This window comes from Flagellimonas chongwuensis, from assembly GCF_013376415.1.
Taxonomy (GTDB): Bacteria; Bacteroidota; Bacteroidia; order Flavobacteriales; family Flavobacteriaceae; genus Flagellimonas; species Flagellimonas chongwuensis.
Genome location: NZ_WYET01000004.1, coordinates 922,745 through 1,038,087, shown reverse-complemented (window position 1 = coordinate 1,038,087; position 115,343 = coordinate 922,745). Strand labels below are relative to the sequence as shown.

Annotated in this window: 106 protein-coding genes and 3 tRNA genes (2 of these 109 running past the window's edge); 58 read left to right on the top strand and 51 right to left on the bottom strand. The window is 41.4% G+C overall.

What is annotated here, in order from left to right; genetic code table 11:
* Together GUA46_RS11820 and GUA46_RS11815 are read right to left on the bottom strand one after the other, a co-directional pair.
* A protein-coding gene (locus tag GUA46_RS11820; protein ID WP_176620650.1) for a DUF3137 domain-containing protein crosses the window boundary here: on the bottom strand, positions 1-765 show its 5' portion. 363 nt of this gene lie to the left of the window's left edge; only the first 765 of its 1,128 coding nucleotides appear in the window; the start codon lies at positions 763-765; its stop codon lies off the left edge, out of view.
* A gap of 3 nt (positions 766-768) precedes the next feature.
* Positions 769-1,344 carry a LemA family protein gene (locus tag GUA46_RS11815; RefSeq protein ID WP_229418493.1) on the bottom strand — a complete coding sequence of 192 codons (576 nt, stop codon included), beginning with the start codon at positions 1,342-1,344 and terminating at the stop codon, positions 769-771.
* 236 nt (positions 1,345-1,580) lie between these two features.
* Here GUA46_RS11815 and GUA46_RS11810 point away from each other — a divergent pair, with 236 nt between their 5' ends.
* Together GUA46_RS11810 and GUA46_RS11805 are read left to right on the top strand one after the other, a co-directional pair.
* The gene (locus tag GUA46_RS11810) at positions 1,581-4,604 is read left to right on the top strand and encodes a tetratricopeptide repeat protein (RefSeq protein WP_176620649.1); all 3,024 of its coding nucleotides are present in this window, start codon (positions 1,581-1,583) and stop codon (positions 4,602-4,604) included.
* Between the two features lie 12 nt (positions 4,605-4,616).
* Positions 4,617-6,362: a TonB-dependent receptor gene (locus GUA46_RS11805; protein WP_176620648.1), complete on the top strand. Its 1,746-nt coding sequence runs from the start codon at positions 4,617-4,619 to the stop codon at positions 6,360-6,362.
* 103 nt (positions 6,363-6,465) lie between these two features.
* Here GUA46_RS11805 and GUA46_RS11800 read toward each other — a convergent pair whose 3' ends face one another.
* The 3 genes from GUA46_RS11800 to GUA46_RS11790 all read right to left on the bottom strand — a co-directional run bounded on the left by GUA46_RS11800 (position 6,466) and on the right by GUA46_RS11790 (position 12,633).
* Complete coding sequence (locus tag GUA46_RS11800) at positions 6,466-8,034, bottom strand: RagB/SusD family nutrient uptake outer membrane protein (RefSeq protein WP_176620647.1); 1,569 nt, start codon at positions 8,032-8,034, stop codon at positions 6,466-6,468.
* A 9-nt stretch (positions 8,035-8,043) separates the two neighbouring features.
* Positions 8,044-11,148, bottom strand: a complete 3,105-nt coding sequence (locus tag GUA46_RS11795) for a SusC/RagA family TonB-linked outer membrane protein (RefSeq protein ID WP_176620646.1) — start codon at positions 11,146-11,148, stop codon at positions 8,044-8,046.
* A 321-nt stretch (positions 11,149-11,469) separates the two neighbouring features.
* Entirely contained in the window at positions 11,470-12,633 is a 1,164-nt protein-coding gene (locus GUA46_RS11790) for a helix-turn-helix domain-containing protein (protein ID WP_176620645.1), read from the bottom strand.
* Between the two features lie 155 nt (positions 12,634-12,788).
* Between GUA46_RS11790 and GUA46_RS11785 the strand changes: the two genes are divergently transcribed.
* A complete protein-coding gene (locus tag GUA46_RS11785; RefSeq protein ID WP_176620644.1) occupies positions 12,789-14,411 on the top strand; it encodes an amidohydrolase in 1,623 nt (540 codons plus the stop codon).
* Between the two features lie 78 nt (positions 14,412-14,489).
* Here GUA46_RS11785 and GUA46_RS11780 read toward each other — a convergent pair whose 3' ends face one another.
* Entirely contained in the window at positions 14,490-15,023 is a 534-nt protein-coding gene (locus tag GUA46_RS11780) for a DUF2911 domain-containing protein (protein ID WP_176620643.1), read from the bottom strand.
* A gap of 237 nt (positions 15,024-15,260) precedes the next feature.
* On the opposite strand from GUA46_RS11780, the gene asnB reads away from it, so the two are divergent.
* The 3 genes from asnB (at position 15,261) to GUA46_RS11765 (ending at position 20,210) form a co-directional block, all read left to right on the top strand.
* Positions 15,261-16,931: an asparagine synthase B gene (gene asnB, locus GUA46_RS11775; protein WP_176620642.1), complete on the top strand. Its 1,671-nt coding sequence runs from the start codon at positions 15,261-15,263 to the stop codon at positions 16,929-16,931.
* Positions 16,932-17,185: 254 nt separating this feature from the next.
* Positions 17,186-19,126, top strand: a complete 1,941-nt coding sequence (gene gyrB / locus GUA46_RS11770; protein ID WP_108244951.1) for a DNA topoisomerase (ATP-hydrolyzing) subunit B — start codon at positions 17,186-17,188, stop codon at positions 19,124-19,126.
* 73 nt (positions 19,127-19,199) lie between these two features.
* The gene (locus GUA46_RS11765; RefSeq protein ID WP_176620641.1) at positions 19,200-20,210 is read left to right on the top strand and encodes a DUF6588 family protein; all 1,011 of its coding nucleotides are present in this window, start codon (positions 19,200-19,202) and stop codon (positions 20,208-20,210) included.
* A gap of 79 nt (positions 20,211-20,289) precedes the next feature.
* On the opposite strand, the gene GUA46_RS11760 is transcribed toward GUA46_RS11765, so the two are convergent.
* Positions 20,290-20,661 (bottom strand): hypothetical protein, encoded by a 372-nt coding sequence (locus tag GUA46_RS11760; protein WP_176620640.1) that lies wholly within the window; start codon positions 20,659-20,661, stop codon positions 20,290-20,292.
* 242 nt (positions 20,662-20,903) lie between these two features.
* On the opposite strand from GUA46_RS11760, the gene mdh reads away from it, so the two are divergent.
* Positions 20,904-21,830, top strand: a complete 927-nt coding sequence (gene mdh / locus GUA46_RS11755; protein WP_176620639.1) for a malate dehydrogenase — start codon at positions 20,904-20,906, stop codon at positions 21,828-21,830.
* A 224-nt stretch (positions 21,831-22,054) separates the two neighbouring features.
* Positions 22,055-25,021, top strand: a complete 2,967-nt coding sequence (gene secDF, locus GUA46_RS11750; RefSeq protein ID WP_176620638.1) for a protein translocase subunit SecDF — start codon at positions 22,055-22,057, stop codon at positions 25,019-25,021.
* A 62-nt stretch (positions 25,022-25,083) separates the two neighbouring features.
* Here secDF and GUA46_RS11745 read toward each other — a convergent pair whose 3' ends face one another.
* From GUA46_RS11745 to exaC, 8 genes are all read right to left on the bottom strand, one after another.
* Positions 25,084-26,547: a glycosyltransferase gene (locus tag GUA46_RS11745; protein WP_176620637.1), complete on the bottom strand. Its 1,464-nt coding sequence runs from the start codon at positions 26,545-26,547 to the stop codon at positions 25,084-25,086.
* Between the two features lie 82 nt (positions 26,548-26,629).
* Complete coding sequence (locus GUA46_RS11740) at positions 26,630-27,880, bottom strand: ATP-binding cassette domain-containing protein (protein WP_176620636.1); 1,251 nt, start codon at positions 27,878-27,880, stop codon at positions 26,630-26,632.
* Positions 27,881-27,911: 31 nt separating this feature from the next.
* The gene (locus GUA46_RS11735; RefSeq protein WP_176620635.1) at positions 27,912-28,436 is read right to left on the bottom strand and encodes a GNAT family N-acetyltransferase; all 525 of its coding nucleotides are present in this window, start codon (positions 28,434-28,436) and stop codon (positions 27,912-27,914) included.
* A complete protein-coding gene (locus GUA46_RS11730; RefSeq protein WP_176620634.1) occupies positions 28,437-28,922 on the bottom strand; it encodes a DUF192 domain-containing protein in 486 nt (161 codons plus the stop codon).
* A 4-nt stretch (positions 28,923-28,926) separates the two neighbouring features.
* Positions 28,927-29,889, bottom strand: coding sequence for a prolipoprotein diacylglyceryl transferase (gene lgt, locus GUA46_RS11725; RefSeq protein WP_176620633.1), 963 nt, complete (start codon positions 29,887-29,889; stop codon positions 28,927-28,929).
* Between the two features lie 65 nt (positions 29,890-29,954).
* Entirely contained in the window at positions 29,955-30,176 is a 222-nt protein-coding gene (gene yidD / locus GUA46_RS11720; RefSeq protein WP_108244961.1) for a membrane protein insertion efficiency factor YidD, read from the bottom strand.
* A gap of 63 nt (positions 30,177-30,239) precedes the next feature.
* Positions 30,240-30,626: a DUF779 domain-containing protein gene (locus GUA46_RS11715; protein WP_176620632.1), complete on the bottom strand. Its 387-nt coding sequence runs from the start codon at positions 30,624-30,626 to the stop codon at positions 30,240-30,242.
* A gap of 1 nt (position 30,627) precedes the next feature.
* Complete coding sequence (gene exaC / locus GUA46_RS11710; RefSeq protein ID WP_176620631.1) at positions 30,628-32,151, bottom strand: acetaldehyde dehydrogenase ExaC; 1,524 nt, start codon at positions 32,149-32,151, stop codon at positions 30,628-30,630.
* Positions 32,152-32,362: 211 nt separating this feature from the next.
* On the opposite strand from exaC, the gene GUA46_RS11705 reads away from it, so the two are divergent.
* Positions 32,363-33,271: an AraC family transcriptional regulator gene (locus GUA46_RS11705; protein ID WP_176620630.1), complete on the top strand. Its 909-nt coding sequence runs from the start codon at positions 32,363-32,365 to the stop codon at positions 33,269-33,271.
* On the opposite strand, the gene cysS is transcribed toward GUA46_RS11705, so the two are convergent.
* Together cysS and folE are read right to left on the bottom strand one after the other, a co-directional pair.
* A complete protein-coding gene (gene cysS, locus GUA46_RS11700) occupies positions 33,268-34,749 on the bottom strand; it encodes a cysteine--tRNA ligase (protein WP_176620629.1) in 1,482 nt (493 codons plus the stop codon). The genes GUA46_RS11705 and cysS overlap by 4 nt on opposite strands.
* A 15-nt stretch (positions 34,750-34,764) precedes the next feature.
* Positions 34,765-35,445 (bottom strand): GTP cyclohydrolase I FolE, encoded by a 681-nt coding sequence (gene folE, locus GUA46_RS11695; RefSeq protein ID WP_176620628.1) that lies wholly within the window; start codon positions 35,443-35,445, stop codon positions 34,765-34,767.
* A gap of 133 nt (positions 35,446-35,578) precedes the next feature.
* Between folE and GUA46_RS11690 the strand changes: the two genes are divergently transcribed.
* Entirely contained in the window at positions 35,579-37,381 is a 1,803-nt protein-coding gene (locus GUA46_RS11690; protein WP_176620627.1) for a T9SS type B sorting domain-containing protein, read from the top strand.
* Positions 37,382-37,493: 112 nt separating this feature from the next.
* A complete protein-coding gene (locus GUA46_RS11685) occupies positions 37,494-38,939 on the top strand; it encodes a T9SS type B sorting domain-containing protein (RefSeq protein WP_176620626.1) in 1,446 nt (481 codons plus the stop codon).
* Between the two features lie 58 nt (positions 38,940-38,997).
* Here the strand turns inward: GUA46_RS11685 and GUA46_RS11680 are convergent, their stop codons facing one another.
* Together GUA46_RS11680 and GUA46_RS11675 are read right to left on the bottom strand one after the other, a co-directional pair.
* The gene (locus GUA46_RS11680; protein WP_176620625.1) at positions 38,998-40,500 is read right to left on the bottom strand and encodes an OmpP1/FadL family transporter; all 1,503 of its coding nucleotides are present in this window, start codon (positions 40,498-40,500) and stop codon (positions 38,998-39,000) included.
* Positions 40,501-40,537: 37 nt separating this feature from the next.
* A complete protein-coding gene (locus GUA46_RS11675; protein WP_229418491.1) occupies positions 40,538-41,818 on the bottom strand; it encodes a hypothetical protein in 1,281 nt (426 codons plus the stop codon).
* Positions 41,819-41,912: 94 nt separating this feature from the next.
* Here GUA46_RS11675 and proS point away from each other — a divergent pair, with 94 nt between their 5' ends.
* The 4 genes from proS (at position 41,913) to rpsT (ending at position 43,975) form a co-directional block, all read left to right on the top strand.
* Complete coding sequence (proS, locus tag GUA46_RS11670; RefSeq protein WP_176620624.1) at positions 41,913-43,388, top strand: proline--tRNA ligase; 1,476 nt, start codon at positions 41,913-41,915, stop codon at positions 43,386-43,388.
* A gap of 81 nt (positions 43,389-43,469) precedes the next feature.
* A tRNA-Glu gene (locus tag GUA46_RS11665) sits at positions 43,470-43,541 on the top strand.
* Between the two features lie 75 nt (positions 43,542-43,616).
* Positions 43,617-43,688: transfer RNA gene (locus tag GUA46_RS11660), tRNA-Glu, on the top strand.
* A 35-nt stretch (positions 43,689-43,723) separates the two neighbouring features.
* On the top strand, positions 43,724-43,975 hold the full coding sequence (gene rpsT / locus GUA46_RS11655; protein WP_166248903.1) for a 30S ribosomal protein S20: 252 nt from the start codon (positions 43,724-43,726) through the stop codon (positions 43,973-43,975).
* 64 nt (positions 43,976-44,039) lie between these two features.
* On the opposite strand, the gene GUA46_RS11650 is transcribed toward rpsT, so the two are convergent.
* The 4 genes from GUA46_RS11650 to rho form a co-directional block, all read right to left on the bottom strand.
* On the bottom strand, positions 44,040-44,726 hold the full coding sequence (locus GUA46_RS11650) for a hypothetical protein (protein ID WP_176620623.1): 687 nt from the start codon (positions 44,724-44,726) through the stop codon (positions 44,040-44,042).
* Positions 44,727-44,839: 113 nt separating this feature from the next.
* Complete coding sequence (locus GUA46_RS11645) at positions 44,840-45,406, bottom strand: hypothetical protein (RefSeq protein ID WP_159075830.1); 567 nt, start codon at positions 45,404-45,406, stop codon at positions 44,840-44,842.
* A 129-nt stretch (positions 45,407-45,535) separates the two neighbouring features.
* Positions 45,536-46,189, bottom strand: a complete 654-nt coding sequence (locus tag GUA46_RS11640; protein WP_176620622.1) for a hypothetical protein — start codon at positions 46,187-46,189, stop codon at positions 45,536-45,538.
* 129 nt (positions 46,190-46,318) lie between these two features.
* Positions 46,319-47,932, bottom strand: a complete 1,614-nt coding sequence (gene rho / locus GUA46_RS11635; protein ID WP_176620621.1) for a transcription termination factor Rho — start codon at positions 47,930-47,932, stop codon at positions 46,319-46,321.
* Between the two features lie 191 nt (positions 47,933-48,123).
* On the opposite strand from rho, the gene GUA46_RS11630 reads away from it, so the two are divergent.
* Entirely contained in the window at positions 48,124-48,534 is a 411-nt protein-coding gene (locus GUA46_RS11630; RefSeq protein WP_108246458.1) for a DUF4293 domain-containing protein, read from the top strand.
* Between the two features lie 70 nt (positions 48,535-48,604).
* Here GUA46_RS11630 and GUA46_RS11625 read toward each other — a convergent pair whose 3' ends face one another.
* The gene (locus tag GUA46_RS11625; RefSeq protein ID WP_176620620.1) at positions 48,605-49,099 is read right to left on the bottom strand and encodes a metallophosphoesterase family protein; all 495 of its coding nucleotides are present in this window, start codon (positions 49,097-49,099) and stop codon (positions 48,605-48,607) included.
* Between the two features lie 88 nt (positions 49,100-49,187).
* Here GUA46_RS11625 and truA point away from each other — a divergent pair, with 88 nt between their 5' ends.
* Both truA and GUA46_RS11615 read left to right on the top strand, forming a co-directional pair.
* Positions 49,188-49,943, top strand: a complete 756-nt coding sequence (gene truA, locus GUA46_RS11620) for a tRNA pseudouridine(38-40) synthase TruA (protein WP_176620619.1) — start codon at positions 49,188-49,190, stop codon at positions 49,941-49,943.
* A complete protein-coding gene (locus GUA46_RS11615) occupies positions 49,927-51,699 on the top strand; it encodes an ABC transporter ATP-binding protein (RefSeq protein WP_176620618.1) in 1,773 nt (590 codons plus the stop codon). Before truA ends, GUA46_RS11615 begins: the two co-directional genes overlap by 17 nt.
* Here the strand turns inward: GUA46_RS11615 and GUA46_RS11610 are convergent, their stop codons facing one another.
* From GUA46_RS11610 to folP, 3 genes are read right to left on the bottom strand one after another with little or no spacing between them, the layout of a single operon-like run.
* Entirely contained in the window at positions 51,700-52,479 is a 780-nt protein-coding gene (locus GUA46_RS11610; protein ID WP_176620617.1) for a DUF3667 domain-containing protein, read from the bottom strand.
* Entirely contained in the window at positions 52,476-53,264 is a 789-nt protein-coding gene (gene cdaA, locus GUA46_RS11605; RefSeq protein WP_108246463.1) for a diadenylate cyclase CdaA, read from the bottom strand. Before cdaA ends, GUA46_RS11610 begins: the two co-directional genes overlap by 4 nt.
* Before the next feature lie 44 nt (positions 53,265-53,308).
* Complete coding sequence (folP, locus tag GUA46_RS11600; protein ID WP_176620616.1) at positions 53,309-54,142, bottom strand: dihydropteroate synthase; 834 nt, start codon at positions 54,140-54,142, stop codon at positions 53,309-53,311.
* A 95-nt stretch (positions 54,143-54,237) separates the two neighbouring features.
* On the opposite strand from folP, the gene GUA46_RS11595 reads away from it, so the two are divergent.
* The 7 genes from GUA46_RS11595 (at position 54,238) to GUA46_RS11565 (ending at position 59,067) form a co-directional block, all read left to right on the top strand.
* Complete coding sequence (locus tag GUA46_RS11595; protein ID WP_108246465.1) at positions 54,238-54,780, top strand: DUF1599 domain-containing protein; 543 nt, start codon at positions 54,238-54,240, stop codon at positions 54,778-54,780.
* Positions 54,777-55,871 (top strand): BT_3928 family protein, encoded by a 1,095-nt coding sequence (locus tag GUA46_RS11590; protein ID WP_176620615.1) that lies wholly within the window; start codon positions 54,777-54,779, stop codon positions 55,869-55,871. The genes GUA46_RS11595 and GUA46_RS11590 overlap by 4 nt, the downstream gene beginning before the upstream one ends.
* Before the next feature lie 60 nt (positions 55,872-55,931).
* Positions 55,932-56,681 carry a triose-phosphate isomerase gene (gene tpiA / locus GUA46_RS11585; RefSeq protein WP_176620614.1) on the top strand — a complete coding sequence of 250 codons (750 nt, stop codon included), beginning with the start codon at positions 55,932-55,934 and terminating at the stop codon, positions 56,679-56,681.
* Positions 56,682-56,684: 3 nt separating this feature from the next.
* Positions 56,685-57,518: a 50S ribosomal protein L11 methyltransferase gene (gene prmA, locus GUA46_RS11580; protein ID WP_176620613.1), complete on the top strand. Its 834-nt coding sequence runs from the start codon at positions 56,685-56,687 to the stop codon at positions 57,516-57,518.
* A gap of 24 nt (positions 57,519-57,542) precedes the next feature.
* Positions 57,543-57,818 (top strand): ATP-dependent Clp protease adaptor ClpS, encoded by a 276-nt coding sequence (locus GUA46_RS11575; protein ID WP_176620612.1) that lies wholly within the window; start codon positions 57,543-57,545, stop codon positions 57,816-57,818.
* Between the two features lie 152 nt (positions 57,819-57,970).
* Complete coding sequence (locus GUA46_RS11570; protein ID WP_176620611.1) at positions 57,971-58,573, top strand: hypothetical protein; 603 nt, start codon at positions 57,971-57,973, stop codon at positions 58,571-58,573.
* Positions 58,574-58,626: 53 nt separating this feature from the next.
* Complete coding sequence (locus GUA46_RS11565; protein ID WP_176620610.1) at positions 58,627-59,067, top strand: DsrE family protein; 441 nt, start codon at positions 58,627-58,629, stop codon at positions 59,065-59,067.
* Between the two features lie 69 nt (positions 59,068-59,136).
* Here the strand turns inward: GUA46_RS11565 and GUA46_RS11560 are convergent.
* Positions 59,137-59,210, bottom strand: a tRNA-Arg gene (locus tag GUA46_RS11560).
* Between the two features lie 62 nt (positions 59,211-59,272).
* On the opposite strand from GUA46_RS11560, the gene GUA46_RS11555 reads away from it, so the two are divergent.
* Complete coding sequence (locus GUA46_RS11555) at positions 59,273-59,785, top strand: adenine phosphoribosyltransferase (RefSeq protein ID WP_176620609.1); 513 nt, start codon at positions 59,273-59,275, stop codon at positions 59,783-59,785.
* On the opposite strand, the gene GUA46_RS11550 is transcribed toward GUA46_RS11555, so the two are convergent.
* From GUA46_RS11550 to GUA46_RS11540, 3 genes are all read right to left on the bottom strand, one after another.
* Positions 59,782-59,925 carry an SsrA-binding protein gene (locus GUA46_RS11550; RefSeq protein ID WP_108246473.1) on the bottom strand — a complete coding sequence of 48 codons (144 nt, stop codon included), beginning with the start codon at positions 59,923-59,925 and terminating at the stop codon, positions 59,782-59,784. The two genes, GUA46_RS11555 and GUA46_RS11550, sit on opposite strands and share 4 nt — an antisense overlap.
* Before the next feature lie 523 nt (positions 59,926-60,448).
* The gene (locus GUA46_RS11545; protein WP_176620608.1) at positions 60,449-62,164 is read right to left on the bottom strand and encodes a M56 family metallopeptidase; all 1,716 of its coding nucleotides are present in this window, start codon (positions 62,162-62,164) and stop codon (positions 60,449-60,451) included.
* Positions 62,164-62,523 carry a BlaI/MecI/CopY family transcriptional regulator gene (locus GUA46_RS11540; protein WP_108246475.1) on the bottom strand — a complete coding sequence of 120 codons (360 nt, stop codon included), beginning with the start codon at positions 62,521-62,523 and terminating at the stop codon, positions 62,164-62,166. Before GUA46_RS11540 ends, GUA46_RS11545 begins: the two co-directional genes overlap by 1 nt.
* A gap of 151 nt (positions 62,524-62,674) precedes the next feature.
* On the opposite strand from GUA46_RS11540, the gene GUA46_RS11535 reads away from it, so the two are divergent.
* A complete protein-coding gene (locus tag GUA46_RS11535) occupies positions 62,675-63,613 on the top strand; it encodes a calcium/sodium antiporter (protein ID WP_176620607.1) in 939 nt (312 codons plus the stop codon).
* Between the two features lie 64 nt (positions 63,614-63,677).
* Here GUA46_RS11535 and GUA46_RS11530 read toward each other — a convergent pair whose 3' ends face one another.
* Positions 63,678-64,688, bottom strand: coding sequence for a glutamine synthetase beta-grasp domain-containing protein (locus GUA46_RS11530; RefSeq protein WP_108246477.1), 1,011 nt, complete (start codon positions 64,686-64,688; stop codon positions 63,678-63,680).
* Positions 64,689-64,899: 211 nt separating this feature from the next.
* Here GUA46_RS11530 and GUA46_RS11525 point away from each other — a divergent pair, with 211 nt between their 5' ends.
* The 9 genes from GUA46_RS11525 to pyrF all read left to right on the top strand — a co-directional run bounded on the left by GUA46_RS11525 (position 64,900) and on the right by pyrF (position 73,847).
* Complete coding sequence (locus tag GUA46_RS11525; protein WP_108246478.1) at positions 64,900-67,086, top strand: glutamine synthetase III family protein; 2,187 nt, start codon at positions 64,900-64,902, stop codon at positions 67,084-67,086.
* Positions 67,087-67,166: 80 nt separating this feature from the next.
* Positions 67,167-68,345 (top strand): AIR synthase related protein, encoded by a 1,179-nt coding sequence (locus tag GUA46_RS11520; protein ID WP_176620606.1) that lies wholly within the window; start codon positions 67,167-67,169, stop codon positions 68,343-68,345.
* 48 nt (positions 68,346-68,393) lie between these two features.
* Entirely contained in the window at positions 68,394-68,834 is a 441-nt protein-coding gene (locus GUA46_RS11515; protein ID WP_176620605.1) for a QcrA and Rieske domain-containing protein, read from the top strand.
* A 20-nt stretch (positions 68,835-68,854) separates the two neighbouring features.
* On the top strand, positions 68,855-69,292 hold the full coding sequence (locus GUA46_RS11510; RefSeq protein WP_176620604.1) for a thioredoxin family protein: 438 nt from the start codon (positions 68,855-68,857) through the stop codon (positions 69,290-69,292).
* Positions 69,289-70,284, top strand: a complete 996-nt coding sequence (locus GUA46_RS11505; RefSeq protein WP_176620603.1) for an FAD:protein FMN transferase — start codon at positions 69,289-69,291, stop codon at positions 70,282-70,284. Before GUA46_RS11510 ends, GUA46_RS11505 begins: the two co-directional genes overlap by 4 nt.
* A gap of 12 nt (positions 70,285-70,296) precedes the next feature.
* On the top strand, positions 70,297-70,506 hold the full coding sequence (locus GUA46_RS11500) for a DUF4266 domain-containing protein (RefSeq protein ID WP_176620602.1): 210 nt from the start codon (positions 70,297-70,299) through the stop codon (positions 70,504-70,506).
* 35 nt (positions 70,507-70,541) lie between these two features.
* On the top strand, positions 70,542-71,837 hold the full coding sequence (locus GUA46_RS11495) for a DUF3570 domain-containing protein (protein WP_176620601.1): 1,296 nt from the start codon (positions 70,542-70,544) through the stop codon (positions 71,835-71,837).
* Positions 71,838-71,906: 69 nt separating this feature from the next.
* On the top strand, positions 71,907-72,983 hold the full coding sequence (gene prfA / locus GUA46_RS11490; RefSeq protein WP_108246485.1) for a peptide chain release factor 1: 1,077 nt from the start codon (positions 71,907-71,909) through the stop codon (positions 72,981-72,983).
* Positions 72,984-73,025: 42 nt separating this feature from the next.
* Positions 73,026-73,847, top strand: a complete 822-nt coding sequence (gene pyrF / locus GUA46_RS11485; protein ID WP_176620600.1) for an orotidine-5'-phosphate decarboxylase — start codon at positions 73,026-73,028, stop codon at positions 73,845-73,847.
* Positions 73,848-73,863: 16 nt separating this feature from the next.
* Here pyrF and GUA46_RS11480 read toward each other — a convergent pair whose 3' ends face one another.
* From GUA46_RS11480 to purU, 4 genes are all read right to left on the bottom strand, one after another.
* Positions 73,864-74,055 carry a hypothetical protein gene (locus GUA46_RS11480; protein ID WP_108246487.1) on the bottom strand — a complete coding sequence of 64 codons (192 nt, stop codon included), beginning with the start codon at positions 74,053-74,055 and terminating at the stop codon, positions 73,864-73,866.
* A gap of 532 nt (positions 74,056-74,587) precedes the next feature.
* On the bottom strand, positions 74,588-75,292 hold the full coding sequence (locus tag GUA46_RS11475) for a DUF4197 domain-containing protein (RefSeq protein WP_176620599.1): 705 nt from the start codon (positions 75,290-75,292) through the stop codon (positions 74,588-74,590).
* A gap of 118 nt (positions 75,293-75,410) precedes the next feature.
* Positions 75,411-77,699, bottom strand: coding sequence for a glycoside hydrolase family 65 protein (locus GUA46_RS11470; protein ID WP_176620598.1), 2,289 nt, complete (start codon positions 77,697-77,699; stop codon positions 75,411-75,413).
* A gap of 65 nt (positions 77,700-77,764) precedes the next feature.
* Entirely contained in the window at positions 77,765-78,613 is an 849-nt protein-coding gene (gene purU, locus GUA46_RS11465) for a formyltetrahydrofolate deformylase (RefSeq protein WP_176620597.1), read from the bottom strand.
* A 142-nt stretch (positions 78,614-78,755) separates the two neighbouring features.
* On the opposite strand from purU, the gene GUA46_RS11460 reads away from it, so the two are divergent.
* Positions 78,756-82,214: a methylmalonyl-CoA mutase family protein gene (locus GUA46_RS11460; RefSeq protein WP_176620596.1), complete on the top strand. Its 3,459-nt coding sequence runs from the start codon at positions 78,756-78,758 to the stop codon at positions 82,212-82,214.
* Between the two features lie 6 nt (positions 82,215-82,220).
* Here the strand turns inward: GUA46_RS11460 and GUA46_RS11455 are convergent, their stop codons facing one another.
* Positions 82,221-82,622 (bottom strand): hypothetical protein, encoded by a 402-nt coding sequence (locus GUA46_RS11455; protein ID WP_176620595.1) that lies wholly within the window; start codon positions 82,620-82,622, stop codon positions 82,221-82,223.
* Between the two features lie 122 nt (positions 82,623-82,744).
* Here GUA46_RS11455 and GUA46_RS11450 point away from each other — a divergent pair, with 122 nt between their 5' ends.
* From GUA46_RS11450 to GUA46_RS11440, 3 genes are all read left to right on the top strand, one after another.
* Positions 82,745-83,197, top strand: coding sequence for an Lrp/AsnC family transcriptional regulator (locus tag GUA46_RS11450; protein WP_108246493.1), 453 nt, complete (start codon positions 82,745-82,747; stop codon positions 83,195-83,197).
* Between the two features lie 61 nt (positions 83,198-83,258).
* On the top strand, positions 83,259-84,686 hold the full coding sequence (locus GUA46_RS11445; RefSeq protein WP_176620594.1) for an alpha/beta hydrolase family protein: 1,428 nt from the start codon (positions 83,259-83,261) through the stop codon (positions 84,684-84,686).
* A gap of 56 nt (positions 84,687-84,742) precedes the next feature.
* Entirely contained in the window at positions 84,743-85,381 is a 639-nt protein-coding gene (locus tag GUA46_RS11440) for a DUF1684 domain-containing protein (RefSeq protein WP_176620593.1), read from the top strand.
* A gap of 56 nt (positions 85,382-85,437) precedes the next feature.
* On the opposite strand, the gene GUA46_RS11435 is transcribed toward GUA46_RS11440, so the two are convergent.
* The 4 genes from GUA46_RS11435 to crcB all read right to left on the bottom strand — a co-directional run bounded on the left by GUA46_RS11435 (position 85,438) and on the right by crcB (position 88,928).
* Positions 85,438-86,475 (bottom strand): outer membrane beta-barrel protein, encoded by a 1,038-nt coding sequence (locus GUA46_RS11435; RefSeq protein WP_176620592.1) that lies wholly within the window; start codon positions 86,473-86,475, stop codon positions 85,438-85,440.
* Between the two features lie 155 nt (positions 86,476-86,630).
* Positions 86,631-87,911, bottom strand: a complete 1,281-nt coding sequence (locus GUA46_RS11430) for an ammonium transporter (protein ID WP_176620591.1) — start codon at positions 87,909-87,911, stop codon at positions 86,631-86,633.
* 34 nt (positions 87,912-87,945) lie between these two features.
* Complete coding sequence (locus GUA46_RS11425) at positions 87,946-88,284, bottom strand: P-II family nitrogen regulator (RefSeq protein WP_108246498.1); 339 nt, start codon at positions 88,282-88,284, stop codon at positions 87,946-87,948.
* A gap of 272 nt (positions 88,285-88,556) precedes the next feature.
* Positions 88,557-88,928 carry a fluoride efflux transporter CrcB gene (crcB, locus tag GUA46_RS11420; RefSeq protein WP_108246499.1) on the bottom strand — a complete coding sequence of 124 codons (372 nt, stop codon included), beginning with the start codon at positions 88,926-88,928 and terminating at the stop codon, positions 88,557-88,559.
* Positions 88,929-89,471: 543 nt separating this feature from the next.
* On the opposite strand from crcB, the gene GUA46_RS11415 reads away from it, so the two are divergent.
* Positions 89,472-89,858 carry a pyrophosphohydrolase domain-containing protein gene (locus GUA46_RS11415; protein ID WP_108246502.1) on the top strand — a complete coding sequence of 129 codons (387 nt, stop codon included), beginning with the start codon at positions 89,472-89,474 and terminating at the stop codon, positions 89,856-89,858.
* A 32-nt stretch (positions 89,859-89,890) separates the two neighbouring features.
* On the opposite strand, the gene GUA46_RS11410 is transcribed toward GUA46_RS11415, so the two are convergent.
* A complete protein-coding gene (locus GUA46_RS11410) occupies positions 89,891-90,958 on the bottom strand; it encodes a branched-chain amino acid aminotransferase (RefSeq protein WP_176620590.1) in 1,068 nt (355 codons plus the stop codon).
* 106 nt (positions 90,959-91,064) lie between these two features.
* On the opposite strand from GUA46_RS11410, the gene GUA46_RS11405 reads away from it, so the two are divergent.
* The 10 genes from GUA46_RS11405 (at position 91,065) to GUA46_RS11360 (ending at position 100,534) form a co-directional block, all read left to right on the top strand.
* A complete protein-coding gene (locus GUA46_RS11405; RefSeq protein WP_176620589.1) occupies positions 91,065-91,541 on the top strand; it encodes a DUF4920 domain-containing protein in 477 nt (158 codons plus the stop codon).
* A complete protein-coding gene (mnmC2, locus tag GUA46_RS11400) occupies positions 91,538-92,203 on the top strand; it encodes a tRNA (5-methylaminomethyl-2-thiouridine)(34)-methyltransferase MnmC2 (protein WP_176620588.1) in 666 nt (221 codons plus the stop codon). Before GUA46_RS11405 ends, mnmC2 begins: the two co-directional genes overlap by 4 nt.
* A gap of 133 nt (positions 92,204-92,336) precedes the next feature.
* Positions 92,337-93,281, top strand: a complete 945-nt coding sequence (locus tag GUA46_RS11395) for a TIGR01777 family oxidoreductase (protein ID WP_176620587.1) — start codon at positions 92,337-92,339, stop codon at positions 93,279-93,281.
* A 136-nt stretch (positions 93,282-93,417) separates the two neighbouring features.
* Positions 93,418-93,993 (top strand): nucleotide exchange factor GrpE, encoded by a 576-nt coding sequence (locus GUA46_RS11390; RefSeq protein WP_176620586.1) that lies wholly within the window; start codon positions 93,418-93,420, stop codon positions 93,991-93,993.
* Positions 93,994-93,999: 6 nt separating this feature from the next.
* Positions 94,000-95,115: a molecular chaperone DnaJ gene (gene dnaJ / locus GUA46_RS11385; protein ID WP_108246508.1), complete on the top strand. Its 1,116-nt coding sequence runs from the start codon at positions 94,000-94,002 to the stop codon at positions 95,113-95,115.
* A 182-nt stretch (positions 95,116-95,297) separates the two neighbouring features.
* Positions 95,298-96,236, top strand: a complete 939-nt coding sequence (locus GUA46_RS11380) for an ABC transporter ATP-binding protein (RefSeq protein WP_176620585.1) — start codon at positions 95,298-95,300, stop codon at positions 96,234-96,236.
* Positions 96,226-97,563: an ABC transporter permease gene (locus GUA46_RS11375; protein WP_176620584.1), complete on the top strand. Its 1,338-nt coding sequence runs from the start codon at positions 96,226-96,228 to the stop codon at positions 97,561-97,563. Before GUA46_RS11380 ends, GUA46_RS11375 begins: the two co-directional genes overlap by 11 nt.
* A 6-nt stretch (positions 97,564-97,569) precedes the next feature.
* Positions 97,570-98,466, top strand: coding sequence for a mechanosensitive ion channel family protein (locus tag GUA46_RS11370; protein WP_176620583.1), 897 nt, complete (start codon positions 97,570-97,572; stop codon positions 98,464-98,466).
* A 71-nt stretch (positions 98,467-98,537) separates the two neighbouring features.
* A complete protein-coding gene (locus tag GUA46_RS11365; protein ID WP_218109544.1) occupies positions 98,538-99,359 on the top strand; it encodes a DUF6268 family outer membrane beta-barrel protein in 822 nt (273 codons plus the stop codon).
* A gap of 11 nt (positions 99,360-99,370) precedes the next feature.
* Positions 99,371-100,534: a sigma-54-dependent transcriptional regulator gene (locus GUA46_RS11360; RefSeq protein WP_176620582.1), complete on the top strand. Its 1,164-nt coding sequence runs from the start codon at positions 99,371-99,373 to the stop codon at positions 100,532-100,534.
* Here the strand turns inward: GUA46_RS11360 and GUA46_RS11355 are convergent, their stop codons facing one another.
* Entirely contained in the window at positions 100,535-101,245 is a 711-nt protein-coding gene (locus tag GUA46_RS11355; protein WP_176620581.1) for a hypothetical protein, read from the bottom strand.
* Between the two features lie 183 nt (positions 101,246-101,428).
* Between GUA46_RS11355 and GUA46_RS11350 the strand changes: the two genes are divergently transcribed.
* Together GUA46_RS11350 and GUA46_RS11345 are read left to right on the top strand one after the other, a co-directional pair.
* Entirely contained in the window at positions 101,429-102,313 is an 885-nt protein-coding gene (locus GUA46_RS11350) for a PPK2 family polyphosphate kinase (protein WP_176620580.1), read from the top strand.
* Positions 102,310-103,707 (top strand): M20/M25/M40 family metallo-hydrolase, encoded by a 1,398-nt coding sequence (locus GUA46_RS11345; protein WP_108246516.1) that lies wholly within the window; start codon positions 102,310-102,312, stop codon positions 103,705-103,707. The genes GUA46_RS11350 and GUA46_RS11345 overlap by 4 nt, the downstream gene beginning before the upstream one ends.
* Positions 103,708-103,770: 63 nt before the next feature.
* Here the strand turns inward: GUA46_RS11345 and GUA46_RS11340 are convergent, their stop codons facing one another.
* The 3 genes from GUA46_RS11340 to mnmE all read right to left on the bottom strand — a co-directional run bounded on the left by GUA46_RS11340 (position 103,771) and on the right by mnmE (position 106,402).
* Positions 103,771-104,331: a PepSY domain-containing protein gene (locus tag GUA46_RS11340; protein WP_176620579.1), complete on the bottom strand. Its 561-nt coding sequence runs from the start codon at positions 104,329-104,331 to the stop codon at positions 103,771-103,773.
* A 234-nt stretch (positions 104,332-104,565) separates the two neighbouring features.
* On the bottom strand, positions 104,566-104,898 hold the full coding sequence (locus tag GUA46_RS11335; protein ID WP_176620578.1) for a DUF3291 domain-containing protein: 333 nt from the start codon (positions 104,896-104,898) through the stop codon (positions 104,566-104,568).
* 133 nt (positions 104,899-105,031) lie between these two features.
* A complete protein-coding gene (gene mnmE / locus GUA46_RS11330) occupies positions 105,032-106,402 on the bottom strand; it encodes a tRNA uridine-5-carboxymethylaminomethyl(34) synthesis GTPase MnmE (protein WP_176620577.1) in 1,371 nt (456 codons plus the stop codon).
* Between the two features lie 86 nt (positions 106,403-106,488).
* On the opposite strand from mnmE, the gene GUA46_RS11325 reads away from it, so the two are divergent.
* The gene (locus GUA46_RS11325; RefSeq protein ID WP_176620576.1) at positions 106,489-106,851 is read left to right on the top strand and encodes a DUF4870 domain-containing protein; all 363 of its coding nucleotides are present in this window, start codon (positions 106,489-106,491) and stop codon (positions 106,849-106,851) included.
* Between the two features lie 53 nt (positions 106,852-106,904).
* On the opposite strand, the gene dnaN is transcribed toward GUA46_RS11325, so the two are convergent.
* The 5 genes from dnaN to GUA46_RS11300 form a co-directional block, all read right to left on the bottom strand.
* Positions 106,905-108,023, bottom strand: coding sequence for a DNA polymerase III subunit beta (gene dnaN, locus GUA46_RS11320; protein WP_108246520.1), 1,119 nt, complete (start codon positions 108,021-108,023; stop codon positions 106,905-106,907).
* 120 nt (positions 108,024-108,143) lie between these two features.
* Entirely contained in the window at positions 108,144-109,808 is a 1,665-nt protein-coding gene (gene gldG, locus GUA46_RS11315) for a gliding motility-associated ABC transporter substrate-binding protein GldG (protein WP_176620575.1), read from the bottom strand.
* Positions 109,808-110,539: a gliding motility-associated ABC transporter permease subunit GldF gene (gldF, locus tag GUA46_RS11310; protein ID WP_176620574.1), complete on the bottom strand. Its 732-nt coding sequence runs from the start codon at positions 110,537-110,539 to the stop codon at positions 109,808-109,810. Before gldF ends, gldG begins: the two co-directional genes overlap by 1 nt.
* Positions 110,539-110,841 carry a putative quinol monooxygenase gene (locus GUA46_RS11305; protein ID WP_176620573.1) on the bottom strand — a complete coding sequence of 101 codons (303 nt, stop codon included), beginning with the start codon at positions 110,839-110,841 and terminating at the stop codon, positions 110,539-110,541. The genes gldF and GUA46_RS11305 overlap by 1 nt, the downstream gene beginning before the upstream one ends.
* Entirely contained in the window at positions 110,842-111,672 is an 831-nt protein-coding gene (locus GUA46_RS11300) for an SAM hydrolase/SAM-dependent halogenase family protein (protein ID WP_176620572.1), read from the bottom strand.
* Between the two features lie 119 nt (positions 111,673-111,791).
* On the opposite strand from GUA46_RS11300, the gene GUA46_RS11295 reads away from it, so the two are divergent.
* From GUA46_RS11295 to GUA46_RS11280, 4 genes are all read left to right on the top strand, one after another.
* Positions 111,792-112,751: a PhoH family protein gene (locus GUA46_RS11295; RefSeq protein WP_108246751.1), complete on the top strand. Its 960-nt coding sequence runs from the start codon at positions 111,792-111,794 to the stop codon at positions 112,749-112,751.
* A 12-nt stretch (positions 112,752-112,763) separates the two neighbouring features.
* Positions 112,764-113,711: a phosphoribosylaminoimidazolesuccinocarboxamide synthase gene (locus GUA46_RS11290; RefSeq protein ID WP_108246525.1), complete on the top strand. Its 948-nt coding sequence runs from the start codon at positions 112,764-112,766 to the stop codon at positions 113,709-113,711.
* A gap of 142 nt (positions 113,712-113,853) precedes the next feature.
* The gene (locus GUA46_RS11285) at positions 113,854-114,117 is read left to right on the top strand and encodes a DUF4212 domain-containing protein (protein WP_176620571.1); all 264 of its coding nucleotides are present in this window, start codon (positions 113,854-113,856) and stop codon (positions 114,115-114,117) included.
* A gap of 19 nt (positions 114,118-114,136) precedes the next feature.
* Positions 114,137-115,343: the 5' portion of a sodium:solute symporter family protein gene (locus GUA46_RS11280; protein ID WP_176620570.1), read on the top strand. Its footprint extends 509 nt past the window's final position; the window shows 1,207 of its 1,716 coding nt (coding positions 1-1,207); it begins with the start codon at positions 114,137-114,139; its stop codon lies beyond the right edge, outside the window.

The window sequence follows — 115,343 nt, the reverse complement described above, 5'->3', positions numbered from 1 at the left end:
GGTTTGAAGATTTTTTGCCAGATATCCGACCCTTTTTTCCATTGCATCGGGCAAAACAATGGTGTGTCCATCAAACTTTTTATTAAAATCGACCACGGCAAACATTCCAACGAAACTACTTCCCAAATTTTCGGTAGATTGGTGTTTGGAGAAATAAGGTCTCACATAATTATAGACTAAGTTGAGATAGGGGAACAAAGGAATGTACATTAAAAAGGAACCATAAACTCCTTGGTTTAAGATGTTGACATCTCCCATAGTTATTGATGTGTTTCCTACTGTTCCTGTTAAAGTCCCAAAGTGAAGGTTGTAACCACCCTGCCTGTTTTGTCCTTTTTTGATTTGGGCATAGGAAGGCAGTAATTTACTTTCTTCAATCAGTTTTGGGGAAATCTGTCTTTTGGGGTCAAATTTCAGTTCAGGCACCATTTTATCTAGGGTTATCTTTATTATTTCCCTTTCCATTGCCTTATACTTATTTTTGGTGGTATAAGCGGCAACCATCGTAATGAAAAAAGGCACCCAATATAACGTTGCTATGAGTTGAATTGGGTTCCATGAGCTTCCTTGGGTAATGTTGGCAATCCATTTGCTGAAACCGGCATTGTTGAAATACGTAATGATGGGTAAAAGCAAAAAGCCAAAAATCATTAGTGACATTAAAATTGAAAACACACTTTGATAAACAATATGTTTCCTTCGGATGTTTTCTGCTTTTGTTAGGAGCGGAAACACCTCATCCCTGATTTTGTTAAAATCGACCATTTGCTATGAGTTGAATGAAATTTTTGGTACACTCCTCTCTTCATCCTTAATAGTGAACAAAGGCTTTTTGGAGTAGTGCATCATTTTGCCCATTAGGTTCGATGGAAACATTTCAATGGAATTGTTGAAGGAATTTACGGCGGCATTATATGCCCTCCGGGCTGCAGACAGTTGCTCCTCAACTTCATTTAGGCTGGATTGCAACAATAAAAAATTCTGATTAGCCTTTAAATCTGGATAGGCTTCGGCACGCACTTGCAATTTTCCCAACATGATTCCCAATTGACTTTCCAACTGAAACCGTTCTTCCGTATCAACGGTTTTGTCCAACAATCTTTCTCTTAATTGGGTCAGCTCGCTTAAGGTTTCACGTTCGTGCTGTATGGCGCCTTTAACGGTACTGATGAGTTGGGGGATTAGATCCGTTCTCTTTTTTAGCATTACATCAATGCTGCTATAAGATTCTTCGACCTTGTTTTTTTTGCTGATTAAGTTGTTGTATAAGAAAACACAAAACAATAGGATAAGGACAATAATCAAAATAAAATAAGACATCTCAACATGGTGTAAATTAGACATTGGAACAAACACAAGGATTGTCCCTTTCTTGTAATCGTAAAGCCCAAAAGACTTTATATGTTGAGGTTTGGAAATATTGCTATTGAAGGGGGTTTCAATAGAGGACTTAAAATTACTATTTCGGGCAAATAAATCAAGTTCAGACACGTATTTTTCGATAAATGACAAATTAAAATATACTTTGGCCTTAAATTTGACGTTATGTGTAAAGTCAATCGAGAAGAGCGTAGAACACTATGAATCGAAAAAACCTCCTTATAATTCCCATTTTTATGGGAACTTTTTTTGTGCCGTCCGCACAGGAAACCAAGATATTTACCCACGAAAACAAAGCCTATCAAGATGCCTTGGTGCTCTACAACAATGAGCAGTACCAAGCAGCGCAGAACATTTTTGAGTCTGTAAAAGCGACTACCAAGGATGGGGAAACCGAAGCGAACAGCGCTTATTATGCCGCAAATGCAGCGATTCGGTTAAACCAGCGCGGGGCGGATAAGATGATGGAAGATTTTGTGGAACGATACCCGACTTCCACAAAACGGAACTCTGCGTTTTTGGATGTGGCCGACTACTATTTTGAAACGGGAAAATATCCGTATGCCTTAAAATGGTACAAAAAGGTAGATGAAAGCTCAATGCCCTATTCGGAGCGGGACAGGTATAACTTCAATAATGGTTATGCGCTTTATGCGTCCAAACGTCCACAAGAGGCAGAACGTTATCTGAACAAGGTAACGACTTCTCAGAAATACGGGTCCCAGGCCAAGTATTATTTAGGATATATCGCCTACGAACAGGACGACTACAATTCTGCTAGTGCGCGTTTCGACCAAATCCGCGACCCAGAGCTGCTCGATGAAAAGTTGACGTATTATCAAGCTGACCTCAATTTTAAGCTGGGCAAGTTCCAAGAGGCCATTGAACTGGCCAAAAAGCAATTGCCAAAATCAAATAGGGAGGAGATTTCCGAGCTCAACAAAATTATCGGGGAGAGTTATTTCAACTTGGAACAATATGCCGAGGCCATTCCTTATTTGGAAGCATACAGGGGCAAACGTGGAAAATGGAACAATACCGATTATTACCTCTTGGGCTACAGCCATTATAAATTGGGTAACTACGAACAGGCCGTTCAACAGTTCAATAAAATTATAGGTGGCAACAATGCCGTTTCGCAAAATGCGTATTATCACCTAGCGGAATGCTATTTAAAATTGGATAAAAAATCAGAAGCTCTGAACGCGTTCCGAAATGCTTCACAAATGGAGTTCAGCCCGGATATCCAAAAAGATGCTTGGCTGAACTATGCCCGTTTGAGCTACGAAATCGGAAATGCCTACGAGCCGGTTCCACAAGTTTTGACCTCATATTTGGAGAAATATCCTAAGGATGAACATCAAATGGAGGTCCAGGAACTCTTGGTAGACTCTTATATCACTTCTCGAAATTTTGAAGGAGCGATGCAACTTTTGGAGGAGAACCAGAACTACGCAAGCAAGGAAACCTATCAAAAAGTAGCTTATTATCGCGGTATCGAACTTTTTATCGATGGCGATTACGAAGGGGCTTGGGAACGATTTGATAAATCCCTGAAAAGCGCATCGAACCCTACTTTCGAGGCCCGGGCACTTTATTGGAAGGCAGAATCGGCCTACAGGTTGAATCGTTTCGAGGAAGCTTTGGTGGATTTTGTCAAGTTTCAGAACTCGCCAGCGGCCCAATCGCTTCAAGAGTATGAACATTTAGATTACAATTTGGGGTATTCATACTTCAAACTAAAGGATTACAACAGCGCCATATCCTATTTTCAGAATGTGGTGAGTTCCAATAGCATTGATGCTCAAAGGAAAAACGATGGTTATTTACGTTTGGGCGACAGCTATTTTGTGAACAGTAAATATCAATTGGCAAAGAAGGCCTACGATACGGCATCCGGTATGAATGGTCCGGAGCGTGATTATGCAGCATTCCAGAAAACACTTTGCGATGGATTTTTGGGGAATAATTCTGCGAAAATCAATGGCCTAAACGAGTTTTTGACCAATTATCCTTCCTCATCCCTTCGAGATGATGCCCTCTTCGAACTGGGCAATTCCTATATCAACAACAATCAGGAAAGTTTGGGGTTGCAGACCTATGACCGTATCGTGGCGGAATATGCTACAAGCAAATTTGCCCCTCGTGGACTGTTGCGTTCTGGATTGGTGTATTACAATTCCAGCCGAAATGAGCAGGCGTTGAGCAAACTTAAGGAGGTGGTCCAAAAATATCCAAAAACCCAAGAAGCCAAACAAGCGGTGGCTACTGCAAAATTGGTCTATGTGGATGAAGGTCGGGTAAGCGAATATGCTGCTTGGGCCAGAAACTTGGATTTTGTGGAGGTGACCGATTCCGAGCTGGATAATGCAAGTTTCGAATCAGCCGAAAGAAAACAGATTGAAGGTAAAACTCCTGCCGCCATTCGTGGATATGAGGATTACTTGAGGCAATTCCCCAATGGATTGCATGCCCAGAACGCGAATTTCGCCTTGGCACAATTGTATTTTGCCAATGGGGAAAAGGATAAGGCGCTGCCTAAATACAAGGCTGTTGCCGATGGTGGAAATGGAGAGTATACCGAGCAGGCCCTGACCCGTGTTTGCGAAATCTACGTGGATAAACAGGATTATAACAGTGCCATTCCCTATTTGAAAAGATTGGAAAGTACAGCGGACATTTCGGAGAACAAAACCTTTGCCCAATCCAATTTGATGAAGGGCTACTACGGACAAAAAGATTACGCACAGACCATTGCTTATGCCGAGAAAGTGTTGAAAGCTCCCAAAATCGATGACCGTATCAAAAGTGATGCGCAGATTATGATTGCACGGTCGGCCATTGCGACGAACAATGAGAACTTGGCCAAAACTGCTTACCAAGATGTAAAACAAATTGCATCTGGAGAATTGGCGGCAGAAGCATGGTACTACGATGCTTACTTTAAGAATCAGGAGCAGAATTATGAAGCTTCCAACGAGTCCGTTCAAAAATTAGCGAAGGATTATGCAGCTTATAAGGAATGGGCAGGAAAAGGGTTGGTGATTATGGCGAAGAACTTCTACAATTTGGGCGATGCCTTCCAAGCCACCTACATTTTGGAAAGTGTGATTTCCAACTTTTCAGAATTTGAGGATATCGTTGCTGATGCGAAGAGTGAACTGGCCACGATTAAGGCCAAAGAGGCAGAAAGCAATTCATCCGTAAATCCCAACCAAAATTAAACGAGACACAACATGCAAAAGAGAACCTATATATTTTCATTACTTTTTTTGAGCCTTTGCGGAATGGTTATCGCCCAGGAAGAGGATAACATTGGTACGGAAACGGTAACGGTGGTAAAGCCGTATTCCCCGACCGTTTCGGATGCCTTTAAAATTAAATCGTCCCCGAGCTTGAACGATTCGATTGTGCTCCAGAAAAAGAAAATCAATTACAGTATATTTTCGGTGCCCGTGGCATCTACATTTACCCCGGCAAAGGGGAAGGCTTCGGGGGTGGAAAAAACACCGCCGCCAACCTTGTATAATTCCTATGCGTCCATCGGGTTGGGCAATTACAACAATGCTTTGGTTGATTTTTACACAAGCCGAGAATTTAATAGGGGAGAGGACCTGTTGGATTTTGGCCTGACCCATAACTCGTCCCGTGGGGATTTGGACTCTACACCTTTGGAAACGGATTTCTATGATACCAAATTGAATGCTTCCTTTGCCAAAAAAGACCGTTATATGAAGTGGGGAGCAGCTATTGGCCTGCAACATCAACTTTACAATTGGTACGGAATACAGAGCGAACTGTTCAGCGAGGATGAAATCAACGCTATGGACGAGCAGCAAAACTATTTTAATGCCGAGGCCAAGGCCCATTTTAATATGGAAGATTCCTATTTTAAGAGCGGAAACCTTTTGTTGAGACGCTTTTGGGACGCCACGGAATCTGCAGAGAACCGCGCGGTTATCAATCCAACATTCGAGCTTCCCGTAACCGAGGAGTTGATCACGATTTCTGCCAAGGTCGATTATGTTGGGGGCAGCTTTGAAAATGGCTCTATTACGGAAGGAGTGAATGCAGGAGAGAAAAAGTATAGCAATCTTCAGGCAGGGGTAACCCCAAGCTTGTTGATTCTACGTGATGATTTGACCATTAATTTGGGAGCAAATATTGTCTATGGCCTTGATATGGAAAATAGTGAGAACAACTTTTATATCTACCCGGCTGTAACCGCATCTTATCGTGTAATGGATGAAAATGTAATCGCTTATGGTGGAATAGAAGGGGAGCTGAAGCAAAATTCTTATTACGATTTTGTTAATGATAACCCTTTTGTCTCGCCGACTTTGGATATTGTTCCAACGGACCAACAATATGAAGGATATTTAGGTTTGAAAGGGCAGTTGACCTCGAATGTGGGATACAATATCAAAGGTTCTTATATGGCTGAGAACAGAAAGCCTCTTTTCTTTCATAATCCTATTAATACCTCAAGGGATGACGAAAAAAGCTATTACTACGGCAACTCTTTTCAAGTATTTTATGATGATGTAAAGACCTTGGGTGTTTTCGGGGAAATCAATGTGGATGTAAACCGTAATTTCTCACTTGGTGTAAATGCCGAATTCTACGATTATGATACTGAGACCGACAATCCAGCGTGGAACCTACCCTCCATTAAAGGGTCGGTTTTCATGGATTACCAGATTTCGGACCAATGGTACATGGGTACCAACTTGTTTTATGTAGGGGAAAGGGATGATTTGTTGTCTCAAATTAATCCGCTTGATTCCGAGTTGCAATTCCAACAGGTAACCTTGGATGGTTTTTTTGATGCCAATGCACACGTAGGGTACCGATTTAACGAACAGCTTTCAATTTTCTTAAAAGCATCGAATATTGCCAACAATAGTTACCAACGTTGGGCTAATTTTCAAGTGCAAGGCTTCCAGGCCTTGGCAGGAGTTTCCTATAAATTCGATTTTTAATTCGATTAGTTGATAAGTATTTTCTAGAATAGAAAGAGATTAAAATTAAAAACCCGTGGGCTCTCCCACGGGTTTTTATTGTACATGTTAAACCTTTAGATAATTACCAACCTGGGTTCTGTTGATCTGCAAGTGTTGGGTTTGCGTTAATCTCTACTTGAGGTATCGGCCAAACAAACTTAAAGTCAGCATAAGGCACAGCAGGTACACCGTAAGGACCATCATATGGAGTTCCCAAAGTGTACAATTCAGCTGCAGGTGTTCCATTGGCTACCTTTTGTGGTATTCCGTTGATGGGTTGAAGGTCATCCCCTTGAAGTCTGTGGATATCGGACCATCTTCTGCCTTCCATCAAAAACTCGATTCTTCTCTCTTTAAGGATTGCACCAACAAGTTCTCCTGCATTTGCAAAATCACCGGCTACATAAGCTTGGGTAGCTGGATCAGCAAGAGATCTGTTTCTAACTTGGTTCAATAAGGACAAGGAAGCTCCTAAATCGGCAGCTGCTCTTCTAGCTTGTGCTTCGGCCATGTTCAACAATACTTCAGCATAACGGATAACAGGTGAAGCATCGGTATAGTTTACCCCATCTTTATATTTTAGGGTGAATTTTGCCCCCCCAGCGGTAAATACCATTCCGGTTCCCACTTCGGTTTCAGTTGAATTGTCTTCACGACGTAAATCATCAGCCAACCAGCTAGGATCTCTCCAAATGATAGGGCTGATGGCCACCAATCTTCTTCTGTTGTACTGTGAAGCCAATGCAGCATTCACACCAGGGTTCATGGTTGCAGCCTGTGTCAATGAGAAAATCGACTCGGAGTTTCCATAACTATCATTGAAAGGTCCATTAGGGGAATCTTCCAAAGTGTATTCGCCAGTAAGCTTGTTGCCTTCTGCGATAACACCGTCCCAATCTCTCATGTGCAGATATACCCTTGTTTTAAATGCAATGGCTGCATTTGCAGATGCCTTGGTCAATGATGTGTTGGTAATCAAGCTTTCCGCATCGTCCAAATCTTGCAATACTTTTTCATAAACCTCTGCTACGGTATTTCTACCGAGCACGATTTCTGAATCGATTTCAGCTTGAGTATCGATACCTACCTCTCTGTAAGGAACTCCAGGGTGTGAAGCACCAGCGGAAGAGTTATAAGGTCTTGCGAAGAAATTTAGCAATTCAAAGTGGGTTATGGCACGCAAAAATTTCGCTTGTCCAATATAATCGTCTGCAACAGCCTGGGTAATGATACCAGCTTCAGCAGCAGTGGTAACTCCTTCAATCACCAAGTTGGCCCTGTTGATCAAACGGTAACCATCTATCCAATAATACACGTTGTTCGCAGTGGTTGGGTCATATGTAGCCGTATAGGTCAACTGGTAGAAGGTAGCTGTGTTTACCACATCTTCTCCTCGGTTGTCCCCTTGTTGTACGAAAGCGGCACCCCAGATATATCCACGCCCAGCATTGGGGTTAGTTGAGTTATACTGACCAATTGCGGCAGCATTGTACATCCCGTTAACCGAACTCTCGATCAACGAGGCGGATGAATATGAGTCACTCAACGAAATGTTATTGATAGGACTCAGGTCCAAAAGAGTTTCGTCAGAACATGAGATCACACTAATTCCGAAAAAGGAAAGGGTGATGTATTTGAATATCTTTTTCATTTTAAAGAATTATAGATTAACATTTAGACCTATGGATAATACTTTTGATCTTGGTGTACCGTTAATGTCTACACCGCTGGACTCCATTTCCGGGTTCAAGCCCTTATAGTCTGTAATGGTCAATAGGTTTTGTCCTTGGATAAAGAACCTTACCATGTCCACATTCAACTTATCAGTTACTAGTGATGGGAGTTTATAGCCCAAAGTGATATTGTCCAAGCTAATAAAATCACCTTTTTCCAAGAATCTAGTTGTAGCATGTCCTGTTAGGTTTGTAAAGGTGTTGCTACTTGCGTAAAGCCTAGGTGTAATTCCATCTCCAGGATTGGAAGCACTTTGCCATCTTCCCAAAATCTCAGTAGAGTTGTTATTGAAGTTTTGGGTCACTAAATCTCTACGAGTTGCGTTGAACACTTCGTTACCACCACTATAACGGAACATAAAGCTAAAATCGAAGCCTTTGTATGTGAATCTGTTAATGACGGAACCGTAATAAGTAGGTAAGGAATTTCCAAGAATAAACTTGTCGTCCGCAGCACTTAAAGAAGAAGCTTCTGATAGGTCTCCAGGATTGCTAGGGTTGAATACAAAATAGGTCTGTGTATCCAGGTTGCCCTGTACCAAAGAACCATCAGCTTTATAGTACACTGGGTTACCGTTAGCAGGGTTAACGCCCCAATATCTGTGTCCATAAATAGAGTTGATGGACTCCCCCTCTCTAATAATCAAGTTGGGAGCGATGTTGGTGTTGGTAGAAGTACCTCCAATAATATCTTGACCTTCGGGAAGGTTGGTTATCTTGTTTTTGTCCAATGTCAAGTTAGCGGAAACATTCCAGCTGAAATTCGCTGTGTTGAAAGGAGTGTAATTTACAGCAAATTCAAGACCTTCGTTTACCATATTACCAATATTTTTCTTGATTCTACTGTCCGGCACACCCAATGATTGAGGTACAGGTACATCAAGAATCAAACCATCAATATCATTTTTATAGTAGTCAAAACTGATGGTCAATTTGTCGGACATGAAGCCTAAGTCCACCCCATAATCTGTCTTTTTACTAGTTTCCCATATCAATAGGTCGTTTCCAAATTGGGTGAATGCGATACCGTTTAGGGTGCCGTATTGTGAGGCTGAGGTCAATCCTAAATATGGATAGTCTCCAATATCTGTGTTTCCTACCTCAGAGTATGAACCTCTTAGTTTAAAGAGGGAAATAGCAGGGTTCAAACCACTGAAAAATTCCTCGTTGGCAATGTTCCAACCTGCGGAATATCCGGTAAAGTTATTCCAACGGGTGGCTTCGCTTAATTTTGAAATACCATCCCTTCGTATAGATCCTTGAAGAAAATAACGCTGTTTAAAGTTATAGCTTAAACGACCTACATAGGAGCTGATACCGTTTTCTGTTACACTACCTCCGGAAGTTTGTGTGCCATAAGCTCCGGTAACTAAGTTTTTGTTGTAGAACTCATCTAAAAGATCGGTACCTGTTCCAAAGAAACTTTTGAACTTATCTTTTTGAAATTCCATAACAGCGGTAACACCAATGTTGTGAGCATCAGCAATACTAGTGTTGTAGTTGATGATGTTCTGGGTATTCCAACGTAGATAATCCTGATTGTTGTTTTGTAACCTTCCATTGGATCCCCTGCCGTCACCATGTATGGGACTGTAGTACAAAAATCCATTGGTAATGGTATTGTTGGCACTTGCCTGGAACCTGTAGGTAAGACCTTCCAATAGTTTTACTTCGCCAAAAGCGCTGGCCAAAGTATTGTTTGAGATGGACTGGAATTTATTATTGACGAGTACGTAGCCAATATTGGAAATGTTGTCGCCAACAGGGTCTGTGTTGTCCCATTGCCCTACTACGCTTCCATCAGCAGATAGGTTAAAGCCGGTAGGATTGCTCGGGTCATAGATTGGTATGTTGGGAAGCTGTCTGGTAGCATTAAAAATGTTTCCTGAAAGTGAGTTTCCTCCCGTATTCAATCCATTTAATTCAGTTCTAGTGATTGCAAGGTTACCACCAACGGTCAACCAATCAAAAACATCGTGTTCAAGGTTGGTTCTAATGCTGTGACGCTTCATGTTGTTGGATACTGCAACACCGTCCTGATCGGTAAAACCAAGGGACATGAAATATTTAGTTCTATCGGTTCCTCCATTTACGGATAGGTTGTGGTCCATTTGCAGCGCGTTTGAATTGAGTACTGCACTTTGCCAATCGGTATCATAGTCATTTCCAATGGCCCAAGGAGCCTGTCCTCTGTTTATACGCTTTTCATTTGCAGTTTCCAAGAACTGTGCGGTGTTCAACAAATCAAAGGTTTTGATCGGTGATGCAAAACCGGTCACCACGTTGTAGCTCACTTGGGTAGAACCTTTTTTACCTTTTTTTGTAGTAATCAAGATTACACCATTGGCAGCTCTCGAACCGTAAATAGCGGTTGCAGCACCATCCTTTAAAATTTCAAAAGATTCGATGTCGTTTGGATTGATGCTGTTCAATGCGTTGGTCGATGCATATCCACCAATATCTCCAGTAATAATTGGAACACCATCAACGACTACCAAAGGATAGGTTCCGGAACTAATGGAGCCTAGACCCCTAATCCTGATTCTTGGAGCTTCCCCGAGTATACCGTTATTGGTGGTGATTTGCACACCAGCGGCCCTACCGGCCAATTGGCTTTCGAAACTGGGTGTTACAAGGCCTTGGATGTCTCCTCCGGATACACTGGCAATCGCCCCAGTGATTTCCTTCCTTTTTTGTACACCATAACCAACCACTACAACTTCTTCCAAGGCTTGCGCGTCTTCTTCCATTTGTATGTTTATGATGTTCTGTGCACCAACGGTGGCTTGGGTCTCTTTTTGCCCCAGATAAGTAAATACAAGGGTCTGGCCTACTTCTGCTTGTAAGTTATAGTTACCATCAAAATCGGTTTGAGTACCCTGTGTGGTCCCCTTGATAACAACGTTTACGCCTGGTAATGGCAGTCCGCTCCCATCAGTTACTGTACCACTTATCATTTTTTCCTGTGCGGAAGACAGATGCACAACAAATGCCATCAAAAGTGCCAGTAATACTTTTGTTTTTGTTCTCATTTAATTTGAGTGTTAATTAATAGATTCATTTTTTGAATTAGTTTATTGATTAAGAAAAGCCGGTCAATTTTTTGGTGACTAATCCAAATAAACAAATGGGCCAGTTAGACTACATAATGTTTTGAAATATGACCGAACTAATCTTAATCAGCAGATAAAATAAATGAGAGGTGATGGGATGATGATTACGACCGACCTAGGTTTATGGTTTACCGACGAATATTAACCCTTACTTTTGTGTAATAGATTGATAATAAGATTGTTGAAATTTTGTTAAATAATTTCAGGCTAGCTGGGTTTTCTTAAAAAAAAGACAAAAAACTATTGATTTAAGGCTTTGATATACTGGACTGGAGTCATACTTTTTCGCTTTTTGAAAGCATTGTAGAAAGATACTTTATTGTTAAATCCAGACGCATAAATAAGGTCGGAAATTGAGTCTATTTGATGTGGGTTTTCATCAATATGAGCCAAGCATTCATCAATGCGATAATCATTGATGAATTCATAAAAGTTCTTATTGAATTCTTGATTGATAACTTGTGAGAGACTGTAACGGTCTGTATTGAGTTTTTTGGCCAAGGTCTCCAGCGATAATGTAGGATTCAAAAACATTTTTTCCTCCATGGAACTTAAAAGTTGTAATCTTAATGTGCTCGCCATGGCTATAGTTAGGCCTGAGTTTTGATATTTTTCCTTGATTTGGGTATTGTTCAGTCTAATTTGTAAAGGTTCAGTAACAATAGCAGGAAATAGATATAACAGGAAAGAGATGATAATAATAAAAACCGAAAAAAAGTAGGCGATTACATATCTTGTTACATTAATAAGTGAAAATTCATCTTTAAATAGGGCTCCTATTATTGAGATCAGAAATATTGAAAAGAAGAAAATAACCAGTATTCTTAACCAATTTCGGTCCATGCTATCAATCCGTTTTCGATACTTGATATATTGTTTTATAATCAAAGCCAAGAAAAAGGCAAAATAAAAACTCTTTAAGTAGTAACTGTTCAGTAGTTGAATCCCTTGTAGTCTGAGCCCGTTGCCAGGCATATCACTATTGGTGTTGGTCAGAATTAATATTGATAACAAACTAATAATAAAAATGACGAAGTACTGCAATATCGCTGTTGCCTTCATTTTTTGATGCGGATACACCTTTTTTTGGATATAAAGGAATAGGGATGGGCCCAAAAGAAAGGAAATACTTGAATAAAACGGGATTTTGGGTATATGCAGAACACCATCCCACCACAGTAAAGTAAGCTCTAGAAGAATGGCCGCCATGGCAATTATGAAAACTCCCATGTACAGATTATGTTTTTTCAAAAAAATAAGGTAACTGCCAACTCCAGCCCCCAAAAGGGATATTCCGATGAATATAAAATGGAGTAGATTGAGTTCGCTGGGGATGGCGGTCTCCAAAGTTTTTAAAGGCAGTATAGCCTTTGTCCAAAAGGAAAAAGCTGATACAATGTCCATAGGTAAATTAGCTATCAAAAATGTTTTGTAAAGTAGTGATAATAATGAATCGAAACTCTTAAAATTTAAATTTTCAAAAAATATCTAGCTCTTTATTTAGGTGAGCGCGATTTCCCTATCCTTACTTTTTCTATTTTTGAAGGAAACCGACAGAAATGAAAAACTTCTATCTAATTGTGATTGCTCTTCTTGCCTTTTCATGCGAGAATAAGGAACAAGCTGACCTTATCATTACCAATGCAAATATCTATACGGTAAATGCCGATTTTTCCAAAGCATCAAGTATGGCCATAAAAGATGGAAAGTTTGTTGAAGTTGGCAGTACCGAAGAAATTTTAGAAAAATACGAAGCCCAAGAGCAGATTGATGCCCAGGGCAAAACCATTGTTCCAGGACTAATAGATGCCCATTGTCATTTTTATGGATTGGGACAAAATCAGCAGGTGGTTGATTTGGTTGGAACCCAAAGTTTTGACGAAGTGGTGGAACGGGTGGTGACGTTTCAACAAGAGCGTCCTTCCAATTTTATTTTAGGAAGAGGATGGGACCAGAACGATTGGAAGGTAAAAGAGTTTCCGACCAAGGATAAACTGGATGAATTGTTCCCTGATACTCCTGTGGCTTTGGAACGCATTGATGGACATGCCTATTTGGTCAATCAAAAGGCTTTGGATTTGGCTGGTATTACGGAGTATACATTCGTGGAAGGGGGTGAAATTGTATTGGATGAAAATACCAATATAACCGGAGTTTTGGTAGATGGCCCAATGAGAATGATTGATAATGTAATTCCAAAAGCGAGTCTAGAACAAAAAATACAGGCACTTAAGGATGCTGAAGCAATTTCTTTGGATTATGGACTGACGACTGTTAACGATGCGGGGCTGCCGAGGGATATCATTGAGTTGATAGATAGTCTGCAACAAGCTGGTGAACTATCTATACGAGTGTATGCCATGGTGTCCAATTATCCCGAGAATCTGGATTATTTTTTGGAAAAAGGAATTATCAAAACAGAAGGCTTGAATGTTCGTTCTGTAAAAGTATATGGTGATGGTGCATTGGGTTCTCGAGGAGCTGCATTACGCGCTCCCTATTCCGATAAGCCTGGTCATTTTGGGGCCATGGTCACCCCAGTAAACCAGATTGAAGCACTTGCACAGCGAATCGCATCCACCGATTATCAAATGAATACACATGCTATTGGCGATTCGGCCAATATTGTGGTGCTTCGTGCTTATGAAAAAGCATTGGAGGGCAAAACCGACCGCAGATGGAAAGTGGAGCATGCTCAAGTAATATCGGAATCCGATTTCGATTATTTTAAAGATGGTATTATTCCTTCGGTTCAGCCTACCCACGCCACTAGCGATATGTACTGGGCCGAGGATAGGTTGGGTGCCGAGCGTGTCAAAGGTGCCTATGCCTATAAAGATTTATTGGATAGAGCAGGTCTAGTTGCCTTGGGGACCGACTTTCCGGTGGAGCAGGTAAACCCATTTTTGACATTTTATGCGGCTGTGGCCCGTCAAGATGTGGAACAATACCCAAAAGGTGGTTTTCAAATGGAGAATGCGTTGAGCAGAGAGGAAACTTTGAAGGGAATGACCATTTGGGCGGCATATTCCAATTTTGAGGAAGATGAAAAAGGAAGCATCGAACCCGGTAAATTTGCCGATTTTGTAATATTGAGCGATGACATTATGACGATTCCCTCTGAAGAAATTCCACATGTAACGGCCGAACATGTTTTCTTGGGCGGTGTTCAGAAGAAATAATACCTTCCATTAATAGTGATGTGGAAAAACAAAAAAGCCCCGAAATGGGGCTTTCATAATTTATAAAACTAAAACTTTTTAGTAGCTAATGGGTAAGGTAGCCCTTGTAGTACCCCAACCCATGACCAAATTTCCGTCATCATCGAAAGCAATACCAAAAGCTTCCAATTCTTCGCTATCGGTAGAAGTGGTTGCTGTGGCTCTGACCACATCGCTATCACTGTCATAGGAATAAGCTCCCCACTGGTGTAGGTTGCTGTTCAGGATTACCGTCCACTCATCTTCACCAGGAATGGTGAACAAAGCATAGGAGCCCGCCTTAATGGTTTTGCCGCCCACTTTGGCATCTTTATAAAAAGTGATTTCAGTAGCTTCATTTGCTCCAGTTCTCCAAACTTTACCCACAGGGGCCAACTCGGCAAGGCTACGTCCTTTTAACTGTGGACGACTGTAAATTACTCTCGCGGATTTATCAGCTTCTCTTGAACTAGCTGGGTAATAGGCGATATCCGCAGGACTTTTGTCCAGTCCGCTAAACTTTTGTGCCGTCGCATCTGTAGTGAATGCCAAACTAGTGCATAGCACCATAAGTAATACTGTTAATTTCTTCATGATTGTGATTTAAGTTCTTTCAAAACTAGTTAATAAAATATTGTTTAAATATACAGACGGGAAAATTAAGTATCCTTACAAAAGGGGGCAGTTAAAAAGATAAACCAAATTTTTTATTTCAAATTAACTAATTTTGAGGATTTTTTATTTCGATATGTAATTATTTTAACCTTAACTGTTTTGTTTTATTAACTTTAAATTCATTTTTGTTTCAAGATTGTTATTAAATTTATTTTTATGTGTGGTATTGTATGCGCATTTGATGTGAAGGAAAGTACAGAAGTACTTAGGCCCCAATTGTTGGAGATGTCGAAGAAAGTTAGGCACAGAGGTCCGGATTGGAGCGGGATTTATTCCAATGAAAAAGCCATTATGGCCCATGAGAGATTGGCCATTGTGGATCCAGCTTCAGGAAAACAACCGTTGTTGAGCGCTGACGGTAAATTGGTGCTTGCCGCCAATGGCGAAATATATAATCATCAAGAGCTCAGAAAGCAGTTTGATGGTAAATATGATTTTAAAACACAATCCGATTGCGAGGTTATTCTAGCATTGTATCAGGAAAAAGGACCTGATTTTGTGGATGAGATGAATGGAATCTTTGGTTTTGCCATTTATGATTCGGAAAAGGATGAGTATTTCATTGCCCGTGACCATATGGGGATTATTCCTTTATATATCGGGTGGGACAAAAATGGAACCTTTTACGTAGCCTCCGAATTGAAGGCTTTGGAAGGAACATGTTCCAAAATCCAATTATTTCCTCCCGGACACTACATGCACAGCTCCGACGGTGAGTTTGTTAGGTGGTACAAGCGAGATTGGATGGAGTACGATGCCGTAAAGGAGAACGAGACCAGTATTCAAAAAATAAAGGATGCTTTGGAAGCCGCAGTGCACCGTCAATTGATGTCCGATGTCCCTTATGGAGTGTTGCTTTCGGGTGGGTTAGATTCTTCAGTAACTTCCGCAATCGCCAAAAAATATTCCCAAAAACGTATTGAGTCAGGAGATACTGCGGATGCTTGGTGGCCACAGTTGCACTCATTCTCCGTAGGGTTGGAAGGTTCGCCGGATTTGGCAGCGGCCCAAAAAGTAGCCGATCATATCGGAACCGTGCACCACGAAATCAAGTTTACCATTCAAGAAGGGCTGGATGCGATAAAAGATGTTGTATATAACCTAGAAACTTACGATATTACAACAATAAGAGCCTCCACTCCAATGTACTTAATGGCGAGGGTAATCAAATCCATGGGGATCAAAATGGTCCTTTCGGGTGAGGGAGCCGATGAATTGTTTGGTGGATATCTGTATTTCCACAAGGCGCCGAGCCCAATGGATTTTCATGAGGAAACCGTAAGAAAACTAGATAAGCTCCATATGTACGATTGCTTAAGGGCAAACAAGTCATTGGCCGCTTGGGGTATTGAAGGGCGTGTGCCCTTCTTGGATAAAGAGTTTATGGATGTAGCGATGAGTATCAACCCAAAAGATAAGATGATCAACGGCGAGCGCATGGAAAAATGGGTAGTGCGAAAAGCGTTTGAAGATTATTTGCCGGACAGTGTGGTCTGGAGACAAAAAGAACAATTTTCGGACGGTGTAGGATATAGCTGGATAGATACTCTAAAAGCTGTAGTGGCGGAAGAAGTAACGGATGAGCAGTTAGAGAACGCACATTTTAAGTTCCCCATACAAACGCCTACATCCAAAGAAGAATATTATTATCGTTCAATTTTTGAAAGTCATTTTCCATCGGATGCAGCAGCACTGTGTGTTCCCCAGGAACCTTCAGTTGCTTGCAGTACCAAGATTGCCTTGGAGTGGGATGAGGCCTTTAAAAATATGAACGACCCATCAGGAAGAGCTGTGGCTAAGGTTCATACCGATGCGTATATGAAATAACCCCCGTTTAAACCAACCAAACGTTATGAAGCAGTAATCTAACTAGTTTCATTTTTTAATTAGTCCGAAAAGCCCCTTATCAAAGGGGCTTTTTAGTTGTCTGTAGCGGTAGGTGGGTATAAGCTTCAAACCAAGTCGTTTTCCACAGTTTTTGTTGATAACTTAGGGTGTCCAACAAGCAGTTTAAGACCATTTACACAGGGTATTGATTATATTTGTAAGATTTGAATTTTTGAGGCAAATACAGAAAATATATGAGCGAAGAAGCTAACAAGAAACAATACTCCGCGGATAGCATCCAGGCCCTCGAGGGAATGGAGCACGTACGTATGAGACCTTCCATGTATATTGGAGATGTAGGGGTCAGAGGATTGCATCATTTGGTGTATGAGGTTGTGGACAACTCCATCGATGAGGCGATGGCCGGTTACTGCGATAAAATCGAGGTGACCATCAATGAAGATAACTCCATAACTACGGAAGATAATGGTAGGGGTATCCCTGTGGACCTTCATAAAAAAGAAGGAGTCTCTGCCCTCGAGGTAGTAATGACCAAAATTGGTGCAGGTGGTAAGTTTGACAAGGATTCCTATAAAGTTTCCGGTGGACTCCACGGTGTAGGTGTATCTTGTGTCAACGCGTTGTCAACTAGTTTAAAAGCGACCGTTTATCGTGATGGTAAAATCTGGGAGCAAGAATATGAAAGAGGAAAAAGCCTTTATCCTGTTAAAAGCGTAGGGGAGAGCAAAGAAACAGGTACTATAGTGACCTTTGTTCCCGATGATACCATTTTTACCCAGACAACAGAATACAATTACGAGACCTTGTCCAATAGAATGCGCGAGCTTGCCTATTTGAACAAAGGAATCACCATAAAGCTTACGGATAAAAGGAATAAGGACGAAAAGGGAGAATTTATCTCGGAAACTTTTCATTCCGAAGAAGGTTTAAAGGAATTCATCAAATTCTTGGATGGAAACAGAGAGCCTTTGATTCAGAACGTAGTTTCCATGGAGGGCGAAAAAAACGGTATTCCCGTTGAAGTGGCCATGGTCTACAATACAGGGTATTCCGAAAACCTTCATTCCTATGTGAACAATATCAACACACACGAAGGAGGTACGCACCTTTCAGGTTTTAGAAGAGGTTTGACGACTACCTTGAAAAAGTATGCGGATAATTCCGGGATGTTGGACAAATTAAAGTTCGAAATATCCGGAGATGATTTCCGTGAAGGATTAACGGCCATTGTTTCTGTAAAAGTTGCAGAACCACAGTTCGAAGGTCAAACAAAAACTAAATTAGGTAACCGAGAAGTGACCAGTGCAGTGAGTCAAGCCGTTTCCGAAATGTTGACAGATTATTTGGAAGAAAATCCAGATGATGCCAAGCAAATTGTGGAAAAAGTAAAGCTGGCCGCTCAAGCTAGACATGCCGCTGCAAAGGCGCGTGAAATGGTTCAGCGTAAAAACCCGATGAGTGTTGGTGGATTGCCAGGGAAACTATCTGACTGTTCCGAACAAGACCCGACCAAATGCGAAGTGTTCCTAGTGGAGGGAGATTCCGCAGGTGGAACGGCAAAACAGGGAAGGGACAGGAACTTCCAAGCCATATTGCCATTGCGTGGTAAGATTTTGAACGTGGAAAAAGCCATGCAGCACAAGGTTTTTGAAAACGAGGAAATCAAGAATATTTATACGGCTTTAGGTGTTACCATCGGAACCGAAGAGGACAGTAAGGCGTTGAACTTGGATAAACTTCGCTATCATAAGGTAGTCATCATGTGTGATGCGGATGTCGATGGTAGCCACATTGAAACTTTGATTTTGACATTTTTCTTCCGTTATATGAGGGAGCTTATTGAAGGTGGGCACGTATATATTGCAACTCCACCATTGTATTTGGTGAAAAAAGGCGCCAAAAAACGCTATGCGTGGAACGATAAGGACCGTGATGCAATCAATGCAGAAATGGGTGGGGGAGCAGGTATCCAACGTTACAAAGGTCTTGGTGAGATGAATGCTGAGCAGCTTTGGGATACCACTATGAATCCAGATTTCAGAAAATTGCGTCAGGTGCAGATTGACAATGCAACGGAATCCGACCGAATATTCTCCATGTTGATGGGGGACGAAGTGCCGCCTAGACGTGAATTTATAGAGAAAAATGCCGTCTATGCCAATATAGATGTATAGATAACAAGCATTTCACAACAAAAACTCGCCTCACCAAGGCGAGTTTTTTAGTTTTGGGTAAAACTTCAAGATTATGAAAAAAATAATTGTAGCCTTAGCGTTGGTCTCGGTGACCATGGGCAAGGCCCAAGATTTGAATGATATCTTTGTTTCTGGTGTGGCAGATGCAGAAAGATTTGCCAATGCCTATTTGTCTCCCGTTTCTGAAGGGGCCATTTACAGCATATCCAATGGATGGTACAATACTGCGGATGCCAAACCTTTGGGTGGATTCGAAATTTCTATAATTGGTAACATGACCGGCTTTAAGAACAAGGATGATAAAAAGGCATTTTTGTTGAATCCTGCCGATTATGAGAACTTGGACTTTGTGCAGAATCCGGGCCAAGCCAGAATGGTGTCGACCGCCTTGGGCGATATAGAAGGCGTAGAGGTCTTTGTTGAGGACCAAAGCGGCGTGTTCCGTGAGGACTTTGAGCTTCCTTCGGGACTTTCGTCAGAAAACCTAAATTTTATCCCATCAGGGTATCTTCAGGCAAGTGTTGGCTTGGTCAAAGGACTGGAGGTGAAAGCACGCTTTTTGCCAAAAATCAAATTTGATGACGATGCCAAAATAGGATTGTTTGGAGCTGGCTTGCAATATGATTTCACCAAAATATTGCCAGCGGACAAGGTGATGCCCGTGGCCATTTCGGCGGTCATAGGATATACCAATTTGAACGGAGAGTATGATTTTACGGATTCTAATTTTATTGATGGCAGTGATCAACGTATTGATGCAAACTTTAAAACTTGGAATTTTAGTGCTGTCGTTTCAACAAAAAACATTCCGGTAATCAATTTTTATGGAGGACTTGGTTATATCACAGGTAAGTCGGATATCGATTTGCTGGGAACCTATCAGGCAAACGGACCGTTCTTTTCGGAGACAGTAGAGGACCCGTTTACGGTGTCAAAGAATGCAAGTGGGGTAGCCGCCACGCTGGGTACCAAATTAAAACTTGGCTTTTTTAGGCTTAATGCAGAATACAATATAGCTGAATTCAGCACCTTCACCTTTGGTGTTAACTTCGGATTCAGGTAGAAAGAAACCAAATCAACCGACCAAAAATAAAGAAGGCCCCGTAATGGGGCCTCCTATTTTCATATATGTAGTCTTCACGTCATTCCCTGGTGGCGAAGACCGAGCCATTATCCAAGGTCAATATTTCTGGTGTTTTTGCCTTTTCCAAGCTTACGGTAATATCCGTTACTTCAGGATCACCGTAAATAATGGAATAGGCACCTTTTTCTTGGGACCATTTAAAATCTGTGTAAAAAATCAATTTGGAGTTCGAATACCTTTGGTACCTACCTAGGTATACATCGTTGAAAATCCATTCTTCGCGAACGGTATTGGAACTTTTGTCTGTGGTGCTGGTAGATTCAGTCTTTGCCCAGATGCCCAGAATTGGGTCGTGATTCTCTGGTACGCGAGTACAGTTGCTTATGGCAATGATGCCAACAATAGACAACAATGAAAAGAGCTTTTTCATAGGTCAAGTAGGTTACATTAAATTTGGGATTATAAGAACGTAACATTGTAGGAATCTATTGCATAAAATTTATAAAATATTTCTTTTTTTAGGTGCAACCAGTCATATTCGGCTTGTCTACACTTCAAAATAACTTTGAGAAGGTGTAATTTGATGGAATTGACCCGCTAAAACTGGTAAAAGTCAGCTTCTTTCTGCGTCAAATGCATTATTTTTGAAGACTAAAATTTAAATCTATACAAATGAAAGTTACCGTAGTTGGAGCAGGCGCAGTGGGAGCAAGCTGTGCAGAATACATAGCAATGAAAAATTTTGCGGCAGAAGTTGTTTTATTGGATATCAAAGAAGGATATGCAGAAGGTAAGGCCATGGATTTGATGCAGACGGCCTCTTTGAACGGTTTTGATACCAAAATCACAGGAAGTACCAGCGATTACAGTAAAACAGCAGGTAGTGATATTGCAGTGATCACCTCTGGGATTCCACGTAAACCGGGAATGACGCGCGAGGAGTTGATCGGCATCAACGCTGGAATCGTAAAAACCGTTGCAACAAGTCTTATCGAGCATTCTCCAGAGGTAACAATAATAGTAGTGAGCAACCCAATGGATACCATGACCTATTTGGTACACAAAGCAACTGGATTGCCAAAGAATAGAATTATTGGAATGGGCGGTGCTTTGGACAGTGCACGTTTTAAATATAGACTGGCGGAAGCATTGGAAGCTCCGATTTCCGATGTGGACGGTATGGTAATCGGCGGGCACAGTGATACGGGAATGGTTCCTCTAATTGGCCACGCCACTAGAAACAGTGTAAAGGTTTCCGAATTTTTGTCGGAAGATAAAATGAACTGGGTCGTGGAAGAGACCAAAGTTGGAGGTGCCACTTTGACCAAATTGTTGGGCACAAGTGCGTGGTATGCCCCAGGTGCTGCCGTATCCGGTTTGGTACAGGCTATTGCTTGCGACCAAAAGAAAATGTTCCCATGTTCAACTTTGTTGGAAGGTGAGTACGGATTGAACGACATTTGTATCGGCGTACCAGTTATTTTGGGTAAAGGAGGTATCGAGAAAATCGTTGAAATCGAATTGTCCGATGCAGAAAAGGCCAAAATGCAGGAAAGTGCAGAAGGCGTTAAAAAAACCAACGGACTTCTGGAAGTCTAGACCAAATCAACAATAACCAACTAAGATGTCATTTCGGACGCGGCCTCGAAGAGTTTTACCATCAATATGTATGGAAATTTAAAGGTTTGTCCGGAATGACATTTTTATTTTAACAGCGTAACCATCAACCGTAATTGCAATTACATCAATTTCTATTGTCAAATGTTATCGGAAATGATATATTTGCACGCTGTTTAAGAAAACTTCTATAAAATTAACAATCAATGCAGAATAAAGGACTTATAAGGCTTTTCGCGATCCTTTTTGGCTTGGTGAGCATCTATCAGTTGTCTTATACTTTCATCACTAACAAGTTGGAGGGAGACGCTGAAGCATTTGCTGTTAGCCAAATTTCGGAGGCTGAGGAAGATTATGTTGCAAAGCGTGAAGCTTTAGAGGCATCGTATTTGGACTCGATCAGTGATAACACTGTTTTGGGCTTTACGAGCTATGAAGATGCCAAGACGAAAGAGTTGAACAAGGGATTGGACCTCAAAGGAGGTATCAACGTTACCTTGCAGATTTCCGTTAAGGATATCTTGAAAGGCTTGGCCAACAATACCAAGAACCCAGTTTTCAACAAAGCCTTGGCGGATGCGGATGAAGCATCCAAGAGTAGTGATAATACCTATTTAGAGCTATTTTTTGAGGCTTTTGACCAAATTAAGGGAGATACCAAGTTGGCATCACCAGATATTTTTGCGAACAAAGGTCTTAGCGATGATATCAACTTTCAAATGACGGATGATCAGGTGAAGCCTGTTATCAGAAGAAAGATTGATGAATCCATTGTATCTGCATTCGAAGTACTTCGCGAGCGTATTGATGGCTTTGGTGTAACCCAGCCAAATATTCAAAGAGAAGGAAATTCTGGCCGAATCTTGGTGGAACTTCCTGGTGCTAGGGATATCGCCCGTGCACAAGAGCTTTTGTCTAGTACCGCACAATTGGAGTTCTGGGAAACCTATCCACAGAGCAACAACAGCATAGGAAACTTCTTGGTAAGTGCCAATGAGCGTTTAAAAGAAATCTTGAAGCCCGAAGTTAAAGAAGATACAGAGGCAAAACCCGAGTCCGAAATCGATTCACTGCTTTCCGATGTTTCCCAAGATTCTTTGGATATGACCGCTCAGGCCAATCCTATTTTGGGTAAACTTATTCCTGCCAATCCAGGTAGCCATGCCATTGCTAGGGCCATGGTTTCTGATACCGCAGAACTAGGTGAGTATTTAAGAATGCCAGAGATCAGAAGGTTGTTGCCGAACGACATTCAATTCACCAAGTTCCTTTGGGAACGGCCTGCACAGGATGCAGAGGTGGTTGATTTGTATGCATTGAAATCGAACAGGGAAGGAACACCGCGTATCAGCGGAGATGTAGTTTCCGATGCACAGGACACTTTTGACCAATTCAACAAACCTGCCGTTAGCATGACCATGAATACTCGTGGTGCTAAAGAGTGGGAAGAATTGACAGGGGATGCATACAACAACCAAACAGGTATCGCCATTGTTTTGGATAACAAAGTATACACTGCACCAGGTGTTTCTTCAGGGCCTATTTCTGGAGGACGTTCCGAGATTACAGGTACATTTACGGTAAACGAAACAAAAGATATCGCCAACGTATTGCGCGCAGGTAAACTTCCTGCTTCCGCTGATATTATCCAATCCGAAGTAGTTGGGCCATCCTTAGGACAAGAAGCTATCGATAGTGGGTTTATGTCCTTCGTTATCGCCATGATCTTTGTATTGGTTTGGATGATCTTCTACTATGGTAGAGCAGGGGTATTCGCAGACATCGCATTGGTTTTCAACATCCTTTTGATTTTCGGTGTGTTGACAAGTCTTGGTGCTGTATTGACATTGCCAGGTATTGCAGGTATCGTTTTGACCATTGGTATGTCGGTGGATGCCAACGTACTTATATTTGAAAGGATAAAAGAAGAGTTGGCCAGAGGAAAAGGAAAGGCCCAAGCTATAGCTGATGGTTTTGGAAATGCCTTGTCTTCCATCTTGGATGCCAACATTACTACAGGTCTTACAGCAATCATACTGTTTATTTTTGGGTCTGGACCGATTAAAGGTTTTGCCACTACATTGATGATCGGTATTGTAACCTCCCTGTTCACGGCCATATTTGTGACCAGGTTGATGATAGAAGCTTACACCAGTAAAAAAGGAAGACGATTGGATTTCAGCACAGGAATTACCAAGAATCTTTTCACCAAGATGAACATCGATTTCTTGTCCAAGCGTAAGATTGCTTATATTGTTTCTGGAATTCTGGTGGCGATAAGTGTATTCTCGTTATTTACTAAAGGACTAAACCAAGGAGTTGATTTTATTGGAGGACGTTCCTATCAAATTCGTTTTGAGAAAGCCGTGAGTCCTTCAGAGATTGCTTCTGAACTGAATACTGAGTTTGGTAGCGGAACCATGGTGAAAACTTTTGGTGATGCCAATCAAATCAAGGTGACCACTCCTTACAAAGTGGACGAAGAAGGTGTGGAAGTGGATACCGAAATTCAAAATAAGTTATACACCACCCTTCAAAAATATTTGCCAGATGGTACGTCTTTTGAAGACTTTACCGTTGGAGCATCAGAAAAATCAATCGGGATTCTACAATCGGTTAAAGTAGGTCCGACCATCGCGGATGATATTAAGAAAAATGCATTCTTGGCCATTATCGGTTCCTTGGCGGTAGTTTTCCTTTATATCCTATTGCGATTTAGAAAATGGCAATTCTCATTGGGTGCCGTTGTCGCGGTATTCCACGATGTAATGATTGTGTTGGGTATCTTCTCCCTAACAGGAAGCATTATGCCTTTCAATATGGAAATCGACCAAGCCTTTATTGCGGCCATACTTACGGTAATTGGATACTCCCTGAACGATACGGTAGTAGTATTCGACCGTATCCGTGAGATTACAGCACTTAAAGGATTCAATGATGGAGTAAATATTAATGATGCATTGAACAGTACTTTGAGTAGAACGTTGAACACCTCGCTTACCACGTTGATCGTGTTGTTGGCCATCTTCATTTTTGGAGGGGAAAGCCTTAGAGGATTTATGTTTGCAATGATCGTGGGTGTAGTTGTTGGTACGTACTCCTCTGTATTTATCGCAACACCTGTGATGTTCGACTCATTAAAGAAGAAAATTGCTGCTGCTACAGGAGCATAGTTTTTCGTTTTTTTACATTACACTTTAGAATAAAGGCCCTCAATCTGAGGGCCTTTATTTTTTTATACTTTGTTTGCGGATAACGTTCCCAGCCACGATAACAGTTGACTGAACAGGGTAAAATTTTGGATGACTCTGAGCTGCCCATTAAAACCCCATTTATCCCTTTCTTTAGGGTGATTGAGCATATAGGCCAAGGTTTTGGATAAGTTCTCAATGTCGGTGGGGTCTTGGTTGATTTTTCCTGTTTTGTTGTCAACAACCTGATATTTGAGTCCCGCCGCATTGGATACCAAAACGGGTTTTCTTTTCCACATGGCCTCTGTTGCCGTAAGTCCAAATCCCTCTTGGATAGAGTTCTGAACAATAATACTGGAGGAACGCTGAAGCGCATTTACTATCAGTGCATTTTCTTTTGGATTGTCCAATGGCAGTAATAAAATGGCGATATCGTTCTGCATGTTTTTGTCCACCGTTTTATAGGTTTCCGTCAATTCTTTGAGAACCTCTTTTCCTTCTGGATCGTCGGAAACAAATGCAGGGTCAGGTCCACCCATCACCAATAGTGTCATTTCAATACGTTTGTATTCCAGACTTTTGGGGTCACCATTTTTTCGATTGTCCATTTTCATTTTGATAAAGGCCTCCATCAATTCCTTAAAACCTTTTAGGCGGTCCCATCGTGAAATCTCTGTAACTATTGGGCGATAAATCAGATCTAGGTTTTTTCCGGCGTCAAGCACATCAAAAGAGCCATCTGGCATTACTCTTCTTACTAAATGTTTGTATCTATGATAAAGAATAGCCTTATGATCGTCCAGTATGCCGGATTGATATAAAATTCCAATGCACTTGTGTAATTGCAGTTCTCGGTTCTTATGACTTAAAGGGTCAATAGCAGGTGGAATGATAGAGGTTCTATTTTTCAAGGGGTTTGGAACGTAGGAGGGAAGGCTAAATACAAAATGATCATAATCGTTGGTGTAGGGTTCCAAAAACTTCCAAACGGCATCGGTAACATCGGTATCATCCTCAAGTCCGATATGGCATCTCCAGATAATGGAAACATTTTTTTCTTTTTTGATCATTGCCGCCAACGGCATGGGTTGGGGATCATGTACCACAACAATGTCTCCGTCATTGATAAGTTCCAAGGCCTTGGATAGATTATTTTGGTTGACTTCCTCATATATTTTCCGGTCTTCTTCCGTAAAAATGCCGTTGCCACTTCCGTGAATCGCATTGTGTATACGTTTGGTCAAATCGAAAAAGGCTTCCTTTTTTGCCTCAATAACGAGCCATTCAATGGAGACGCCAAGTTCTCGTAAAATTCTCATTTGACTCGGGAGCATTTCGGCGACCCCACCACCAATGGCAGTAGAATTTATCATCCAAATAGTGCGTCCTTGGAGGGATTCGATAGGTTCTTTAGCTTGTTCCGTAAAATCCAGAACAGAGGAGTAGAGAGAGCCGTACGCCTTGTAATCCACAAGTTTGGCGCCTGGCTTTACAGTAATTTTTTGCATGTAAGGGAGTGGTTAAATGTTGAATTCCCTATAAGATAGCAAAAAATGAGCTTATTGATTTAAGTAATTGTTTATGAGATAATTAATTCTTGGATACAGCGCCTTTTGAACCTTTTTCCGATGGATGAAGTTCAAAAATATACTCAGGATCCAATTGAGGTTCCTTGCGATGCGAGACAAAAACTATAGTGGAATCGCTTTCCTTGGCTATTTTGTTGACCAAGGCCACAAATAAATATGCACTGGATTCGTCCAAACCGGCAGTAGGCTCGTCCAAAATTAATAAAGGGGGATGTTTTACCATGGCGCGGGCCATCATCACCAAACGTTTGTCTCCCACTGATAGGTCGCGAAAGTGATCATTCTTTCTATTTTTTAAGTTTAACAGATGTAACCATTTATTGGCCAATTGTTTTTCACTATCGGTTGGTAGAACATACAGTCCAATGGAATCATGCAGTCCTGATATGATCATGTTTTCCAGGCTGTGGTAGCCCCGAAATTTATTGGTGATGGAAGGAGTGTAGTAGCCAATTTTTTGTTTGAGGTCCCAAACGCTTTCGCCACTTCCTTTTTTTTGTCCGAAAATGGTCAAATCTTGACCATATCCTTTATGACTGTCACCTGTAATCATGGACAAAAGTGTGGATTTGCCGCTGCCATTGGGTCCAATAATTTGCCAAAATTCCCCTTTTGATATGGTCCAGTCGATGTTATCGAGTACTTGACGACCATCAAAACTGACAGAAACCTTTTTAAAGCTCACGAGTTCCTCAAGATCCACAACAACGGGTGACAAAGGTGGTGGTATTGTCCTGTTAAAACTGATGGCTTCGGTTTTGTTTTCCTTCCAAAAAGCATCGGGCGAATCATAGGAATGGAGTTGGTTACCGTCCAGTTTAAAAAATTGGTCGGTACTGGGCAATACATCATCCAATCTGCTGACCAACTGAACCACTATTTTATTGGAAGTGATAGCTATAAGTTGTTCCTTGAGCTGGGCTTGGGTGGCTACATCCAAATTATCATACGGATTTACCAGTATGATAAAATCCGGGTCCTGTTCCATTAAATAGCTGAGCAATGCTTTTTTCTGTTCCCCACTGCTCATGGTCTTTAATGCCTGTTCGCTGTCTTTTGTCAGTATTTTAATGTCATGTCGTTCCTCCTCGTCCATATATCTATTGATTTCTGAACGGGAAAAAAGAAGACCGTTTAGGTGTTGTAATTCTGTCAACCCTGAAATATCATAGTTGCCGAGCAAATCTTGAACCAATTGGTCGGTGTTCGAATTGTTTTGTGTGAGGATAGCGTAGCTGTTGGAGAGCTTCATGGAGTATAAAAGTAAAGCACTAAAATTACGATTATCCTGCGTTTACCCGAAAAATATGCACTGGATTATTCTTGTAAGTAGTGGTTTTGTCCAAGTACATCCCATTTTTTAAGGCTACTTTTTGGGAAGGTAGGTTATCAACATGAATGATAGAAATCAACGAATCGGTATAATGGTTTTCAAAGGCAAAGTGTTTACATTTTTGTGCCGCTTCGTAAGCGTATCCCTTTAACCAAAATTGAGGAAGCACAGAATAACCAATTTCCAGTTCTGTAATATCATCCACGACTTGTACGAGCAGGCCACAAATTCCGACCAGTTGACCTGTTTCTTTAGAAATCAGGGCGTTCATGCCTCCCAAGTCGTTTTCGTAGCGTTCAAAGACCCTATCAAATTGAGATCTGCAGGCTTCAATCGGGTCGGTGGGAAGACCTTCCCAATATTGAGTGGATGTTGGATTGTGATAAAAGGGTAACCATTCCTCAAAATCTGATTCTTTCAGTTTACGAAAGATCAGCCTTTCCGAAGTTTGGTTTTCTAGAAGGTATTTCGACATTTAATTGCGGGAAAAAGAAATGCTATCCCCGACTTGAAGTCCCAATTGGTCAGAAAGCCCCGCATTGATTTCCAATACATACTTTGCAGGTGCCCTGGAAGGTAGGCTGCTCTCATCCAAAGGTTTTGCATTTTTTTGGAAGCTAACGATTTTCATGCCGGAGTTGATGTAAATAATATCCAGAGCAGTTTCGGTATTCTTCATGTAAAAATTCTGCTCAGCTTCTTCTGGTTGGATGAACAACATTCCGCGGTCTTCCTGCATGGACTTTCGGTACATGAGCCCTGTCAGGGTTTCGTACTCCGTTTCTGCAATCTCGATATCAAAATTGGCTTTAATGGAGTCTGTTTCCGATGATAGGATATCAAGCTCACCTTCTTTGGTGAAGGAAATATTTTCCGTTTTGATGGATTGTTTAGGCTCCGATTTGCAAGATGCCAACACAATGGCAAAGGCCAAGAACATTATTTTCAGAATTTTTCCCATACTGTTATAATTCTACGGGTTCTGGTTTTACCATAAAATACACCCCTATTAAAATCATGGGGATACTGAGCCATTGCCCTGTGGAGAGCATGCCAAGTGTATCCTCGAACCCACCTTGACTCTTTTTGTAGAATTCCACGAAGAAGCGAACCACGAACAATAGTACCATGAACAATCCGAAAAGGAAGCCCGGTTTGTTTTTCCATTCTGTTTTCCAGTACAGTAGATAAAGTGCTATGAATACCAACACGTAACAAAATCCTTCATACAATTGTGCTGGATGACGGAAAGGAATGGATTGTAGTACTTCAGAGAATTCTGGATTGTGCTGAATGGCTTTATAAGCCGCATTGGGGGTTTGTTCCTTGGTCAGGGCCATCGCCTGATACGCTGGCATATCATCCGAATCACGGATAAATCGTGTCGCTAAAAAATAGGACTTGTCGACCACTTTTCCATTGATTTCGGAATTGAAAAAATTACCGAACCTAACAAATGCAGCGCCTATGGCGGAAGGAATTACCAATCGGTCCAATAACCAAAGCATTTTAATGTCTTTCCATTTACGGGTATACAGCCAGATTCCGATGATGGCCGCTATGGTGGCACCATGACTGGCCAAGCCAGTGAAGCCTGTAAATTCATATCCGTTGATGATGCCGAAAAGATTGCTGTTCGCACTTTCTCGTATAGGTAATAGGATTTCCGCTAAATGGTCCTTGTAGTAGTCCCAATCGTAAAAGAAAACGTGCCCCAAACGTGCTCCGAGCATTATCGATACCACGGTGTAAATAAAAAGGGAATCCAGTTTCTCCATGGATTTCTTTTCGTTCAGGAAGATTTTCTTCATGATGAACCAGCCTAGAACAAAGGCGGCAATCCACAACAAATTGTAATATTTTATCTGTATGAAACCCAATGTAAATAGGGTTCCTTCGGGGTTCCAATCAAATCCGAGAAAATACATTTATCTAAATTTTGGACTAATATAACTACTTTGAATGGTTGCACGGGTTAATTAAAGTGCAATTTTTAAGGTACAGGGTCGTAACCACTTCCACCCCATGGGTTGCAACTGACAATTCGCTTAAGGGACAACCATCCCCCTTTGAACAGGCCGTGCTTTTTTAGAGCTTCCAACGTGTATTGCGAACAAGTTGGTGAATAGCGGCATGTTGCGGGAAGCATGGGGGAGATAAAAAGTTGGTAAAACCGTACCAACAGTAAAAATGGCGCTATCAAAATTTTCTTCATGTGAACCTCAAGTGTAGGATAGGGGCAAGGTAGCAAAAAGCCCCGACAAAGTCGGGGCTTGGTTTATACTTCTTCAGCGGATTGTACGGGCTCCAGATGTTCCCGCTCCTCATCCGTGTACATGCGCGATTTAATGACAAAACGGAGTCCCAGCGGAATTTCCAGGCTAAAACTGGCACCACGTCCTGTAGTCACATCGACCGTAAGCTGTGTGTGCTTCCAGTACTCGAACTGGTCCTTGCTCATAAAAAAATCACATCCATGAATGGTGCCCAATTTAACATCGTTCTCATTGAGCATCAACTCACCTTTAGGGAAGCACATAGGGGAGGAGCCATCACAGCAGCCCCCGCTTTGGTGGAACATAAGTTCACCGTGGCGCTCCCTTAATTGGTCAATGATTTTTATGGCATTGTCCGATACCAACACGCGTTTTATCAAATTTTCCATCCTAGAAAAAGCCCAATTTGTTCTTATCGTAGGAAATCAGCATATTCTTGGTCTGGGTGTAATGACTGAGCATCATTTTATGATTCTCTCTACCGATACCCGACTTTTTATACCCGCCGAAAGGTGCATGTGCAGGGTAGTTGTGGTAGCAGTTCACCCAAACCCTACCTGCTTCTATCTGTCTCGATATTTTGTAGGCTTGGTGCATGTCGCGTGTCCAGACCCCAGCACCTAATCCATAAAGTGTGTCATTGGCTATTTCCAAAGCTTCAGCTTCATCTTTAAATGTGGTTACACAGACTACAGGTCCAAAAATCTCCTCTTGGAACACGCGCATCTTGTTGTTTCCTTTTAAGATGGTGGGTTGAATGTAGTAACCACCTTCCAGGCCTTCATTGTAAGCAGCCTCGCCACCGGTCAACACTTCACATCCCTCTTCTTTGCCGATTTGGATATAGTTCATGATTTTCTCGAACTGATCATTGGAGGCCTGTGCGCCCATCATGGTGTCTGGATCTAACGGATGTCCCAGTTTAATAGCTTTGGTGCGCTCTACAACTCGTTCTATAAATTTGTCATAAATACTTTCTTGTACCAATATTCTGGATGGACACGTACATACCTCCCCTTGGTTCAATGCGAACATAACGGCACCTTCCAAACATTTGTCGAAGAACTCATCATCGGCATCCATAATACTTTCGAAGAAAACGTTGGGGGATTTACCGCCAAGCTCTAAAGTAACGGGTATGATGTTTTTTGATGCATATTGCATGATCAATTGACCCGTTGTGGTCTCTCCCGTAAAAGCGATTTTTTTGATTCGAGAACTCGATGCCAAAGGTTTTCCGGCTTCCAGACCAAATCCGTTGATGATGTTGAGTACACCGGCAGGTAGTATATCCTCTATCAGTTCCATCAGTACCAAGATTCCAACTGGTGTTTGTTCCGCTGGCTTTAGCACAACACAGTTTCCTGCGGCCAAGGCAGGGGCCAGTTTCCAGGCGGCCATCAAGATAGGGAAGTTCCAAGGTATGATTTGTCCGACCACACCAAGGGGTTCCATAATGTTCATCGATACGGTATTGCTGTCCAATTCACTTACCGAGCCTTCTTCCGCACGGATTACACCTGCAAAGTATCTGAAGTGGTCTACTGCCAATGGCATGTCCGCGGCACGTGTCTCGCGTAACGCCTTACCGTTGTCCCATGTTTCTGCACGAGCCAATACTTCTAAATTTCTCTCCATGACATCCGCAATCTTTAAAAGAAGGTTGCTACGGTATGTTGCCGAGGAATTGTTCCACTCCGGAGCTGCTGCCCAGGCGGCATCAATGGCTTTGTCAACGTCTTCCGCTGTGGATCGCGCAATTTTGGTGAATGCATTGCCATCTACTGGGGAAACGTTGTCAAAATATTCTCCTTTTGTCGGCGGGGTCCATTTTCCACCGATGTAATTTTCATACTGATCTTTGAACTTTGGTTTTTCCAAAACACTGCGTTCAGTAGTTTGTACATTGCTCATAATACTTGTTGTTAAAGTTAATTTTATGTTCGTTCACACTTTGCTCAAGTGACTGATTCTAAAAGTATTGATTTTGAACGCTGTACATCTGACGTATTCTATTAATGACATGACCAATCCTCTTTGTTTTTATATTTTTAACAAAATATCACATCATATTTTTTATATTTAATAACTATTTGTATAATATATTAAGGAGTAAGTATTCAATATGCGGTTGCCGGATAAATTCTATAAGGAAAGAAAACTCGAGCATTTGGTTGAGAACCAAACCTCCTACACTTTGAACAATGCCTCAATGCATGTGTTCGAGACGCATTTGCAGGCGGAAAAAGTACTCCTTCAATTTGACCAGCCTGTACTGGCCTCTATGTTGATAGGGAAGAAGGTGATGCATCTTAGGGACAAAAAATCCTTTGATTTTCTACCTGGTGAATCTTTGATACTTCCTTCCAATGAGGTCATGTGCATCGACTTTCCGGAAGTCAATGAAGAGAATCCGACACGTTGTTTAGCTATGGCCATTTCCGATGAGAAGATAAATAAGGTCATCAATTTAATGAACGAATCCATGCCCAAGCATGATGGTTCGGAATGGGCATTAATGGATTACAACTACCACTTTACAAACGATGCCAGTATTTACGGGATAATTCAACGGTTATTGTATCTGTTCGCTGAAAACCATCCCTCCAAAGATTTTTTTGTGGACAATATGCTTCAGGAACTGATCATTCGTATACTCCAGGGTAATTCTAGGGAAAAGTATGTGCAAAACGCTTCAAAAATCAGTTCCAATAATCGCTTGGCCTATGTTATCGAATATATTTCCCAGCATTTGCATGAGCCTTTATCCATAAGTGGCCTAAGCAAGAAAGCTTGTATGAGCGAATCCCATTTCCATAAAACTTTCAAAGAGGAATTAGGGGTGACACCGATTGATTATATCAATAGCGAGCGCATAAAAATGGCCATTCATCTGTTAAAAGACCCCAATAGAAAAATAAAGGAGATTTATATGGAATGTGGGTTTGAGAACCGTTCTTACTTCAACCGGCTTTTTAAGCAAAAAATCCATGTGTCGCCGGGAGAGTACCAATCAAAATTTGTGAAGCACTAGTTTACGCTAAAGGTAGTTCCGTCTTTGCCATCCTTTATCTGGATGCCGAGTTCCACCAATTGATCTCTGATTTTATCAGAAGTGGCAAAGTCTTTTTTGGCCCTAGCTTCGTTTCTAATGTCAATCAATAAGTCCATCACTCCATTTAGCGTACCGGAATCATCTTTGGACATAGCTTGATTTTCGATACCAAGGACATCATAAACAAATGCTTTTAAGGAGCTTTCAAGAAATTCCCTGTCCTCTGCGGAAATACTTTCCTTGTCTTCTTTGATCAGGTTGATGTGCTTTACGGCATCGAACAATTGTGCTATTAAAATAGGTGTATTGAAGTCATCGTTCATAGCGTCGTAGCATTTCTGCTTCCAAGCGGCCACATCAAAATCGGACTTTTCACCTGTTTTTAATTTATCGATGCTGTCGAGGGCATCCATTAAACGGCTGTACCCTTTTTCGGATGCTTGCAAGGCATCATCACTCAAATCCAAAATACTGGTGTAGTGGGCCTGCATCATAAAAAAGCGAACCACGGAAGGTGAATATGGCTTGCTCAATATGTTGTTGTCGCCACTAAAAATCTCAGATGGATAAATATTGTTGTCCGTGGATTTGGACATTTTTTTACCGTTCAAGGTCAACATATTGGCATGCATCCAATAGTTTACGGGAGATTTTCCGGTGCTGGCCTCTGCTTGTGCAATTTCACATTCGTGGTGCGGGAACTTAAGGTCCATTCCTCCACCGTGGATGTCAAATGTTTCACCCAAGTATTTGGTACTCATTGCGGTACACTCCAAGTGCCATCCCGGGAAACCATCACCCCAAGGGGATGGCCAACGCATAATGTGCTGGGGTTCCGCTTTTTTCCAAAGGGCGAAATCCTGTGGATTTCTCTTTTCGTCCTGTGCGGTAAGCTCGCGGGTGTTGGCGATCATATCTTCCAACTTTCTGCCGCTCAATTTACCGTAGTCGTGATCTTCGTTGAATTTGATCACATCAAAATAAACAGAACCATTGGCCTCGTAAGCCAATCCTTTTTCAAGGATTTCTTTTATGATTTCAATTTGCTCTATAATGTGACCCGTGGCCGTGGGCTCAATGCTCGGGGGCAATAGGTTGAACTGTTGTAAGGTATTGTGGAAATCAACAGTGTAACGCTGTACCACTTCCATCGGCTCAATCTGCTCCAGTTTTGCCTTTTTTGCAATTTTATCCTCGCCTTCGTCCGCATCGTTCTCCAAGTGTCCGGCATCCGTAATATTACGCACGTAGCGCACCTTATATCCCAGATGTTTGAAGTATCGGAAAATCATGTCGAAAGACATGAAGGTGCGGCAGTTACCCAAGTGTACGTTGCTGTAAACGGTTGGACCACAAACATACATGCCCACATGGCCTTCGTTTATAGGTTCGAATACGTCTTTCTTTCCAGTAAGTGAATTATGGATTCTTAAGGTTTGGTCTTTATAAGGTTGCATTTAAATGGTTGGTGTTTAAAATTCGGTGTCCAAGTTAATGTAATCCAAAAACTCTCTTCTAGTGGCCTCTTCTTTAAACTTTCCGCCGTATTCGGCGGTCACCGTGCTACTGTCAATATCTCGAATTCCCCTAGAGTTTACACAAAGGTGCTTGGCATCGATAACACAAGCTACATCTTCGGTGCCCAAAACTTTTTGAAGTTCTTTTACAATTTGGATGTTCATACGTTCCTGGACTTGAGGTCTTTTTGCGTAATAATCCACAACTCGGTTCATTTTGGAAAGACCTACCACCGTTCCGTTAGAAATGTAGGCAATGTGTGCACGTCCAACGATGGGCAACAAGTGATGCTCACAAGTGGAGTAGACCACAATGTTCTTTTCCACCAACATTTCGCCGTACTTGTACTTATTGTCAAAAGTGGAGGATTTTGGCTTCCGGTCAGGATGCAATCCGCCAAATATTTCCTGTACGTACATTTTCGCCACGCGTTTAGGAGTTCCCTTTAAACTGTCATCATCCAAGTCAAGGCCAAGGGTAAGCATAATTTCCCTTACGCTTTTTTGTATTCTTTCGATTTTTTCTTCGTCGCTCAATACAAAAGCATCATCCCTTAATGGGGTGTCCGATGAGGAACCTACATGGTCGTTTCCTCTTTCTTCATATTGTTCTTCCAATGCCTGCTCTAGTTTCATAGCTATTGCTTAAGGAGAGCAAAGATATACATTAATGAGGGATTTAACATCTGCTTGCCGAGGTTTGACAACATAAATTATTGTTAACCCTAACACCACGGTACTTTTATAATGCCCAAACGTACAGTCTTTTATGTTGAAAACCTTTTTGAAGACCTTATTAGTTCTATTGATTTGCCATTCTGCACACGCCCAAGTTGTGCCAGACTGTGCCGACGCGGTGCCTATTTGTAGCAATACCCCGATTAATGGTGGAACCAATGGTTATGGCACGGATGATTTTAATGGAGCGGCCTCTAGCGGTTGTTTGGAACAGACTACTACGGGAGCCATAGAATCCAATTCTGCATGGTATCGTTTTAGAACTGCGGAAGCGGGGCAGTTGGGCTTTAATATTGGACATAGCAGTGATGAAGATTGGGATTTTGCCCTTTATCGGGCATCGGATTGCAATAATCTGGGTGAGCCCGTTCGCTGTAACTTTTTTGATAACAGTGAAAACACCAGTTTTATAGGGGTTGGAGAAGACCCGACAGGGGATTTGGATTCGGTCCACTATGAGGATTGGCTCCAAGTCGAGGCTGGCGAGGACTATTACCTTTTTATCAATAACTTCAGTAATGTAAATTCTGGATTCTCCATTCAGTTTACGGGAAATATTTGGGTGGATCATCCCAATAGTGCATTGGATTGCACCATTATAAACAATTTACTGGGACCGCCGATTGCAGCTTGTGAGGGCGATAATGTAACCTTGGACGCTACCACTTCTAGCGCCATTAATTATGAATGGTATAGCGATACAGGAAGCGGATATCAACTTATTGCCGGTGCCAATGCTGCTACGTACCATGTTCAAAATACTGGCCAGTACCGTGTGGTTGTGACCACATCCGTCGAAAATATAGTGAGCGATGTCCAAGTTGGGTTCAACGAAGTGCCTGTTACAGGTATGCTGACCGATGAAACCTTTTGTCAAGAAACCGATATGGTATTTGATTTGAACGGTAAAAATTCCGAGGCATTGAATGGTATGGACCCCGAAAATTTTATTGTGAGTTACCACAGTTCCCAAGCGGATGCTGATTTAGGAGTTCGTCCGCTGGAAAAACAGTATATCCCAATGGGCGGTATGGAAACCCTATTTGTTAGGACCACCTCTTTGGCAAACCCGGAATGTTATGATGCTTCCCAAAGCTTTACTTTGAATGCGATTGAAACTCCGATTCTAAGTTTTTCGGACCAGGCTGTAATTTGTGAGTCGGTCGGAAGTCTGGAAATAGGAGAAATGAATTCTAATCCAAATTATACCTATCAATGGAGCACTGGTGAACAAACACCGTCCATATCAGTTTCCGAAAGCGGTCAATATACGTTAACGGTGACCAATCAATCCAATGGAACTCTTTGTGAAACTAGTCGGACTGTGTTCGTGGAAGTTTCTACGATGCCGCAAATTTCCAGTGTGGATATCGAGGATTTGAGCGTAAACAATACGGTGACCATCAATACGGAGAACAATGGCATGTATGAATACAGTTTGGATGGCGGGGATTTTCAAGTGAGTAATGTGTTCGAGGGCGTGCCTCCCGGTGTTCATACTGTGCGTATGCAAGACCCTTATGGATGCGGCATTGTTGAAGAAGATATTGTTGTGGTTGGGTATTTGGCGATTTTTTCTCCCAATGGAGATGTAATGAACGAGACTTGGCAAATCGAGGGATTGTCTACCTTAAACTCTCCTATTGTTACGATTTATGACCGATATGGTAAGCTCATCAAGCAAATGAACGAGTTTGACCCCGGATGGGATGGAAGTTTTCAGGGAAAACCATTGCCGTCTACGGATTATTGGTTCAAATTATCCTATGTGGATGATAATGGCAATAGAACTTTCGCCAAGCATATCCAGAGTCACTTCTCACTGAGGCGATAATCAGACGGTTATTGGTCGAATAACAGCAAATTTCTTCGATAAAAAATACTAAAAGTAGGGTTAATGGAGTTATAAGGGTTATAAGTAGAATAACCATTAGCCCCAAAATTCTATGAGAGCTCTATTTTGTGCTATCTGTTGCTTATTTCTATTTCAGGCAGTTAGTGCGCAAAACTCACCAGATTGTAGGACAGCCATTCCTGTTTGTGCCGATGCACCTATCTTGGGAACCACTGATGGCAGTGGGGATATCGATGATTTTGACCCGGAGATAATTACCCAGACAGGCTGTTTGGAGAAGGGGAGTGTGAGCTCTGCCAATATTGAGAACAATACAAGCTGGTATGTTTTTAGGGCAGGTACGGACGGACAGATTGGTTTTGATATCGAAGCGCTTCCTGTAACGCCCGGTAGCCCTATCACTTCAGAATGGGATTTTGCTTTGTACGGCCCTTTTGATGAAACCTCGAACGATAATTTTTGTACCATAGTCGGGGATGGCAGCGCACAGCCAATTAGATGCAACTATGAATACAACGATACCGGTTTTACCGGAATAGGGGTGAACCCTGTTGATGGGCGTGAAGGTGCTCCCTTTGTTAAGTCCAGTCAGAATACCTACGATGAATGGTTGAATGTAAGACAGGGAGAGATTTATTACCTATACATCAATAACTACAATACCAATTTTGATGAAGAGCCAGAGTCTTTTATGTTGACTTTTACCGGTTCTTCCGTGGATGAGGACCAGGACAATGCTTTGGACTGTACCCTGCGAGATGAATTTTTAGGGTTTGATATTGTGGCCTGTGAGGGTGACCCGGATATTACCTTGTCCGCTTTAAATTCTCCTGCGGGCTCCACTATAACATCTGTCGAATGGAGTGTTGATTATGATGATGATGGGGTCATTGATGCTATTTTGCCCGGAATAGGTTCTTTTGGAGCTGAGTTGATGGTTTCTAGTCCTGATTCGGGAAGATATTATGTAACTGTCGAATGGCCTTTTGGAGAGCCTATAACAGATGATATCCTAATTACTTTCTACGGTACCCCTGAACTGGATGATGTTCGGGTGATCGATGATTTGGTGAACAGTGACCAGACCGACCCGTACAATGTGGAGATTGTTCCAGTAGGGGATGGGAACTATGAATATGCCATAAACGGGGGCGAATTTCAGGATGACCCTGTTTTTGAAGATGTTCCTCCGGGCATCAATACCGTTGTCATAAACGACAAAAATGGTTGCGGTACTACCGAGCCTATAGAGTTTTTGGTAGTGGGCTATCCAAAATTCTTTACGCCCAACAGTGATGGTGCCCACGACAACTGGATGGTTTACGGAGTGGAGGAATTGGAAAACCCCGTAGTGTATATTTTTGATCGTTATGGAAAACTCTTAAAACAAATGAATGTAAACGTTGGCTGGGACGGCACTTTCAACGGCAGGGATATGCCTTCATCCGATTATTGGTTCCGTTTGGAATACAGGCGGGATGAAGATGGACTTATTGTCGCCAAGTCAGTACGTAGGCATTTTTCCTTGGTTCGATAATATAAAAAAAGGCCGGAATTTCTTCCAGCCTCGTATTTTTCTCTTTTTTTTTAGACCTTTAAAACTTAAGGGTGTATCCTAAAGATATATTTGTGTTTATTCTATTGATAAGGGCCGCGCTGTCGATGCCACCATCAAACAAATAGGAATTTACATCCTGTTCGGTTCTGCTATAGGCCAAATCCAATCGGTTGGCTCCGAAGTTATAGCCTATACCTGCGGAAAAACCGCTTAGGTCGCCTACAAAATCCGTGTCCTCGTATGGGCTTTGGTCATATCGGTAACCACCCCTTAGGCTAACTTGGTCGATTCGGTATTCGCCACCTACGCGAAAAGAGTTTACTGCGCCAAGCGTGTTTGAGATAAAATCATTCTCCGCAGAAAAGCTAGGATCTGAAGTGGGCCTAAGTTCCGCTTTTGACATATCCTGATATGAGTAATCAAAGCTGATGAGTCCATCTTGTCCAAAAACCAAAGCTACACTACCCGTATATTTTTCAGGGGTTTTTATTCTATATTCATCGTATAGATTTACGATGGTAAAGTTGATGAAATCGATATCCGATACCGCTAAGTTTGAATTGATTCGCTGCGATGTATCGTCTGTTAAGGTGTACCATGTTGGGGATTGATAACTGGCCCCAACGCGAACCACTTGATTTACCTTTGCAATCGCTCCAAGGCTAAACGAGAATCCGTAGCCTTCGGTGTGCAATAAATTATCAAAAGAAATACTCTGAATCGGTGATTCTGCGTTATACCCTTCCTCATCCAAATAACTAACCCTGTCATAAAGTACGTTATGGAAGTTTAAGGATGCCCCTAGGTATAACTCCTCTTTATACTGGGTGGCAAAATTTAGGGTGAACTTACTGTTATAGCCAGAGGTATTCCGTAGGTACCGTTGATTTACATTGCTATATTGCGCATTGGAAAAATAGGAAGTGTTCTGGTCATCATCTTCAACAGGTTCTATAATGCCCGCCTGAAACCCAAGAAATGCCTGTTGGGCGGAGTACCCTAGATTGGCACCGATATCCAAATAAGCATCTTCAATATACTCACCTTGCTGGGTACGTAGCGGACCCAAAGGTTCACCATCTGCAAAATTTAGAAAATAATTGTCGATTCCGACATTGCTGTTTCCAGAAACGACCAATTGATTGTCGAAGTTCTCGACTAAATCATAATTAACCGCTAGTGCAATTTTTTTCCATGGGCTATCTGTGGCTGAATTCCACACAAAAACACCGCCGATTTGGTTAAAATCCAATGAATTGTCCGTGGAATTTCTTGTGGTGTTGCCATAAAGGGCATCGTTGTTCCTGTGGTAGTTGGATCCAGTGATCGATATCTCACTAAAATTAAATACTGCAGAACCGGCAGGGTTAACGTTCAGGGCCGATAAGTCGCCGCCCAAAGCTCCAAATGCACCGCCCATAGCTTGAAACCTTGCAGTACCCTGTAGGTTTTCCGTGCTGTAGCGTATAACATCATCTATGGTCTGGGCACTTGCAAAAGTGCATGCCAATACCATTATGAAAGTTGAGATTCTTTTCATTTATTCTGATTTAGATTAATCAATATTGATTGTTGGATTATGGTCTGCCGCCACCTCGGCCACCTCTACTACCACCTGATGAGCGAGATGCGCCAGATGATCTTGATCCTCCACCGGATGATCTACTCACCCCAGAGCTCCTGGAACTGCTTCCGGAGCTACGGTAACTACCGCTGGATCTACTGCTTGATGACGAACCACTACTGCGGTAACTTCTCGAACTTGAACCGGTAGAGGAGCGATTGTAACTTCTGCTTGGTGCAGCACTTCTGGATTGATAACTTCGGGAGCTTCTATTGTAGGTTCCGTTACTCCTTGTGGTAGGAGAGCTATTATAGGAACGGTATGCTCTAGAGCTTCCATTGTAACTAGGTGAAGTACGGGTACTTCTACTTGTTCTGTAATTTTGGTTTCTAGAAGCAGCATCGGCGCTTATCGACCTTCTTACGTTGGACCTATTGCTGTAGCCATTGGTACTTCTTCTATTGGCCAAACCATTACTTCTGGAAACGGTTCCATTGGAGCGTCCACTGTTATTTCTAAACCTACTGGAATATCCAGACCTAGATGTTATAGCGGTACCAGGTATACGGGAAGTGTATCCTCTTCGTCCTGACATGTAGGCGTAGTTTCTGCCATAATAGCCACGGTTGTAATACGGACGGCCCCAGTAGTTGCCATAGTAGCCACCCCAGCCGTAGTATCCGCCCCAACCAAAGTTGCCGGCCCAGCCCCAACCATTGTATGGGTGTCCCCAACCGTAGTATCCGCCCCAGCCCCAACGGTTATATCTCCAAGGATTGTTCCATCCCCAGCCCCAACCGTAGTAAGGAGAGTTCCATCCCCAGCCGGCATTCCAAAGCCATGGATCGTTCCATCCCCATCCATAACCGCCCCAGCCCCAGCTGTTGTCGTAAACGTTGATGGAAATGCTGGTAGGATTATCCCCCCATCCAGGGTTCCCGTTATAATTATTGTTATATGCGAAATAATCGGTCTGTTCGCCGTAAGGAATTGAATCGTTAGGAGCCTGACTGGAATAGCTGTCTATATCGGTGAAGACTTCGCTGTCCAATACTTCGCCAATTTCGTTTGCGCGGTCACTAAAGTACTCTCCGTACATATTGCTTTCCTGCTCCTCTATTCTCATGGCCTGGGCATTTCTCTTTTCAACACCAACAACGCGGTCGTTGGAAGAATAGATGCCGTCATCATAATAAGAAGCTTGTTGATAGGAGCCACAAGAAGCCACAAAGATGGCACTGACCATCAATATGGCCGGGGTTCGTAAATTATTGTGGAGTAAAGACTTTAACATGGCGCAATTTTTATTGTTGAACATACTAAAAATAATTAGTTTTACCCAATCATTTTATTAATAAAGTCGCAAGTTTTGTGCCAAACTACAATTGATGGGTAAAAATTTAACGAGCAGAGCAGAGGATTATTCTAAATGGTATAACGAACTCGTGGTAAAGTCGGATTTGGCTGAGAACTCGGGAGTTAGGGGTTGTATGGTGATAAAGCCGTACGGATACGCCATTTGGGAAAAGATGCAGGCGCAATTGGACAAAATGTTCAAGGAAACAGGTCATGAGAACGCTTATTTTCCATTGTTTATTCCAAAATCATATTTGAGCAAGGAGGCCAGTCATGTGGAAGGATTTGCCAAGGAGTGCGCTGTGGTTACCCATTACCGTTTGAAAAATGCCGAGGATGGAAGTGGAATAGTGGTGGACGAGGATGCCAAATTGGAGGAGGAGCTTATTGTGAGACCAACTTCGGAAACAATCATTTGGGATACTTATAGAAGATGGATTCAATCCTATCGTGATTTGCCTTTAAAAGTAAACCAATGGGCCAATGTGGTGCGTTGGGAAATGCGGACCCGTCTTTTTCTGAGAACTGCTGAATTTTTATGGCAGGAAGGGCATACCGCGCATGCAACCAGAGAGGAGGCAATTGAGGAGGCCGAGCTAATGATGAACGTATATGCCGACTTCGCTGAAAAATATATGGGTGTTCCCGTAATCAAAGGAACCAAAACAGAAAGCGAACGTTTTGCGGGTGCCGAAGAAACCTATTGTATCGAAGCCTTGATGCAGGACGGTAAGGCATTGCAGGCGGGAACATCACACTTTTTAGGTCAGAATTTTGCAAAGGCGTTCGATGTAAAGTTTGCCAATAAAGAAGGAAGTCAAGATTATGTTTGGGCCACATCTTGGGGTGTTTCCACTAGATTGATGGGAGCCTTGGTAATGACCCATAGTGATGATAATGGATTAGTACTTCCGCCACAGTTGGCGCCAATTCAGGTGGTGATTGTACCTATTTATAAAGGATTGGACCAGTTGGATGCCATTTCTGAAAAAGTAGAGCCTTTGGTGAAGCAACTACGTGATAAAGGCATTACCGTAAAATATGATACCCGTGACACCCATAAACCAGGCTTTAAATTTAATGAGTATGAGTTGAAGGGGGTTCCGGTTCGTTTGGCTGTTGGTCAGCGTGACTTGGCCAATGGCACCTTTGAGGTGGCCCGTAGGGACACCTTGTCCAAAGAAATCGTAAAGGCCGAGGAAGTAGTGGATAAAGTAGTTGCCCTTATGGATGAAATCCAAGTGCACATCTTTAACAAGGCGTTGGATTATAGGAAGGGACATATTACAGAGGTAGACTCCTATGAAGAGTTCAAAAAAATAATCGAGGAAAAGGGTGGTTTTGTTTCCGCACATTGGGATGGTTCCACTGAAACCGAGGATAGGATAAAAGAAGAGACCAAAGCCACTATTCGCTGTATTCCATTGGATGCAAAAGAGGAAGAAGGGAAGTGTATGGTTACAGGTAAACCATCCGTTAAAAGGGTGTTGTTTGCAAAAGCCTATTAGACAGGTTGCAAAAAATAAAAAATACTGTTGCAAGACTTAAAAATAGTTGTATTTTTGCATCCGCAATTATGCAAGCATAATGGCCCGTTCGTCTAGGGGTTAGGACGCCAGGTTTTCATCCTGGTAACAGGGGTTCGATTCCCCTACGGGCTACGAAAAGGAAATTTCAGCTAAAAAGCGGTTTTATTTTATACCTTTGTAGCTTAAATTTTTTGAGATTGAAATAATGGCCCGTTCGTCTAGGGGTTAGGACGCCAGGTTTTCATCCTGGTAACAGGGGTTCGATTCCCCTACGGGCTACAAAAAAAGGATTTAGAAAGAATTAATTTTAAGCAATGGCAAACCATAAGTCAGCATTAAAGAGAATCAGAAGAAACGAAGCAGTACGTTTGCGTAACAGGTATCAGCACAAAACTGTGCGTAATGCTATCAAAAAATTGCGTAACGAGGAAGACAAGAAAGCTGCTGAAGCTTTGTTGCCTACTGTAGTTGGTATGATCGATAAATTGGCGAAGAAGAACATCATTCATAACAATAAGGCTTCAAACCTTAAAAGTAAATTGATGACTCAGGTTGCAGCAATGTAATCGTTGTCCAATCACAATATGTAGAACGCCTCCTTTTAGGGGGCGTTTTTAGTTGGAATAGTTTTTATCTAAAGGCCTTTCTTCTGTGGACAATCACTCCGACCATAAAAGTGCCGTACATGAATAGGATAAAAACCCAAAGAACGCTCCGTAAGTTATAGTTGACCCATATTTTAGGCGCTTCATAACCTATTATAATCAGAAATGGAAAAATTGCATGGAAAACGGCAAGCCCTAAACTGGTCCAGAACATTAGATTATGTTTGTTGGGATAGGGGTTGAATTCAAGTTTCTTTTCCTTATAGTACAACCATATGTTGAATAGCAGAACCATGGATGCCACCAAATCGGCATAATACAGATTGGAATAGAAGGGGTCTTGAAAAAATAGACTTATAACATAGCTCAATAGACTGCTACCTGCTCCTATTACAACCCATTTCTTGTGTTTTTCATTTTTTAAAACCTGCCAATATATATGGTAGAAGAACATAAAAGTTATAACAGAGTAAATGTTATATATAATCACATTGTACCAATTGTACTTATTGTCGCTCACCACTTGAAATTCTTCATGAAATTTTATAAAATATCCCAACAACTCTGTTAGTAGTGTATACATAAGGTACATTGGGTAATATTTTAATGGTGTATCAAAATAAGTGCGGTAACAGGCCATGGACACTAACCAAACAATAAGATAAAAAGGAATAATGTAATGTTCTGTGATGAAGGTTAGAATCGTATCCATAATTCTATGGTAACCGTCTAATAGACAGTGCTCTGATTTCAGTTTGGTTGGACGGCAAAAATAACAAAAAAAGCCTCCCAAAAAGGGAGGCTAGTATTTGTTGTTTTAAAATATCACCTGAATGCCCTCCTTTTGCCGATCAGTAGACCAAAAATGATAAATCCGTACATCAATATTATCGATGTGACCAAGATAGGTTTTAAAAATATCCAGATTCCATATACTGCCTTAATCTTATAAAATGTTAGGATTAAGGGAAATGGAATATAAAATGCCAATAGACCTATAGTTACCCAAAACATCAAATTAAACTTTAATGGATGTGCACTTTCTTCTTTAAGTTTTTCCCGTAGGTACATGAACGTGATCAAAACCATGAGAACCGATCCAAATATATGGGCATAGGTCGTCTGATAAATCAATGGATTAACTAAAATACCATTCGCCAAATATCCGAGCATGCATGCTATGATAAGATAAAAAATAAGCTTTTTGAGCTTATCGCTTTTTAATATTTTTCGATATACATCGAACATATATACAAAAAATACAACTTGATAAATATTATAGATTACAATATTGTTAGGGGTGTATTTACTATCCGAAAAAAATTGAAATTGATCGCTATACGTGATGAAATATCCCAAAATCTCATTAAAGAAGGTATACATAATGATCATTGGGAAAAACTTTAGAGGTGTATCAAAAAACCTCCTATACCTATAGACCGAAATAATCCAAGTCGCCAGGTACAGTATCACAAAGATCTGATCCCAAATGAGATTTAAAACTTCTTGTAGGGTCATTCTTTATTGGAAATCCGTGCCAAATGGAGGGGGATAGGAATTTCCATGATTTAAGTTCAAACTTGTACTTCCGCTCTGAAAGAAGGCGGGCGCAAAACTGGCCTGCGAAGTGTTGGGTTCGCTTTTTTCTCCGGTTTCCTTGGTGCCAACAACTGCTTTTATTGGTTTGGCCTTACCATCTGAACCTATGTAAAAACCTTCCTCTTTACCGTCAATCATGGTCGTGGGTACAATAAATATGGAATTTTGTCTTGGATGTACCACTTTTTTTCCATCAGGAAAATCAGGTTTGTCCGGATAGTTTGCAAAGTAAATCCTTAAGGATGCAACCTTAACACCTGCCTCATGAGCTTCCTGCTCTACATATTTCATGTATTGTTCCATGTCGGCATAGCTAAAGGACGTAAATCGTGATGGAACAAATTTTTCATCAGCGTTCCGTTCGGCCTCAAATGTTCGTATAATGTCTATCCTGTTCTTGGTGTAATTATCATACAATGCTTTGGACTCTTCCAAAGAAATGATGCCCTCCGGCGGAGCCACTATTTCTTGTCCAGGTTCGGTCGGTTCTTCTTTTTTAGGTGCTTCTTGACAGGCTCCCAGTAGTAATAAAATTGCCCCAAAAGAAGCAATTACGGTGTTTTTGTGATTCTTCATAGTTAAGTATTTAGTTCAGTTTTGAGGAAACCGGAATAAAGATATGTCTTTTCTGTAAATTGACTCAATAAAAAACCCTTCAAAAACTTGAAGGGTCTCTAGTGATATCGTAAGAAGTATTGTACGTTTTTACTCGTTCATGGTGAGCAAAAACTCTTCGTTGTTCTTCGTTTGCTTAATACGTTGTTCCATAAATTCCATGGCTTCAACAGGGTTCATGTCCGCTAAGTATTTACGCATAATCCACATACGTTGAATGGTATTTTCGTCCAACAACAAATCGTCTCTTCGAGTAGAGGAAGAAATAAGGTCGATGGCAGGGAAAATCCTCCTGTTGGAAATTCTTCTGTCCAACTGAAGCTCCATGTTGCCGGTACCCTTGAATTCCTCGAAGATAACCTCGTCCATTTTGGAGCCGGTCTCGGTCAATGCAGTGGCAATAATGGATAAAGAACCTCCATTTTCAATGTTACGTGCTGCACCAAAGAAACGTTTTGGCTTGTGAAGCGCGTTGGCATCCACACCACCACTCAATACCTTGCCAGAAGCGGGTTGTACAGTGTTGTAGGCACGGGCCAAACGTGTAATGGAATCCAATAAGATCACTACGTCATGACCGCATTCCACCAATCTTTTTGCTTTTTCCAATACAATATTGGCAACCCTTACGTGTTCTGTGGCTTCCTTGTCAAAAGTGGAAGCAACAACTTCTCCACGTACGTTACGCTGCATGTCCGTAACCTCTTCAGGGCGTTCATCTATCAAAAGGATGATTTGGTACACCTCAGGGTGGTTGGCTGCAATTGCGTTGGCAATATCCTTCAACAACATGGTCTTACCAGTTTTGGGCTGGGACACGATCATTCCCCTTTGTCCTTTTCCGATAGGAGAGAACAAATCCATGATCCTTGTTGAAATTGTACTTTGCTTTTCCGCCAATTTGAACTTTTCCTTTGGAAACAATGGGGTAAGGTGCTCAAAAGCTACCCTGTCGCGAACCACTTGTGGGTCCAGTCCATTGATTTTGTTCACTTTGATCAGTGGGAAATATTTTTCACCTTCTTTTGGAGGTCGAATGTTTCCTAAAATGGTATCACCGGATTTTAGTCCAAACAGACGTATCTGGGACTGCGATACATAAATATCATCGGGAGAAGAAAGGTAGTTGTAGTCGGATGACCTAAGGAATCCGTAACCATCTTGCATAATGTCCAGGACACCTTCACTCTCGATAATGCTATCGAACTCGAACTCTGGCTCTTTGTACCTGTTTTTCAGGTCCTTGTCAAAGTTGCTGTTCTTTTTGTCGTGATGTGATTTGTTGTTCTGGTTGTTTCTTCTATTATTGTTCTGATTCTTTTGAGGACCATTGTTGTTGCTATTGCTCTGTGGCTTATTGTCCTTTTTGGGCTGTGGACTTTGACTTTGTCCTTTTGAATCGTCTTTTTTGTTTCTGGGTTCCCTTTTTTGAGGGGCTTTATCGCCGCTTTCGTTAGCAGTGCTCTTCTCCTCGGTCTTTTTTGGACGAGGTGTTCTGGCCCTTTTTGGTTTGGGTTCAGGTTTTTCTTCGGTAGTCGCTGCTACTGTTTCCTTAACGGCTTTTGGATTGGATGCCTGTAAGTCCAATATTTGGTAGACCAGGTCCAATTTTTTCAATGACTTGAATTTGGGAACATTAAGATCCTTTGCAATTTCTTGCAACTCAGGAAGCTTTTTAGCTTTTAGATCGGAAATCTCGAACATTAAGTAATGGAATAAGTTAAACTTGTGTGATTCTAAAATTTGAAGTAAAGTTATTTATGAATGCTACTGGAGAAAGAATTCCTAGGTAGGTGCTTGATAATAACGAGACAATATTACAAATAATTTTTCAAGAATAAGGCCTTAATTTTCAAAAAGACGCCTATTTTTGCCATTCGAAAGCAATTTGTACAATGATTCAACGGATACAAACGTTATTTTTGCTCATAGTAGGCCTTATTTCAGGTGTACTGCCGTTCTTTTTGAACTTGTGGGTGGAAATAGGTGGAAAAGAGGTGTTTGCCCAAGACGAAGTGTTGGTGAGTCTTGTTTTTTACGCTGTGACCGTTTTGGCAGTTGTATCGATTGTAATGTACAAGAAAAGACAAAATCAATTTGTGGTGAACAGATTGAATATGATATTGAACCTTTTTTTACTAGGATTTTTCGTTTATCGATCGCTAAGCTTATCCGGAGAAACTGTGGTTTCTGAGAAGGGTATTGGGATGCTGATTCCTGTATTTTCTATCGTTTTTCTGGTCCTGGCCAACAGGGCTATCAAAAAGGATGAAGATCTTGTAAAATCTGTTGATCGCTTACGTTGAACCTAACATCTTAGTAGTATTAGTGCGAAAAAACCCTGGCTTTGGCCGGGGTTTTTATGTTACTGGCTATCTATCGTTTGCCCAGCTCTACAACTTCCAAGTCTGAGATTTTGTCGCCATCAATCACAAATCGCAACATCGTCCGCACTTGATGAAAACCATGTTTTCCACATGCTCCGGGATTCATGTGTAATAAGTTCAGTTTTTTGTCGTGCATAACTTTTAAGATATGGGAGTGTCCGCAAATAAAAAGTTTAGGTGGGTTGTTTCTGATTTCATCCCTCACTCGAATATTGTAACGGTTGGGATAACCTCCAATGTGGGTAATCCAGACATCTACGCCTTCGCACATAAATCGGTTGTTTTCGGGAAATTCTTTTTGAATCACATGGTCATCAATGTTTCCGTGCACGCCTCTAACCGGCTTTAGGGCTTCCAGTTCATCGGTAACAGATAAGCTTCCAATATCGCCCGCATGCCAAACCTCATCAGCTTGTGCAGCATATTTTAAGATGGTTGGGTCCATATGGCCATGCGTGTCGGAAAGCAACAGGATTTTCTTCATTTCGCTAAAAATATGCTAAAAACCAACAGTCGGATTTATGTTGGAAAGGATTCAATTATCTTTACGGGCTTAAAAGTAATCCATTCCATTGAGATATTTCGTCCAATTTTCTTATTTCGGCAAGGCATATCATGGTTGGCAGAACCAGCCCAATGCCATCACCGTACAAGAGATTTTGGAAAAAGCACTGTCCACATTGTTGCGTGAAAAGGTAGAGGTGGTTGGGGCCGGGAGGACCGATGCGGGAGTGCATGCCAAGCAAATGTTCTGCCATATGGATGTTGGTTCAATATCTGATAGTGATGAATTGGTGTACAGGTTGAATGCCTTTTTACCGGATGATATCGCCGTACAAGCCATATTTCCTGTTGCTGATACGGCTCATGCCCGTTTTGATGCTGTGGAACGCACTTACGAATATTGGCTGGTCAGGGAAAAGAGTCCCTTTCTGTTTGATTATGCCCATTTGGTAAAGCATCCCTTGAATTTGCCTGCGATGAACAGGACGGCTCAATTGATGTTGAATTACACTGATTTTGAATGTTTTTCCAAATCCAACACCGATGTAAAAACATTCAAATGTGATGTTCGTGAGGCAGTTTGGACTGTAGATAAGGACAAATGGGTCTTTACCATTACGGCCGACCGTTTTTTACGCAACATGGTCCGCGCCGTAGTAGGTACGTTGTTGGATGTGGGGCAGGGTAAAATGTCCCCTGAGGACATTCATAAGGTTATAGCAAGTAAAGATAGGGGAGAGGCGGGTGTCTCCGTCCCGGCAAAAGGATTATATTTGACCAAGGTTTCATATCCAAAAGAAATTTTTGATGAGCAAAAAGGATGATGTAGGAAAAGCGTTTGATTTTCGATTGTTCAAGCGTGTTTTTTCACGGACAAGACCCTATCGAGGCATTTTTTGGCTAGTGGCCATTGTTGCCGTGCTATCTGCGGCATTCGCTATAGGTATACCCCTATTGGTAAAAAATATCATCAACCAGTCTTTGGAAAACAAGGACGCAGGGCAATTGTTGAACAATGTTATGCTCATGCTCGCTTTTTTATTGGGACAGGTGATTACCCAGCTATTGTTCAATTACTACGCAAACCTTTTGGGCGAGTCGGTAATCCGGGATATTAGGGTAGACCTCTTTAAAAAGATGACAGGTTTTAAAATGACCTACTTCGATAATTCCTCAATTGGAGTGTTGGTGACAAGGGCGGTTGCGGATATGCAGCGCATTGGAGAAATATTTAGCCAAGGGTTCTTTATGATTGTGGCCGATGCCCTTAAAATGTTGTCCGCAGCCATAATCATGGTGGTGGTCAATTGGAAATTGGCATTGATCGTATTTGCCATTATGCCTATTATCCTGATTGCTACGAGGCTATTTCAACAAGCCATGAAGGTGGCATTTGTGGAAGTTAGGGCCCAGGTATCCAATCTTAATTCATTTGTGCAGGAGCGAATAGCCGGAATGAAAATCGTTCAACTCTTCAACCGTGAGGAGATTGAAAAGGAGAAGTTCCGTGTAATCAACGAAAAGCATCAGAATGCCTGGTTAAAGACAGTCTGGTACAACTCCATATTTTTTCCGATTGCCGAGATTTCCAATTCCATTGGTATTGGTTTGGTAGTATATTTCGGGGTGATTCAAAATATCGAAAACGTGGGGATGGACAACAAGGGGGCCATAGTAGCTTTCTTTTTCTTGATGGATCTATTGTTCCGTCCACTTCGACAGATTGCCGATAAGTTCAATACGCTTCAAATGGGAATGGTAGCTGCCAACCGAGTATTCAAGATTTTGGATACCGATAGCCATATTGATGATAATGGAAAAGTTGAGAAAAAGGACGTTAAGGGAGACATAGAATTCAAGGATGTACATTTTGGCTATGTACCGGATGAAGAAGTACTCCATGGGATTTCTTTTGATGTAAAGGCAGGTGAAACCGTAGCCATTGTCGGTGCCACAGGTGCAGGGAAATCGACTATCATTAATCTGCTCAACCGATTCTACGAAATCAACTCCGGTAAAATTTTGGTGGACAATGTGTGTTTGGACGACTACACATTAAAGTCGCTCCGTTCACATATCGCTATTGTGCTGCAAGATGTATTCCTGTTTGCAGATACCATTGCGAATAACATTTCACTTCGTGATAAGGATATCACCACGGAACAGATTGAGGCGGCCGCCAAGCAAATTGGAGTGCACGAATTTATTTCGAGCCTTCCAGGTGGGTACCAATATAATGTAAAAGAGCGTGGGACCATGTTGTCCAGTGGTCAACGTCAATTAATCGCCTTTTTAAGGGCCTATGTGAGCAACCCGAGTATTCTTGTTTTGGACGAGGCTACATCATCCGTGGATACCTATTCCGAAATACTGATACAACAGGCCACCGACAAGATTACCGAGGGAAGGACTTCCATTATCATAGCGCACCGTTTGGCAACCATCAAAAAAGCGGATAAAATTATTGTAATGGATTCCGGTAAAATCATTGAGATTGGTACCCACAAAGAACTTTTGGAAAAAGGTGGCTACTACAACGACCTTTATCAGGCACAGTTCTTGGCAGAGGAAGTTGCTTAATTATTTTGGGGGAGGAGCAAAATCCTGCAAGGTGATTTCTCCAGTCAAGAACATGGCTATGGGGAATAACATGGACATGAATATATAAAGTATCCCAAAAACTATACAAAAGAATATTAATCTTACAATCAAGGGCAATCCTTTGGATTTTGATATTCGAGAAATTACATAACCATTGTAAATAAGCATTGCCATTATTCCTAGAAAAGAGAAGATCATATAACTTTCCGATGCACATAGAAGTATTAAAATAGTAGGGAAAAAGATTACTGTAGTAAAATGCGACAAGGAGTACATGAAAATAATGGTTCGTTCGGCGAAATTATATTTCTTTTTGTCAAAACATCGCCAAGCGGAAACTGCCATTAGTGGAATGAACATTATGGTAATCAATGATTGAAAATCCATGACGAAAGCCGTTAGCTTCCTCTGAAATTCCATTTGCAATTGGTTATCATAAACTGAAAAATCAATTGAATCTATGAACCTTGTCATCAAGAATATTTGAATACCTGAAAGGGTAAGGGCAACTCCTAAATAACTTATAGGGTTCAAGTATTTTCTCCGGAGGCCTTGGATGTAGCCTTCAATGACCACCTCGGGTTTGGTGAACAGATGTACAAAAGTGTTTACGAATGTATTGTCGAGGTTAAAATACCGTTCCAGTATATCGGTCCAGAGGTTTTTAATGGTAATTCTGTTCCGAATCACTTTTCCCCCGCAGTTTGGGCAATAAAGAAAATCGGTTCTTAAGGTGTCACCGCAATTCTTGCACGTCATTGCTCCAAGTCCTTTTTAATGCGTTTTGCCAATTCTTCCTTGTTTTTAAAAGGAATAAAGTCGCCATTTTTTATGTAGGAAACAGAGCCTGTTTCCTCACTGACCACAAGACAGAGTGCATCTGTTTTCTCGGTAATGCCCACGGCTGCTCTGTGGCGTAGGCCAAAACGAAGGGGGATGTTTCGGTCATTGGAAACAGGTAAAATCACTCTGGTAGCGGTAATGAAGTTTTCTTGGATTACAATGGCACCATCGTGCAGCGGACTATTCTTGAAAAAGATACTTTCTAAAATAGGCTGTGTTATTTTTATGTCCATTGCATCTCCAGTGGATTTTACAAAATCCAAGGAGTTGTTCCTTTCTATAACGATGAGTGCACCGGTTTTGGATGTGGCCATGCGTTCGCAAGCATTTATGATGGCATCAACATCGGTTGTGGTTGAGACCGCTTCTTGTTTTAAAAACTTAAAGCGTCTTAAAAAATTTCTTTTGGAGGCAAAATTAGTGGAGCCGACCATCAATAGAAACTTTCGAATCTCTTGTTGGAATACAATGATCAGGGCGATAAGGCCTATGTTCATAAAACCGCCGACCATGCTGCTGATCATTTTCATTTGAAGCAATTCGGTAAGTTTCCAAAGTGCCCAAACAATTACGATTCCTATAAAAATATTAATGGCCACCGTTCCTTTTACCAGTTTGTAAATGTAATAGAGGAGTGCGGCCACTAGGACTATGTCGATGACATCCGTAATCTTGAATTCGAGAAAATTTAAAAAATCCAACCGCAGTGTTTTTGTAAAATTAGCAAAAATAGGAGAACCTCAAATTACAGCGCATTTTCTTTTAGAGCTTCTACAAGTTTAGCACATTCTGTAGCTTCTTTTACATCGTGTGCCCGAATAATATTGGCGCCTTTTAACAATGCAATCGTATGCAGGGCAGTTGTGCCGTTCAACGCTTCTTTTGGGGATGATTCCAACACCTTGTAAATCATTGACTTTCTGCTCAAACCAATCAAGATGGGCAAACCAAAAGTTTGGAACATGTCCAAATGATTCAAGAGCGTGTAGTTTTGTCCCGTTGTCTTGGCAAAGCCAAAACCTGGGTCTATGATGATGTCGTTGATTTTTTTTGATGTGGTCTCTTTTATCTTTTTGGAAAAATAGAATCGGAGGTCATTGATCAAATCCTCGTACACCGCCTCTTTTTGCATGGATTGAGGAGTACCCTTCATATGCATCATGATGTAAGGCACTTGATGTTTGGCTACCGTATCAAACATGGCATCATCCAAATTCCCAGCTGCGATATCGTTGATGATGGCTGCACCGTGTTCAATACTTTTTTCTGCCACTTTGCTTCGGAAGGTATCCACGGAAATCAAGGTATCGGGAAATGTTTTAAGGATAAGGTCGATAACGGGAACCATCCGTTTCAACTCCTCATCTTCCGAAACATGTTCCGCACCGGGTCGGGAGCTATAGGCGCCCATATCAATAAAGGTTGCGCCGTGGTTCAGCATATATTCAACTTGATGTAGTATAGATGCTTCGTCCTTGTATTTGCCGCCATCAAAAAAAGAATCGGGCGTTAGGTTGAGGATACCCATCACTCTGGGCGTTTTTAAGTCTACAAGCTCACCTTTGCAGTTTATGGTCATAAAAAATATATGCTTTGTTGGGTTTCATTATCTTTGGCAAAGTGCCAATGGGCACAGATAAGTTGGACGAAATTTACGCAAATTAGCAACAATACATGCAGCAGACTTCCCAACAATACGATGAGGTGATACAAACCTGTCGTGAATTGTTTTCAAAAAAGGCCAAGGATTATGGTACCGCTTGGCGAATCCTTAGGTTACCTTCCTTAACAGACCAGATTTTTATCAAGGCTCAGCGCATTAGAGGGCTACAACAGAACGATGTCCGAAAAGTGAACGAAGGCGAGCGTTCCGAGTTTATAGGGATTATCAATTATTCGATTATGGCGCTCATTCAAATCAAAAAAGGAGTGGTAGAACAGCCCGACTTGAATGCAGAGGAGGCCATTGCACTTTACGATGAGCAAGTCGCCATAACCAAAAAGCTCATGGAGGATAAAAACCACGATTATGGAGAGGCATGGCGAGATATGCGGGTAAGCTCGCTCACGGATTTGATTTTGCAAAAGGTATTGCGGGTAAAACAAATTGAGAACAATCAAGGAGCTACTTTGGTGAGCGAAGGCGTGGATGCCAACTATCAGGATATGGTTAATTATGCAGTTTTTGCGTTGATTCATTTAAAAGAAGAAGAATGAAATATTTGGTCTGGATATCAAGAATTATAGTAGGAGTGTTGTTCATTATCAGCGGACTGATAAAATTGAACGACCCCATGGGTTTTTCCTTTAAACTGGAAGAATATTTTAGCCCAGGTGTATTGGACCTACCATTTTTAACCCCTTTGGCTTTGGCCATCTCCATTTTTGTGGTCATTGTTGAGGTGATTTTGGGCGTTCTACTTTTGATTGGATTTAAACCCAAATTCACGGTTTGGAGTCTTTTGCTCATGATAGTGTTCTTCACTTTCTTGACTTTTTATTCTGCATATTTCAATAAAGTGACGGATTGTGGCTGTTTTGGTGATGCCGTCAAACTAACGCCTTGGGAATCCTTTACAAAAGATGTGATCCTTCTCGTGTTCATTTTGATATTGTTCTTCGGAAGAAAATATATCACACCCCTGTTCAGTTCCAAGGTCAACTGGATTGTGGGAGGAGTGTCTTTGTTGGCCTGTGCATTGTTTGCCAATCACGTATTGGCCCATTTGCCTTCTGTGGATTTTAGGCCCTACAAAATTGGCGCGAACATTCAAGAAGGTATGTCAGTGCCCGAAAACGCCCCAAAACCGGTTTATGAGTATGCATGGCGCTTTAAAGTGGACGGAGAAGAGAAAATTTACGTAACGGAAGGAGATTATCCCACTGTGGATGGCGAATTTATAGATGTGGAGACCACTCAAATCCAAGCAGGGTACGAACCGCCCATTCACGATTTTACCATTGAGCAAGAAGGACAGGACTATGCTGCCGAACTGTTGGAAGAGGATAAATTGGTAATGGTGATTGCCTACGATATGGCTAAAAGTAATCTTGAAGCTTTTGAGGGAGTCGCCGAAGTAACTGCAAAGGCAAAGCAAAATGGTTACAAAGTCATTGGGATGTCTGCTTCGAGCAGCGATATGGCCCAAAAGATAATCAATACCTACGGACTGGATTTTGAATTCTATTTTACAGATGAAACAACTTTAAAGACTATTGTGCGCTCCAATCCAGCTATTTTAGTGCTCAGCAAGGGAACCATTCAACAAAAGGTCCATTACAACGATTTTGAGGAACTTGAGTTCTGATAATGGAATCTAGAACAAGAAAGGACAAACACCAAACAGTATAACATAACAATAAATAACATGAGAACAAAGATTGTGGCAGGAAACTGGAAAATGAACAACAACCTTCAGGAAACGGAGGAACTGTTGGCCGAACTTTCCGCCAAACTACCCGATACCACTGCAGATGTAATTGTGGCCCCAACGTTTGTGAACCTTCAAGCCGCAAAACAGGCATTGCAAGATTCTAAAATACAAGTTGCGGCCCAGAATATGCATTTTGCCGAAAGTGGTGCTTACACCGGTGAAATTTCTGCGGATATGTTGCTGAGCTTGGATGTGGACGTAGTTATTCTTGGACACTCCGAAAGACGCGCTTACTTTGGTGAGGACGATGAACTTTTGGCCAAAAAAGTAAAAACGGCTATCGAGAAGGGTCTGAAAGTAATTTTCTGCTTTGGCGAAGAGTTGGAAGATAGAAAATCCGACAACCATTTTGCCGTAGTGGAAAGTCAATTAAAGAATGCGTTGTTTGATTTGGATGCCAGCGCCTGGAGTAAGATTGTTTTGGCCTACGAACCTGTTTGGGCCATTGGTACGGGAGAAACGGCGAGTCCAGAGCAAGCTCAAGAGATGCATGCTTTTATAAGAAAAACCATTGCGGACGGCTTTAACTCTTCCATTGCCGAAGATGTTTCCATCTTGTACGGAGGAAGTGTTAAGCCCGCCAATGCAGCCGAGATTTTTTCAAAACCAGACGTTGATGGAGGCCTGATTGGAGGAGCTTCATTAAAAGCTGAGGATTTCTCGGATATCATCAAGGCGATTTAAACCATGTCCTTAGTTTACCTCGAATACAATTTTAAAATAAGCCCGCTCCAGCCTGCAACCGATATTCTGATTGCAGAGTTGGGGGAAGTGGGTTTTGAAAGTTTTGTTGAAAACGAAGATGGACTTCTGGCCTATATTCTTAAATCCGATTGGAAAGAAGGTCTGTTGGATGACCTTTTTATAGTGCAGAATCCCAATTTTGACATAACATGGACCAGCAAAGAAATTGCTCAACAGAACTGGAACGAGGAATGGGAGAAAAACTTTCACCCTATTGTTGTTGTTGAAAAATGTATGGTCCGAGCGCCTTTCCATAAAGCCATAGAAGTTGAATACGATATTGTAATCGAACCCAAAATGAGTTTTGGAACAGGTCATCACGAAACCACGCACATGATGTTGCAACATATTCTTGATAATGATTTTGAAGGAAAATCAGTCTTGGATATGGGGTGTGGTACGGGGGTGCTGGCCATTCTGGCCAAAAAGCGTGGCGCCGGTGAGACCGAAGCCATTGATATTGATGAATGGTGCTTTTTAAATACGCAGGAAAATATAGAGCGCAACGACTGCTCCGATATTAAAGCTTTTCAAGGTGACAGTAGTTTGTTGAAAGACAAAAAGTTCGATATCATTCTGGCCAATATCAATCGAAATATATTGTTGGAAGACATCCCCGTTTATGTGGATTGCCTTAAAAAGGGCGGGACACTTTTTTTAAGTGGCTTTTATTTGGAGGATTTGGATGCAATTTCTTCAAAATGTGGCGCCTACGGTTTGGAATTTGAAAAAAATCTTGAGAAGAACAACTGGGTTGCGGCAAAATATGTAAATTAGAAAGAAGTAAACTCCGTTATCAAAATGAGTACTAAAGAAAAAGAGTTGGAAGATGTCCTCGTGGAAGAGGAAACAACAAATGAGCATGAAATAGTTCTTTTCAACGACGATGTCAACACCTTCGACCATGTCATCAATACCCTTATCAATGTTTGTGAGCATACGCCCGAGCAGGCAGAACAATGTTCTCTGATTGTGCATTACAAAGGAAAATGCACAGTAAAAACGGGTGAATATTCTTTTCTTGAACCCAAATGTAGTAAATTGCTTCAGGCCGGATTGAGTGCAGAAATCATTTAGCTAAGCATATTCCAACACATTTTTTTAGAAAACCAATACCTTTTAACAGCAAAGTTTATGAATTTTTTATCCTGACCTAACTCTACTGATTCCCCATTTCTTTACATTTAGCCTAACGACCAAAACCAACCATTAACCGCCCATTTTTAAAAATGAGTGAATTCTTTAAGGCTGAATTGAAAGACCGTTTTTTGGAATATGCTCTCGAGCGTAGCGATTACTTTCAAATTTATACCCTCTACGACGAATTTTTGAAACCCAATTATAGTTTAGAATATGTGCAAAAACTGGTGCGGGAGATTCTGGACTACGATTCCACTCTTTTAGATGTTATGGGAGGGAATGGGCTGGATATATTTATGTTGGCATCCACTTCTGGCACAGAGGACTTTTTGGAGGAAGGCGGATTTATGAATCTGTATGTAAGAGAAGAGGAGAAGTGGGATACTTTCCTTGGACAACTGTCAGGAATGCCAAAACTGACAAAGGAGGAAAAAAAGCAAATCAAAAAAGCTGCTCCCGACTTAAAACGTGAAAAACTGATGCTTATGGGATTGATTTCGGCGGTTGCAGTCAGTTTTTTGTTTACCCTCATCAGTATATTTAATGAAACACTTTTGAAGCCCGAGTATGTTCCTGCGGATGAATTTGAACGTAGGATGGAGCAATTGCGTGAACAGTATATATTGGAGAACCAGAAACTTCAACTCGATTTGAGAGAAGCCCAGCACATTTTGGATTCTATACAGGAATAGATTATTTAAAACAGTAATTGTATTTTTAAAGAGCAACTCAAAAATAGTATAAAATGAAACCATTTCTTTACACCATTATTTTAACAATCTTGACCGTTTTTTCAGGTCCTATGCTCGTTGCACAGGAAAAGTTTGATGCAGAAATTGTATCCGACCTACGAAAAACACAGCAGTATGCTTTCGGTGTGAGCGAAGAGCGGCATTTTAAAGGGGTGTTACATTTGTATGATAAACTTTTGGCAAGCGGTGTGGAAATCACGGATTATGAAATTGTTGCAAAGGGAAAGTTCGTGAAGAACCTGGTTAAAGGTTCTGAGTTGGAAGACTTGTATGAAGAGTATAAGGGAAAAGTTCGAGTGAGTGTATGCAGTGTGGCCATGAAAAAATTGGGGGTTTCTGAAGACCAGTTAATTTCGGGTATGGAACCTGTTCCCACATGGACTGTACGGGTACTTCAGTTACAAGCGAAGGGCTATAATGTCCTAACGTACTAATTGTTGAAGTAGAAAATATAGATAACAAAAAACGCCGAAGCAAAGCCTCGGCGTTTTTTTATTTGTCTGTGACCGCGGCAGGATTCAAACCTGCAACCTTCTGAGCCGTAATCAGATGCGCTATTCAGTTGCGCCACGCGGCCTTATTTAAGGGCTGCAAATATATTTCTTTTTAACTTTACCACAAAACCCTAGCATACAAAAAATGGATTTTGCACCCTACATTCGAGATATTGAGGATTTCCCCAAGCCGGGAGTCGTTTTTAAGGATATTACCCCACTATTGAAAAACCCGTTCGCATTCCAAAAAGCAGGGGAGGCCTTATTGGGTTTTACAAGCAATATGAAAATTGATAAAGTGGTCGGAGTAGATAGTCGTGGATTTATCTTTGCGCCTATGCTGGCCGAAAAACTGGGGGCAGGATTTGTAACCGTTCGTAAGTCCGGAAAGCTTCCGTACAAAACCATTTCGGAGCCTTACGATTTGGAGTATGGGACAGGAACACTCGAAATACATTCGGATGCTATTGAGGCAGGGGAGAGGGTCTTGGTGCACGATGATGTGCTCGCTACCGGAGGTACTGCAAGGGCGGTTTGTAAATTGGTGGAAAAACTGGGAGGCGAAGTGGTCCAGTGCAATTTTTTGATTGAACTAACATTTTTGAACGGAGCGGAAAAAATAAAAGAATATCAGAAAGAAGTATTGCTCCAATATTAATCCAACGCATTTTTGGTAACGTAGTAGCGCCAGCCTATAATGGCCAATTGTAGTTTGGAAGCTTTGGCGAGGTCCAATCCTTTTTTAGTGTATGATGGAAGCAGGGCTTTATTTATTTTTGCCAATACCTTGTAAAACATAAGAATACGTTGCTTTTCACAAATATAGGTAAACCAGTTTACAAGAGGATGTGATTAATAACAATGTAGCAACTCTTTACGGCATTAAATAAATATCACCGTTAAGAGTTGCACAAGAAGTGTGATAAAAAACTTTACAATTGCTATCATTTTTTGATTGATTTTAGATTTGAAAAAACAGTTATTTTGTTGTTGTTTCTTCGAATATATAATGATAGATATCATGATTCCAAGCGATTACACAATAAATAATGTAATTGAATACGAGATTGTATCTTTAAAAACGACTTGCTTCTTCAACTGAAATATATGTCCTTGAAAAAAGTTTTAAATTGTAAGGTTAAAGTAATTTTTATATTTAAAAATGTTAGATTTGTAGGGACTTTTTTAACTTTTTTTTGAAAACCTAGGGAGCTTTCATCTATAAATGGGCTGATTTTAGGGTTTTCGTTTGTCTGGATAAAAAAAGAACCGCCTTACTAAGACGGTTCTACTGACAATTCAAAATATGGTTCTAGTTTAATTATTTGCTTTTTTTGGTGGTTATCTCGATAACCCCATTTTTGGCTTTCTTGCCATATTTTTCAATCGCTTTATCGCCTTTTAGCACATTCATATGATCAATGTCTTTGGGGTCAATTTCTTTGATATCCTCTGATTTGGCCTTTTTGCCATCCACATAATATAGTGGCTCCCCTTTGCCGTCATTGTCTATAAAAAAGAAACTAGAGTTATCGTCCCCGCTTATCACTTCAATGTCCTCATCGTCATCAGAATCCCTGATGACCATAACATGGTTCCCTTTTCCTTTTTTCTCGACTTTTCGGATAGTAACATGCTTGTTTTCCAAGTCAGAATCCTCATCAATAACATGTAAAGATGAGTTACTGCCAATATGAAGTTCTTTAACCTCTTCATCACTCAATTGTTCACCGTCCACAATCACTATTTTTTTATCATCCCTCTTCCTAATGATTATTTTGGTGCTGTCACCGGTGCTAATAGTGCCTGTTCCCTTAATTTTATGGATTTTTACGTTTTTCTTTCTTGCATTCCAAAAAGAAACTGCGTTGCTCTCATCATCAAACAAAACCGTTATGGGGTCAATAGCGTCATCGGAATTGCTACTATAATTGCCGCTAAACGTTTTCCCCTTGGAGTTTTTACCGCTCATTTGTAGGGAAATATCAATAATTTCCTTGTTATCGTTTCTAACGGTCGTGTAGCTAAAATCGATACCGTCTTTGGCCAGATCCTTTTTTATTTTGTCCAGTTCGGTATCAGTAGTGTTTTTGTCGATCGTCAACTCCACCGTTTTATCTTTTGGGGCTGTTTCGTTACCGATAACACTATCTATGCTGTCCAGATCTTTATAGAGGAAATTCTCCTCAATATTAAAGCTGACCAACAGCAGCCCTAATAATGGTGCAATCATTAAAGTTTTGAGCACATTGATTTTTTTGGATTGATTTTGATTTAACATGACTATTCGTTTTTTGATTAATGAATTATAAAATGAATTGGCTAAAGTGTATTCCTGAGTATCTACCGCTTGTTTTAGCATCAGATACTGGTAGGATTTTTTGTTGCCTGCGTTTGCAATGGCAAAGTGATCGGCCAAATACTCCAGGTTTTGTTTTACGGCATTCTTGTAAAACCACAATGCAGGGTTGAACCAGAAAAATATTTTTAAAACTTCCAATAATAATATGTCCAAGGTGTGAAGCTGCCGGGCATGTACTTTTTCATGTTCTAGAACCGAGTGCAGCTCGTTGGGTTCAAAAAGACTAGGATTGTAAAAAATGTAATTGAAAAAGGAGAATGGGGAGATTCTCTTTTCCGTTTGCATGTGCAAAAATGGTCTTTCTCTTCTTCGATATGCATTTTGGGCCAGTTTTTTTAGTGAAGCCAGCTTCAAAATAAATCTTGCCATTAAGAATAAACAGACTCCTATGTATAAGGTAAGAAGAATGTTTTCTGGTGAGTGCCAAACACTTTCGGAAGCTGTTTGAGCCACTTGGGATAACTGCTCTCCGTTTTCAGTGAATATAGGTCGGTCAACCACAATGTTTCTCTTGATTTTTATCAGAGGAAACAAAAAGGCCAATACCAAACCAGATAAAAGAAACAATCTATTCTCTTTGAAAAGAGTTTCACGTTTTAAGAAAATATGATACACCGCCAAAAAACCTCCAGAGATAACGATGGACTGCAAAAGGTACATGAATATCGGTTCCATTACTTCTTCTTTTCTATTAGGTCAATGATTTCTTTGAGTTCCGAAATGGAAATTTTCTCCTCCTGCGCAAAGTGGGAGACCAAACTTTTAAAAGAGTCGTTGTAATAATCGGCAATGGCAGCGTTCACATACTTTTTTCTATACTCTTCCTTTGTTACTACGGGGAAATATCTATGAGTATTACCGAACGCTTCGTAGTCAACAAACCCTTTTTCCTGTAAATTCCTAACAATGGTGGATAGCGTATTGTAATGCGGTTTTTCACCTTGAATCTCCTCTAGGATTTCCTTGACGAAAGCCTTCTTGAGCTCCCAGAGAATTTTCATGATCTCCTCTTCCTTATTGGTCAATTTTTGCATAATTCTGTACTTATATGGTTCAAACCTAATACTAATAATTTAGTTGAACAACTATTTTTATAGTTTATTAACTATTTTTATAGTTTTTATTTTTTAGATAACCTTCTTGGTTGCGGGTTTCTTCCCTTATCTTTGACCGAAAAATTACTTTTTGGGAAATCTACTTTTTATTGTTTTGGGTTTGGTGCTGTTGATTGCAGGCGGAAATTGGTTGTTGAAATCGGCAGTCGCATTATCTCTTAGAATGAATATTCCCAAGATTGTCATTGGTATGACCGTGGTCTCTTTTGCTACCTCTGCCCCGGAATTGATAGTTAGTGTAAAAGCAGCCCTTGATGGTTTTCCCGACTTGGCATTAGGTAATGTGGTCGGTTCCAACATAGCTAATTTAGGACTGGTTTTGGCCATTACCGTTATATTGGGAAGTATAGATGTAAGAAAGAGCTTCTATACTACGGATTGGCCCGTTATGATGCTTGCTTCTTTGCTCTTTGGTGGTTTTATATATTTTGATGGGGAGCTTCAGCAATACGAAGGAATTATTTTAGTGTCTTTTCTATTTGTGTTTTTGATCTACCTTTTAAGATTTCAGAAAACAGCTGTTGTGGATGAAATGCCCGAGGATGATGTGCCTTTACCTCTGTATAAGATTGTATTGTTTTTGGGGATAGGAGGAACGGCGCTTTGGGGAGGTTCGGAATTGTTGATAGACGGCTCCGTAGGATTGGCATCCTCATTCGGTGTGAGCGACCGTATAATTGGTATTACAATAGTATCCGTAGGTACAAGTATTCCAGAGTTGGCGGCATCCGTAATCGCAGTGATAAAAAAAGAAAAGGCAATATCTCTTGGGAACTTGATCGGGTCCAACATTTTTAACCTGTTGGCCGTTTTGGGAATAACATCCATCATTACCCCGATTACCGTAATAGACCAAGGTTTATTGTCCAGTGATATTTTTTGGATGTTGGGAATATCCTTTCTTGTTCTGCCTTTGGTTTTCTTTCCTAAAGGATTGCGTTTGGGTTGGAGAGACGGGTTGATTCTCTTGGCTTTTTACGCCGCCTTTGTTTACTTTACCATAAAATAAAAACCGCCCCAAAAAGCAGGACGGTTTTCATCTATAATCAACAACTAATTTATATACGTGTTTATTATACTTTTGCGGATTTTACCGTTTTTACGATAACGGCCGCAACCTTGTAAGGATCAGCATTGGAAGCAGGTCTTCTATCTTCTAACCATCCTTTCCAGCCTCTTTCAACCGTCAAAATAGGAATTCTGATGGAAGCGCCCCTGTCGGAAACACCGTAGCTGAAATCGCTAATGGAAGCAGTTTCGTGCTTACCGGTCAATCGCTCATCATTGTACTCACCGTAAACGGCAATGTGCTCTTTGGTCACCGGACGGAAAGCTTCACATACTTTTTCATAAACTTCTTTAGATCCACAAGTTCTCAAGAGATTGTTGGAGAAGTTGGCGTGCATACCAGAACCGTTCCAGTCACCTTTGATAGGTTTTGGATGGTACTCAATATAGTAACCGTAGCTCTCGGTCAATCTTTGTAGCATATAGCGTGCAACCCAAATTTCATCACCGGCTTTCTTGGCACCTTTGGCGAACAATTGGAATTCCCACTGTCCGGCAGCAACCTCTTGGTTGATACCTTCGAACTGAAGACCAGCGTCCAAACAAAGGTCGGCGTGCTCCTCAACTAGGTCTCTGCCCCAAGTGTTTCTTCCACCAACGGAACAGTAGTATAGACCTTGTGGTCCTGGATAACCTCCAACAGGGAAGCCCAATGGCAACTGAGTAGCAGTGTCCATAATAAAGTATTCCTGCTCAAATCCAAACCAGAAGTCATCATCCTCATCATCGATAGTAGCTCTGGAGTTGCTCTCGTGTGGAGTTCCATCAGGATTCAACACCTCGGTCATTACCAAATAACCATTTCTTCTTGCTGGATCAGGGTAAATCGCAACAGGCTTCAACAGGCAGTCAGAGGAACCACCTTCGGCTTGTTTGGTAGAAGAACCATCGAAGGACCACGTAGGGCAGTCTTCCAATTTACCGCTAAAATCTTCCTCAATTCTAGTCTTGCTTCTAATGTTGGCTGTTGGCTCATAACCATCCAACCATAGATACTCTAATTTAGATTTGCTCATAATTCTGGTAGTTAATCGTTCTCAATTTTATGATTAACAAAAATAGTTTTTTCATTTAATTATCAATGTTTTAAGGGGGTAAAATCACAAACTTGCCTTTATTATTTATATTACCCCTGTTTTTAAAAGGGATCAATGAAAAAAAAGTAATTTTTGAAGTTTAAATTATTAAATTCTTAATTGTAGATTTGAAAATTAAAAATTATTGAATATGCCGAAAACAAGATTTCAAGCTTTGGTCGAAAGCCGCAATAGGGAACATATCAATATTGATGAAACAGGCAAAAGATCGGATCTATTTGCAAAAAATGTTTTCAATGAAGAAAAGATGCTTCAATTTCTTACTGCCGAAGCATTCGAAAAGGTAAAATCAGCTATTTTCCAGGGCACAAAAATTGATAGAAAGATTGCGGACCAAGTAGCCGAGGGTATGAAGGCTTGGGCACTTTCCATGGGAGCTACGCACTATACACATTGGTTTCAACCGCTGACAGGTGCAACGGCAGAAAAGCATGATGCATTTTTTGATATTCTGCCCAACGGTAAGGCAATGGAGAAGTTTGGAGGAGCACAATTGGTACAGCAAGAACCTGATGCTTCCAGCTTTCCGAGCGGTGGAATCCGAAATACTTTTGAGGCACGTGGATATACCGCCTGGGACCCCACATCGCCGGCATTTATTTATAAAACTACGCTCTGTATCCCTACCATATTTGTGGCCTATACAGGTGAAGCTTTGGATAACAAAGCCCCTTTGCTTAGAGCTTTGCAGGCTGTAGACCAAGCAGCTACCGGAGTGGCGCAATATTTTGATAAGAATGTAAGAAAGGTTCACGCCACATTAGGGTGGGAGCAGGAATATTTTTTGATAGACAAAGCATTGGTCAATTCCCGATTGGACCTCTCCGTAACCGGCCGTACTTTGGTGGGAAGTTTTTCCGCTAAAGGCCAACAGCTGGATGACCATTATTTTGGAGTGATACCGGCCAGGGTACTTGGTTTTATGAGTGAACTGGAAAAAGAATGTACCAAACTTGGCATTCCGGTAAAAACACGTCACAACGAGGTGGCCCCTAACCAGTTTGAACTAGCTCCGGTTTTTGAAGAGGCCAACCTGTCCGTGGATCATAACCTATTGCTTATGGACGTGATGGAAGAGATTGCCGATAAATATAATTTTTCGGTGTTGTTCCACGAAAAGCCATTTGCGGGAATCAACGGTTCGGGCAAACACAATAACTGGTCGTTGGCCACCGATACAGGGGTCAATTTGTTAAGTCCGGGCTCAACACCCATGAAGAATCTGCAGTTCTTGACGTTTTTCGTGAATACAATCAAAGCGGTGGACACGTATGAAGAATTGTTGAGGGCATCCATTGCATCCGCAAGTAATGACCACCGATTGGGCGCGAATGAAGCACCCCCACCGATCATATCCATATTTATAGGAAAACAATTGAGCGATGTACTCGATGAATTGGAGGGTGTTTCCAAAGGAAAACTTTCTCCACAAGAGAAAACAGAGCTTAAACTGAACGTGGTAGGGAAGATTCCAGAAATTTTACTGGACAACACCGATAGAAACAGAACATCACCGTTCGCTTTTACGGGCAACAAGTTTGAAATGCGGGGTGTGGGCTCCAAGTTGAATTGTGCCAAACCCATGACCATGCTCAATACCATCATGGCTAAACAATTAACCGACTTTAAAAAGGAGGTTGATGTATTGATTGACAAAAAGAACCTGAAAAAAGATGAAGCCGTTTTCAACGTGCTTCGGGAATATATTAAAACGTCCAAGCGTATTCGTTTTGAAGGCGATGGTTACGGAATAGAATGGCAGGAAGAGGCAAGAAGACGAAAACTGAGCTTCAACAAAAATACGCCAGAGGCCCTTCAGGTAATCACGGCAAAGGAGAGTATCGACCTCTTCAGGCAGATGGATGTGATGAACGAAGTAGAACTCAAAGCCCACAAAGAGGTGGAACTGGGAGCATACATCTTCCATATTCAAATAGAGGGTCGGGTATTGGGTGAAATGGTCTACAACCATATCATTCCCGCAGCGGTGAAGTATCAAAATATGCTGTTGGAAAACATTAGTGGGCTTAAAGAGGTCTATGGTGCGGCACATAAAAAAGTCGCCGAGGGGCAATTGAACATTTTGGAACAGATAGGTGAGCACATTGTGGAAATCAAAAGATTGACCGATGAAATGGCCGATGCCCGAAGACGGGCCAATGGCATGTCGGCCGTTGATAAAAAAGCCCAGGCCTATTGCAATAACGTGAGACCGTATTTTGAAAAAATCAGAGAGCATTCCGATGCCTTGGAGAAATTGATTGCCGATGAGTTTTGGCCGTTCACCAAGTATCGCGAAATGCTGTTTTCCAAATAGAATCCTCTGGAAAAATTGAAAAGACGGAAAGCATATCAATAGTTTGATGGCTTTCCGTTATTTTTGCCCAAACCTTTCATATGTCATCGGATACCAGTAAAAGATATGCGCAAAGAGGTGTTTCAGCCTCCAAAGAAGATGTGCACAGCGCCATAAAGAATATTGATAAAGGACTATTCCCAAAAGCGTTCTGCAAAATTGTACCCGATTATTTAACAGGGAGCGAAGACCATTGTTTGGTGATGCACGCCGATGGTGCAGGTACCAAATCGTCTTTGGCGTATATGTACTGGAAAGAAACAGGTGATATTTCGGTTTGGAAAGGGATAGCGCAAGATGCACTTATCATGAACGTAGATGATTTGATCTGCGTGGGCGCCACCGATAATATTATGTTGTCCTCCACAATTGGGCGGAACAAAAATTTGATTCCCGGTGAAGTAATTTCGGCCATTATCAACGGTACAGAAGAATTGATTTCCGATTTGGACAAACATGGCATTACCATCCGTTCCACGGGGGGCGAAACTGCCGATGTGGGGGATTTAGTGCGGACCATTATCGTAGATTCCACAGTAACTGCGCGGATGGACCGAAAAAACGTCATCGACAATGCCAATATCAAGGCAGGCGATGTCATTGTAGGGTTGGCTTCTTTCGGACAGGCGAGTTACGAAACTGAATATAACGGAGGAATGGGCAGTAATGGCCTGACTTCCGCACGACATGACGTGTTTTCAAAATACCTCGCCGAAAAATACCCGGAAAGCTTTGATGCATCCGTTCCTGAAGAATTGGTGTATTCGGGCCATACAAAATTGACAGATGAGGTTCAAGGTGCACCCCTTGATGCAGGCAAATTAGTGTTGTCGCCTACACGGACATATGCTCCCATCATTAAAAAAATATTGGACCAATATTCTTCGAGTGAAATCCATGGCATGGTGCATTGCAGTGGTGGTGCCCAGACCAAGATTCTTCATTTTGTGGATAATCTGCACATTGTCAAAAATAACCTGTTCCCGATTCCACCTTTGTTCAAATTGATTCAAGAGCAATCAGGTACGGATTGGAAGGAAATGTACCAAGTCTTCAATTGTGGTCATCGAATGGAATTATATGTAGATGAGCAGGTTGCTGAAGATATCATTGCTATTTCCCAAAGTTTCAACGTAGATGCACAGATCATCGGGCGAGTGGAATCATCCGAAACCAAAAAACTGACCATCCAAAGCGAGTACGGTAAGTTTGAATACTAGCATACGATTTCTCTCGAAATAGCGTTTTAATATATAAACCTTAATGCTATGGAAAGAAAAGAGTTTCTCCGAAGTTTGGGAGCTGGTGCCGCATTTGCCCTTACATTTCCCTGTTTACAAGGGTGTTCCAAGGATGAAATTGACGGTAATCTGGTCGATGAACCTACAGGAGTCGATTTTACCATTGACCTTACTTCAGCCGAAGCATCGAATCTTTCTGAAAACGGAGGTTATATTTTAAAGGACTTAGTCGTTGTTGCCAGAAACCTACAAGGGGAATATGTGGCAGCAAGCCAAGTCTGTAGTCATCAATCTTATGATCAGGTGCGTTTTGTGGACCAGAGCGGCGGTATCTTTTATTGCGACGTACATGGTTCAAGGTTTGGTCAGGATGGAACCCCGCTAAATCAGGTGGATGGAACCCCGGCCAGAGCGCTGACAGTTTACAATACGGAACTCGATGGTTCCATTTTACGGGTTTATGAATAGTTTTTTGAATCCCAAATCGAATGAAAAAATTAATCTACATTCTACTATTCGCTTGCTGTGGTATGCTTCAGGCACAACAGTGGCAAGAAAGTTTTGATGATGCACTTACCAAAGCGTCTGCAGAGGACAAACCGATTGTTCTGGTTTTCTCAGGGTCGGATTGGTGCGCCCCGTGCATCCGTTTAAAGAAACATATTTTTGATAGTGATGAGTTCAAGGCTTATGCTTTGGAGCATTATGTAATGTACGATGCCGATTTTCCCAGAAAAAAACAGAACCAACTTCCCGAGGCTAAAATGAACCAGAACAAGGCATTGGCCGAAAAATACAATACCAAGGGATACTTTCCATTGGTGGTGGTAATGGACAAGGACCAACATATTTTGGGCACTACTGGCTTTGTGGCCAGGACCAGTCCGGAGAAATATATCAACACCTTAAATAAATTCCTGAAATGAAAACCCTATTTGCCTTGGCCTGCAGTCTTTGTTGCTTGCTGTCGTTCGGGCAGTTGGGGCAGACCGATGTTACCGTGCAAAAGACCCTTAAATTGATGGGTACGCGGTTCGAGATTACCGTGGTGGCACCTAATGAGGAAATTGGCTATATCAACATAGACGAAGCTGTCTCCGAAATTGAACGCATAGAACGGATTATTTCATCTTGGGACGAGAAGTCCGAAACTTCCCTGATCAACAAAAACGCAGGGATTCAACCGGTCAAGGTAAGCCAGGAGCTTTTTAACTTGATCGAGCGGTCCATCAAAATATCCGAAATAACCGATGGGGCATTTGATATCACGTATGCCTCCATGGACAATATCTGGAAGTTCGATGGTACGATGGACAAGGTTCCGACCGAAGCCGAAATCAAAAATTCAGTGTCAAAAGTGGGGTTTAAAAAAATTATACTTAACACCGATGATCAAACCGTTTATCTGTCCGAAAAGGGGATGCGAATTGGATTTGGCGCCATTGGCAAGGGTTATGCTGCCGATAAGGCCAAGGGCCTGCTCGTATCCAAAGATGTAAAAGGGGGAATCATAAATGCTTCTGGAGACCTAACCACTTGGGGTACCAAAGTAACGGGCGAAAAGTGGCTGGTGGGAATTGCCAACCCTCTAAGCAAGGGCAAGGTATTCAGTTGGTTGCCCGTTGTGGAATCCTCTGTGGCCACTTCGGGGAATTACGAAAAATACATTACGCTCAACGGTGTAAAATATTCTCACATTATAGACCCAAGGTCGGGCTATCCAACCAAGGGAGTCAACAGTGTTTCCATTTTTGCCAAACAAGCGGAACTATGCGATGCTTTGGCGACCGCGGTTTTTACCATGGGGCGCGATGTTGGTTTGCATATGATCAACCAAATTGATGGGGTAGAGGCCGTTGTGGTGGATTCCGAGAACAAAGTCCATCGGAGTTCGGGCATTATGTTCGACACGAATTAGTACATTTATATTATGGGAAAACCTATTGCTCTACTGTTCCTTTTGATTTTAGCCAGTTCTTGCTTGGTCGTTCGCGAGTACGATAAAGTGTATGTGAACGCTGAAGAAATGCAACTGAGCGCCAGACCGTGCGAGAGGTTCGAGACCAATTTTCATATTTATAGGGAGGCGTCCTCCGGTGCCAATGGTGGCAAAACAGGGGGCGGATGCGGATGTAATTGACCAGAAGATTCTAGCTTATAACCAACCTAAAACCCATGATGCAGTTATCCAGATCAGTAAAATCCGTTTTTGTGGCCCTTTTCTTTTTGATGACCTTCCAAGGTTGGTCGCAACAAGGGGACAACTCCTACCAGCGGAGGGTTTTGGAAGCCAGCGAAGTAGATTTACTTTTTAGTTATTACAATCAAGATGGACAAAATGCTGCCGTTACGGGAGGGGAGGGTACCGAAAAATTGACCGATGCCACCTCCAGCATCGTTTTGCGTATGCCCATGAACGAAGACGATATTTTAACGGTTGATGTTGGCCTTTCTGCATATACCTCGGCATCATCCAGTAATGTAAACCCTTTGGACGGTGGACTCAATGTTACCCCTTTTGATGCTTCTTCGGGAGAATCAAGAAAGGATATGTTGGTCTATATCAATCCCTCATATCAGCATAGTTCGGAAGACCGGAACACCATATGGAGCGCCAATGCCTATCTTTCATCGGAGTATGATTATTTCTCGATAGGATTTGGCGGTAGCCTTACCAAGTTGTTCAACGAGAAGAACACCGAAGTAACCCTTAGCGGTCGGGTATTTATGGATAAATGGAACTCACAATACCCCATTGAGCTGCGGGATGGTTTTTTTGATGACCGAATTACTGGGAACGGTACCTACAACCCGATTTTTACGGAGTTTGACAATGAGAACAGAAATTCGTATTCACTTTCCCTGAGTTTTTCACAGATTTTGACCCAGAAATTGCAAGGCGCGCTTTTTATGGATGTGGTTTCCCAGAACGGATTGTTGAGCACGCCCTTCCAGCGAGTCTACTTTTCTGATTTTGAGAATTTTTATATTGATAGCTTTCAGTTGGCCGACAATGTAGAGCAATTGCCCGATAGTCGTTTTAAACTACCTGTTGGTGGTCGTTTGAATTATTATTTGAACGATGTGGTGATTCTACGGTCGTATTATCGCTTTTATTGGGACGATTGGGGCATAAATTCCCATACGGCCAGTCTGGAAGCTCCTGTTAAACTATCCGATAAGTTTACCATATATCCTAGTTACCGCTATTACATACAGACCGCTACGGATTATTTTTATCCCAAGGAGCGAGCATTGTCAACTTATGAATTTTATACATCGGATTATGATTTGTCCGATTATGATGCCCATCAATATGGAATCGGTGTGCAGTACAAGGATATTTTCACCAGTGCTAGATTGCTCAATTTTGGTTTAAAGACCATCAATCTTCAATTTAGCCAATACGATCGTAGCGATGGCCTTAATGCCTTCATTGTAACCTTCGGTACTACTTTTGTTGGTAATTGACCTCATTTAGTTAGAAAAGAATCCCGCTAAAAAATCGTAAATTCGCATTCCTATTAGGAGGATTGATTTATGCTAGACAAACTCAACATTGTAAAACAGCGTTTTGATGAGGTTTCGGACCTGATCATACAGCCCGATATTATTGCGGACCAAAAAAGGTACGTAAAACTCAACAAGGAGTATAAGGATTTAAAGTTGCTGAGCGACAAAAGGGATGAATACATTACCCTTACCAATAACATCGAGGAGGCAGAGGAAATTATTTCGGATGGTAGTGATGCCGAGATGGTGGAAATGGCCAAAATGCAGTTGGACGAGGCCAAAAGTGCTTTGCCCAAACTGGAAGAGGAAATCAAGTTTCTTTTGATTCCCAAAGACCCGGAGGATGCCAAGAACGTGGTCATGGAAATCCGTGCAGGTACAGGTGGTGATGAGGCCAGTATCTTTGCTGGCGATTTGTTCCGTATGTATACCAAATATTGCGAATCCAAAGGTTGGAAGACCAACGTAATCGACTTGAGCGAGGGTACAAGCGGCGGCTACAAGGAGATTCACTTTGAAGTGAACGGAGAGGATGTTTATGGAACTCTAAAGTTTGAGGCAGGGGTGCACCGTGTGCAACGTGTGCCACAGACCGAAACACAAGGTAGGGTACACACCAGTGCCGCAACCGTAATGGTAATTCCCGAAGCGGAGGAATTTGATGTGCAGATAGACCCCAAAGATGTTCGGATAGATTATTTCTGTTCTTCCGGACCTGGTGGTCAGTCGGTTAACACCACATATTCAGCGGTTCGTCTAACCCATGAGCCTACCGGTATTGTGGCGCAATGTCAGGACGAAAAATCACAGCACAAGAACAAGGATAAGGCGTTTAAGGTACTCCGTGCTCGTTTGTACGATATGGAATTGGCCAAAAAGCAGGCAGAGGATGCCGCAAAGCGAAATTCACAGGTAAGCAGTGGTGACCGTTCGGCCAAAATACGCACCTACAATTATCCGCAAGGTAGGGTTACTGACCACAGAATTGGCTTGACCCTTTACGATTTACAGAACATCATTAACGGAGATGTCCAGAAAATCATCGATGAGTTGATGTTGGTGGAAAACACCGAAAAACTCAAAGAGGCATCGGAGATATTTTAATCTTTAGAATAGATTTTTCAGTACTATCGAGAACATAATCCAATGAAGATAGAAGATTTAATTGCTCAAATTCGCCAAAAAAAATCATTTCTCTGTGTTGGTCTCGACACCGATTTGGATAAAATCCCCAATCACCTTCTAAAAGAAGAAGACCCCATTTTTGCATTCAATAAGGCTATTATAGATGCTACACACCAGTACTGTGTGGCCTACAAGCCCAATATCGCTTTCTATGAAGCGTATGGTCTAAAGGGGTGGAAATCCTTGGAGCGAACCATGGAGTATCTAAATGAGAATTATCCTGAAATGTTTACCATTGCAGATGCGAAACGCGGTGATATTGGAAATACATCTACCAGATATGCAAAAGCGTTTTTCGAAACCATGGATTTTGATTCCATTACCATTGCCCCTTATATGGGCAAGGATTCGGTAGAACCTTTTCTGGAATTTGAAGATAGGCATACCATATTGTTGGCATTGACCTCTAATCAGGGAGCATATGATTTTCAGACCAAAACTTTGGATGGGCAGGAATTGTACAAAGAAGTATTGTCCGTTTCCAAAACCTATAAAGGTTCCGAGCGATTGATGTATGTGGTCGGCGCCACAAAGGCCTCTTATTTGGAGGATATTCGAAAAATAGTACCGGAGAGCTTTTTATTGGTACCTGGCGTGGGAACGCAGGGAGGTAGTTTGCAAGACGTATGCAAGTATGGAATCACCAAAAATGTAGGTTTATTGGTGAATTCTTCAAGAGGAATTATTTATGCATCAACGGGCAATGACTTTGCCGAAGTCGCTGCGAAAAAGGCATACGAAATCCAGCAAGAGATGCAAATTGAACTGAGTAAAATCAAATAGAGCATAGCAATGCCGATTATAGGCTCTCTAAAATCTTTTTAATACTCTGTGCCTTTCTTTTGAAAAACTCGTCCAATTGATTCTCTTTTGCGGCAACACTTGCTGCTTTTTCCATAAAATTTTGGTGCATCACCTCCAAAATGGAAGCTGCTTGGCTTAAACCTGTAATCGGTGTTACAGCCCCTACTTTACAATTTTGATTATTCATAGCTCTCAAGATTTGTTAATAACAAAGATACGTTCAAATCGTACTGGTGGACTACGTTAGAAAGGGTATACGTCTATAAATCAGGTAATTTATCTAAAATTTAACGTATGTCGCTATTTTTCGCGATTTCGCTAACAATAGTTTTGGATTATATTAACGTATCCTTGTGACGGTTGCAATTTGATTCAAAATAAGGTAACCTGATGATTATATCCGTTTAACTCTTAACTCAAAAGAAGGGCCGGGAATGATATCGATTACATTTGCTTGGATAGTACTTTGGTACAATTTCAGATTTTTCGGCTGAATGGAAATGTTTGGGATTATTGAGAAACAAAAAACCGGTGAGGTACACCGGTTTTTAAACTAACTAACTCAAAAAAATGCTAACTCAGATAACTTGTACAAAATTCAAGTTTAACCTCCAGATCAAGGTTAATTTAACTTTAGGAATTTGTTATAATTATACTTAATTATTGAGTTTATAACGTCTTCTTTTTTGAGTTATTGCGTTTTTGTCAAAAAATTATGATTAATCTTGAAGCGCAAACACTCTTTTTAACAAATCTGTTGTTCTGGACGAAACTTTTGTCCTAATTTCCTTTTCCTCTACCGCTATCATAGTATAAACTCCTTCCAATGCCTGGTTCGTAGTGTAATCGGTCAAATCTGGATTTACGTCGTTGGTCAAGGGCAAGCTGTTGTACTTGGTGATAATATTGCTCCAAATTTGGTCGGCCCCTACCTTTTGGAACGAATTTTTGATGACCGGATTGAATTTATTGTACAATTGTGTTTTGGTCGCTTGCTGCAAATATTGTGTCGCTGCGTTGTCGTTCCCCAGCAGAATTTGTTTGGCATCATTGAATGTAATCCCTTTAACTGCTTGAATAAAGATGGGGGTGGCTTCGCCCACGGCGTCCTCCGCTGCTCGATTGATAATTCGCAATCCTTCATCGGCCAAGCTTGCTAGACCAATATCCCGTAAGGTCTTGTCCACTTTTTGAAGCTCTTCGGGCAGCAATATTTTTACCAGCTCATTCCTATAGAATCCATTTTCAGTGGTAAGTTTGTTCACCTGCTTTTCAATGCCCATATTGAGGGCTTCGCGCAATCCTTGGGCTATTTGGTCGTTTCCGATACCTGTTGTTCCTTGGGGCAATTGGTTTACAACCTGCTGCAGCTCTGCACAGCCTACAAGTTGAAATACCAATACACATAACAATAATCTTTTCATGGTTAAATTTTTAGATGTTATGAAAATAGCTCGAATCGACCTAAAACTGATTTGTTTTGTCAATTTTTAGCTGAAATGACTTAAATCCATTCATTATCATATTCTTTTATTTGATGAATTAAGCGGATAATGTAATCGGTTTTTCGTTGACGAGGATTTCTAGAGGTTCGCCGGCATCAATATCAAAATTAGCCCCTTCTTGGGTTATGGTCACCTTTAAAATTCTATCCCTAAAATTAATTTTAAATGAATATTTTTCCCATTGTTCTGGGATTTTTGGGGCAAAGCAAAGTTTTCCATCTTTCACCCTCATACCTCCGAACCCTTCAACTATACTCATCCAAGTACCGGCCATCGACGTAATGTGCAATCCTTCTTCAACCTCCTTGTTGTAATCGTCTAAGTCCAATCTGGACGTACGCAAATAGAACGTATAGGCCTGCTCCATTCGGTTCAATTTAGCGGCCTGAACAGAGTGCACGCAAGGCGACAACGAAGATTCATGAACGGTAAACGGTTCATAAAAATCAAAATGCTTTTCCAATTCATCGACGGTAAAGTGGTCTTCAAAAAAATAGAATCCTTGTAAAGTGTCAGCTTGCTTTATATATGGCGAGCGCAAAATCCTATCCCAACTCCAATGTTGGTTAATGGGGCGTTCTTTTCTATCCAAATCGGCGACGCGAACCAAATCTTTGTCCAAGAAACCATCTTGTTGCAAATAAACCCCATGCTCTTCGGAGTAAGGGAGATACATATGGGCGGCCACTTTTTTCCAAAGCCCTGTCTCGTCGTTGGTCAGCTTGGTCTTTTCAATGATTCTTTTATAGTCGGCAGGGTGGTTCTGTTGCACATAATCCAATTGCTCCAGTGCATATTCTAAACACCATTTTGCGATGTAGTTGGTGTACCAGTTATTATGAACGTTATTTTCGTATTCGTTCGGGCCGGTTACACCTAGCATTACATATTTTTTTCTGTTTTCGGACCAGTTGACGCGCTGTTGCCAAAAACGGGCAATTCCGATTAAAACCTCCAACCCCATTTCAGGTACGTAGCTGTAATCTTCGGTATAGCGTGTGTAATTGTAAATGGCATACGCTATGGCACCATTTCTATGAATTTCCTCGAAGGTGATTTCCCATTCGTTGTGGCACTCCTCACCGTTCATGGTAACCATTGGATATAGGGCAGCTCCATTTTTAAAGCCTAGCTTTTCGGCATTCTCGATAGCTTTTTCCAAGTGATTGTATCGGTATTTGAGTAGCTTTCGAGCTACTTCCTGATTCTTGGTCGCCATATAGAATTGTAGACAATAGGCCTCGGTGTCCCAATAGGTGCTACCACCATATTTTTCGCCCGTAAAACCTTTTGGTCCAATGTTCAATCGAGAATCTGTTCCCGTGTAGGTCTGGTTCAGTTGAAAAATATTGAAACGTATGCCCTGTTGGGCCTTGATGTCGCCTTCAATAGCAATGTCGCTCATTTCCCAAATCTGGGCCCAAGCCTTTTTTTGTTCTTCCAATAGACCATCAAACCCAAGTGAAGATACTTCGTCCAAAACAATGTTGGCGGCTTCTGTCAATTTATCGGCTTCGTGATTTCTATCTACTGTATAACCACCATACTTTATCAAGCTGACCTTTTCTCCTTTTTTTACTTTCTGAGAAAATTCGAAGCCAATGGAGAGTTCTTCGCTGTTCTCGGAATCGGGAGACGATTTTAAGAGGTCTCCATATACCGTGTAAGCTTGCATGAAGGTGCATACCTTAAAATTGGTCTTCATGGTGTGCGACTCGATGAATGCCCTGTTTTTTTCTGATGTTACCTTTGTAGTGTTCCAAAACTTATCGTCCCAATTGCTGTCCTCATTGGTGATTCCGGCATCTATATAGGGTTTAAAAACAATTAAAGTATCAGAATTAATAGGGGTAATCTCAAATTTGATGGCTCCGACTTCATCATGTGATAAACTTAAGAATCGTGTGGTGACGACTTCAAGTTCTATATTGTTAGGGGTTGTAGCAACAAAGCTTCTTTGGTACCATCCCTCTTTCATATTGAGCTCACGCTTGAAATTTTTGATGTTGGAACAGGTGGCCAAATCCAAAGGTGTACCATTTATCTCAACATGGATACCAATCCAATTGGGAGCGTTCAATACTTTGGCAAAGTATTCAGGGTACCCATTTTTCCACCATCCTACGCGTGTTTTATCGGGGTAGTACACACCTCCGATATAGCTTCCTTGAAAGGTTGGACCTGAATAGGATTCTTCAAAATTGGCCCTTTGGCCCATGGCTCCGTTGCCTATACTGAACAGGCTTTCGGAGGACTTTACCCGTTCCCGGTCAAACCCTTCTTCGATAATGCTCCATGGATGTGGTTGTATATAGTCTTGATTCATTTACTAATGATTGGCGTTGTGTTTGTTTACTTTAAATCGTTGATTAGAAGATACGTAATCTTTGATTAAGAAAAAATAACGGTCTTATTGTTGTAGACCATGGTTTTCCGTGCTACGTGAAGTTGAACGGCCCGGGAAAGTACAATACGTTCCAAATCCCTGCCTTTGGCAATAAAATCTTTTACGGCGTGGGTGTGCGAAACCGTGGTCACGTCTTGCTCTATAATTGGTCCGGCATCCAAATCTTCCGTAACATAATGGCTTGTGGCACCTATAATTTTTACTCCTCTCTCAAAAGCGGCATGATAAGGTTTTGCTCCTGCAAAGGCCGGCAAGAAAGAATGGTGAATATTAATGATTTTTTGCGGAAAAACATCAATCACCTTTGGTGATACAATCTGCATATATCTGGCCAAAACAATAAAATCCACCTCATATTGCTCCAAAAGTTCCAGTTGCTTGTCCTCTGCTTTCTCCTTGGTTGCTTTTGTCACGGGAACATGAAAGTAAGGGATATCGAACTGTTCAGCTACATATTCCAAGTCGGTATGGTTGCTCAAAATAAAAGGGATGTCCACCGAAAGTTCGCCAGAGTTGTATCGGCTCAGCAAATCATACAAACAATGGTTGTATTTGGAAACGAAAATGGCCATCTTAGGTTTGTAAACGTCGGTATAGGCATCCCATTCCATGTGAAACTTCTCAGCCAATTCCTGTCCAAAGTCCTTCTTAAACTTAGAAAGGTCCAATTCTTCCTCAAACTCACTCTTTAAACGCATAAAAAAGACGCCCGCCTGTTTGTCCACATGCTGGTCCAAATAGACCACATTTCCTTTTTGTTGATGGATAAAAGTGGTAACCGAGCGTATGATTCCCGATTGATCGGGACAGTTGATAAGAATGGTCAGTTTCATTAAATACATTTAGGTGGATAAAATTATGGTATTCAAAAAAGGAAGCCCAAAGATTTAATATTTTTTATACAATCTTAATCAAAATCATTTTTCAATTGCATTTTCTGTAAATTGCAGAGCAAAATAAGACCCTTTATTGCAGATGGAACAAATTAAACCCTACACCCCTAAACATAAAATTAGAATTGTAACCGCAGCTTCCCTGTTCGATGGGCACGATGCGGCCATCAATATTATGAGGAGAATTATCCAAGCTACTGGGGTAGAGGTGATTCATTTGGGACATGATAGGAGTGTGGCCGAGGTGGTTGATTGTGCCATTCAAGAGGATGCCAATGCCATTGCAATGACTTCCTATCAAGGAGGGCACAACGAATACTTCCGTTACATGTTCGATTTGTTGAAGGAAAGGGGGGCTGGTCACATTAAAATATTTGGCGGTGGCGGAGGTGTCATCCTTCCAGAAGAGATCAAGGAACTGATGGATTATGGCATTGAACGAATTTATTCCCCAGATGATGGTCGGGAAATGGGGCTTCAGGGTATGATCAATGATTTAGTGGAGCGATGCGATACGGCCGTACCGGATTTGAATATTTCCAAAGGAAAAACCTTGGAGAACCAGTTGGAAGAGAAGCATCCGAACACTTTGGCCCGTTTGATTTCTTTGGCAGAGAACCGTCATGAAGAATTTGAGAAATATCAGTCTGTAATTGAAAAAACAGAAAGCAATGTTCCTGTTTTGGGAATTACTGGAACAGGCGGAGCGGGTAAATCCAGTTTGGTTGATGAGTTGGTGCGTCGATTTTTGATGGATTTCCCGGATAAACATATCGGTATTGTTTCTGTAGATCCTTCCAAGCGAAAAACAGGAGGTGCCCTTTTGGGGGATAGAATCCGAATGAATGCCATCAACAGTGATCGGGTGTATATGCGCTCCTTGGCCACACGTCAATCCAATTTGGCGTTGTCCAAACATGTTTCAGAGGCGGTTCAAGTGCTGAAAGCAGCAAAATACGACCTGATTATTTTGGAAACCTCTGGAATTGGTCAATCCGACACCGAAATATTGGAGCATAGCGATGTTTCGCTCTATGTGATGACGCCCGAATTTGGTGCCGCAACGCAACTGGAAAAAATCGATATGTTGGACTTCGCTGATATTGTGGCCATCAATAAGTTTGACAAACGTGGGGCTTTGGATGCTATTCGCGATGTCAAAAAGCAATACGCCCGTAACCACGGATTATGGCATGCAAATGAAGATGAGCTTCCCATTTTTGGGACCATTGCTTCTCAGTTCAACGATCCCGGGATGAACAGTCTCTATAAAAAGGTGATGGATGCCTTGGTGGAGAAAGCAGGTTCCACTCTGAATTCAACCATCAAGATTACGCAAGAAATGGCGGAAAAAATCTATGTGATCCCGCCAGCAAGAACCCGATACCTTTCAGAAATAGCAGAAAACAATAGAAGTTATGATGTTAAGGCAAAGGAAGAAGCCAAAATAGCCCAGAAGCTGTATGGTGTCTTTTTAACGCTGACATCGGCCATGGAAATGGAACAGGAACAGGCCGAAACAATGTTTTTGGATAAAGCTGGTTTGAATGAAGAGGAAATCGGGAAGCATATCAAAAATGAAGAATCTAAAGCTTTGGTAAATCTCCTCATCAAAGAGTTTGACCGAGTCAAGATGCATTTGAATCCCCATAATTGGGAGGCAATTTTAAAATGGAAGGAAAAGGTTGCCCGTTACAAATCGGAAATCTACTCCTTCAAAGTACGGGACAGGGAAGTCAATATTAAAACGCATACCGAATCATTATCGCACAGTCAAATACCAAAGGTATCTTTGCCCAAATACGAAGCTTGGGGCGATATTTTGCAATGGCTCTTGCAAGAGAATGTACCAGGTGAATTTCCCTACACAGCTGGATTATATCCGTTCAAAAGGGAAGGGGAGGACCCGACCCGAATGTTTGCAGGTGAAGGAGGGCCGGAGCGAACGAACCGCCGATTCCATTATGTGAGTATGGATATGCCCGCCAAACGCTTGTCTACCGCTTTTGATTCGGTGACCTTGTACGGGAACGACCCGGACCACCGACCTGATATCTATGGGAAAATTGGAAACGCTGGGGTGTCCATCTGCTGTTTGGACGATGCCAAAAAACTCTATTCGGGGTTCGACCTGAGCAGCCCAATGACTTCGGTAAGTATGACCATTAATGGTCCCGCACCGATGCTGTTAGCCTTTTTTATGAATGCTGCCATTGACCAAAATTGCGAGAAGTATATCAAAGAAAATGGTTTGGAAAAAGAGGTCGCGGACAAAATCAAAACCATTTTTAAGGAGAAAGGGATGGCACAGCCCACGTATTATGGTGAACTTCCCGAAGGGAACAATGGTCTCGGCTTGATGCTCTTGGGAATAACAGGCGACCAAGTGCTTCCCGAAAATGTATATCAGGAAATAAAGGTAAAGACGTTGAACCAAGTTCGCGGTACGGTACAAGCCGATATTTTAAAAGAGGACCAAGCGCAGAACACCTGTATTTTTTCTACCGAGTTTGCCTTGCGGTTGATGGGGGACGTGCAGGAATATTTTATTGAGCAACAAGTACGTAATTTCTACTCGGTTTCCATATCTGGCTACCATATTGCCGAGGCGGGTGCCAACCCTATAACACAGTTGGCCTTTACGCTTTCCAACGGTTTTACCTATGTGGAATACTACTTGAGCCGCGGAATGGACATCAACAAGTTTGGTCCCAACCTTTCGTTTTTCTTTTCCAACGGAGTGGATCCCGAATATGCGGTAATCGGTCGTGTAGCTCGACGGATATGGTCCAAAGCCTTAAAAGAAAAATATGGGGCCAACCCGAGGGCACAAATGCTGAAATATCATATCCAGACTTCTGGAAGAAGCTTGCACGCACAAGAAATCGATTTTAACGATATCCGTACTACGCTTCAGGCATTGTACGCCATTTATGACAATTGTAACTCCTTGCATACCAACGCGTATGATGAGGCAATAACCACGCCGACCGAGGAATCCGTCCGCAGGGCGATGGCGATACAATTGATTATCAACAAAGAATTGGGTCTGGCTAAAAATGAAAATCCAATTCAGGGTTCCTTCATTATTGAAGAGTTGACGGATTTGGTAGAGGAGGCCGTTTTACTGGAGTTTGATAGAATCACGGAACGAGGTGGCGTATTAGGTGCTATGGAAACGATGTACCAACGCTCCAAAATCCAAGAGGAAAGTCTTCATTATGAAACATTGAAACACTCTGGGGAATATCCGATTATTGGTGTGAATACATTTTTGAGTTCCAAAGGTTCTCCAACGATTTTGCCTGCTGAGGTGATTCGTGCCACCGAAACCGAAAAAGAAAATCAGATTAAGACTTTACAAAATCTTCACAAAAGTGAAGCTACAGAAGCTGAGAAGCAATTGAGTGAATTGCAGGAGGTTGCCATCAACAATGAAAACATTTTTGAAAAATTGATGGAAGCCACAAAATATTGTTCGTTGGGTCAGATTACCGAAGCATTGTTCCAAGTAGGAGGACAGTACCGAAGAAATATGTAGGGAAATTTAGTCGTTTTTGTTGATCAAAGACTTTCTCCATTTTTTAAAAGAAACACGGAAAATTCGGATTTCTTTTCTAAGAAGATTGAGGTATTCCTTTTCCTTTACTCCATCACGCTCAAGGCCATTACAATATGCAAGAATATTGCGGGTCATAATATTTACGTAAGAAAGGCTTCTCATGCGCACAGATGGACAATTGCTCAATGCAGCCTGTTCCAGTTCTTTGGTAATCAAGTCGGCATCGGCTAAAAGGGATTGAGAGATATCGTCTCTGAACGAATCGATTTTTCGTAGGGAAAGAATCTCCCTATTTTGGGCAAAATAAGCTGCGACCGCCTCGGTCATGTCGCGAAGGGCCAAAGATCTACGGTATACACCAAGGGAGTTAAGAGAATTCCTCTCCATGTTTTTCTAGCAATTTTGAATCATAAAATTACGGACGAATCAAATTTTTTTACTTTTGTTACGAAAGCTATAATTCGATTTTACTTTCGAAAACAAAAAAATAGAAGTAAATTTCTTTCTATATGAAGATAGATGACTTGAATTGGCAAATTTTGAATCATTTGCAGCAAAATGCACGGGAATCTTTTGCGAATATTGGGAGAAAGATTGGACTGACTCCACCAGCGGTTGCTGAACGCGTAAAGAAAATGGAGGACCTTGGCATAATTGAAAGTTACCGTGCCAACATTTCCTATGTAGAGGCCGGATATCAGTTGAAGGCGATAATCATGTTGCGTGCCTTTATGGGTAAGTTGAAGCCTTTTCTGGACAAGGTGAAAACATTTCAGGAGGTAGAAAATTGCTACCGTATCACTGGTAATGAGAACATTATTATGGAGGTGGTGCTCCGTGATCAATCCCACCTGGAAAAATTTATCGACGAGCTCATTGTATACGGAGAATGTAGAACTCACATTGTGTTGTCCAACGTAGTAGCCAATTCCCCCATTAAAAAAAGTAAACTAGGTAAATAGTTTCTTGTTAAATTGATGTTTTAGAAACAGACTTTGGCTAGATTTTTGTTAAAATAGAGTTATGAAAAAAACATATTCGCTATCACTTTTGACTATTTTATGTGCACTGTCCGTCTTCTCGCAGCAAATGGTCTTAAAAAAAGGTGAGATTGTTGAAAATCTCCCCATAAACGATTCAACCGAAAATACCTACTCCATTTATATACCTAAGGCCTTTTCCATGGAAAAGAAATGGCCATTAATGGTGGTGTTGGACACCGAGGGTAATGAGGAGAAAGCCCTCTCTATGTTCGTGGTAGCGGCAGAAAATGAGGGGTATGTTCTGGCCGCTCCAAAATTGTTGGACACTGTTTCTTTGACAAAAAATATGGTGGTTGTAAGCCAATCTATTCAAAAGGTTACAAGTATGTTGCCCATACACGGGGATAGAATTTATGCGGCTGGCAGTGAGTCTGGAGGGCAGTTTGCCAGTTTGGTCCCGGTTTTGATTACGGGCGTTAATGGAGCAATGTCCATTGGAGCCTCATTGGCCAATCGTGAGCTGATAAACACCAAAAATCCTTTCCATTTTGTGGGGATTGTGAATAAAGAGAATTTTAATTACCCATTTATGTTGACGGATGCCAAGTTGTTGGACAGGTACAAGTTCCGTAATCAAGTGTTGCTGTACGATGGCAGGGGGGAATGGCCTGGAGTTTCGTACTTGGAAAAAGGAATGCAGCTTTTTACGTTGGATGCCATGGGAAGAAATTGGATTCCTAAAGACCCTACCTATGTAGAAAAGGCCTATCAAGAAGATTTGGACAAATTGGAGCAGTTAAAAAGCATTGGAGACCTTTTGTGGGCGGAGCAATACATGACGGAAATGGTGTCCATGTACGGAGCTTTAAAGAATATGGATTCCCTTAGGTCGGTGCAGAAGGATATTAGGAAAGATAGAGGCTTCAAAGCGATGAAAAGAGCAGAAAATGCTGCCTTTTTAAAAGAATCCTTGCTCAAGGAGGATTACCAATATTATATGGAGGAAGATGTGTACACCCATAATTTCAACAATCTGGGCTGGTGGAACCATCAAATGGGAGAGATTAGCAAGTTTATTTCAGGTTCAAAACCCTATGAAAAGCAGATGGGCCATAGGTTGAAAGGCTTTGTAAATGTGCTGGCCGAAGATAACATTCGGATAGTAGCTTCAGAAGAAGTGGTGGATGAAGATGCATTGGCATTTTTGTATATGCTAAAAACTATTTTGGAGCCCGAGAATCATGAATATTATCTTAAGACCATTTCCCTTAGTTCCAAGAATGATGATTTTGGAACATCGCTCTTCTATTTGGAAGAACTTTTGAAAAAAGGGTTCAAGGATAAGGATAAGCTCTACAGTCTGGAACATACAGCCTTGTTCCGCATTACTCCTGAGTTCAACGAAATGGTTGCCAAGTATCTGGACGATGCACGTTACGACATCAAACTCGATGAAAATAGACCGTAGACAAAGACTTTAGTTCTTACGGGTTTAAGCTGTATTTTTGTAAAAACAGCTTCAGGATGAAATATGCAATTATATTTTCGGTGGTTTTTTTGATGGCCTGCGGTCAGGGTAAAAAATACCATGACGAAGAGAAATCCGTTGCCGCAAAATCAGATTTGATAGCGGATATTTTGGAATATCAAAAAGAACAGAACGAGAGCTTTAAAGACCCGGATTCATCCCCCTTGCCCGATAAATACCGTAAGGATTTCGAGGGGCTTGATTTTTTTGCGCCCGATACCAACTATATCGTAAAGGCACATTTTGTGCGTACACCCGATGCTGAGCCTTTTTTAATGCCAAGTACTACAGATAGGCAAACGCAAGAAGTGGTCTACGGAATAGCACATTTTAAATTGAACGGGACCGAACACCAGTTAGAGGTATACCAAAGTTTGGATTTGATGGATGATGAGGAATATGAAGATTATTTGTTTTTGCCTTTTTTAGATAATACCAACGGTGAAGAGACGTATGGAGGAGGAAGGTATATTGATTTGACGATTCCCGAAGGCGATACGTTGGTGATCGACTTTAACAAGGCATACAACCCTTATTGTGTGTATAACAAAAAGTACTCCTGCCCTCTAGTGCCAAGGCAAAATTATTTGAGAACTAAGGTGAGAGCAGGAGTGAAAAATTTTAACAAGGACTAAAAAAAGCCTTAATCCTATTGGAATAAGGCTTTTTTCGTGTCATATCAATATTACTTTTAGAAGGAGTAAATCGCAGCAATCAAGAATGAAGCTTGGTTGCTACTGAAAGCTCCATCACTGTCCACGTAAGGTTCTATATCATTTCCCCAAGTGTCCAAACGAACCTCTGGTTTAATGATAAGGTTATCTTTTGTAAAGCTACCGGTCAATGTTAATCCAAGAACGGGAGAGTCATCATCAACGGCATCATCAGTGAAAGTCATGTATTCTCCACGGAGTCCAACGGCAAAGCTATCAGAAGTAGTAAATTGTGGGTAAATGGCTGCACCGTAGAAACCGGTTCCTGTTTCGGAATTGTCATTATAGGCCGCATTGATTCCAAAGAAGAAATCTTCAGTTAAGTCAAATCCTCCGGTATAATCAATTTCAAACCCTAAACCACCATTTCTTCCGCTATCATAATAAAGGTTCAGAAATTGATCGTAAAATCCTAGCTGACCTCCTAATGAATATTCTCCACTTTCACTGATATCATTTGTGTCCCATGGGTTCATCACGGCAAGCATTAGGCTTACATCATCAGAAAGTGCAAAATCTGCTTTAAGGCCTAAATGTGAAAATGGTCCATTGGAGAAAAGGTAGGAAACGCTATAGTTAAAGTTAGCTTGAGGAGCAATTACCTCGTATCCTAAAAAGGTGTTGAAACGACCCATAGTCAGTGTGGTGCTTTCGGAAACATTCCAATATACATATGCCTGATTGATTATGCCATTAAGAACATCGTTATTAAAAGTGGCCTCGGTACCTCTAGGGCCAAAAACCAAATCAACGACAACACCGGTATCTCCCATGTCGTAGGTGCCGATTAAGTTGGCCATACCTAATGCAAAACCTGTTTGGTTGGCAAATGATGTAAAAGTGCCGGTTGTTGATTCTCCAGCGTCATGGAATGTTGTTCTGTAATAAGCGTCAACAGATCCACTGAGACTGAATTTGGAAGTCTCTTCCTCCTGCGCAGAGGCAGAAAATGTTACCATTGAAATAATGGCGATAGCCAAAATTTTTCCGAAATTTGTATTTATAATCGTTTTCATATCATAATCGTTTAAAGTTGTCCCATTGCGCGTTTTTAGCGGGGACAGTTAGTTGTAATAATTGTGAGTTTGATTGAAAGGGTTATTAGACGGAGCGTTTGGCAGAACGCTCCGTTCCTTTTTTTACAATCTTGTTGTGAGTTTGAAAGACTTTCTTATTTGTCTTGAGAAATATGTTCTGGGTACGCTTCTACACCATGTTCGTGTAGGTCGAGACCCTCAACTTCCTCTTTTTCAGATACTCTAAGGCCAATAGTCTTCTTCAAGATGAAAAGTACTATGAAGGATGCTAGGGCTGCCCAAAGAATGTAGGACAACGATCCATAGGTCTGAACCCATAGTAGTTTGGCTCCACCGCCGTACAACAATCCGCCGTCCAATGCAAATAGGCCGATAAGTACAGTTCCGATGAATCCACATACTCCATGAACGGAGATGGCTCCTACTGGGTCGTCAATCTTAAGTTTTTTATCGATAAATTCAATGGAGACTACCACTATAATACCGCATACCAAGCCAATGGCAAGGGCTCCCCAAGCATTCACTGCTCCACATCCGGCAGTAATCCCCACCAAACCGGCCAAAGCGCCGTTAAGGGTCATGGAAATATCAGCTTTGCCATATCTAGCCCAAGTAAAAAATAGGGCAGCTATGGCTCCTATCGCGGCGGCTAGGTTTGTATTTATGATAACACTGGTTGCTGCGATGGTATCATCGCCGCCCCAAGCTAATTGAGAACCTCCGTTGAATCCGAACCATCCCAACCAAAGAATAAATACACCAAGTGCGCCAAAGGCCATGTTGTGTCCAGGGATCGCCTGTGCTTTTCCATCCACGTATTTTCCGATTCTGGGTCCTACCAAAATGGCAGCAACCAATGCAGCTGCACCACCAACGGCGTGTACCACGGAAGAACCGGCAAAATCAACAAAGCCAGCCGTGTTCAACCAAGCGTCATCATCAAATGGCCAGTACCAGCTACCTGAAATTGGGTAGATAATAGTGGTAAGGATAGCGGAGAAAATCAAATAGGTAGAAAATTTGGTCCTACCTGCAATTGCTCCCGATACAATAGTAGCTGCTGTGGCACAGAAAACTGTTTGGAAGAACAGGTTGTACCAATCATCAGCACTAAAAAAGAAATATCCTTGATCGGAGGGACTGGATCTAAAGAATCCTCCGCCTACAAGGTCGCTACCATACATGATACCGTAGCCTAATGCCCAGAACATGACCGAACCAACGGCCAAGTCCATTACGTTTTTCATAATAATGTTACCGGTGTTCTTGCTACGGGTAAAACCTATTTCCAACAAGGTAAAACCTGCCTGCATGAAAAACACCAATATAGCCGCAAGGGTGATCCAGAGGGCCCCCATGTCGCCAGTAATGGCTTCAACAGCTTTGTCTATCGCTTCTTGTTCTTGTACAATCATAATCTAAGTTTTTAAAGTTTTTTGGCTATTAATGTTAGTTGATTCCTGCGCTTCCGCTTTCCTTGGTCCTAATTCTGTAAGCCTCGATAACATCGGAGACGAAAATTTTTCCATCACCTACGTTGCCGGTGCTCGCAGTGTCCAATAAAACGTTTACGGTTTTTTCCAGGAAGTCATCGCTAACTACGATAACCAAATACCTTCGTTGAATATCGCTAGTGCTGTACGATATGCCACGATAGACATGTCCTTGTTTTTCATTTCCAACTCCTGTTACATCCCAGTAACTAAAGAAGTTGACCTCAATTTGATGGAGGGCTTTTTTCACCTCATCAAATTTGGATTTTCTAATAATTGCCTCGACTTTTTTCATAATTAAGTAGTTAATTGATGTCTCAAATATATAAGATAAAAGTCAAGACCATAAAAAAGTATGGGGGGTGTCGGGTATTTTTACGGGTATAAGAAAAATACCCCTTAAATTTTAGGGGTATTTAATTTTATGTTAATATTTGTTGGGTATTTATTGATTTTAAGTTAACATTTAATGTGTTTGAGCTCAGTTTTCACAAGATTGTGCACTTAAAAAGCGATAAATGTTCGTTTTTTAACAAATTTTAACTTAAAAAATACAATTTATAACTACTAAATGTGTTTGGCGATCCATAATCCCAGAACAACGGCCAAAACGCCGATACCAATGCTGGAAATCATGTAGATAGAAAAGTTGAGCAGGTCGCCGTCCTTTAATAAAGAGTGCTTTTCAAAAGCGAAAGCGGAGAAGGTAGTAAAGCCGCCGCAGAATCCTGTGGCAAGAAATAACGTATTGTTGTAGTTCAGTATATTGCCTTTGGCGGACAACCCTAAAAAAAGACCTATCAATAAACACCCAATAATGTTTACCAAGAATGTTCCTAGAAAAAAATTATGGAAAAGAGGGTTGAGCGGTCTTGAAATCAGATAACGTAAAACGCTTCCTAATCCCCCGCCCAAAAAGACAAGTAAGGCTTGTTTCATGCCCTAAAGGTACAAACTAAACCGCTTCTTTGTACTCGGTTTCGACAGTCTCTCGGGGGAAGATTTTGGTGGTTGAGATGTCGGAAATCCGTTGAATCGGTTTTGCAAACCTTTTTTTGGCTCCATTCACGCTGAAAATCAATAGAATTGCATTAACAGCAAGCAAAACAAACAGGATGCTAAAAAATACAGTCATTATAGGTTAGGTGCTTAATTAATGGTAAGACAAAAGTACGATTTTTCTTATCTGAAAGAAATCGGAGCCTTGTTATTGTTGTGAAAGCAGTGATTTTTGTGGCAACTTCAATTAAATTGTTAATTTTTAAGGAAGTGCTTAATTAAAAAGAGGATGATTATGAAAGATATAAAGGAAACCAGTATCCAAATTACACCTCTGTAATTTTTTTTATGCAGTTTTTTGTCCTTTCGGTAGGATGAAGCGATAATGACGACAAAGACAATAAAGAATAGTGCTGCAAAAATTACCTGTCCTGTGCTGAACATATTTTATATTTTTATGCAAAGCTAAATCAAAATTAAGTAATGGAAAGTAAAATTAAGGCTGTGGAACTTTTCCACAATTCATTTGGTCTAGGGGTGTCGCAGAAACCCAAAGCCGATTTAGGAGCAGAAAAGAACAAACTCAGGTTTAATTTGATGGACGAGGAAAACCGTGAATATTTGGAAGCTGCTAACAGCAATGACTTGGTTGAGGTGGCTGACGCCCTTGGTGATATGCTCTATATCTTATGTGGGACCATATTGGAGCATGGTATGCAATATAAGATTGAAGAGGTGTTCGAGGAGATTCAGCGGAGCAATATGAGCAAACTTGGTGCTGATGGAAAACCTATTTATCGGGAAGATGGAAAGGTGTTAAAGGGGCCGAACTATTTTAAACCCGATATTCAAACTATAATTGATAAATAAAAAAGGCGCCAACAGGCGCCTTTTTGTTTGTTCTAGATGACTTCATGTCGCCATCCAAATTTATCTTCTGCTCTGTTGTACTGAATGTCTGTCATTCTTTGTTTCAATAAAGAAGCATAGCTTTCTTCCAACTCTGGCAAATCATAATCTTTTCCATGATATCCAAAACCTGAAATTGGAGAAACTACCGCTGCGGTACCTGCACCGAACATTTCTTTTAATGAGCCGTTTTCCGCAGCTTTCACCAATTCATGAACGGATATTTTGCGAACTTCGGTTTTAATGCCTTCATCTTTGGCGATGTCCAAAATACTTTTTCGGGTTATTCCGTCCAAAATACGATCACTGGTAGGGGCGGTCATCAAGGTGTCGTTGATACGTACAAAAACGTTCATTGCGCCAGCTTCTTCGATAAATTCATGGGTATTGTCGTCCGTCCAGATAACTTGTTGGTAACCTTTATCGGCGGCCAACTTTGTTGGATAAAACTGTCCTGCGTAGTTACCACCTGCTTTGGCATAACCAACACCACCGTTTGCTGCTCGAGAATAGGTTTCTTCGATCAAAACTTTCACCTTTCCGGAAAAATAAGACCCAGATGGAGCACATGCGATTATAAATTTATACTCATTTGCAGGAGAGGCATGGAATCCGTTTCCTGATGCAAAAATAAACGGTCTGATGTAGAGGGAGCTTCCTGGGTTCTGGGGAATCCAATCGCTTTCCACTTGGATGAGGGCGTTGAGCCCTTCCATAAAATAAGCTTCGGGAATTTGTGGAATAGCCAACCTTTCAGCAGACTTGTTCAATCTTTTGCAGTTTTCCTCGGGCCTAAAAAGCCACACCTTGCCGTTCTCGTCCTTGTAGGCCTTCATTCCTTCAAAAATAGATTGTCCGTAGTGGAAAATCTTTGCAGATGGGTCTAGGGTAATGGGCTGGTATGGAACCACCTTGGGGGCGGACCACTCACCATCCTTGTAATCACAGACCAACATATGGTCGGAATAAACACTTCCAAAGGAAAGGTTGTCAAAATCCACATCATGGATTTTTGAGCTTTTCGCTCTCTCTATAGCTATCTTATTCGCTAATGTTTCCATATCACTTACATTTACAGGGCTAAAATTAGCTATTTATTGTTAGTTTTGGACGTTTATCAAATCTAAATATTGGACTTGACCCACAATTACTTAAATGTTATCAAAAATGAGAATTTTTAACACTTTTGCTACTATTATTTTACTAGGTATGATGCTGGTTTCATGTAAGCAAGAAACCATACAGGGCGATTACTTTGGAGAGGAATTCAAAATCTCTGGAGAGGCTTCCAAAACATCAGCTCCATTTGATGAAATCTCTGGGAAGGATTCCTTGCAGACCCAAATAGTTGGTGAGATCAAGGAAGTTTGCCAAGCCAAAGGCTGTTGGATGAAGGTGGAACTGGAGTCCAGTGAAGAAGTTTTTGTCCGCTTTAAAGATTATGGGTTTTTTGTACCAAAAGATGCAGCTGGAAAAAAAGTAGTGATGAACGGCGCAGCATTTTTTGAAGAAATGTCCGTTGAAGACCAAAGGCATTATGCCGAGGATGAAGGAGCATCCGAAGACGAATTGGCGCAAATTACCGCTCCCAAAAAAACCTTGAGGTTTGAAGCGGATGGAGTGTTGATCGCCAGCCAACCTTGAAACGAAAAATAATCACCACAGGTGATGGCTCCAAGACCATCCAAATAGAAGATTGGGACGAGCAGTATCATTCCAAACATGGTGCGGTTCAAGAAGCCTATCATGTTTTTATCGAGCATGGTCTAAGGTTATTTCAGAATCGAAAAGTCAATCTGCTGGAAATAGGCTTCGGAACAGGACTGAATGCCCTCATTACCCTTCACGAAGCAGTGGGACAAAACCTGCAAATCGATTATGTTGGTGTGGAAGCGTTTCCCGTTTCCATGGAAGAGGTGAATCAGTTGGACTACTGCGAGCAATTGGGTTTTGAAGGATTGGAGCAAATGTTTCAAAAAATGCATAGTTGTCCATGGGAAGAAGTGATTTCGATTACAACCGATTTTTCTCTTTTAAAACAAAAAAAGGATTTTAAGCAAATCGACCAGCAAGGTTTGTTCAACCTTATCTATTTTGATGCATTTGGTGCCCGAGTACAGCCAGAACTCTGGACAGAGGAAATCTTTTTAAAAATGTACCAAGCACTTGCAATCGATGGCGTTTTGGTCACGTATGCTGCCAAAGGTAGTGTGCGAAGGGCTATGCAGGCTGTAGGCTTTACCGTGGAGCGATTGCCCGGACCGCCCGGCAAAAGAGAAATGCTCAGAGCGGTAAAAACCTTATAACTGTCAATAAGCTGTTAAGTTTTATCCTTTTGGTGTCATAAATAGATCTAAAGTTTAAACAAATATGTTAAACCTAAATTAACGTCTCATAAACAGTCGATTAAACCTATAACTTTGTGAAAAAGGATGATATATGAAGGTGTTGATAACAGGAGCTACTGGACTAGTGGGGCAAGCCATAGTAAAGGTGTTGCACCAAAAAGGCATTCCAGTAAATTATTTGACTACAAGCAAAGATAAGATAGATTCTTCCGAAGATTTCCAAGGATTTTATTGGAATCCTAACAAAGGAGAGATTGATTTGGATTGTTTTCATGATGTGCAGGCCATCATTAATTTGGCCGGCGCAAGTATTGCCAAACGTTGGACTCCCCAACATAAAAAGAGAGTGCTTTCCAGTAGGATCAATAGCCTTCAAACTTTGAAAAAGGGTTTGGAGAAATCTGGTAATAAGGAGGTTGAATGTCTTGTTTCCGCATCTGCGATAGGTATTTATCCGGATTCTCCTTGTGAGTATTTTGATGAGGATACTATCAAGGTAGACGATGGTTTCTTGGGAGATGTTGTGACAAAATGGGAAGCGGAGGCCGATACTTTCAGGGTACTTGGAATCGATGTCACCAAAATAAGAATAGGCCTTGTTCTTTCTTCAAAAGGAGGAGCATTGCCAAAAATGACCATTCCCGTAAAAAACTTTGTTGGAGCACCGATTGGTACGGGAGATCAATGGCAATCTTGGATTCATATTGAAGATTTGGCACAAATGTTTGTGTTTGCCGTAGAGAACAATCTTACAGGTGTTTATAATGCTGTGGCACCAAATCCGGTAACAAATACTAAGATGACCAAGGAATTGGCAAGAATTTTAGACCGTCCACTGTGGTTGCCAAATGTGCCCGCTTTCATTCTAAAAACATTGTTGGGCGACATGTCCACACTTTTATTGGCCAGCCAAAGGGTTAGTGGAAAAAAAATTGAAGAGGAAGGTTTTGCTTTTCAATATGCCAATATATGTCAGGCACTTAAAAATTTATATGCTTCACAAGAGGAAGGAATTCCTGCATCCGTTGAAGCTTAGTACGTTTAAATTTCAACATATTTGAATATAGAAAGTCCGCTTAGGCGGCTTTTTTTATGTTTTGCGGTGACATTTTGACATTTTTATACAATTGGCAGTACTTTTGCCACTTCAAATCAGAATAAAACAATACAACATGAGCAATAAAAGTAAGGTTGAGGAAATGGAAGATGAGCCTAAAAAAGGGCAAACCGAAGAGAGTACTGAGCTGAACGAAGAACATATAGAGGCGGAGAACGGAGAACAAAACGAGGAGGAGCTTTCGGAAGAAGAAAAATTGCGCGAAGATTTGGCCAAAGAAAAAGAGAAATTCTTGAGGCTTTTCGCGGAATTTGAAAATTACAAGCGAAGAACCTCCAAGGAGCGTATGGATTTGTTCAAGACTGCTGGACAAGAAGTCATGGTGGCTATGCTCCCCATTTTGGACGATTTTGACCGAGCCTTAAAGGAACTTTCCAAATCCGAGGACAAAGAAATGTTCAAAGGTGTGGAACTCATCAGTAATAAATTTAGGGAAACCCTTAAGAACAAGGGTCTTGAGCAGGTTGAAGTAGAACTAGGGGATATATTTGATGCAGAAGTGCACGATGCTATCACCCAAATACCCGCACCTGACAAGAAAATGAAAGGGAAGATCATAGATGTGGTGGAAAAAGGGTTTAAACTGGGAGACCGAATCATTAGACATCCTAAAGTTGTTGTTGGAAACTAAAGTTGTATGAAGGAAGATTATTACGAAATATTAGGAGTCTCCAAAGGAGCCTCGGCCGCAGAAATCAAGAAAGCCTACCGAAAAAAGGCCATTGAATATCACCCGGATAAAAATCCAGGAGATACAAAGGCGGAGGAAATGTTCAAGAAATCTGCCGAGGCATATGAGGTGTTGGGCAACCCTGACAAAAGGGCAAAGTATGACCAATTTGGTCATGCCGCCTTCGATGGTAGCGGAGGATTTGGTGGCGGAGGTATGAATATGGACGATATCTTCAGTCAATTCGGTGATATTTTTGGAGGAGCTTTTGGAGGCGGATTCAGCGGATTTGGTGGATTCGGCGGCGGACAGCGTAGAGCCAAGGGCAGTAACTTACGTATTCGCGTAAAGTTGACCTTGGAAGAGGTTGCCAATGGTGTTGAGAAAAAGGTAAAGGTACGTAGAAAGCTTCAAGCAGATGGCGTAACCTATAAAACTTGTCCAACCTGTAATGGAACAGGGCAGATTACAAAAATCACCAATACGATTTTGGGTAGAATGCAAACGGCGACCACTTGTACAACTTGTGGTGGGGCTGGTCAGTCTATCGATAAAAAGCCTTCCGATGCCGATGCACAAGGTCTCAAGGTGGTGGAGGAAACCGTGTCCATCAAAATTCCACCAGGTGTTGAGGATGGTATGCAGCTAAAAGTTACCGGAAAGGGGAACGATGCCCCAGGGAACGGTATCGCCGGAGATTTGCTTGTAGCCATAGAAACGGTGGAGCACGACACCTTAAAGCGAGAAGGGGACAATTTACATTACGACCTATATATAAGTATTCCGGAAGCCGTTCTAGGTAGCTCCAAGGAAATCGATGCAATAGGAGGAAAAGTCCGTATAAAATTGGAGCCAGGTCTGCAATCCGGAAAAATTTTAAGACTTCGAGGAAAGGGTATCAACAGTTTGAACGGTTATGGTGCCGGTGATTTGCTAGTTCATGTGAATGTATGGACACCAAAGAGCATAAACAAAGAGCAGAGAGAGTTTTTTGAGCGTATGCAGGATGATGAAAACTTTGCCCCAAAACCTGAAAAATCGGACAAATCCTTTTTTGAGAAAGTGAAAGATATGTTCTCTTAAAAGAAAAAAAATCTTCTGTTTAAATAAAAAACGTATATTTGGAACTGATGTTGGGTAACCGATATCTAATTTTCTTTTTCATAGCAATTTTTTTCCCATCCTTGATTTTGTTAAGGGTGGGTTTTTGTTTTTATGGGAAAACAGGTAGCTAGCAATTACATATCTTTGAAAAAATAGATTACATGGATCATATCCTTGTTGCCAAAAATGTGACCAAAACATATGGTAATCACACTGCGTTGAGCAACATTTCACTTCAAATCCCGAAGAATTGCATTTACGGACTTTTAGGTCCGAATGGGGCGGGTAAAACCTCTTTCATTAGGATAATCAATCAGATTACACATCAGGATTCCGGAGAAATTTTATTGAACGGTGAGCCCTTGGCCCCAAAGCATATTGCATCCATAGGATACTTGCCCGAGGAGAGAGGGCTGTACAAAAGCATGAAGGTGGGTGAGCAGGCATTGTATTTGGCACAGCTAAAGGGGTTGTCCAAAAGTGAAGCAAAAACAAGGCTCAAATACTGGTTCGACCGGTTGGATATTGGTGATTGGTGGGACAAGAAGATTCAGGAGCTTTCAAAAGGGATGGCCCAGAAAATCCAGTTTATCGTTACCGTACTCCACGAACCCAAATTGTTGATTTTTGATGAACCTTTCAGTGGTTTTGACCCAATAAATGCCAACATCATCAAAGACGAGATTCTTCAATTAAAGGAAAATGGAACCTCCATTATTTTTTCCACGCACCGGATGGAATCCGTGGAAGAGCTTTGTGAGTACATTGCCCTGATTCATAAGTCCGAAAAAATCTTGGATGGGAAATTGTCGGACATCAAAAAAGCATATAAAAACAATATTTTCAATGTCGGAGTTCAAATGCAAGAAGACCCTAGAGACTTTTTAAAATCCTTGGAGGAAAAGTTCAATATCCTTTCTTCGGAAATAGACCCCATTGAAAACCAATTGAATTTTAAAGTACGGTTGACATCAATGCATACAGGTGATATTTTAACGGAACTATCCAAAGTTGCTAACATCAACAGATTTGAGGAGACTATTCCATCCGCTAACGATATATTCATTCAAACCGTAAACAACAAGGACAATGGCAAGTAAACTTGGGTTGATCATAAAAAGAGAATATTTGGCCAAGGTGCGAAACCGTTCCTTTATTGTTATGACTGTTTTGAGCCCACTTTTAATGGTGGGGATGATTGTGCTCATTGCTTTTTTGGCCAAAGTAAATGATGACGAAACCAGGGTAGTGAGTGTTTTGAACAAAAGTTCTTTTTTCCAGAGCGAATTCTATCCTTCCAAAAATATTTCCTACGTGCATATGGATAATTTGACCTTGGAGCAGGCAAAGGATTCAACCAATGCATTGGAATACTACGGACTGCTATACATTCCCGAAGGGAAAACGGTGGAAGAAGTATCCCGTTCTGCCTATCTTTTTACCAAGGACAATCCCAATACATCGATTACCAAGGAGCTTGAGGATGTTTTTCAAAATCAGTTAAGACAAGACCGGTTACAAAAATTAGGAGTTACCTCCGAGCAGTTTTCTACTGTGGAGAAACCTTTCGAAATCAATCTTTCCACTTTTGATGGCGAAAAAAGTATGCGGGGAATCAACGAGATCAAAGCTTTTATCGGAGGCGGATTTGGCTACGCGATCATGATGTTCATTATTATTTACGGAGGTTTTGTGATGCGTAGCGTTATCGAGGAAAAAACGAGTAGAATCATTGAAGTGATAATTTCTTCAGTGAAACCGTTCCAACTGATGCTTGGTAAGATTATTGGAAATTCCTTGGCCGGAATCACCCAGTTTTCCATTTGGATTATCTCGGCTTCGGCCTTGTTGTTTATTGCTGTACTGATTTTTGGCATTGACCTTAGCGCGCTTTCAAACGATGGTGTTATGACGCCGGGAGCGGCGGGAATGTCCCAGTTGGGGGGAATGGACAGTGATATGATGATGTACGCCAAGGAAATTTATGATATTCCCTGGGTCTTGCTAATCGTATCGTTCTTTATCTATTTTGTGCTGGGTTATCTTATTTATAGTTCCATTTATGCAGCCATTGGAGCGGCCGTGGATAATGAAACGGATACACAACAATTTATCTTTCCTATTATATTACCTTTAATGTTGGCTATTTATGTAGGGTTCTTTTCCGTTTTCAGCAATCCGCATGGTCCCATAGCAGTTGGTTTTTCGTTGTTTCCGTTAACATCTCCCATTGTTATGCTGATGCGTTTGCCCGGTGGAATAGGTGAAGGAGGAGTACCTTTGTGGCAGTTTTTATTGTCCGTTTTTCTATTGATCGTTACCTTTTTGGGTATTGTATCCCTAGCGGCAAAGATTTACCGGACAGGTATTTTAATGTATGGAAAAAAACCAACGTATAAGGAATTGATAAAATGGTTGAGATATTAGAACAGTATGCAAGACGGTGCAGAAGAAATAAAAGAAATTATCACTGAGGACCTTTGGGGGTCCATAAAGGATTTTTTAGATCTTGGGTTCCACATTGGTGAAGGTGAAAAATCCATAGACCTTACCATTGGGCTTTTGTTGTTATTAACGGTTACCATTGTGGTGACAAAGTTCTTGTTAAAGTGGTTGCGCCAAATATTTACGCGCAAAATGGAGCAAGAGGACAAGCATAAGTTCACCAGCGTTTTTAAGTTCATTAATTATGTAATTTACCTTATCGCTGTTTTGGTCACGCTCAGTGCGGCTGGGGTGGACATTACCTTGGTAATTACGGCATCCGCAGCACTGTTTGTTGGTTTGGGTCTTGCTTTACAGGAATTGTTCAAGGATATTCTTGGAGGTATTTTTATTATAGTTGATAAGTCCCTACAGGTTGGTGATGTAGTAGAGGTCGATGGTAAAGTAGGCAAGGTGTTCGAGATTAAGCTCCGTACCACACGCGCCATAACCCGGGATGATAAGGTGCTGATCCTTCCAAACCATAAATTTATAAGCGACATTGTTTACAACTATACCCAAAACCATAGGACCACCCGTGAAAAAGTGAGTGTGGGCGTGGCCTATGGCAGCGATGTAGACTTGGTCACCAAAATTTTGGAAGAAGTGGCCAACACACAAAAACAAGTGCTCAAAAATCCTAAGCCATTTGTGTTGTTCGAGGATTTTGGAGACTCTGCCCTAATGTTCTCCATTTACTTTTTTACCAATGATACCTTCCGCGATCCCCGCATAAAAAGTGAGATGCGGTATCAAATAAATAACAAATTCAAGGAAAACAACGTTAGTATACCGTTCCCGCAACGAGATATACATATTATACAGCCCAAACAAGAGAAGACATAAAAAAATCAAGTTACCATACTACAATCTGGAAGTGGTTCACTTTCGTTGTAATACTTTGTAGCCAACATCTATTGGCACAAAGCACAGATGTTTTAAGGTTGGAATACCTCAATATACCGGAAAATGAAAGCGGAGTAAAGACGCAACGCTACAAAGCGCTCCTGAATGTTCCCATAAAGCTCAACGAAAAGGATGAATATTTGGCCATAGGCGGTGAATATAACCGTTTTGATATGGGGTATACCGCCGACCTCCCTTTTGATAAGAAAGAGATGATTAGGTTCCATATCATTGATTTCAATTTGGGGTTGATAAAAAAATGGAACGAAGATTGGAACTTGGTGACAATCTTGACCCCGCGCATTGCATCCAATCTGTTGGATGGGATAATTAAGGAAGATTTCTTTATGAATGCCTCGGCTGCCTTTTGGAAAGAGAAACCGAAGGCGGACAAACCTTTCAGGATCGTTTTGGGATTAACCTATAATAGCACTGCAGGAGTTCCAGTGCCATTGCCCCTTATACATTATTATAGAAGGTTTCATCCAGATTGGTCATTTGTACTGGGGGTGCCAAAATCCAACCTAAAATATCATCTGGATAAAACGCACAGTTTTGAGTTGGCATCGTTCTTGGATGGTTATTTTATGAACCTGCAAAACGATATTGTTTTGGATAATGGATTGGTAGCCTCACGGATATCGTTCAATACGTTGGTCGGTAGTTTGGGGTATCAGTATAATGTTACGGAAAGTATTTCCTTTTATGCCATAGCGGGGACCACCCTGATACAAGCGGGAAAATTACGGAACAAAGAAAGAGGAGAAGTATTTTTGTTCAATAAGGATCCAAATTTTTATATTAGGACAGGCTTCAAAATCGGAATCTTTTAAAAAAGCAGCATATGTCAAAAATTTTGGTAATAGAAGATGAATCGGCAATTAGAAGAGTATTGGTTAAAATACTGGCCGAAGAAAACGATAGCTACAATGTGGTCGAAGCAGAGGATGGCCTAGCAGGAATAGATGTTATCAAAAAAGAAGATTTTGATCTTGTGCTCTGTGACATCAAAATGCCAAAAATGGATGGGGTAGAAGTTCTTGAAGCTGCCAAAAAAATAAAGCCAGAGATACCTTTTATCATGATATCGGGCCATGGCGACCTGGATACGGCAGTGAATACCATGAGGTTGGGTGCCTACGATTACATCTCCAAACCGCCAGATTTGAACCGATTGCTTACCACCGTAAGGAATGCTTTGGACAGAAAAGAATTGGCAGTCGAGAACAAGGTGCTCAAGAAAAAGATTTCCAAGAATTACGAAATGATCGGAGAGAGCAAGGAAATCGAAGCTATAAAGGAAATGATTGAAAAGGTGGCGCCTACCGATGCACGTGTTTTGATTACAGGTTCCAACGGAACAGGTAAGGAGCTGGTTGCACATTGGGTTCACGAAAAAAGCCCACGTTCGTCATCACCTTTTGTAGAGGTAAACTGTGCAGCAATTCCTTCGGAATTAATCGAAAGTGAATTGTTCGGTCATGTAAAAGGTGCATTTACTTCTGCCGTTAAAGATCGTGCAGGTAAATTTGAAGCCGCCAATAAAGGAACCATATTTTTGGATGAGATCGGGGATATGAGCCTTTCCGCACAGGCCAAGGTGCTAAGGGCATTGCAGGAGAACAAGATTTCGCGTGTGGGTTCCGATAAGGATATTAAAGTAGATGTTCGTGTGTTGGCAGCGACCAATAAAAATCTAAAGAAGGAAATAGAAGAGGGAAAGTTCCGAGAAGACCTGTATCACCGTCTTGCCGTTATTTTGATAAAGGTCCCAGCCTTGAACGAAAGACGCAATGACATTCCCTTGCTCATAGAACATTTTTCTACAAAAATCGCTGCCGAACAGGGTACTGGACAAAAGAGTTTTTCCAAAAAAGCCGTTGAATTGCTCAAAAGTTATGATTGGACCGGGAACGTTCGTGAACTTCGTAATGTAGTGGAGCGATTGATCATATTGGGCGGAAAAGAAGTATCGGAAGAGGATGTAAAGCTCTTCGCCAGTAAATAATCAATTACAATTTCCAAGGCTATTCAATGCCTCTTTTGCCAAGATTTTTACCCTTTGGTGATATTCCTTTTTATGTTGTGACAAATTGGTGTTCAACAATGTCAAGCGTGCTTCTTCATAAATATTGGTAACAAATCGGCGGGCATCTTCGCAGTCCACATCGGAGACCACTTTGTCCAAAGAAGATTCAAAGCTCAATAAGCATTGGTGGACTTGTTTTTTTATGGATGCACCTTGGGTGAGCATCATACCATGGTTAAAATCAAGTACATCTGTAGTGTTCATGACCAATACATTGCTTCCGTAATCGCTGGATGTTTCCTGTTCAAACTCTTTAAGAACATTGATGCCAATAATAGTGCGCTCCAAAGCTTTGTGCAAAACCAATTTCGATTTTGCAAGGACATTGGCTTTGGTGGCTGTTTTTAAATAGTCCAGTGTCAATTCAAGACTTTCTATTGTTCCCTCACAGCCACAGTCCAAAAAATTATCCTTGGTTTTTTCAATGCCGTTCAAGGCCTTGTAAGCATGATATTTGGCCATGTTTAAATCGTCGGCCATCACCGCATCCTCAATCTTGTTTTTAATGTATTCTATGTTGGAACTTGCATATTCACAAGCATTTGCAGGGGTAGTAAAGGAAGCCATAAGCCATAGACTAAGCAAGCCGATGACAAAGACTATAAGTAGGATAATCTTATTGTTTTTCATAACGCTCTAGGATTTGGGACTTTGCGTATTGATTTCCATAAAGTTACATTTTCATGGTTTTGAAGGGCAAATAGATCGATTAAATAACCATCTTAAGGTATAAGAGGTAAAAGTATCGATGAATTACATCTTTAAGTTATGGTTGGGTTGAATGAGTAGTCAAAATGAATTATATTCAATCCTATGAAAGAAATCAATACAGAGGGTTATAGAGTGACCGGCACAGTAAAGTTGTCCGAAATTGATACCTACGAGGACTTTAACGAATCCGAGAAGAAGCTTAAAAAGGAGCTAAAAAGTATCAGAAAGGACCTTGGGGATTTTCAAGATACACTCTATGCCCATGGAAAATATGGTGTCCTCGTCTGTTTGCAGGGAATGGATACTGCGGGCAAGGATAGCTTGATTCGTGAAGTGTTCAAAGATTTCAATGTAAGGGGAGTGGTAGTGCATAGCTTCAAAGTGCCATCAACTAAAGAGAAAAAGCACGATTATCTTTGGCGACACTACATTGCTTTGCCCGAAAGGGGAAAATTCTCTGTGTTTAACCGAACACACTATGAGAATGTTTTGGTGACCAAGGTACATCCAGAATATATTTTGGGCGAGAACATTCCAAAGATTGATTCGGTAGATGATATTGATGATGGGTTTTGGGAAAAACGTTACAATCAAATCAATGATTTTGAAAAGCATATCTCCGAGAACGGCACCATTATATTTAAGTTTTTCCTTCACTTATCCAAAGAAGAACAGCGACGGCGACTTCTGCGCAGAATAAGATTAAAGCAAAAGAATTGGAAATTCTCTCCGGGAGACCTAGAAGAACGAAAACTTTGGGGTAAATATGAAGCCTGCTACGAAGAGGCTTTGAGCAGAACATCCAAGGAACATGCGCCATGGTTCGTAATCCCTGCGGACAATAAAGATGCGGCCCGTTTAATTGTGGCCTCCATAATGATGGAAGCGTTAAAAAAGTACAAAGATATAGAGGAACCTGAGCTGGACGATGAAATAAAGGCTAATTTAGAAACCTTTAAACAAGAACTGGAAAAAGAAACTACATGAGAACTGTTCTGATATTGGCCTTTTTGTTGGTCAGCACACCGTTTTTTTCTCAAACTGAAGACGAAAAGCAATTAAAAGCAATTTATGATGAAGCATTGACCAATGGTAAGGCATACGATTGGCTCAACTATTTGTCCAATCAAATTGGTGGGCGGCTTTCCGGTTCCGTGCAGGCGCAGCAGGCGGTCGACTATACAAAGGCTCAATTAGACTCTTTGGGACTTGACAAGGTTTGGTTACAGCCGGTAATGGTTCCTAAATGGGTAAGGGGAGTTCCTGAGTTTGCATATATCGAAAACAAGCCAGGTTTGACCACTAATGTGCCCATTTGCGCACTTGGAGGTTCTGTGGCAACACCTTCCGGGGGATTAAAAGCTAGTGTAATCGAGGTAAAAGGAATAGAAGACCTTGAGAAACTTGGGAGAGACAAAATCGCAGGAAAAATAGTTTTCTACAATCGCCCAATGGATCCTACCATGATCAATACCTTTTCTGCCTATTCAGGATGTGTGGACCAACGTTATTCGGGTGCAGCTGAGGCTGGAAAATACGGTGCCCTTGGTGTAATTGTTCGCTCCATGAACCTTCGTTTGGATGATTATCCGCACACGGGTTCCATGGGATATGGGGATACTCCGGTAGATAAGCGTATACCGGCGGCGGCAATCAGTACCAATGGTGCAGACTTGTTGAGTGCGACCATTAAGTTGAATCCGAATGCCAAGTTTTACTTTAAGCAAAACTGTAAACAGCTGGAAGATGTACAATCGTACAATGTTATCGGGGAAATTACAGGCAGTGAATATCCTAAGGAAATAATGGTCGTAGGCGGTCACCTGGATTCATGGGATTTGGGTGACGGTTCGCACGACGATGGTGCAGGCTGTGTTCAAAGCATGGATGTTCTAAGACTGTTAAAAGAAACAGGCTATAAACCAAAACGTACTTTGCGCGTGGTGCTGTTCATGAACGAAGAAAATGGTATGCGAGGTGGTAATAAGTATGCCGAGGTGGCTCGAAATAAAGGGGAAGATCACATATTTGCTTTGGAAAGTGATTCGGGAGGCTTCACTCCAAGAGGTTTTTCCATAGATGCCTCCGAAGAAAACCTAAAGCAAATCCAAGGATGGCGAGACTTGTTTGAGCCGTATTTGATTCATATGTTTTATGAAGGAGGTAGCGGTGCGGACATTGGTCCGTTAAAAGAAGAGGGAATGGTCTTGGCCGGACTTAGACCTGATACCCAACGCTATTTTGATCATCACCATGCGGAAAATGATACTTTTGAGCACGTGAACAAGCGCGAATTGGAACTTGGTGCTGCTACCATGGCCAGCCTTGTGTACCTTATCGATAAATACGGTACGGTTCCAGTGAAAAAAATCAAGGGATAAAGGATAAAACTAAAATTAAGCCGTTCAATCACTATGTTTGAACGGTTTTCTTTTTGGTAAGAATTACGCTTTGCTGGCTTTTCTCATTCGTTTTGGTCCGTACCAAAGCCAAAAACCGGTAACGGTAAAAATAAATAGGGAAACGCCCATTACAGTTGTATAAACCAATTTAATGTACCCATCGGTGCCTAGATAATCGTCCACAATAGAGCCATCGTGAACGTTTTCCAAAAAATCAGACCGTCTTTTTCCGATGGAGAGTACATTTCCGTTAGATCCATCCAACTGAACTTCATAGAAGGAGTTTACGAAAATAAATTTTACGGAGCCTTTTTCTTTTCTAATATCGATACGGTCAACTTCAAAAGTTCTGTCCATAAGCTCATTTTGAATTGTATTGATGGCTATGGTATGAAGACTGTCAACGGGCAGCCATTTTTTTAGGTCTGCAGTTGTGCCCTTTTGCGTTTTTGGAAGGATATAACCATTGGAGTTCTTTTTCCATCCCAGAATGAGTCCGGATATGGATATAAAAAAGAAAAAAATGAATAATAATGCTCCTGTGGTTCGGTGTACTTTTCTAAATATGCGTAATACTTTGGCTTGCTTCTTCCTTTTGCCCATTCGTCCTATTAAAAACCCTAAAGATCATTAAAATTTACGGAAAGATAATAGGTGTCTGCCCTTGAATTCAGGGAATAACTTGGTATTTAACATAAATTTTTGAATGTAATGATGCTAAGCTGGAAGAACCATTTAAAAATACTAACTGACAGCAAATGGGGTGGCGAATACACCCACGACCACTTCGGCCCATATATTAAGAAAGAGTAGAGCAGGTCACTTTCCAGTAATTTTTCAAAATTTCCACACTTTTCCTCCTTCAAGCAGTTTTTTTGCTGCAGACCAATTGGGAAGTACCTCGGCATCAATCGTAATGGTACGGATTTCTTTAGCAATCTTTCCGCTGTTTTTCATGGCTTCCAAATGAGCACCGCTACGGGCAAATTCCTTCAACTCCTCTTCTGTGTTCCAGAGCGTCATGGTGTAATGCGTGGTCCAGATTCCCTTTTTTCTGAATTCCTTGCAATGGGTCGATTTTAGTTGTTTCAGAATTTTCAATGCGGCTGCCGATAGTGCAAAGAATTTGAACGGCCCCTTTAATTCAATGGACGTGATGGTTGCTTTCATCAATAGATGTATTACTGTTTGTTAGAACATAGGGGGGCTACGCAACAACGGTAAAGATACATTTTGTTTGAAAATAACGGGCAAACCCTTACAAAGAGGGAAGATTTACTTTTTGTAAAATTGGACGTAAATCCTATTTGCCAATACAGAAATTGGAGAAAATATTGCCCAACAAATCGTCGGTCGTCACACTGCCCGTTATTTCACCCAAATGATACAATGCTTGACGGATATCGATGGCCATCAAATCGCTGGAGAGTTCCATGTCCAAACCTTCTTTCACTTTCTGAATTTCTTCAAGTGCTTTTAATAGCGCATCGTAATGCCTGCTATTGGTGATAATTGTGGTATCCCCGCTCAATGCTCCTGAATCTACCAATGAAAGAAGTTTGTCCTCTAACTCAGAGATACCTTCTTTAAACTTAGCGGACAACAAAAGTACATTGGGAATTTCTTCTTTTATTTTTTCAACTTGTTGTGGACTTAGCAAATCCATTTTATTGCAAATGGGCAATAATTGTTTGTTGGGGTAGCGGTTTTGGATTTGTTCCAATTCTGACATGTCAAAATTCATTCCATCAAACAAATAGATAATGAGTCGTGCTTTTTCAATTTTGTCGAAAGTACGCTCGATTCCTATTTTTTCCACTACGTCCACGGTTTCGCGGATTCCTGCGGTATCAATAAACCTAAAATTGATGCCTTTGATACTGATATGGTCTTCGACCGTATCTCGGGTTGTACCGGCAATTTCACTTACTATGGCTCTTTCTTCATTGAGCAGAACATTGAGCAAGGTAGATTTTCCCACATTGGGTTGGCCCACAATGGCCACGGGTATTCCATTTTTGATGACATTACCAAGGGCAAAGGAATCAATCAACTTTTTAAGGACTGTACTGATTCGCGTAAGCAACTCATTGAATTGGGTTCTATCGGCAAACTCTACATCTTCTTGTGAGAAATCAAGTTCCAGTTCAATTAATGATGCAAAATTCAACAACTCTTGTCGCAATTCTTGAATTTCGTTGCTGAACCCACCACGCATTTGCTGCATGGCAATATCGTGTGCAGCTTCACTGTCGCTGGCAATAAGGTCGGCCACCGCTTCTGCCTGACTCAAATCCATTTTACCGTTGAGGAATGCTCGTAGCGTAAATTCTCCTGCTGAGGCAGAACGACAACCGTTTCTCAGCAATAGTTGAACAATCTGCTGCTGGATAAACGGTGAACCGTGGCAGGATACTTCCACTACATTTTCGCCCGTATAAGAATGCGGGCCTTTAAAAATGGAAACCAAGGCCTCGTCCAAAATCTTGTCACCATCAACAATATTGCCCAAATGGATGGTGTGACTCTTTTGTTCCACCAACTTTTTATTTTTTATGGACTTGAACAATCGGTCCACCAATGTAATGGCATCCGGTCCAGAGACCCTGATTACTGCAATCGCCCCTGTTCCTGAAGGCGTTGCCAAGGCTACAATGTTATCTGTATACGACATGGGCACAAAAGTACGAATTCATGCGTGTTTGTAACATTTTTAATGATTTGTATACTAATAAGATGAATCATCAAAATCAATCAAAAATGGAAGTTATAAATCAAAAAGCAGTTAGAACGGACAATACTTTGTTGGCCGTTACCCACCTAACACAACTATTATCGTATGTAACAGGCTTTGGTAGCTTGATAGTTCCCTTGATTATTTGGTTGTCATCCAAAGATAGGGTTGAGGGCATGAACGAACATGGAAAGGCCATCATCAATTTTCAGATTAGCCTTATCCTTTACATCATTATCAGTATACCAGCCATTTTACTTTTGGGCTTGGGTATATTGGGCTTGATAGGTGTAGGAATTATTGGGTTTATATTACCTATTGTAAATGCCGTAAAGGCTGCAAATGGTGAGTCCCCATCACATTTTATGACCATTCGGTTTATAGCATAAAAACAAAAAGCTGGAACATATTGCTCCAGCTTTTTTATGGTTGAATAGTTAGTTTAATTATTCAGCATCACCGGCATTACCAGCATGGTCACGTGCTCGCCCTCGTCCAATCCATCGATTGGGGTAAGGATGCCCGCTCTGTTAGGTAAGCTCATTTCCAAGGAAACTTCATCGGAAGATAAATTGTTCAACATTTCCAAAAGGAACCTAGAGTTGAAACCAATCTGCATATCATCCCCTTGGTAAGAACAAGACAATCTTTCCTCGGCCTTGTTGCTATAATCCACATCTTCCGCAGAAATATTAAGTTCGGCACCGGCAACTTTTAAACGTATTTGGTGCGTGGTCTTGTTGGAGAAGATGGAAACCCTGCGCACAGAACTCTGGAATTGATTTCTAGCAATCGTAAGTTTGTTCGGGTTTTCTTTTGGAATCACCGCTTCGTAGTTCGGGTATTTTCCATCAATTAAGCGACAAACCAGTTCAGTATTGTCAAAATAGAATTTGGCATTGCTATCATTGTATTCTATGGTAACTTCAGATTCGGAACCTGCTAGAATACCTTTTAACAAGGTCAACGGTTTTTTGGGCATGATGAATTCCGCCACTTCGGAAGCACTTACATCCTGACGTTGGTATTTAACCAATTTATGGGCATCGGTGGCCACAAAGGTCAAATTCTCTGGAGAAAACTGAAAAAACACCCCGCTCATTACTGGGCGAAGATCATCATTTCCTGCTGCGAATATGGTTTTGTTGATGGCTGTGGCCAAAATATCGCCCAATAGCGTAGTGGAGCTCGGATTGGAGACTTCCACTGCTTTTGGGAATTCAGCACCATCGGCATATGCCAAGGCATACTTACCGTGATTGCTACTGATTTCCACAGTATTGTTGTCCTCGACCACAAAGGTCAAGGGTTGCTCCGGGAATGTTTTTAGGGTATCCAAAAGTAAACGAGCGGGAACGGCGATGGTTCCTTCGGAATCGGAATCTACTTCTAAAACTGAGCTCATTGTAGTTTCCAAATCTGAAGCGGAAACCGTTAACTTACTTTCTTTAAGATCGAACAAAAAATTGTCCAAGATGGGCAAGGTGTTGCTATTGTTGATAACTCCTCCTAAAACCTGTAACTGTTTCAATAAATATGTGCTGGATACGATAAATTTCATCAACGTAATACTTTAGTAAAGTTGCTTTTTTTGCAATTTATCCCTCTTGGAGGGCCTTTAAAATCAATAAAAACAAATATATCCCAAATGGATTTAGCAGAGAAACAAATTTATCAACACTTAAGCGGTAAACTTGCGTTTTCTGTAGTAACCGAAGAACAGTCCGAACAGTAAGGTCAAAGCCACTGGTAATCCTATGTTTACAAGCTGCCATTTAGTTTTTTGCTCTGCAATTTTTTTCACATCCAATAACGGGATGGTTACTTTCTTGTTTCGAATGTTAATAAGCCCTGTATTATCCAAAAGATAATTTGTGCTGTTCACCAAAAATTCCTTGTTCCCATAGCGGTTATTGGTCCATTTATCGTAACCCAACTCCAACGGTCTGCCATTGCGCAATTGGTTTTTAATAACGTCTCCATCAGAGATGACAATCATCTTATTTTCGGGGCCTTCTTCCGAGGTGTTTTGAAGTTTTAATGGCTTTACCCTGTTCTTATACATTGAGGTAAAACTTCCTTCAATTAATACGGCCAGGGGCAAACCACCATTATTGTAACTTGCTTCATCAGGTTGTTGGTTGATGATGTCCAAACTTACGATTCTGGGAATTCCATCTGTTTTGGAAAGTGGCGAACTCTGCAACAGTATGGTTTTTTGATAATCGTTTTCCAATACGTCCATCGGACTGGTAAACTGGTATCTTACCGCTTCTATGTTGGTGTTGATAGGGTGATTGTTCTGTGAAAAAACCATGGGGTAATAAAACCAAGGAATCGGATTATACTGCGAATCGTTTCCTTCTCCGGAGGCCAAAACAATTTGGGTGAAGTAAAGGTCGTTTACTAAAACTGGATTGATGCGAACCCCATATTTAAAGAACAAATCTTTTAAGTTAAGATCTCGTGGTGTAGCGATAGCTTCTCCACCACCAGCGTAAATGCTATCCATTTCCATATTGACCTGATCTATCATCCAAATGGATTTGCCACCTTGAACCATATATTGGTCCATAACATATTTTTCTTGGTCAGTAAAGGCCTCGGTAGGCTTTGCAATTAGGGCAAGGTCAAAGTTTTTTAGCTGATTCAAAACGTTTTGCGGGTTGGAACCTACAGAATCCAACGTTATGGCGCCAATGTTATAGTAATCCCGAATGGTAGTGAGGTAATCAGCAATATAAATATCATCCAGTTCGCCATTTCCTTTGATAACGGCGATGCTCTTTTTTTCTTCAATGCTCAATTTGGTAAATGCATCCGCAAAGGCATATTCCAGTTGTTGTACGGAGTTGTTGATGCGCTCCTCTGCTGTGGCGCCTAATCTATTTTTAAGTAAAGGTACTTTTACCGTCTGGTCGTTGTAGTTGACCATGGCCCAAGGGAATACCAGTTCGTTGGATACTTTTCCGTTTTCCTCAACCGTAACGTTGGCGGGTTGTAATCCCAAGCTTTGCAATTGAGCAACCGTTTCCTGTGGATTCTCGCTATCCTCCATGGGGTCTACCAAATTATATTTGATGTTACTGTTCTTGGACCCGAAGGATTCCAATAATTGAATGGTCTCTGTTTTCAATTTGGCAAACTCTGCAGGAATATTTCCATCCAAAAGCACGTCAACAATTACAGGGGCTTCAAATTTTTGGGCTACCGCTACGGCGGGTTCGGAAAGCGTATATCTTTTATCCTCGGTAAGGTCGAACCGGGTGTACACAAAACTGGCCAATAGATTGATGACGACCACTGCCACAATCACTTTTAATATGGACACCAAAAATTTTCTCATTATCGTGGCAATTGTTTTAAACGTTGAAATGTGAGGTACAGAAACAAAAGGGTCAAGGATATAAAGTAAACCAAGTCCCTAGTGTCTATCACGCCTCTTGCAATGCTATCAAAATGTGCTTTTGCTCCGAGCGATTGAATGAATTGTTGTGTTTCTCCATTTGAAAACAAGGAAGCGGCGGCATCAAACCCGTTAAAAATCAGAAAGCAGACCAAAATTCCCACTAAAAATGCAATGATTTGATTATCCGAAAGCGTGGAGGCAAATATCCCGATGGAAACATAGCAGCCCATCAAAAACAATAATCCAAAGTAAGAGCCCAATACCACCCCGAGATCATAATTACCTCCCACCATACCTAATCCAGAGATGGCAAAAACATAAACGATTGTCGGAACTACGGCGATGACACATAGTAGAAATGCGCCCCAAAATTTACCGAGGACCAATTTCCAAACAGAGATAGGCTTGATGAGCAATAATTCCAACGTTCCCATTTTCCGCTCTTCGGAAAAACTCTTCATGGTGATTGCAGGTACCAAAAAGATGAAAATCCAAGGGGCCAGCAAAAAGAAGTTGCTCAAATCGGCAAAGCCATAATCAAAAATATTGTATTCCCCTTTGAAGACCCAAAGAAAAAGCCCGTTGAGCAGTAAAAAGGACCCCACAATTAAATAACCAATGGGCGATGTAAAAAAGGACCGTACCTCTCTCTTAAATATTGCGAACATTAAGATGGGTTTGTTGATTGAATTTTATGAACACTCCATGCTTCGGGTTTATCGGCGAATAACTTTTTGGTGTTGCCCCAAACCCCTTTAAAGAAATCGGAATCCCTGTAACTGTTCAGGTGCGCTTCCGTATCCCAAAAACTATAGGTGAAAAATATATTTGAATTTGCAATGTCCTGATATAATTCCACCATATTACAGCCTTCAAAAGCGAGAATACCGTTTTTACTTTCTTCAAAGATTCGCTCAAAACTAGCAATATTTTCGGGTTTAAAAGTCAGTTTTACAATGCGTATCAACATTTACAGGAAATTTATGGTTACCGTGTCCCTGTAATTCAGTCCAAGGAGCGAAGATGCTCCCCCAACGGAATTCAGGTCACTTTTATAAATAGCGAGTTCTATATAGCCGGCAGAATTAAACAGGGCGAGCGCATCTCCGGGACCTTTGCGCTGGTTCCGTTCCAAATTATAGTTGATGATGCCATTATAACTCTGGTGCACTTGCCTTATAATGGTGGTGCGAGCGATAATTTCAAAATCACGGCCGCTCCGATAGGCTTCGAACAAACTTTTCTGAATGTTGGTTACAACGTTACCGTAGTTGTCTATATAAATCACATTACCCGTGATAGATTTACCTTCATTGGTGATGCGTGGCTCAAAATCACGCAGCTCTTTCAAACTTTGGAAAGGTCGGCCTATAACTTCCAGTTTCCCGCCGCGTGCAATATGGCAGGCTACCTGAACAAAAATATTGAGCACGGGAAAGGCACCAGCTTCTGCGTTGGGCAAATTGATTTCCACAACTTTTTCGGGTTGAACCTCGGAAGTTATCAAGGAAATAACACCGCTGTTGGCACTAACAAAATACTGTCCGTCCACCTGCACCACGATATGCTCGTTTTCGGGTGAAATTTCGGAATCCACCCCGACAACATGTACCGTTCCCTTTGGGAACGAACGATAGGCATTCCTTAGGATATAGGCACATTCCTGAATGTTAAAAGGACTAATGGCGTGCGAAATATCAACAACGTTGCAATCAGGCAGGTTGCTCAGTATGCCCCCTTTAACAGCACCCACAAAGTGATCCTTGTATCCAAAATCGGTAGTTAGGGTTATGATTGGCATACAGTACTGTTGATATGTTTTTCCGCCTTCAAATTGATTTTTAGTTAAGTTTGTTTGTAAAATTAGTCAAAAAAGAAAGAATTAAATTCTTCAAAAACAACTGTAACACCTCACAATTTTTGAACGAACTAATAATCGAACTTACGGAAATCAGTCCTCAGGAATTTTTTGGGCAGCAAAACTCCAATATCGAGTTGCTCAAAAAATATTTTCCAAAGCTAAAAATTGTAGCGAGAGGCAACAAAATCAAGGTATTTGGTGATGAAGAACTTTTGGAAGAGTTCGACAAACGCTTTGATGAACTTACCAGTCAATTTGCCAAGTACAACAAGCTTGACGAAAACATGATCGAGCGGGTACTTACCAGCAGCAGTAAGGAGGAATATACATCTTCCAAAAGTAGCGGTGATGTTTTGGTACATGGTGTTAGCGGTAGGTTGATAAAGGCCCAGACCGCAAACCAGCGTAGATTGGTGGATGCCTGTAAAAAGGACGATATGGTTTTTGCCATAGGTCCTGCGGGTACCGGCAAAACCTATACGGGTGTTGCCTTGGCCGTAAAAGCCTTGAAAGAAAAACAGGTGAGGCGAATTATTTTGACCCGTCCCGCTGTGGAAGCAGGGGAAAATCTTGGTTTTCTTCCGGGAGATCTTAAAGAGAAGCTAGATCCGTATATGCAACCTTTGTACGATGCCCTTCGGGATATGATTCCTTCCGAGAAATTGGAAAAATATATCGAGGACGGTACCATCCAAATTGCACCTATGGCCTTTATGCGCGGTCGTACGCTGGATAATGCCTTTGTGATTTTGGACGAAGCCCAGAATACCACCCATGCCCAAATGAAAATGTTCTTGACCCGTATGGGAAAAAACGCCAAGTTTTTATTAACGGGTGATCCGGGGCAGATTGATTTACCGAGACGTGTGATATCAGGTTTGAAGGAGGCTTTGCTCATTCTGAAAAATGTTGAGGGTATCAGTATCATTTACTTGGATGATAAAGATGTGATACGGCACAAATTGGTGAAAAAGGTGATTGATGCCTATAAAAACATAGAGCACCAAAATCAATACTAGAAAATTATGGGAATGAATACGCTGATGTCCACGGATTTTAACTTTCCTGGGCAAAAATCTATTTACAAAGGTAAAGTAAGGGAAGTTTATACCCTTGAGAATGATGTTTTGGTGATGGTGGCCACAGACCGCCTTTCTGCCTTTGATGTGGTTATGCCCAAAGGAATTCCGTACAAAGGTCAAATCCTAAATCAAATTGCAACCAAAATGATGAAGGATACCGAAGATATCGTGCCCAATTGGTTAATGGCGACACCAGATCCCAATGTGGCTGTAGGTAAGGCTTGTGAGCCGTTCAAAGTAGAAATGGTGATTAGGGGCTATATGTCCGGTCATGCAGCACGCGAGTACAAATCAGGTAAAAGATTGCTCTGCGGGGTTCCTATGCCCGAAGGGATGAAGGAAAACGATAAATTTCCTGAGCCTATCATCACTCCTGCAACCAAAGCGGAAAAAGGAGATCACGACGAAGATATTTCAAAAGAAGATATTTTAAAGCGCGGTATAGTTTCCAAAGAAGATTACGAAGTATTGGAAAAATATACGAGGACCCTTTTCCAAAGAGGAACCGAAATTGCAGCCAAACGAGGATTGATTCTTGTTGATACCAAGTATGAATTTGGTAAAACAAAGGATGGTGAGATTGTATTGATCGATGAAATCCATACCCCAGACTCTTCCCGATATTTCTATGCCGACGGCTATGAAGAACGCCAAGCTAAGGGCGAAGCCCAAAAACAATTGTCCAAAGAGTTTGTGAGACAATGGTTGATTTCCAATGGATTTCAAGGCTTGAAAGGACAATCTGTGCCGGAAATGTCCGATGAATATATTGAATCGGTTTCGAACAGATATATTGAACTTTATGAAAATATCACAGGAGAAAAATTTGTAAAAAGCGATATTTCCAATCTTCAGGAACGTATCCTGTCCAATGTAACGGAGTATTTGGCAAAATAACTATCGCTTACTTGTTATCTAACTAATAATTTAAAGGGAATTCTGTGAATTCCCTTTTTTTATTGCCTCGATAGTAATAAATCTTAAAACTAATTTGATATCTTGACATGGCACAAACAAATTAACTAAACAAACCAACACCATGTCAGAAAAACAAAAAAAAGCTACTGCTTACTGGAAAGAGAACCTCAGGTATTTGGTGATACTTTTGTTCATCTGGTTCTTGGTATCCTACGGAGCGGGCATTCTTTTCAAAGATGAGTTGAACACTATTCGATTGGGTGGATTTAAACTCGGGTTTTGGTTTGTGCAGCAAGGAGCCATTTACGTATTTGTCATTCTGATTTTTGTATATGTTCGTCTGATGAACAAACTCGACAAAAAATACGGCTACAACGAAGATTAACCCACCTTAAAATCGTATCATGAGTGATGTTCAAATTTGGACCTATATATTGGTCGCGCTATCCTTTGGTCTCTACATAGGAATTGCCATTTGGTCGAGGGCAGGTTCCACTAAAGAATTTTATGTGGCAGGCGGAGGAGTTTCGCCGTTGGCCAACGGCATGGCCACAGCAGCAGACTGGATGTCGGCAGCCTCTTTTATTTCCATGGCAGGAATCATTTCGTTTGCTGGTTACGATGGTGCCGTTTACTTAATGGGGTGGACCGGAGGCTACGTACTTTTGGCCTTGTTATTGGCACCTTACCTTAGGAAATTCGGAAAGTTTACGGTACCCGATTTCATCGGAGAAAGATATTATTCCAAAACGGCTCGCGTCGTGGCCGTTATTTGTGCTCTTATCGTTTCGTTTACTTATGTTGCTGGGCAAATGCGTGGTGTGGGAATCGTGTTTTCAAGATATTTGGAAGTTGATATCAATACCGGGGTGGTCATCGGAATGATTATCGTGTTGTTCTATGCCGTTCTCGGAGGTATGAAGGGAATTACCTATACCCAAGTGGCCCAATATTGTGTTTTGATATTTGCCTTTATGGTGCCCGCTATATTCATTTCCATCCAAATGACAGGCAACCCGGTACCACAGCTAGGTTTTGGTGACACCCTATCCGATGGCTCCGGTACTTATCTTTTGGATAAATTGGACGGTCTGTCCGAAGAATTGGGTTTTGCAGCATATACCGATGGCTCCAAAAGTACCATTGATGTTTTTGCGATTACCCTCGCCTTGATGGTGGGTACGGCAGGACTGCCCCACGTAATCGTTCGCTTTTTTACGGTGAAACGGGTCCGAGATGCCAGGAAATCGGCGGGATTGGCCCTGCTGTTCATTGCTATACTCTATACCACTGCACCTGCGGTAGCCGTGTTTGCGAGAACCAACCTCATTGAAACCGTAAGTGGCAAGGAATATGACAATATGCCCGAATGGTTCCACCGATGGGAAAAAACCGGTTTGATCGGTCACGAAGATAAAAATGGTGATGGCAAGATTCAATATGTAGCTTCACCTGAAATAAACGAACTTACAGTTGATCGTGACATTATGGTACTGGCCAATCCGGAGATTGCCGACCTTCCTGCTTGGGTCATTGGTTTGATCGCTGCGGGAGGATTGGCTGCAGCACTGTCTACCGCTGCAGGGTTGTTGTTGGTGATATCCTCCTCGG

Bases quoted from the DNA above. Each gene is read 5' to 3' on its own strand.
- GUA46_RS11815 (WP_229418493.1), bottom strand. From the start codon at position 1,344: ATGTCTAATTTACACCATGTTGAGATGTCTTATTTTATTTTGATTATT.
- GUA46_RS11810 (WP_176620649.1), top strand. From the start codon at position 1,581: ATGAATCGAAAAAACCTCCTTATAATTCCCATTTTTATGGGAACTTTT.
- GUA46_RS11805 (WP_176620648.1), top strand. From the start codon at position 4,617: ATGCAAAAGAGAACCTATATATTTTCATTACTTTTTTTGAGCCTTTGC.
- GUA46_RS11800 (WP_176620647.1), bottom strand. From the start codon at position 8,034: ATGAAAAAGATATTCAAATACATCACCCTTTCCTTTTTCGGAATTAGT.
- GUA46_RS11795 (WP_176620646.1), bottom strand. From the start codon at position 11,148: ATGAGAACAAAAACAAAAGTATTACTGGCACTTTTGATGGCATTTGTT.
- GUA46_RS11790 (WP_176620645.1), bottom strand. From the start codon at position 12,633: ATGGACATTGTATCAGCTTTTTCCTTTTGGACAAAGGCTATACTGCCT.
- GUA46_RS11785 (WP_176620644.1), top strand. From the start codon at position 12,789: ATGAAAAACTTCTATCTAATTGTGATTGCTCTTCTTGCCTTTTCATGC.
- GUA46_RS11780 (WP_176620643.1), bottom strand. From the start codon at position 15,023: ATGAAGAAATTAACAGTATTACTTATGGTGCTATGCACTAGTTTGGCA.
- asnB (WP_176620642.1), top strand. From the start codon at position 15,261: ATGTGTGGTATTGTATGCGCATTTGATGTGAAGGAAAGTACAGAAGTA.
- gyrB (WP_108244951.1), top strand. From the start codon at position 17,186: ATGAGCGAAGAAGCTAACAAGAAACAATACTCCGCGGATAGCATCCAG.
- GUA46_RS11765 (WP_176620641.1), top strand. From the start codon at position 19,200: ATGAAAAAAATAATTGTAGCCTTAGCGTTGGTCTCGGTGACCATGGGC.
- GUA46_RS11760 (WP_176620640.1), bottom strand. From the start codon at position 20,661: ATGAAAAAGCTCTTTTCATTGTTGTCTATTGTTGGCATCATTGCCATA.
- mdh (WP_176620639.1), top strand. From the start codon at position 20,904: ATGAAAGTTACCGTAGTTGGAGCAGGCGCAGTGGGAGCAAGCTGTGCA.
- secDF (WP_176620638.1), top strand. From the start codon at position 22,055: ATGCAGAATAAAGGACTTATAAGGCTTTTCGCGATCCTTTTTGGCTTG.
- GUA46_RS11745 (WP_176620637.1), bottom strand. From the start codon at position 26,547: ATGCAAAAAATTACTGTAAAGCCAGGCGCCAAACTTGTGGATTACAAG.
- GUA46_RS11740 (WP_176620636.1), bottom strand. From the start codon at position 27,880: ATGAAGCTCTCCAACAGCTACGCTATCCTCACACAAAACAATTCGAAC.
- GUA46_RS11735 (WP_176620635.1), bottom strand. From the start codon at position 28,436: ATGTCGAAATACCTTCTAGAAAACCAAACTTCGGAAAGGCTGATCTTT.
- GUA46_RS11730 (WP_176620634.1), bottom strand. From the start codon at position 28,922: ATGGGAAAAATTCTGAAAATAATGTTCTTGGCCTTTGCCATTGTGTTG.
- lgt (WP_176620633.1), bottom strand. From the start codon at position 29,889: ATGTATTTTCTCGGATTTGATTGGAACCCCGAAGGAACCCTATTTACA.
- yidD (WP_108244961.1), bottom strand. From the start codon at position 30,176: ATGAAGAAAATTTTGATAGCGCCATTTTTACTGTTGGTACGGTTTTAC.
- GUA46_RS11715 (WP_176620632.1), bottom strand. From the start codon at position 30,626: ATGGAAAATTTGATAAAACGCGTGTTGGTATCGGACAATGCCATAAAA.
- exaC (WP_176620631.1), bottom strand. From the start codon at position 32,151: ATGAGCAATGTACAAACTACTGAACGCAGTGTTTTGGAAAAACCAAAG.
- GUA46_RS11705 (WP_176620630.1), top strand. From the start codon at position 32,363: ATGCGGTTGCCGGATAAATTCTATAAGGAAAGAAAACTCGAGCATTTG.
- cysS (WP_176620629.1), bottom strand. From the start codon at position 34,749: ATGCAACCTTATAAAGACCAAACCTTAAGAATCCATAATTCACTTACT.
- folE (WP_176620628.1), bottom strand. From the start codon at position 35,445: ATGAAACTAGAGCAGGCATTGGAAGAACAATATGAAGAAAGAGGAAAC.
- GUA46_RS11690 (WP_176620627.1), top strand. From the start codon at position 35,579: ATGTTGAAAACCTTTTTGAAGACCTTATTAGTTCTATTGATTTGCCAT.
- GUA46_RS11685 (WP_176620626.1), top strand. From the start codon at position 37,494: ATGAGAGCTCTATTTTGTGCTATCTGTTGCTTATTTCTATTTCAGGCA.
- GUA46_RS11680 (WP_176620625.1), bottom strand. From the start codon at position 40,500: ATGAAAAGAATCTCAACTTTCATAATGGTATTGGCATGCACTTTTGCA.
- GUA46_RS11675 (WP_229418491.1), bottom strand. From the start codon at position 41,818: ATGTTAAAGTCTTTACTCCACAATAATTTACGAACCCCGGCCATATTG.
- proS (WP_176620624.1), top strand. From the start codon at position 41,913: ATGGGTAAAAATTTAACGAGCAGAGCAGAGGATTATTCTAAATGGTAT.
- rpsT (WP_166248903.1), top strand. From the start codon at position 43,724: ATGGCAAACCATAAGTCAGCATTAAAGAGAATCAGAAGAAACGAAGCA.
- GUA46_RS11650 (WP_176620623.1), bottom strand. From the start codon at position 44,726: ATGGATACGATTCTAACCTTCATCACAGAACATTACATTATTCCTTTT.
- GUA46_RS11645 (WP_159075830.1), bottom strand. From the start codon at position 45,406: ATGATCATTATGTATACCTTCTTTAATGAGATTTTGGGATATTTCATC.
- GUA46_RS11640 (WP_176620622.1), bottom strand. From the start codon at position 46,189: ATGAAGAATCACAAAAACACCGTAATTGCTTCTTTTGGGGCAATTTTA.
- rho (WP_176620621.1), bottom strand. From the start codon at position 47,932: ATGTTCGAGATTTCCGATCTAAAAGCTAAAAAGCTTCCTGAGTTGCAA.
- GUA46_RS11630 (WP_108246458.1), top strand. From the start codon at position 48,124: ATGATTCAACGGATACAAACGTTATTTTTGCTCATAGTAGGCCTTATT.
- GUA46_RS11625 (WP_176620620.1), bottom strand. From the start codon at position 49,099: ATGAAGAAAATCCTGTTGCTTTCCGACACGCATGGCCATATGGACCCA.
- GUA46_RS11615 (WP_176620618.1), top strand. From the start codon at position 49,927: ATGAGCAAAAAGGATGATGTAGGAAAAGCGTTTGATTTTCGATTGTTC.
- GUA46_RS11610 (WP_176620617.1), bottom strand. From the start codon at position 52,479: ATGACGTGCAAGAATTGCGGTGACACCTTAAGAACCGATTTTCTTTAT.
- folP (WP_176620616.1), bottom strand. From the start codon at position 54,142: ATGACCATAAACTGCAAAGGTGAGCTTGTAGACTTAAAAACGCCCAGA.
- GUA46_RS11595 (WP_108246465.1), top strand. From the start codon at position 54,238: ATGCAGCAGACTTCCCAACAATACGATGAGGTGATACAAACCTGTCGT.
- GUA46_RS11590 (WP_176620615.1), top strand. From the start codon at position 54,777: ATGAAATATTTGGTCTGGATATCAAGAATTATAGTAGGAGTGTTGTTC.
- tpiA (WP_176620614.1), top strand. From the start codon at position 55,932: ATGAGAACAAAGATTGTGGCAGGAAACTGGAAAATGAACAACAACCTT.
- prmA (WP_176620613.1), top strand. From the start codon at position 56,685: ATGTCCTTAGTTTACCTCGAATACAATTTTAAAATAAGCCCGCTCCAG.
- GUA46_RS11575 (WP_176620612.1), top strand. From the start codon at position 57,543: ATGAGTACTAAAGAAAAAGAGTTGGAAGATGTCCTCGTGGAAGAGGAA.
- GUA46_RS11570 (WP_176620611.1), top strand. From the start codon at position 57,971: ATGAGTGAATTCTTTAAGGCTGAATTGAAAGACCGTTTTTTGGAATAT.
- GUA46_RS11565 (WP_176620610.1), top strand. From the start codon at position 58,627: ATGAAACCATTTCTTTACACCATTATTTTAACAATCTTGACCGTTTTT.
- GUA46_RS11555 (WP_176620609.1), top strand. From the start codon at position 59,273: ATGGATTTTGCACCCTACATTCGAGATATTGAGGATTTCCCCAAGCCG.
- GUA46_RS11550 (WP_108246473.1), bottom strand. From the start codon at position 59,925: ATGTTTTACAAGGTATTGGCAAAAATAAATAAAGCCCTGCTTCCATCA.
- GUA46_RS11545 (WP_176620608.1), bottom strand. From the start codon at position 62,164: ATGGAACCGATATTCATGTACCTTTTGCAGTCCATCGTTATCTCTGGA.
- GUA46_RS11540 (WP_108246475.1), bottom strand. From the start codon at position 62,523: ATGCAAAAATTGACCAATAAGGAAGAGGAGATCATGAAAATTCTCTGG.
- GUA46_RS11530 (WP_108246477.1), bottom strand. From the start codon at position 64,688: ATGAGCAAATCTAAATTAGAGTATCTATGGTTGGATGGTTATGAGCCA.
- GUA46_RS11525 (WP_108246478.1), top strand. From the start codon at position 64,900: ATGCCGAAAACAAGATTTCAAGCTTTGGTCGAAAGCCGCAATAGGGAA.
- GUA46_RS11520 (WP_176620606.1), top strand. From the start codon at position 67,167: ATGTCATCGGATACCAGTAAAAGATATGCGCAAAGAGGTGTTTCAGCC.
- GUA46_RS11515 (WP_176620605.1), top strand. From the start codon at position 68,394: ATGGAAAGAAAAGAGTTTCTCCGAAGTTTGGGAGCTGGTGCCGCATTT.
- GUA46_RS11510 (WP_176620604.1), top strand. From the start codon at position 68,855: ATGAAAAAATTAATCTACATTCTACTATTCGCTTGCTGTGGTATGCTT.
- GUA46_RS11505 (WP_176620603.1), top strand. From the start codon at position 69,289: ATGAAAACCCTATTTGCCTTGGCCTGCAGTCTTTGTTGCTTGCTGTCG.
- GUA46_RS11500 (WP_176620602.1), top strand. From the start codon at position 70,297: ATGGGAAAACCTATTGCTCTACTGTTCCTTTTGATTTTAGCCAGTTCT.
- GUA46_RS11495 (WP_176620601.1), top strand. From the start codon at position 70,542: ATGATGCAGTTATCCAGATCAGTAAAATCCGTTTTTGTGGCCCTTTTC.
- prfA (WP_108246485.1), top strand. From the start codon at position 71,907: ATGCTAGACAAACTCAACATTGTAAAACAGCGTTTTGATGAGGTTTCG.
- pyrF (WP_176620600.1), top strand. From the start codon at position 73,026: ATGAAGATAGAAGATTTAATTGCTCAAATTCGCCAAAAAAAATCATTT.
- GUA46_RS11480 (WP_108246487.1), bottom strand. From the start codon at position 74,055: ATGAATAATCAAAATTGTAAAGTAGGGGCTGTAACACCGATTACAGGT.
- GUA46_RS11475 (WP_176620599.1), bottom strand. From the start codon at position 75,292: ATGAAAAGATTATTGTTATGTGTATTGGTATTTCAACTTGTAGGCTGT.
- GUA46_RS11470 (WP_176620598.1), bottom strand. From the start codon at position 77,699: ATGAATCAAGACTATATACAACCACATCCATGGAGCATTATCGAAGAA.
- purU (WP_176620597.1), bottom strand. From the start codon at position 78,613: ATGAAACTGACCATTCTTATCAACTGTCCCGATCAATCGGGAATCATA.
- GUA46_RS11460 (WP_176620596.1), top strand. From the start codon at position 78,756: ATGGAACAAATTAAACCCTACACCCCTAAACATAAAATTAGAATTGTA.
- GUA46_RS11455 (WP_176620595.1), bottom strand. From the start codon at position 82,622: ATGGAGAGGAATTCTCTTAACTCCCTTGGTGTATACCGTAGATCTTTG.
- GUA46_RS11450 (WP_108246493.1), top strand. From the start codon at position 82,745: ATGAAGATAGATGACTTGAATTGGCAAATTTTGAATCATTTGCAGCAA.
- GUA46_RS11445 (WP_176620594.1), top strand. From the start codon at position 83,259: ATGAAAAAAACATATTCGCTATCACTTTTGACTATTTTATGTGCACTG.
- GUA46_RS11440 (WP_176620593.1), top strand. From the start codon at position 84,743: ATGAAATATGCAATTATATTTTCGGTGGTTTTTTTGATGGCCTGCGGT.
- GUA46_RS11435 (WP_176620592.1), bottom strand. From the start codon at position 86,475: ATGAAAACGATTATAAATACAAATTTCGGAAAAATTTTGGCTATCGCC.
- GUA46_RS11430 (WP_176620591.1), bottom strand. From the start codon at position 87,911: ATGATTGTACAAGAACAAGAAGCGATAGACAAAGCTGTTGAAGCCATT.
- GUA46_RS11425 (WP_108246498.1), bottom strand. From the start codon at position 88,284: ATGAAAAAAGTCGAGGCAATTATTAGAAAATCCAAATTTGATGAGGTG.
- crcB (WP_108246499.1), bottom strand. From the start codon at position 88,928: ATGAAACAAGCCTTACTTGTCTTTTTGGGCGGGGGATTAGGAAGCGTT.
- GUA46_RS11415 (WP_108246502.1), top strand. From the start codon at position 89,472: ATGGAAAGTAAAATTAAGGCTGTGGAACTTTTCCACAATTCATTTGGT.
- GUA46_RS11410 (WP_176620590.1), bottom strand. From the start codon at position 90,958: ATGGAAACATTAGCGAATAAGATAGCTATAGAGAGAGCGAAAAGCTCA.
- GUA46_RS11405 (WP_176620589.1), top strand. From the start codon at position 91,065: ATGAGAATTTTTAACACTTTTGCTACTATTATTTTACTAGGTATGATG.
- GUA46_RS11395 (WP_176620587.1), top strand. From the start codon at position 92,337: ATGAAGGTGTTGATAACAGGAGCTACTGGACTAGTGGGGCAAGCCATA.
- GUA46_RS11390 (WP_176620586.1), top strand. From the start codon at position 93,418: ATGAGCAATAAAAGTAAGGTTGAGGAAATGGAAGATGAGCCTAAAAAA.
- dnaJ (WP_108246508.1), top strand. From the start codon at position 94,000: ATGAAGGAAGATTATTACGAAATATTAGGAGTCTCCAAAGGAGCCTCG.
- GUA46_RS11380 (WP_176620585.1), top strand. From the start codon at position 95,298: ATGGATCATATCCTTGTTGCCAAAAATGTGACCAAAACATATGGTAAT.
- GUA46_RS11375 (WP_176620584.1), top strand. From the start codon at position 96,226: ATGGCAAGTAAACTTGGGTTGATCATAAAAAGAGAATATTTGGCCAAG.
- GUA46_RS11370 (WP_176620583.1), top strand. From the start codon at position 97,570: ATGCAAGACGGTGCAGAAGAAATAAAAGAAATTATCACTGAGGACCTT.
- GUA46_RS11360 (WP_176620582.1), top strand. From the start codon at position 99,371: ATGTCAAAAATTTTGGTAATAGAAGATGAATCGGCAATTAGAAGAGTA.
- GUA46_RS11355 (WP_176620581.1), bottom strand. From the start codon at position 101,245: ATGAAAAACAATAAGATTATCCTACTTATAGTCTTTGTCATCGGCTTG.
- GUA46_RS11350 (WP_176620580.1), top strand. From the start codon at position 101,429: ATGAAAGAAATCAATACAGAGGGTTATAGAGTGACCGGCACAGTAAAG.
- GUA46_RS11345 (WP_108246516.1), top strand. From the start codon at position 102,310: ATGAGAACTGTTCTGATATTGGCCTTTTTGTTGGTCAGCACACCGTTT.
- GUA46_RS11340 (WP_176620579.1), bottom strand. From the start codon at position 104,331: ATGGGCAAAAGGAAGAAGCAAGCCAAAGTATTACGCATATTTAGAAAA.
- GUA46_RS11335 (WP_176620578.1), bottom strand. From the start codon at position 104,898: ATGAAAGCAACCATCACGTCCATTGAATTAAAGGGGCCGTTCAAATTC.
- mnmE (WP_176620577.1), bottom strand. From the start codon at position 106,402: ATGTCGTATACAGATAACATTGTAGCCTTGGCAACGCCTTCAGGAACA.
- GUA46_RS11325 (WP_176620576.1), top strand. From the start codon at position 106,489: ATGGAAGTTATAAATCAAAAAGCAGTTAGAACGGACAATACTTTGTTG.
- dnaN (WP_108246520.1), bottom strand. From the start codon at position 108,023: ATGAAATTTATCGTATCCAGCACATATTTATTGAAACAGTTACAGGTT.
- gldG (WP_176620575.1), bottom strand. From the start codon at position 109,808: ATGAGAAAATTTTTGGTGTCCATATTAAAAGTGATTGTGGCAGTGGTC.
- gldF (WP_176620574.1), bottom strand. From the start codon at position 110,539: ATGTTCGCAATATTTAAGAGAGAGGTACGGTCCTTTTTTACATCGCCC.
- GUA46_RS11305 (WP_176620573.1), bottom strand. From the start codon at position 110,841: ATGTTGATACGCATTGTAAAACTGACTTTTAAACCCGAAAATATTGCT.
- GUA46_RS11300 (WP_176620572.1), bottom strand. From the start codon at position 111,672: ATGCCAATCATAACCCTAACTACCGATTTTGGATACAAGGATCACTTT.
- GUA46_RS11290 (WP_108246525.1), top strand. From the start codon at position 112,764: ATGAATACGCTGATGTCCACGGATTTTAACTTTCCTGGGCAAAAATCT.
- GUA46_RS11285 (WP_176620571.1), top strand. From the start codon at position 113,854: ATGTCAGAAAAACAAAAAAAAGCTACTGCTTACTGGAAAGAGAACCTC.